At 68.9% G+C, this 115,343-nt stretch carries 88 protein-coding genes, 1 pseudogene and 2 riboswitches (2 of these 91 cut by a window edge); of the genes and pseudogenes, 51 read left to right on the forward strand and 38 right to left on the reverse strand.

What is annotated here, in order from left to right:
* The 3 genes in view from recD to recC are tightly spaced (each overlapping or abutting the next) and all read right to left on the reverse strand, a layout consistent with a single transcriptional unit that may run on beyond the window.
* Window positions 1-1,557, reverse strand: partial view of an exodeoxyribonuclease V subunit alpha gene (recD, locus tag AC3A4E_RS02405; RefSeq protein WP_487629981.1) — the 5' portion only. The gene continues 408 nt to the left of window position 1, outside the view; the window shows 1,557 of its 1,965 coding nt (coding positions 1-1,557); it begins with the start codon at window positions 1,555-1,557; the stop codon falls past the left edge of the window.
* Window positions 1,554-5,198, reverse strand: coding sequence for a UvrD-helicase domain-containing protein (locus AC3A4E_RS02410; RefSeq protein WP_487629982.1), 3,645 nt, complete (start codon window positions 5,196-5,198; stop codon window positions 1,554-1,556). The genes recD and AC3A4E_RS02410 overlap by 4 nt, the downstream gene beginning before the upstream one ends.
* Window positions 5,195-8,575 carry an exodeoxyribonuclease V subunit gamma gene (gene recC, locus AC3A4E_RS02415; RefSeq protein WP_487629983.1) on the reverse strand — a complete coding sequence of 1,127 codons (3,381 nt, stop codon included), beginning with the start codon at window positions 8,573-8,575 and terminating at the stop codon, window positions 5,195-5,197. Before recC ends, AC3A4E_RS02410 begins: the two co-directional genes overlap by 4 nt.
* Before the next feature lie 167 nt (window positions 8,576-8,742).
* Between recC and AC3A4E_RS02420 the strand changes: the two genes are divergently transcribed.
* The 10 genes from AC3A4E_RS02420 (at window position 8,743) to AC3A4E_RS02465 (ending at window position 16,776) form a co-directional block, all read left to right on the forward strand.
* Window positions 8,743-9,105, forward strand: a complete 363-nt coding sequence (locus AC3A4E_RS02420) for a diacylglycerol kinase (RefSeq protein WP_487629984.1) — start codon at window positions 8,743-8,745, stop codon at window positions 9,103-9,105.
* Window positions 9,106-9,125: 20 nt separating this feature from the next.
* Window positions 9,126-9,815: a phosphatase PAP2 family protein gene (locus AC3A4E_RS02425; RefSeq protein WP_487629985.1), complete on the forward strand. Its 690-nt coding sequence runs from the start codon at window positions 9,126-9,128 to the stop codon at window positions 9,813-9,815.
* Window positions 9,816-9,956: 141 nt separating this feature from the next.
* Window positions 9,957-11,642, forward strand: coding sequence for a phosphoethanolamine transferase (locus tag AC3A4E_RS02430; RefSeq protein ID WP_487629986.1), 1,686 nt, complete (start codon window positions 9,957-9,959; stop codon window positions 11,640-11,642).
* A gap of 258 nt (window positions 11,643-11,900) precedes the next feature.
* On the forward strand, window positions 11,901-12,047 hold the full coding sequence (locus AC3A4E_RS02435) for a hypothetical protein (RefSeq protein ID WP_487629987.1): 147 nt from the start codon (window positions 11,901-11,903) through the stop codon (window positions 12,045-12,047).
* A gap of 485 nt (window positions 12,048-12,532) precedes the next feature.
* Complete coding sequence (locus AC3A4E_RS02440) at window positions 12,533-13,336, forward strand: ABC transporter ATP-binding protein (protein WP_487629988.1); 804 nt, start codon at window positions 12,533-12,535, stop codon at window positions 13,334-13,336.
* Window positions 13,333-14,076: an MlaE family lipid ABC transporter permease subunit gene (locus AC3A4E_RS02445; RefSeq protein WP_487629989.1), complete on the forward strand. Its 744-nt coding sequence runs from the start codon at window positions 13,333-13,335 to the stop codon at window positions 14,074-14,076. Before AC3A4E_RS02440 ends, AC3A4E_RS02445 begins: the two co-directional genes overlap by 4 nt.
* A 69-nt stretch (window positions 14,077-14,145) precedes the next feature.
* Complete coding sequence (gene mlaD, locus AC3A4E_RS02450) at window positions 14,146-14,700, forward strand: outer membrane lipid asymmetry maintenance protein MlaD (protein WP_487629990.1); 555 nt, start codon at window positions 14,146-14,148, stop codon at window positions 14,698-14,700.
* A gap of 5 nt (window positions 14,701-14,705) precedes the next feature.
* Complete coding sequence (locus AC3A4E_RS02455; RefSeq protein ID WP_487631995.1) at window positions 14,706-15,368, forward strand: MlaC/ttg2D family ABC transporter substrate-binding protein; 663 nt, start codon at window positions 14,706-14,708, stop codon at window positions 15,366-15,368.
* Window positions 15,368-15,655, forward strand: coding sequence for an STAS domain-containing protein (locus AC3A4E_RS02460; protein WP_232148452.1), 288 nt, complete (start codon window positions 15,368-15,370; stop codon window positions 15,653-15,655). The genes AC3A4E_RS02455 and AC3A4E_RS02460 overlap by 1 nt, the downstream gene beginning before the upstream one ends.
* A gap of 38 nt (window positions 15,656-15,693) precedes the next feature.
* On the forward strand, window positions 15,694-16,776 hold the full coding sequence (locus tag AC3A4E_RS02465) for an MlaA family lipoprotein (protein ID WP_487629991.1): 1,083 nt from the start codon (window positions 15,694-15,696) through the stop codon (window positions 16,774-16,776).
* Between the two features lie 75 nt (window positions 16,777-16,851).
* Here the strand turns inward: AC3A4E_RS02465 and AC3A4E_RS02470 are convergent, their stop codons facing one another.
* Entirely contained in the window at window positions 16,852-17,751 is a 900-nt protein-coding gene (locus AC3A4E_RS02470; RefSeq protein WP_487629992.1) for a hypothetical protein, read from the reverse strand.
* Window positions 17,752-17,843: 92 nt separating this feature from the next.
* On the opposite strand from AC3A4E_RS02470, the gene AC3A4E_RS02475 reads away from it, so the two are divergent.
* Together AC3A4E_RS02475 and AC3A4E_RS02480 are read left to right on the forward strand one after the other, a co-directional pair.
* The gene (locus tag AC3A4E_RS02475; protein WP_487629993.1) at window positions 17,844-19,121 is read left to right on the forward strand and encodes an acetyl-CoA C-acetyltransferase; all 1,278 of its coding nucleotides are present in this window, start codon (window positions 17,844-17,846) and stop codon (window positions 19,119-19,121) included.
* Between the two features lie 38 nt (window positions 19,122-19,159).
* Entirely contained in the window at window positions 19,160-19,732 is a 573-nt protein-coding gene (locus AC3A4E_RS02480) for a hypothetical protein (protein ID WP_487629994.1), read from the forward strand.
* A 124-nt stretch (window positions 19,733-19,856) separates the two neighbouring features.
* Here AC3A4E_RS02480 and AC3A4E_RS02485 read toward each other — a convergent pair whose 3' ends face one another.
* Both AC3A4E_RS02485 and AC3A4E_RS02490 read right to left on the reverse strand, forming a co-directional pair.
* On the reverse strand, window positions 19,857-21,143 hold the full coding sequence (locus AC3A4E_RS02485; RefSeq protein ID WP_487629995.1) for a heme biosynthesis HemY N-terminal domain-containing protein: 1,287 nt from the start codon (window positions 21,141-21,143) through the stop codon (window positions 19,857-19,859).
* 85 nt (window positions 21,144-21,228) lie between these two features.
* The gene (locus AC3A4E_RS02490) at window positions 21,229-22,005 is read right to left on the reverse strand and encodes a uroporphyrinogen-III synthase (protein ID WP_487629996.1); all 777 of its coding nucleotides are present in this window, start codon (window positions 22,003-22,005) and stop codon (window positions 21,229-21,231) included.
* 67 nt (window positions 22,006-22,072) lie between these two features.
* On the opposite strand from AC3A4E_RS02490, the gene AC3A4E_RS02495 reads away from it, so the two are divergent.
* On the forward strand, window positions 22,073-22,543 hold the full coding sequence (locus AC3A4E_RS02495; protein ID WP_232136357.1) for a YiiD C-terminal domain-containing protein: 471 nt from the start codon (window positions 22,073-22,075) through the stop codon (window positions 22,541-22,543).
* 137 nt (window positions 22,544-22,680) lie between these two features.
* The gene (locus AC3A4E_RS02500; protein ID WP_487629997.1) at window positions 22,681-23,115 is read left to right on the forward strand and encodes a YkgJ family cysteine cluster protein; all 435 of its coding nucleotides are present in this window, start codon (window positions 22,681-22,683) and stop codon (window positions 23,113-23,115) included.
* An 82-nt stretch (window positions 23,116-23,197) separates the two neighbouring features.
* Here AC3A4E_RS02500 and AC3A4E_RS02505 read toward each other — a convergent pair whose 3' ends face one another.
* Window positions 23,198-24,046 (reverse strand): alpha/beta fold hydrolase, encoded by an 849-nt coding sequence (locus tag AC3A4E_RS02505; protein ID WP_487631996.1) that lies wholly within the window; start codon window positions 24,044-24,046, stop codon window positions 23,198-23,200.
* 222 nt (window positions 24,047-24,268) lie between these two features.
* Between AC3A4E_RS02505 and AC3A4E_RS02510 the strand changes: the two genes are divergently transcribed.
* On the forward strand, window positions 24,269-24,856 hold the full coding sequence (locus tag AC3A4E_RS02510; RefSeq protein ID WP_487629998.1) for a biliverdin-producing heme oxygenase: 588 nt from the start codon (window positions 24,269-24,271) through the stop codon (window positions 24,854-24,856).
* On the forward strand, window positions 24,853-26,574 hold the full coding sequence (locus tag AC3A4E_RS02515; protein WP_487629999.1) for a GAF domain-containing protein: 1,722 nt from the start codon (window positions 24,853-24,855) through the stop codon (window positions 26,572-26,574). The genes AC3A4E_RS02510 and AC3A4E_RS02515 overlap by 4 nt, the downstream gene beginning before the upstream one ends.
* Before the next feature lie 67 nt (window positions 26,575-26,641).
* Here the strand turns inward: AC3A4E_RS02515 and AC3A4E_RS02520 are convergent, their stop codons facing one another.
* The 5 genes and pseudogenes from AC3A4E_RS02520 to AC3A4E_RS02540 all read right to left on the reverse strand — a co-directional run bounded on the left by AC3A4E_RS02520 (window position 26,642) and on the right by AC3A4E_RS02540 (window position 35,274).
* Window positions 26,642-26,893: a hypothetical protein gene (locus AC3A4E_RS02520; RefSeq protein ID WP_487630000.1), complete on the reverse strand. Its 252-nt coding sequence runs from the start codon at window positions 26,891-26,893 to the stop codon at window positions 26,642-26,644.
* Window positions 26,894-26,936: 43 nt separating this feature from the next.
* Window positions 26,937-27,953 (reverse strand): 3-oxoacyl-ACP synthase III, encoded by a 1,017-nt coding sequence (locus AC3A4E_RS02525; protein ID WP_232136347.1) that lies wholly within the window; start codon window positions 27,951-27,953, stop codon window positions 26,937-26,939.
* A 166-nt stretch (window positions 27,954-28,119) separates the two neighbouring features.
* Window positions 28,120-29,327, reverse strand: a pseudogene (locus tag AC3A4E_RS02530) (amidohydrolase).
* A gap of 365 nt (window positions 29,328-29,692) precedes the next feature.
* Window positions 29,693-31,645 (reverse strand): S8 family serine peptidase, encoded by a 1,953-nt coding sequence (locus AC3A4E_RS02535; protein WP_487630001.1) that lies wholly within the window; start codon window positions 31,643-31,645, stop codon window positions 29,693-29,695.
* 47 nt (window positions 31,646-31,692) lie between these two features.
* Entirely contained in the window at window positions 31,693-35,274 is a 3,582-nt protein-coding gene (locus AC3A4E_RS02540) for a YadA-like family protein (RefSeq protein ID WP_487630002.1), read from the reverse strand.
* A gap of 162 nt (window positions 35,275-35,436) precedes the next feature.
* Here AC3A4E_RS02540 and AC3A4E_RS02545 point away from each other — a divergent pair, with 162 nt between their 5' ends.
* Window positions 35,437-36,801, forward strand: a complete 1,365-nt coding sequence (locus AC3A4E_RS02545) for a sensor histidine kinase (protein WP_487630003.1) — start codon at window positions 35,437-35,439, stop codon at window positions 36,799-36,801.
* Between the two features lie 56 nt (window positions 36,802-36,857).
* Here the strand turns inward: AC3A4E_RS02545 and AC3A4E_RS02550 are convergent, their stop codons facing one another.
* A complete protein-coding gene (locus AC3A4E_RS02550) occupies window positions 36,858-37,589 on the reverse strand; it encodes a response regulator transcription factor (protein WP_487630004.1) in 732 nt (243 codons plus the stop codon).
* A 262-nt stretch (window positions 37,590-37,851) separates the two neighbouring features.
* Between AC3A4E_RS02550 and AC3A4E_RS02555 the strand changes: the two genes are divergently transcribed.
* The 12 genes from AC3A4E_RS02555 (at window position 37,852) to AC3A4E_RS02610 (ending at window position 54,574) form a co-directional block, all read left to right on the forward strand.
* Window positions 37,852-38,730, forward strand: coding sequence for an HpcH/HpaI aldolase/citrate lyase family protein (locus AC3A4E_RS02555; protein ID WP_487630005.1), 879 nt, complete (start codon window positions 37,852-37,854; stop codon window positions 38,728-38,730).
* Window positions 38,727-41,204, forward strand: a complete 2,478-nt coding sequence (locus tag AC3A4E_RS02560) for a sodium:solute symporter family protein (protein ID WP_487630006.1) — start codon at window positions 38,727-38,729, stop codon at window positions 41,202-41,204. Before AC3A4E_RS02555 ends, AC3A4E_RS02560 begins: the two co-directional genes overlap by 4 nt.
* Window positions 41,205-41,352: 148 nt before the next feature.
* Window positions 41,353-42,252 carry a LysR family transcriptional regulator gene (locus AC3A4E_RS02565; RefSeq protein ID WP_487630007.1) on the forward strand — a complete coding sequence of 300 codons (900 nt, stop codon included), beginning with the start codon at window positions 41,353-41,355 and terminating at the stop codon, window positions 42,250-42,252.
* A 258-nt stretch (window positions 42,253-42,510) separates the two neighbouring features.
* Window positions 42,511-44,736, forward strand: a complete 2,226-nt coding sequence (locus tag AC3A4E_RS02570) for a TonB-dependent receptor (protein ID WP_487630008.1) — start codon at window positions 42,511-42,513, stop codon at window positions 44,734-44,736.
* Between the two features lie 126 nt (window positions 44,737-44,862).
* A complete protein-coding gene (locus AC3A4E_RS02575) occupies window positions 44,863-46,104 on the forward strand; it encodes a serine hydrolase domain-containing protein (RefSeq protein ID WP_487630009.1) in 1,242 nt (413 codons plus the stop codon).
* Window positions 46,101-47,045: a ribokinase gene (locus tag AC3A4E_RS02580; protein ID WP_487630010.1), complete on the forward strand. Its 945-nt coding sequence runs from the start codon at window positions 46,101-46,103 to the stop codon at window positions 47,043-47,045. Before AC3A4E_RS02575 ends, AC3A4E_RS02580 begins: the two co-directional genes overlap by 4 nt.
* Window positions 47,046-47,069: 24 nt before the next feature.
* The gene (locus AC3A4E_RS02585) at window positions 47,070-49,292 is read left to right on the forward strand and encodes a formylglycine-generating enzyme family protein (protein ID WP_487630011.1); all 2,223 of its coding nucleotides are present in this window, start codon (window positions 47,070-47,072) and stop codon (window positions 49,290-49,292) included.
* Window positions 49,289-51,199, forward strand: a complete 1,911-nt coding sequence (locus AC3A4E_RS02590; RefSeq protein ID WP_487630012.1) for a glycoside hydrolase family 127 protein — start codon at window positions 49,289-49,291, stop codon at window positions 51,197-51,199. The genes AC3A4E_RS02585 and AC3A4E_RS02590 overlap by 4 nt, the downstream gene beginning before the upstream one ends.
* Window positions 51,200-51,325: 126 nt before the next feature.
* Window positions 51,326-52,516 (forward strand): CaiB/BaiF CoA transferase family protein, encoded by a 1,191-nt coding sequence (locus AC3A4E_RS02595; protein ID WP_487630013.1) that lies wholly within the window; start codon window positions 51,326-51,328, stop codon window positions 52,514-52,516.
* A gap of 33 nt (window positions 52,517-52,549) precedes the next feature.
* The gene (locus AC3A4E_RS02600) at window positions 52,550-53,524 is read left to right on the forward strand and encodes a transaldolase (RefSeq protein ID WP_487630014.1); all 975 of its coding nucleotides are present in this window, start codon (window positions 52,550-52,552) and stop codon (window positions 53,522-53,524) included.
* A 1-nt stretch (window position 53,525) separates the two neighbouring features.
* Window positions 53,526-54,389 (forward strand): acid phosphatase, encoded by an 864-nt coding sequence (locus AC3A4E_RS02605; protein ID WP_487630015.1) that lies wholly within the window; start codon window positions 53,526-53,528, stop codon window positions 54,387-54,389.
* 2 nt (window positions 54,390-54,391) lie between these two features.
* Window positions 54,392-54,574 (forward strand): oxidoreductase-like domain-containing protein, encoded by a 183-nt coding sequence (locus tag AC3A4E_RS02610; RefSeq protein ID WP_487630016.1) that lies wholly within the window; start codon window positions 54,392-54,394, stop codon window positions 54,572-54,574.
* An 83-nt stretch (window positions 54,575-54,657) separates the two neighbouring features.
* Here the strand turns inward: AC3A4E_RS02610 and AC3A4E_RS02615 are convergent, their stop codons facing one another.
* Entirely contained in the window at window positions 54,658-55,218 is a 561-nt protein-coding gene (locus AC3A4E_RS02615; protein WP_487630017.1) for a TetR/AcrR family transcriptional regulator, read from the reverse strand.
* Between the two features lie 219 nt (window positions 55,219-55,437).
* On the opposite strand from AC3A4E_RS02615, the gene AC3A4E_RS02620 reads away from it, so the two are divergent.
* Genes AC3A4E_RS02620 through AC3A4E_RS02630 form a run of 3 tightly spaced genes read left to right on the forward strand, consistent with a single transcriptional unit; the run spans window position 55,438 to window position 59,063 of the window.
* Window positions 55,438-56,799, forward strand: coding sequence for a hypothetical protein (locus AC3A4E_RS02620; RefSeq protein WP_487630018.1), 1,362 nt, complete (start codon window positions 55,438-55,440; stop codon window positions 56,797-56,799).
* Window positions 56,799-57,524, forward strand: a complete 726-nt coding sequence (locus tag AC3A4E_RS02625) for an SDR family NAD(P)-dependent oxidoreductase (RefSeq protein WP_487630019.1) — start codon at window positions 56,799-56,801, stop codon at window positions 57,522-57,524. The genes AC3A4E_RS02620 and AC3A4E_RS02625 overlap by 1 nt, the downstream gene beginning before the upstream one ends.
* 39 nt (window positions 57,525-57,563) lie before the next feature.
* A complete protein-coding gene (locus AC3A4E_RS02630; protein ID WP_487630020.1) occupies window positions 57,564-59,063 on the forward strand; it encodes an MFS transporter in 1,500 nt (499 codons plus the stop codon).
* A gap of 12 nt (window positions 59,064-59,075) precedes the next feature.
* On the opposite strand, the gene AC3A4E_RS02635 is transcribed toward AC3A4E_RS02630, so the two are convergent.
* The 3 genes from AC3A4E_RS02635 to AC3A4E_RS02645 form a co-directional block, all read right to left on the reverse strand.
* The gene (locus AC3A4E_RS02635; protein ID WP_487630021.1) at window positions 59,076-60,476 is read right to left on the reverse strand and encodes a PepSY-associated TM helix domain-containing protein; all 1,401 of its coding nucleotides are present in this window, start codon (window positions 60,474-60,476) and stop codon (window positions 59,076-59,078) included.
* 2 nt (window positions 60,477-60,478) lie between these two features.
* Entirely contained in the window at window positions 60,479-62,698 is a 2,220-nt protein-coding gene (locus AC3A4E_RS02640; protein ID WP_487630022.1) for a TonB-dependent receptor, read from the reverse strand.
* A gap of 111 nt (window positions 62,699-62,809) precedes the next feature.
* Window positions 62,810-63,214, reverse strand: coding sequence for a DUF2946 family protein (locus AC3A4E_RS02645; protein WP_487630023.1), 405 nt, complete (start codon window positions 63,212-63,214; stop codon window positions 62,810-62,812).
* A gap of 115 nt (window positions 63,215-63,329) precedes the next feature.
* A riboswitch (cobalamin riboswitch) is annotated at window positions 63,330-63,564 on the forward strand.
* On the opposite strand from AC3A4E_RS02645, the gene AC3A4E_RS02650 reads away from it, so the two are divergent.
* Together AC3A4E_RS02650 and metE are read left to right on the forward strand one after the other, a co-directional pair.
* Window positions 63,529-63,771, forward strand: a complete 243-nt coding sequence (locus AC3A4E_RS02650; protein ID WP_487630024.1) for a hypothetical protein — start codon at window positions 63,529-63,531, stop codon at window positions 63,769-63,771. Its footprint overlaps the riboswitch before it by 36 nt.
* Window positions 63,768-66,062 carry a 5-methyltetrahydropteroyltriglutamate--homocysteine S-methyltransferase gene (gene metE, locus AC3A4E_RS02655; RefSeq protein WP_487630025.1) on the forward strand — a complete coding sequence of 765 codons (2,295 nt, stop codon included), beginning with the start codon at window positions 63,768-63,770 and terminating at the stop codon, window positions 66,060-66,062. The genes AC3A4E_RS02650 and metE overlap by 4 nt, the downstream gene beginning before the upstream one ends.
* Before the next feature lie 45 nt (window positions 66,063-66,107).
* On the opposite strand, the gene AC3A4E_RS02660 is transcribed toward metE, so the two are convergent.
* Together AC3A4E_RS02660 and AC3A4E_RS02665 are read right to left on the reverse strand one after the other, a co-directional pair.
* Window positions 66,108-67,160 carry a FecR family protein gene (locus AC3A4E_RS02660; protein ID WP_487630026.1) on the reverse strand — a complete coding sequence of 351 codons (1,053 nt, stop codon included), beginning with the start codon at window positions 67,158-67,160 and terminating at the stop codon, window positions 66,108-66,110.
* Window positions 67,157-67,768 (reverse strand): RNA polymerase sigma factor, encoded by a 612-nt coding sequence (locus AC3A4E_RS02665; protein WP_487630027.1) that lies wholly within the window; start codon window positions 67,766-67,768, stop codon window positions 67,157-67,159. The genes AC3A4E_RS02660 and AC3A4E_RS02665 overlap by 4 nt, the downstream gene beginning before the upstream one ends.
* Window positions 67,769-67,912: 144 nt before the next feature.
* On the opposite strand from AC3A4E_RS02665, the gene AC3A4E_RS02670 reads away from it, so the two are divergent.
* Window positions 67,913-70,915: a TonB-dependent receptor domain-containing protein gene (locus AC3A4E_RS02670; RefSeq protein WP_487630028.1), complete on the forward strand. Its 3,003-nt coding sequence runs from the start codon at window positions 67,913-67,915 to the stop codon at window positions 70,913-70,915.
* A gap of 28 nt (window positions 70,916-70,943) precedes the next feature.
* The gene (locus AC3A4E_RS02675) at window positions 70,944-72,893 is read left to right on the forward strand and encodes a S9 family peptidase (protein ID WP_487630029.1); all 1,950 of its coding nucleotides are present in this window, start codon (window positions 70,944-70,946) and stop codon (window positions 72,891-72,893) included.
* A 186-nt stretch (window positions 72,894-73,079) separates the two neighbouring features.
* On the opposite strand, the gene AC3A4E_RS02680 is transcribed toward AC3A4E_RS02675, so the two are convergent.
* The gene (locus tag AC3A4E_RS02680) at window positions 73,080-74,435 is read right to left on the reverse strand and encodes a short-chain fatty acyl-CoA regulator family protein (RefSeq protein WP_487630030.1); all 1,356 of its coding nucleotides are present in this window, start codon (window positions 74,433-74,435) and stop codon (window positions 73,080-73,082) included.
* Between the two features lie 127 nt (window positions 74,436-74,562).
* Between AC3A4E_RS02680 and AC3A4E_RS02685 the strand changes: the two genes are divergently transcribed.
* From AC3A4E_RS02685 to mmsB, 5 genes are all read left to right on the forward strand, one after another.
* Entirely contained in the window at window positions 74,563-76,071 is a 1,509-nt protein-coding gene (locus AC3A4E_RS02685) for a CoA-acylating methylmalonate-semialdehyde dehydrogenase (RefSeq protein WP_487630031.1), read from the forward strand.
* Between the two features lie 5 nt (window positions 76,072-76,076).
* Window positions 76,077-77,246 carry an acyl-CoA dehydrogenase family protein gene (locus AC3A4E_RS02690; RefSeq protein ID WP_487630032.1) on the forward strand — a complete coding sequence of 390 codons (1,170 nt, stop codon included), beginning with the start codon at window positions 76,077-76,079 and terminating at the stop codon, window positions 77,244-77,246.
* Complete coding sequence (locus tag AC3A4E_RS02695; RefSeq protein ID WP_487630033.1) at window positions 77,243-78,055, forward strand: enoyl-CoA hydratase; 813 nt, start codon at window positions 77,243-77,245, stop codon at window positions 78,053-78,055. Before AC3A4E_RS02690 ends, AC3A4E_RS02695 begins: the two co-directional genes overlap by 4 nt.
* Window positions 78,052-79,197, forward strand: coding sequence for an enoyl-CoA hydratase/isomerase family protein (locus AC3A4E_RS02700; protein WP_487630034.1), 1,146 nt, complete (start codon window positions 78,052-78,054; stop codon window positions 79,195-79,197). The genes AC3A4E_RS02695 and AC3A4E_RS02700 overlap by 4 nt, the downstream gene beginning before the upstream one ends.
* A gap of 102 nt (window positions 79,198-79,299) precedes the next feature.
* Entirely contained in the window at window positions 79,300-80,187 is an 888-nt protein-coding gene (gene mmsB / locus AC3A4E_RS02705; RefSeq protein WP_487630035.1) for a 3-hydroxyisobutyrate dehydrogenase, read from the forward strand.
* 25 nt (window positions 80,188-80,212) lie between these two features.
* On the opposite strand, the gene AC3A4E_RS02710 is transcribed toward mmsB, so the two are convergent.
* The 4 genes from AC3A4E_RS02710 to AC3A4E_RS02725 form a co-directional block, all read right to left on the reverse strand.
* Window positions 80,213-80,578: a hypothetical protein gene (locus tag AC3A4E_RS02710; protein ID WP_487630036.1), complete on the reverse strand. Its 366-nt coding sequence runs from the start codon at window positions 80,576-80,578 to the stop codon at window positions 80,213-80,215.
* Between the two features lie 2 nt (window positions 80,579-80,580).
* Window positions 80,581-81,384: a MetQ/NlpA family ABC transporter substrate-binding protein gene (locus AC3A4E_RS02715; RefSeq protein WP_487630037.1), complete on the reverse strand. Its 804-nt coding sequence runs from the start codon at window positions 81,382-81,384 to the stop codon at window positions 80,581-80,583.
* Window positions 81,385-81,511: 127 nt separating this feature from the next.
* Window positions 81,512-82,204: a methionine ABC transporter permease gene (locus tag AC3A4E_RS02720; RefSeq protein WP_487630038.1), complete on the reverse strand. Its 693-nt coding sequence runs from the start codon at window positions 82,202-82,204 to the stop codon at window positions 81,512-81,514.
* The gene (locus AC3A4E_RS02725) at window positions 82,201-83,208 is read right to left on the reverse strand and encodes a methionine ABC transporter ATP-binding protein (protein ID WP_487630039.1); all 1,008 of its coding nucleotides are present in this window, start codon (window positions 83,206-83,208) and stop codon (window positions 82,201-82,203) included. Before AC3A4E_RS02725 ends, AC3A4E_RS02720 begins: the two co-directional genes overlap by 4 nt.
* 177 nt (window positions 83,209-83,385) lie before the next feature.
* Here AC3A4E_RS02725 and AC3A4E_RS02730 point away from each other — a divergent pair, with 177 nt between their 5' ends.
* Window positions 83,386-84,279 carry a fructose bisphosphate aldolase gene (locus AC3A4E_RS02730; RefSeq protein WP_487630040.1) on the forward strand — a complete coding sequence of 298 codons (894 nt, stop codon included), beginning with the start codon at window positions 83,386-83,388 and terminating at the stop codon, window positions 84,277-84,279.
* 135 nt (window positions 84,280-84,414) lie between these two features.
* Here AC3A4E_RS02730 and AC3A4E_RS02735 read toward each other — a convergent pair whose 3' ends face one another.
* The 3 genes from AC3A4E_RS02735 to AC3A4E_RS02745 are packed head-to-tail and all read right to left on the reverse strand — an operon-like array spanning window position 84,415 to window position 90,214.
* A complete protein-coding gene (locus tag AC3A4E_RS02735) occupies window positions 84,415-85,866 on the reverse strand; it encodes an efflux transporter outer membrane subunit (RefSeq protein ID WP_487630041.1) in 1,452 nt (483 codons plus the stop codon).
* Window positions 85,863-89,021 carry an efflux RND transporter permease subunit gene (locus AC3A4E_RS02740; RefSeq protein WP_487630042.1) on the reverse strand — a complete coding sequence of 1,053 codons (3,159 nt, stop codon included), beginning with the start codon at window positions 89,019-89,021 and terminating at the stop codon, window positions 85,863-85,865. The genes AC3A4E_RS02735 and AC3A4E_RS02740 overlap by 4 nt, the downstream gene beginning before the upstream one ends.
* An 8-nt stretch (window positions 89,022-89,029) precedes the next feature.
* Window positions 89,030-90,214, reverse strand: a complete 1,185-nt coding sequence (locus AC3A4E_RS02745) for an efflux RND transporter periplasmic adaptor subunit (protein ID WP_487631997.1) — start codon at window positions 90,212-90,214, stop codon at window positions 89,030-89,032.
* A 213-nt stretch (window positions 90,215-90,427) separates the two neighbouring features.
* Between AC3A4E_RS02745 and baeS the strand changes: the two genes are divergently transcribed.
* From baeS to AC3A4E_RS02760, 3 genes are all read left to right on the forward strand, one after another.
* Window positions 90,428-91,807: a sensor histidine kinase efflux regulator BaeS gene (gene baeS, locus AC3A4E_RS02750; protein WP_487631998.1), complete on the forward strand. Its 1,380-nt coding sequence runs from the start codon at window positions 90,428-90,430 to the stop codon at window positions 91,805-91,807.
* Window positions 91,807-92,493 (forward strand): response regulator, encoded by a 687-nt coding sequence (locus tag AC3A4E_RS02755; protein ID WP_487631999.1) that lies wholly within the window; start codon window positions 91,807-91,809, stop codon window positions 92,491-92,493. Before baeS ends, AC3A4E_RS02755 begins: the two co-directional genes overlap by 1 nt.
* Window positions 92,494-92,585: 92 nt before the next feature.
* Window positions 92,586-93,377 carry a MipA/OmpV family protein gene (locus AC3A4E_RS02760; RefSeq protein ID WP_487630043.1) on the forward strand — a complete coding sequence of 264 codons (792 nt, stop codon included), beginning with the start codon at window positions 92,586-92,588 and terminating at the stop codon, window positions 93,375-93,377.
* A 53-nt stretch (window positions 93,378-93,430) separates the two neighbouring features.
* On the opposite strand, the gene mntR is transcribed toward AC3A4E_RS02760, so the two are convergent.
* A complete protein-coding gene (gene mntR, locus AC3A4E_RS02765) occupies window positions 93,431-93,898 on the reverse strand; it encodes a manganese-binding transcriptional regulator MntR (RefSeq protein ID WP_487630044.1) in 468 nt (155 codons plus the stop codon).
* A 154-nt stretch (window positions 93,899-94,052) separates the two neighbouring features.
* Here mntR and AC3A4E_RS02770 point away from each other — a divergent pair, with 154 nt between their 5' ends.
* From AC3A4E_RS02770 to AC3A4E_RS02780, 3 genes are all read left to right on the forward strand, one after another.
* On the forward strand, window positions 94,053-96,233 hold the full coding sequence (locus tag AC3A4E_RS02770; RefSeq protein WP_487630045.1) for a TonB-dependent receptor plug domain-containing protein: 2,181 nt from the start codon (window positions 94,053-94,055) through the stop codon (window positions 96,231-96,233).
* Entirely contained in the window at window positions 96,214-96,924 is a 711-nt protein-coding gene (locus tag AC3A4E_RS02775) for a thioredoxin-like domain-containing protein (protein WP_487630046.1), read from the forward strand. The genes AC3A4E_RS02770 and AC3A4E_RS02775 overlap by 20 nt, the downstream gene beginning before the upstream one ends.
* 595 nt (window positions 96,925-97,519) lie before the next feature.
* On the forward strand, window positions 97,520-98,551 hold the full coding sequence (locus tag AC3A4E_RS02780) for a Kelch repeat-containing protein (RefSeq protein WP_487630047.1): 1,032 nt from the start codon (window positions 97,520-97,522) through the stop codon (window positions 98,549-98,551).
* A 120-nt stretch (window positions 98,552-98,671) separates the two neighbouring features.
* On the opposite strand, the gene AC3A4E_RS02785 is transcribed toward AC3A4E_RS02780, so the two are convergent.
* Window positions 98,672-99,037, reverse strand: coding sequence for an acyl-CoA thioesterase (locus tag AC3A4E_RS02785; RefSeq protein ID WP_487630048.1), 366 nt, complete (start codon window positions 99,035-99,037; stop codon window positions 98,672-98,674).
* 225 nt (window positions 99,038-99,262) lie between these two features.
* Here AC3A4E_RS02785 and AC3A4E_RS02790 point away from each other — a divergent pair, with 225 nt between their 5' ends.
* Window positions 99,263-100,540: a hypothetical protein gene (locus AC3A4E_RS02790; protein WP_487630049.1), complete on the forward strand. Its 1,278-nt coding sequence runs from the start codon at window positions 99,263-99,265 to the stop codon at window positions 100,538-100,540.
* 68 nt (window positions 100,541-100,608) lie between these two features.
* Window positions 100,609-101,031 carry a hypothetical protein gene (locus AC3A4E_RS02795; RefSeq protein ID WP_487630050.1) on the forward strand — a complete coding sequence of 141 codons (423 nt, stop codon included), beginning with the start codon at window positions 100,609-100,611 and terminating at the stop codon, window positions 101,029-101,031.
* A 49-nt stretch (window positions 101,032-101,080) separates the two neighbouring features.
* Here the strand turns inward: AC3A4E_RS02795 and AC3A4E_RS02800 are convergent, their stop codons facing one another.
* The 5 genes from AC3A4E_RS02800 to AC3A4E_RS02820 form a co-directional block, all read right to left on the reverse strand.
* Complete coding sequence (locus AC3A4E_RS02800) at window positions 101,081-101,407, reverse strand: thioredoxin family protein (RefSeq protein ID WP_487630051.1); 327 nt, start codon at window positions 101,405-101,407, stop codon at window positions 101,081-101,083.
* Window positions 101,379-101,873: a flavodoxin gene (locus tag AC3A4E_RS02805; protein ID WP_487630052.1), complete on the reverse strand. Its 495-nt coding sequence runs from the start codon at window positions 101,871-101,873 to the stop codon at window positions 101,379-101,381. The genes AC3A4E_RS02800 and AC3A4E_RS02805 overlap by 29 nt, the downstream gene beginning before the upstream one ends.
* Before the next feature lie 75 nt (window positions 101,874-101,948).
* On the reverse strand, window positions 101,949-102,974 hold the full coding sequence (locus AC3A4E_RS02810; RefSeq protein WP_487630053.1) for a DUF2806 domain-containing protein: 1,026 nt from the start codon (window positions 102,972-102,974) through the stop codon (window positions 101,949-101,951).
* A 63-nt stretch (window positions 102,975-103,037) separates the two neighbouring features.
* The gene (locus AC3A4E_RS02815) at window positions 103,038-104,087 is read right to left on the reverse strand and encodes a ribonucleotide-diphosphate reductase subunit beta (protein WP_487630054.1); all 1,050 of its coding nucleotides are present in this window, start codon (window positions 104,085-104,087) and stop codon (window positions 103,038-103,040) included.
* Window positions 104,088-104,385: 298 nt separating this feature from the next.
* Window positions 104,386-106,887 (reverse strand): ribonucleoside-diphosphate reductase subunit alpha, encoded by a 2,502-nt coding sequence (locus AC3A4E_RS02820; RefSeq protein WP_487630055.1) that lies wholly within the window; start codon window positions 106,885-106,887, stop codon window positions 104,386-104,388.
* Window positions 106,888-107,068: 181 nt separating this feature from the next.
* Window positions 107,069-107,282: riboswitch (cobalamin riboswitch) on the reverse strand.
* A gap of 460 nt (window positions 107,283-107,742) precedes the next feature.
* Between AC3A4E_RS02820 and AC3A4E_RS02825 the strand changes: the two genes are divergently transcribed.
* The gene (locus AC3A4E_RS02825) at window positions 107,743-108,534 is read left to right on the forward strand and encodes a hypothetical protein (protein ID WP_487630056.1); all 792 of its coding nucleotides are present in this window, start codon (window positions 107,743-107,745) and stop codon (window positions 108,532-108,534) included.
* A 13-nt stretch (window positions 108,535-108,547) separates the two neighbouring features.
* Here the strand turns inward: AC3A4E_RS02825 and AC3A4E_RS02830 are convergent, their stop codons facing one another.
* The 4 genes from AC3A4E_RS02830 to AC3A4E_RS02845 form a co-directional block, all read right to left on the reverse strand.
* A complete protein-coding gene (locus AC3A4E_RS02830; protein WP_487630057.1) occupies window positions 108,548-110,998 on the reverse strand; it encodes a mechanosensitive ion channel domain-containing protein in 2,451 nt (816 codons plus the stop codon).
* A 67-nt stretch (window positions 110,999-111,065) separates the two neighbouring features.
* Window positions 111,066-112,085 (reverse strand): LysR substrate-binding domain-containing protein, encoded by a 1,020-nt coding sequence (locus AC3A4E_RS02835; RefSeq protein WP_487630058.1) that lies wholly within the window; start codon window positions 112,083-112,085, stop codon window positions 111,066-111,068.
* Between the two features lie 154 nt (window positions 112,086-112,239).
* Complete coding sequence (locus tag AC3A4E_RS02840; RefSeq protein WP_487630059.1) at window positions 112,240-114,816, reverse strand: M14 family zinc carboxypeptidase; 2,577 nt, start codon at window positions 114,814-114,816, stop codon at window positions 112,240-112,242.
* A 177-nt stretch (window positions 114,817-114,993) separates the two neighbouring features.
* Window positions 114,994-115,343: the end of a TonB-dependent receptor plug domain-containing protein gene (locus AC3A4E_RS02845; protein WP_487630060.1), read on the reverse strand. 2,281 nt of this gene lie beyond the right edge of the window; 350 of the gene's 2,631 nt are visible here — the last part of the coding sequence; its start codon lies off the right edge, out of view — the gene reads right to left on this strand; its stop codon occupies window positions 114,994-114,996.

Consider the following 115,343-nt stretch of genomic DNA (forward strand, 5'->3'; position numbering starts at 1 on the left):
GCCGATGTCGCCGTTGAACAGGCGGTGGCGATAGCTGTTCTCGGTGATCAGCAGCAGGCGGCCGTGGAAATACGCCGCGCTGCTGCCACGCCGCGATGCGCCACCGGTGCCGCTGCCTGAAAGCATCGCTTCGATGCGTGCATTGAGACCGCGTGCGCCCTGCGGCCCCTCGCGCACGGCGGTGAGAATGCGCAGGCGCGACGCACGCGCGAGCGCTTCGGCGGGATCGCGGGTGTCGGCGAGTGCGGTCCAGTGTGCGAGCAGCGCGTCGCGATGGACCTGCAGCGGGTCGGTCTCGTGTTCGTGGAAGTGCACGCCCGACAGCGCGCCACCGCGCAGCAACGACAGCGCGGTATCGGCATCGCCGTCGCGCACGGCGGTGGCGAGCGGGGCGAGATCGAGCGCCGCGCTCTGGCGGTAGCCGCGTTGCAGGTGGATGCGGCGGCCGGGAAATGCGGGCGATGTCGACGACGGTGTCGGTCGCGTGTCCGCAGCGGCCGATGCGCCGAGCAGGCTTTGTAGCGCGGCCGCATCGTCGTCGGCCAGGGCCGTGCCGTCACCGGTCGCGCCGAGGATGCCGCTCAGCACGTCGCCTGCTTCGACCGACGGCAGCTGGTCCGGGTCGCCCAGCAGCACGAGGCGCGCGCCGTCAGCGACGGCCTCGACCAGCTTCGCCATCAGCGGCAGGTCGATCATCGAGGCTTCGTCGACGATGACGACATCGCACGGCAACGGGTTGTCGGCGTGGTGCCGGAAGGTCGGCGAATCGGGAATGGTGCCGAGCAGGCGGTGCAGCGTGGTGCCCGCAGTGGGCAGCGCGGCGAGCAACGCGGCATCGACACCGGCTTCGCCCAGTGCCAGTACGGCGCGGCGCAGGCTTTCGGCCATGCGCTCGGCGGCGCGGCCGGTCGGCGCCGCCAGTGCGATGCGGGGCGCGGGGCGCCCGGCCTGCAGGGCCTGCGCGACCAGCAGCACCAGCAGGCGGGTGATGGTGGTGGTCTTGCCGGTGCCGGGGCCGCCGGTGACGAGCACGAGTGCATGGCGCAGCGCGACGGCTGCGGCGCGCGCCTGCAGGTCGGCGTCAGCGGCATCGCGCGCGGCGGGGAACAGCGTGTCGAACAGCGGCGCAAGCGTGTCGAACGCATCGAGCTCTGGCGTGGCGGCGCCGATGCGGCGCAGCCCCTGCACGAGGCGGTGTTCGTACTCGCGGTAACGCCGCAGGTACAGCAGGTCGGCGCCGTGCGCGCCTTCGAGTACCAGCGGCATGTCGGGCGCGGCATCGGTATCTGCCGCCTGCGGCGTGGACACCCAGCGCGAGGCCTGCAGCGCGGCGCGCCAGACGTCGGGCGCGGGCCAGGCGATGTCGGCATCGATCAGGCGCTTCGGGTCGGCCGGCGAGAAACCTGCGTGGCCGTTGGCGACCGCGAGCGAGGCCAGCGCGGCAGCCGCGAGTACGAGATCGGGTGTGTCGGGATCGAGCCGGCGCAGTGACTGCGCCAGGGCGTGGTCGAGCGGGCGCAGCACGCCGGCCTCGCGCAGGGACGTGAGCAGGCTCATGCGGCGTCCTCCACCGCGACACCGGCGAAAAGGCCATCCAGCGCGTGCACCAGCTCGGGCGCGAACCGCCAGACGCGCACACCGGGCGCATCTTCTCGCGTGGCATCGAGGCCGCGACAGAACAGATAGCGCGCGCCTCCGAAATCGCGGGCGTAGTCGTAGCCGTCGCCGAGGCGGAAGCGCAGCCAGCGGTGCAGGGCGACGGTGTAGATCAGCGCCTGCAGGTCGTACTCGCTGTGCGCCATCGCCGCTTCGAGGTGCGCGGGCGCGTAGCCGGGCAGGCGGTTGGTCTTGTAGTCGAGCACGTACCAGCGGCCATCCACGAGGTAGGTCAGATCGATCAGGCCGGTCATCAGGCCTTCGAGCCGACGGCGCAGGCCGAAGCCGCTGCGCGCGGTCGAGATGCCGTGCGTGTGCAGCAGCGCGAGCAGCGCATCGATGCGCGTCGGCGCCAGTGCGAACTGGAACTCGATCTCGGGCCGGCGCCGGTCGGCCGGTACGTCGGACAGGCGCACGCCTTCGGGCAGCGGCACGGTCAGGGTCTGTCCGACCAGCGGGGTAAGCACGGCGAGGCCGTCGTCGATGTCCTCGCCGGTGTAGCCGGCCGCGCGCAGGCGCTCGACGATGATGTCGGCATCCGCTGCAGGCGCCGCGTCGCCGGGCGTCCATTGCGACCAGCGGGCGAAGTCGCTGCGCTCGAGCACGTCGTGCAGCACCACGCCGAAACGCGCGCCGGCGAAACGCGGGTCGAAGGTGTCGGTGTCGGGCGTGGCGTCCAGCGTGGCAGCGGGTTCGTCCTGTCCACCGGGCGCGGGCTGTGTGGCGGCGCTCGACACGTCGCTGCCGGCATCGGCATTCGACAGCTGGGTGAAGCTGTAGACCCACCAGTCGCTGGCGAGGCTGCGGCTGGCGATGCGTGCGTCGGGCACCGCGTCGTCGGACTCGGGCGGCATCCACGGCAGCGTGTCGGGCGGCGGCTGCGTGTCGACCTGCAGCGCATCGCCGAGTGCCGTCTGCAAGGCAGCCGGCGTGTCGATCATCCGCGCGATCGCGGCCTTGTCGTGACTGAAAAACGGACCACCGGCGAGCCACAGCGCGTGGCGGGCGCGGGTCAGGCCGACGTACAGCAGACGCGCATCCTCGGCGCGCTGCGCATCGTTCCAGCGCGCCTTCGCCGCGTCCCAGCCGGAGGTCTGCTGCAGCAGTTTCCAGTGCAGCACACGGCCGTCGTCGCCGGGCACGCTGACGTGGCGTCCGGCGTCGCGCGGCTTGCTGCCGATGCCGGCGAACGGCAGAAACACCAGCGGATATTCCAGGCCCTTGCTCTTGTGCAGGGTGACCACCTGCACGCGGCGCGCGTCGGATTCCAGCCGCAGCAGCTGGCTGTCGTCGTCGCTGCTGGCCGCGGCGATCGCGTGCGCCAGCCAGTCGACCAGGCCGTGCAGGCCCAGTGCGTGCGCCTGTGCTTCCTGCAGCAGTTCGGCCAGCTGCAGGTAGTTGGTGAGCCGGCGTTCGCCGTCCAGCAGTGCCAGCAGGCGGCCGGCGTGCTCGCTGCACAGGCCGGTGATGAGGGCGAGCGGGCCACCACGCTGCAGGCGGTCACGCCAGCCCAGCGCGGTGTGCTGCCAGGCGCGCAATGCATCGCCATCGCGGCTGTCGGCAGGATCGCTGAGCGCGGCGATCCGCGACGCGTCCTCGCCGACGAGCACCGTCGACAGCGCCATGCGCAGGCGGCCGTCGTCGGCGCCGTGCAGCAGGGCGAGCAGCAGCGCATGCACGTCGCGCGCCTCGGGTGTGGCGAACAGGCTCTGCTTGCCGGCCGCGACCGCGGGAATGCCGACCTGCGCCAGTGCGCTGCGGATGCGCGTGGCTTCGGCGTGGCTGCGGACCAGCACCGCGATGTCGCCGGGCTGCACCGCGCGGCCTTGGATGGTCGCGCGTCCTGCGCGCGATTCGCCGAGGACGGCGTGGATTGCAGCCACGCAGGCCTGGGTGGCGAGCTCGCGCGACCGGCCGGCGCTGTGCGGCTTCACCTTGCCGGCGTCGTCGGGCTCGGGCGGCGGCGCCTGCCACAGCGTGAGTGCGGGCGCGGCGGCGCCGTTGCGGAGGAAGTCGCTGTCCTGCCGCACGCCACCGGGGGCGACTTCGAAGAACGCGATGCGCGGATCGACGAACGGAGGCGGCACCTTGTCGGGCGCGGCCTCGTGCGCGTGCTGCGCCTGTGCGTACAGCGCGGCGATCGCGCGCAGCACGCCGGGACGCGAGCGGAAGTTCGACGACAGCGGCGGTGCGGGCTCGGCAGTGGCACGCGCGGCCAGATAGGTTTCGACGTCGCCGCCACGGAAGCCGTAGATCGCCTGCTTGGGATCGCCGATGACGAACAGCGCGGGCGCGCCACTGGCGACGCCGAACACGCGTTCGAAAATCCGCCACTGGCGCGGGTCGGTGTCCTGGAATTCGTCGACGAGCGCGACCGCGTACTGCGCACGCAAGCGGGCGACCAGCGCGTCGGCTTGCGGCCCTTCGATCGCATCGGCAACGTGGTCGATCAGATCGTCGTAGGTCTGCACGCGCTGCTGCTGCTTGAACCGCGCGACGCGGTTGCGCGCATCGCTGCGCAGGCGATGCAGCAGCTCGACGCGGCGCGCGTCCTGGAATTCTGAGACGGCTGCGAGCGCGTCGATGTAGGCCGGCACCGCGTCGCAGATCGTCGATTCCGGCGTGCGCCCCGCACCGCCCTTGCTGGTGCGGGCGAGCAACGTGTCGCGGGTGAGGTTGCCGAGCTTGTCGTGCGCGAACGGCGTGTCGGGATTGCCGGCGGCGCACCAGTCGCGCAATGCATCGAACAGTGCGTGGATCCACGCGGCCTTGTAGCTGCCGCCGTGCAGCACCTTGTTCTCGACTGCGGTGAGCAGGGCCGCGCGGAAGTCGTCGCCCTGCGCGGACACCGCGTCATGCAATGCGGTGGCCGCACGGCGCAGGCGCGGCGTGGGATCGTCGGGCAGTTCGGCCAGCGCCGGTCGCAGCACGCGCTCGCGCACCAGCGGCGACAGGTCGCCGGCCAGCGCGGTGTGGCCCGCGGGCCACAGGCCGATCAGATCGTCCGCGGCATCGGCGTCGACGCCGTGCGCGCGCCACAGGTCGGCCGCGATCGCATCACGCAGGCGGGCGTCGTCGGCCATCAGTTCGGGCGCGTCGAAGCCCTGGCCCGATTCCAGTGCGTGGTCGCGCAGCACGCGCGCGCAGAAGCCGTGGATGGTGAAGATCGCGGCGAGGTCGATCTCGTCGGCGGCGATGCGCAGGCGGCGCTGCAGGTCTGCAGCGGCTTCGTGACCGGCGCCGAGATGCCCGTCGATCACCGCGCGCGTGAGCGTTGCTTCCGGCGACTCGCTTGCACACGCCGGTGTGCCGACCAGTTCGGCCGCCAGCACGAGGCGCGCGCGGATGCGGCTGCGCAGTTCCTGCGTGGCCGCTTCGGTGAAGGTGACCGCAAGGATCTGCCCGATCCGCAGGCCGCCCTCGACGACGAGGCGCACGACGAGCGTCGCCAGGGTGAAGGTCTTGCCGGTGCCGGCGGAGGCTTCGATCGCGCGGACGCCGTCGAGCGGCAGATCGAGGAATGGATCGCGTGCGGCGTTCATTCGGCGTCTTCCATGTCGAGTCCGGCGGCCAGGGCGCGCAGGGCGTCTGGGTCGGTGCCGTCGTAGCGCTGACCGGCGGCGACGGCGAGGAAGATCGCCATTGCCTGGTCGACGAATGCAACGCGTGTGGCGGCATCGGCGAAGGGGTCGCGGCCGCGCAGGGCGAGCCGGAGCGCTTCACCGTTGCCCTCGCCCCAGCTGCGGTCGCTGCCGCGCCACTTCTTCGCGGCGGCATCGAGGCCGCGTTCCAGCGTAGGCGCGTCGTAGAGCGCCCAGCCGCTGTAGGGCGCGAACACCAGCGGTGCACGCAGGCCCTGCGCACGCATTGCGACCAGCTGCGCCAGGACCTCGCGCGCCTCGGATGCGGGCAGGTGTCGACGCACGTGCGGTCCCTTGCCGAACTCGCCGGCATCGTGGAACTGCACCATCGGCGTGCCGAGGCCGGCGGCTTCGGCCAGCAGCCAGTCGAGTCCGTCGCGGATGGTCGAGTTGCCGTTCGGCGCGTCGAAGCGCAGGCGTGCGATGCCCTGCGGGTAGACGTCGCCGATACGGCCGTGCAGGCGCAGCGGGCCGTGGCCGGGGATGTCGAGATCGACCTCGACACGCGGCGCATCGGCCGGCGCGCCGGCGCGCCAGTCACCGAACAGGTCGGCGTACGCGTCCACCTCGCGATGCACCGCTTCGAGCGTGCGGCGGCCGAGCGGCCCGGACGGCAGCAGGCCACGCGCACGCAGCAATGCCTGCGTGGTCGCGTCGTCGTCGCCGCGCAGTCGTGCATCGAAGACCGCGCGCTGCAGCTGCTGTTTCTCCAGTCCGCGACCGGGGCCGAGCAGGGGCTCGATGTCGCTGTCGACGTCTTCGACCTCGGCCAGTCGCAGGCCGAGGCGTTGACGCAGGAACGCATCGGCCGGCGCCTGCAGGAACCGCCGCAGCGTGTCGAGCGACAGCGAGGTCTCGGGTTCGAGCGGTGGCAGGGCGGCGCCGTCGAACCACGGCGGCAGCGGGTGACGGCGCTGCGTCGGCGCGGCGGCCGCCGGCCACCACTGCGCGCGGTAGGAGAAGCGTCGCGGTTCGTCGCCGGCGCCGAACGCGGCAGGCGCGAACGGCTGCAGCGGGTGCTGCACGACCAGTGTTCTTGCGGCGTCCGATTCGGGTGTGTGCTGCGCGGCTGCGGCGGCCAGCAGTTCGGTCACCAGCACCGAGGGTTCGCGCGTGCTGCCGTCGCGCGGGTCGGCGCCCTGGTAGCTGACGTAGAAGACATCCTGCGCCGCGGCGAACAGCTGCAGGAACAGGAAGCGGTCGTCGTCGCGCGTCGACCGGTCGCCGGGCCTGCGCCGGTCGGTGCCGAGTTCGGCGACCAGACGGTTGAGGCCGGCGGCGGGATCGCGCCGCGGGAAGTCGCTATCGTTCATGCCCAGCAGGCAGATCGCGCGGAACGGCAGCAGGCGCATCGGCACCATGCGGCCGATGCTGATGCCGCCGGTCAACAGCGGCGCGCGCGTGTCGGCTTCACCGAGCACACCCGCGAAATGGGCGCGCACCGCCTCAGGCGGTACCGGCGCATCGAATTCGGCGCGCTTCGCTTCGCTGGCGAAGTCGTCGACCAGCGTGCGCAACCGGTCCAGTGCACGCTGGGTGGACGGCGAGGTCGGCGTGCGCGGCAGCAATGCATCCAGCAGGCCGAGCAGACGTGCGCGCCAGGCATCGGGCGGCATTGCCTCGCCGAGCACGCGCGCGTTCTGCGCCAGCACGCGCAACAGGCGCAGCAGGGTATCGAGCGCATCGAGCGCACTGCCTTCGAGATCCGGCAGCGGCGCGACCTGCTGGCCGTTCGCCGACACGATCGACGCATCGCTGCCGCTGGCATGGCCGAGCAGCAGACGGTCGAGCGCGAACGCCCAGGTGTAGGCATCGTCGGCGGGCGCATCCAGACGCGCGCGATGCGCGGCGTCGAGCCCCCAACGCGCCCCGGCAGCGCCGAGCCATGCATGCAGACGGTCGAAGGCCACGGCATCGAGTCCGGCGGCTTCGGCCAGCGGTGGACTGGCGAGCAGGTCGAGCGTTTCGTTGAGCCCGAAGCGCGCGACGGGCAGACCCAGCAGGCGCACGAACACTTCGGCCAGCGGCTCGCCCGCGAGCGGACTGGCATCGGCCAGCGCATACGGCATCGCGCCGTCATGGCCGCGACCGCCGAACACCGCATCGAGATACGGGATGTAGGGATCGATGTCCGGCGCCAGCACCGCGACTTCGCGCGGCTGCAGCGGCGGGTCGAAACGGGGATCCTCGAACAGCGCCTGCAACTGGTCGTGCAGCACCTGCAGTTCGCGCAGGCGGGTGTGGCAGGCGTGCACCTGCAGGCTGGCGTCGTGACGGTCGACGGCGTCGCGCAACGGCGCGCCGGGTGTCGCGCGGCGGTGGAACAGGTCCGACTGCAGGCGCTGCAGCAGACCGTCGCGATGCGGTCCGCGCGTATCGGGATCGACATGCGCCGGAATCTCGCCGGTCGGATGCACCACCTCGTACCCGCCGAGCACCGCCATGAAGTCGCGACCGGCCGCGCCCCAGGCCTGCAGCAGGGGATTGTCGGGCGGCGCGTCGATCGCTTCGCCCGGGCGCGCGCGCTGCAGGTCGCCCCAGTAGTCGCGCGTCGGCGACGGCACATAGAAATGCAGCGTGCCGACCCGCGCCTGCGTCGCCAGCACGCGCAGCACGTCGGGCGAGACATTGAGCGTGGCGAACGCGAACAGCCGCGGCGGCAGGCCTGCGGGCAAGGGGGCGCTGCCGGATTCGAAGCGGTCGAGATAGGTCTGGATGCGACGCGCGCGATGCGTGTGGTGGCGCGCGACCCGCCGCCACAGCATCGCCTGCGGATCCTCGGCATCGGCGCCGCCTTCCCAGCGCAGCAGCCACTCGCGGCGCCACGCCTGGTACTTCTCGAACACCGCCGCGAGTTCACCGGCCAGCGACCACGCGCGCAGCGGGTCGGCACCGTCGACGTGTGCGGCCAGTGCACGCAACGCGGGCTGGGCCATGAAGCCGGTGTCGGTCAGCGCGGCGTAGAGATGCCAGCGCAGCGTCGCGGCATCGAGTTCGGTGTCGTCGGCACTGTCCCCGGACGGCCGGTTGGCATCGAGCGCCTGGCGCACGAACTCGCCCGGCGTCAGGAACTCCAGATTCGCCGCCACGCCATGCGCGGCCGCGAGCGTCGCCTGCAGCCAGCGCCGCATCGCGACCTGCGGAATCAGCACGATGTCCGGCGCCAGCGGCGACTGCCCGGGCACCTGCTCGCGCAACTGCGCCGCCATCAGCGCAGCAAGCACGTCGAGCGCGTTGGAGTGGTAGACACGGAAGTCGGGCGCGGGCGATGCGGTCATCGGGATGATTGTGCCGCAGTGCGTCGCATTGCCTGCGATCCGATGGACCGCGTACGAGGACGGTTGCCGTTCCCAATGCAATCCGAACGTGGTTCCGACGCGCCTCCGACGTGGATGCCTCAAGGCTGCGCGGCGCGCCGGCCCCTGTTCGCCGGCAGGGCTCGACGATGGCTGTGACACCTTACAGCACAGGCGCCGCGCGCCTGCGCGCCGCCCTCGGCCATTCCATGCGGGGCATGCGCGACACCTGGCGCAGCGAGGCGGCGTTCCGCCAGGAGGCGGTGCTGGCGGCGTGCGTCGTGCCGGCGGTGTGCCTGCTCGACATCGCGCCGCTGTGGCGTGCGTTGTTGCTGGTCACGCTTGGACTGGTGTTCGTGGTCGAGCTGCTCAACACGGCAGTCGAGGCGGCGATCGACCGGATCGGCGTCGAGCGGCATCCGCTGTCGGGCAAGGCCAAGGACGCGGGATCCGCGGCGGTCACGGTGAGCCTGCTGCTGCACGCGGCGGTGTGGGCCTGCTTGCTGTGGTGAGCGTGGCGGAGCAGCCGTCGATGTCGCGGGCGCGACAGGCGTGGCCGGGTGCCGTCGGCGGACTGGTCGCGGCCGCGCTGCTGACCTTCGCATTGCAGCACTACGGCGGCGATGTCTGGCTGGCGGACCGGCTCTATCGCTGGGAGGGCGGCCACTGGGCGTTGCGCGATGCCTGGTGGACGTCGCGTCTGCTCCACGACGGAGGACGGTTCCTGACCGTGCTCGCGTGGGCCGTGGGCGCCAGCGTCATGGCGCTCGATGCCCGGCGACAGGTCCTGCCGGTGCACTGGCGCGCCGCGCTGCGCTATCTGGTGGCGGCAGTCGCGCTGTGCGCGGTGCTGGTGGCGGCGCTCAAACGCGTCAGCGGCATCGATTGCCCATGGGACCTGCTGCGGTATGGCGGCGAGCGCATCTGGTCACCGCCGCTGCGCGGTGCGGGCACCTGTTTCCCGGCTGGGCATGCGGGCGCCGGTTACGCATGGATCGCGCTGTACTTCGCGTTGGCGCGCGTCGCACCGCGCTGGCGGTGGCGTGGCTTGTGGGGCGGACTCGCACTGGGCGGTGTGTTCGGCGTGACCCAGCAGTTGCGTGGCGCGCATTTCCTGTCGCACGACGTGGCAGCCCTGCTGCTGTGCACCGGCGTTGCGATGACGCTGTCGGTGTACTGGCTCTGGCCATCAGCGACGATGCCGGACGCGGCTCCGCGTTAAGTCCACGCAACACCGTTCCCACGGTCCTCCGACACCGGCGCCACGAGCCTGTAGGGGCCGGGCTGTTCCGGTATGAGCGAGTTGGACGGAATGCGGAAGCACGAGGACGCAGCGGATGGACGTGCGTCGAGCCGATCGGCGATGGCGCTGCATGCCGCGGCGATCGAGTCGCAGCCGGGCGAAGGTGCCGGCGAGATGGGGTGGGGCAGCGCTGCGCGCCTGCGTGTCACGACGCTGCAGCCCTGGCCGTCGGAAGCGCTGCTGCTCACGGTGTCCGTGTTCTTCGTGCTGTTCGCCAATACGCCTTTCTGGCGCTCGGTCCATGACGCCGGCAGCGGGGTGTTCGTGCAGGTGGCATTCGGCGTCGCGCTGGTCGCGTTGCATGCGCTGCTGTTCGGACTGTTCGCAGGTGGGCGCCTGCTCAAGCCGGTGCTGTGCACGCTGCTGGTGGTGACGGCGTTCGCGTCGTTCTACGCGAGCCACTACGCGGTGCTGTTCGACGTGGAGATGATCCACAACGTGCTGCGCACCGATCCTGCAGAGAGCCGCGAACTGCTGTCGTTCGGCCTGGTGCTGCACGTGCTGGTGCAGGGCGTCGTGCCCGCGGTGCTGGTGGCGCTGACGCCAGTGCGTCGCCACACGCTCGGGCGCGCGTTCGTGCGTCGTGCGGTGTTCCTGCTGGCGATGGCCGTGCTGGCGGCCGGCGCGATCGGCAGTGCATCGCAGGGCATCTTTTCGCTGGTGCGTGCCGACCACGCGCTGCGCTACCGGATCACGCCAGGCAACTATCTGGTGTCGCTGGTCCGCGCCACGGGTGAGCGCGACGAAGTGCCGCCGGGTGAGCGCCAGCCGGTGGCGACCGATGCGCGACAGACGACGACGCCGGTGATGCGCCGGCCGCGTCTGCTGGTGCTGGTGGTCGGCGAAACGGTACGCGCCGATCATTGGGGACTCAACGGGTACGTCCGCGACACCACCCCGGTACTGCGTGCGCACGGTGTGGTGAACTTCCCCGATGTCACTGCCTGCGGCAGCAGTACCGAGGTGTCGTTGCCTTGCATGTTCTCGGCGATCGGCCGCGCCGCCTACGACCGCGATGCGATCCGCGCACAGCAGAGCCTGCTCGACGTCGTCGCCCGCACGGGTGTCACCGTCGACTGGCTGGACAACCAGTCGGGCTGCAAGGGCGTGTGCGCCGGTACGGGCATGGAGACCATGACTGCGGCGATCGATCCGGCCGCCTGCCGCGAGGGTCGCTGTCTCGACGCAGTGCTCGTGGCCGCGCTGCGCCAGCGCCTCGACACCGCACAGGGCGATACGCTGCTGGTGCTGCACATGCTGGGCAACCATGGGCCCGCCTATTTCGAGCGCTATCCCGATGCCTTCGAGCGCTACCGTCCCACCTGCACCAGCATCGATCTCGCCCGGTGCGCGAAGCCGGACATCGTCAACGCCTACGACAACGCGGTCCTGTACACCGACCACGTGCTGGGTCAGCTGATCGATCTGCTCGCCGCACGCACCGATCGCGACAGCGCGCTGCTGTACGTCTCCGACCACGGCGAATCACTGGGCGAGTACGGCCTGTTCCTGCATGGCGCGCCGTACCCGATCGCGCCGGCGCAGCAGCTGCACGTGCCGATGGTGCTGTGGACCGCGGCCAGTTCGGCGCGATCGATGGGCCTCGATCTGGCCTGCGTCACCGATGCCGCGCAGGCGCCGCACTCCCACGACGATCTGTTCCCGTCCGTACTGGGGTTCTTCGACATCGCCACACGTGCCTACGACCGGTCGCGCGACATCGCCGGGCATTGCAATACGGGTTAACGGCACCCGGTCAGGCCTCAAGCGCCATCGCCTCCGATGGCGCGGATGCAGCCGCTGCCAGACAGCCGGTGCGGTGTGCCGCACGTCCGGCCGGTTCGAGCCTCGCGCAACACGCTGCGTGTCACCTGCTGCCGCGACGGATGCCATGCATGCACGCGTCCTGATGCGTGGGAACGATGAATGCTGCGGCCATGCGCCCGCTTCACGGGGGCGCCATTAGCGTGCGCGCCTCAAGTGGAGTTGTGGATGGAGACGCGCATGTGTGAGCAATCCTTTTCGACGCAGCGCAGTCCCGTCCCGGACGTCCGCGCGATGACGTACCCGCCTGCGCCGCAGCAGGCGCGCAAGCCGGGTGAGATGGAAGACGAGTGCTTTCCCGCGCCCGGGCAGCATCTCGTCGGCTGACCGCTTGTGCCGGGTGACAGACCCCGGACATCTGCGCTGAGAACCGCCAGCGCCGCGTAGTCGGCCAGCCTTTGTACTGCTGGCGATAACTGGCACATCCGGACCGCTAGCCGTCAGTCCGGCACCTTCGTCTATCGAGGGCGGTTCCTGCGGAAAGCGCGTGCAGCCGTCGTGCGCACGGCTGAAGAAGGTGCATGCAGGTCAGTCACCGGTGCGCAGGCATGGCGCCCTCGATATCGACGCGACATCGGGGTAGCGCAACGCCTCTTCGACGCGTCCTCCACGCATGCGGAAGGCGCGGCAGCTCGATCACGCGATCCATGATCCATCGGGCATCGCCCTCGCGGGACGCAACAACCGGCTGCGGGACAATTTCTGTACTCGCCAGTACACCGACTGGGTTAAGATTCAGTTTGTTCACGCCATCCTCTGCGGGTTTCGCGCGTTCCTCTGCGCGATCGTCCCGACACGACCCCACGAGCCGAATGCCCGACGCCAACGCCAATGTGCCCGCCGTGCTGCTGCGCGATGTCCGCCTCGACCGCGGCGGGCGCAGCGTGCTGTCGGGTATCGACCTGTCGGTGCCGCGCGGCAGCGTGACCGCCGTGCTCGGCCCTTCGGGCAGTGGCAAGTCGACGCTGCTGTCCGCGTTGACCGGTGAGCTGGTGCCGGCGGCCGGTACGGTCGAAGTCTTCGGCGAGCCGGTCCCGACCCGCATGCGCGAGCTGCTGGAACTGCGTAAGGGCATCGGCGTGCTGCTGCAGGGCAACGGCCTGCTGACCGATCTGACCGCAGGCGAGAACATCGCGCTGCCGCTGCGTCTGCACACCAAGCTGCCGAAGCCGGTGATCGCGCGTCTGGTCGCGATGAAGCTGCAGGCCGTGGGCCTGCGCAACGCCGGCGATCTGTATCCGCGCGAGCTGTCGGGTGGCATGGCCCGTCGCGTCGCTTTGGCGCGCGCGCTGGCGCTGGATCCGCCGTTGATGATCTACGACGAGCCGCTGACCGGGCTGGACCCGATCGCCTCGGGCGTGATCATGAGCCTGATCGGTCGCCTCAATGCTTCGCTCGGGCTGACCAGCATCATCGTCACCCACCACGTGCACGAGACGCTGCCCGTCGCCGACCACGCGATCGTGATCGCCAACGGATGCATCGTGTTCCAGGGCACGCCGGCCGAACTCGAGGCCACGACCGATCCGCTGGTGCGCCAGTTCCTGCGCGGCGAGCCCGACGGGCCCATCGCATTCGACCGCGGCGATCTCGCCCGCACGGAGGCTGCACGATGAGCGCCGCGATCCGCTCGCTCGGCCGCGCCGGGCTGTTCTCGCTGTCGGTGCTGCGCGCATCGAAGCCGACCGCCGATTTCTTCTCCGAGCTGATCCGCGAGATCTACAAGATCGGTGGCCGCTCGTTGCCGATCATCGCCGTCGGCGGCGCCTTCGTCGGTTTGTCGCTGACGCTGCTGGGCTACCGCGCGCTGGAAACCTACGGCGCCAGCAACCAGGTCAGCGTGCTGATCGGTCTGGGTCTGTACCGCGAACTCGCGCCGGTGCTGACCGCATTGCTGTTCGTCGGCCGCGCCGGCAGTTCGATCTCCGCCGAACTCGGTCTGATGCGCGCCACCGACCAGATCACCGCGCTCGGCCTGATGGCGATCGATCCGGTGGCCAAGGTCGTCGCGCCGCGCTTCTGGGCCGCGGTGATCTGCGTGCCGCTGCTGACCGCGTTCTTCTGCAGCCTCGCGCTGTCGGCGAGCTGGTTCCAGGCGGTGCAGGTGCTGGGCATCGACAACGGCATGTTCTGGCAGTCGATGCAGGACGCGGTCGATTTCCGCCACGACTTCCTGACCGCGTTCGTGAAGTCGGCCGTGTTCGGTGGCACCGCCGCGCTGGTCGCCTCATATGTCGGTTTCCACGCCGAGCCGACGATCGAGGGCACCTCGGTCGCGACGACGCGCGCGGTGGTCAATGCCTCGCTGCTGGTGCTGATGTTCAATTTCGTGATGTCCGCCTTCCTGTTCCGCTGATGTCGGCGACCTGAACCGGATTCCTTCTTTCACCGCCGCACCCGGCGGTCCGCTGCAAAGGTGACACCCATGACAAGCGCCCGTGGTCCCCGTCTCGAACTCGCCGTCGGCGCATTCCTGCTGCTCGCGCTCGCGTCGCTGCTGGTGCTGGCGATCGCCTCGACCAACGGCCAGTTCGGTTTCAGCCGCGGCGGCACGTACGAGCTCAACGCCCGCTTCAGCAATCTCGGCCAGCTGCGTCCCAACGCGCCGGTCAAGGTGGGCGGCGTGACCATCGGCCGCGTGACCGGCATCGATCTGGATCCGGTGCGCTTCGACTCGATCGTGTCGATGAAGATCGAAGACCGTTTCAACGAGATCCCGGCCGACACCTCGGCGGCGATCCTCACCGGCGGACTGCTCGGCGAGAGCTACATCGGCCTGTCGGTCGGTGGCGATCTCGAAGTGCTGCAGCCGGGCGAGGAGATCGCCTTCACGTCGCCGGCGGTGGATCTGATGCAGATGGTCGGCAAGTACATGTTCGGCGGCGGCGGCGAAGGTGCCGACGCTGCCACGCCAGCCGCGCCCGAAGCCGGCACCGCGTCGCCCGACGCGTCCCCCAGTGACGAAGGAGTCCTTCCATGATCCGTATGCCCCTGATCCGTCGCGCCCTGCCGCTCGCCCTCGCTGCCGCGCTGGTGCTGCCCGCCGCCGCGTTCGCGCAGGCCCGCCCGGCTGCCGCGCCCGCCGCCAGCACCGCGCAGGCCGGCTCGCCCAGCCAACTGGTGCTGAGCAATACCGAGCGTGTGCTCAAGACGCTGGAATCGCGTCGCGCCGAGTTCACCCGTGACCGCGGTGCGCTGCAGACCTTCGTCAACAGCGAATTCAACACCATGTTCGACCGCGACTACGCGGCGCGCCAGGTGCTGGGTCGCCACGGCCGCGGCGCCGCCGAGGCCGACGTCAAGGTGTTCGGCGATGCGCTGGCCGACAACCTGATGCGCAAGTACGGTTCGTCGCTGCTGGACTTCAACACCCAGTTGCGCGTGCGCATCAAGTCCGAAGCCCCGCTGCCGCGTGGCCTGGGCGTGCGCGTGTCGAGCGAACTGCTGCGCAGCGGCGGCGAGCCGATTCCGGTGGACTTCCTGATGCGCCAGAGCGGTGGTACGTGGAAGGTGTTCGACGTGATGGTCGAAGGCGTGTCGTTCGTGCGCACCTTCCGCGAGCAGTTCGATGCGCCGCTGCAGCGCAAGTCGATTCCGGAAGTCGCGCGCGAGTTGCGCAGCGGCGAAATCCAGGCGACCGCTGAGTGATGGGCACGGCCGCAGCCTCGGTCCGACGCGATGGCGATGCGCTGGCGTTCGCCGGTGATGTCGTCGCCGCCTCGGTGCCGTCGCTGTGGTCGCAGGCGCAGGCCGGTCGCGCGGGTGCCGCGCGGCTGGACCTGTCCGCCGTCACCACGCTCGACAGCGCCGGCCTCGCATTGCTGGCCGAGCTCGCCGGCGATGGCGCGCTGCGCGTCGACGGCACCCCGCCGGGCCTGGCCGAACTGTGCCGCGCCTACCGATTGACGCCGACGCTGGCCTACGTGTCCGCGTGACCCTTCTGCCCACCCCGGCCCCCCTCGGGATTCCGACGATGTCGACCCTTGCTCCGTTCCGTTTCCTGCTGCCGCTGATCGCGTCGGCAGCGCTCGTCGCCTGTGCCGGCAACGGCGCCCCCCGGGATCGCGTGCCTTCGCCGGTGGCCGAGACGGTCGGCGCGCCCGCGCCTGCCATCGCCGACGTGCCCACGGCCGCGGATGCCGACGCCGCCGACGTACCGGCTGCGCCCGACACCGGCGTGGTCATCGAAGCTTTCGACGATGCTGCACGCGTGGCCGGCGACGCCGCGCCTGCCAACGGCACGCCGACCGATGCCGAGCTCGATTACGCCGCGCTTTACGGCGAGCCGGTCTACGATCCGGTCTACGATCCGACGCTCCCGGAAGCTGCGCAGATGCCGCGCAGCTACGACCCGTGGGAGCCGCTCAACCGCAAGGTGTTCGCGTTCAACAGCGCGATCGACCGCGGCTTCGCCAAGCCGCTGGCCAAGGCATACGCCAAGGTCGTGCCGCGTCCGGTGCGTCTGGGCGTGACCAACTTCTTCAGCAATCTCGGCCAGCCGGTCAGCGCACTCAATGCGCTGCTGCAGGGTCGTCCGAAGGCCGCCGGCCAGTCGCTGGGCCGCTTTCTGGTGAACAGCACGCTGGGCATCGGCGGCATCTTCGATCCGGCGACGGATGCGGAGATTCCGAACCAGAGCGCCGACTTTGGCCAGACGATGGGGGTGTGGGGCTGGCGCGATTCGCGTTACCTCGAACTGCCGCTGTTCGGCCCGCGCACCCTGCGTGATGGCTTCGGTCTGGTCGGCGATGCGCCGCTGTCGCCGCTGCGTCAGGTCGGCGACGATCCGTGGCGCTACGGCCTGCAGGGTCTGCAGCTGGTCGACCTGCGCACGCGCCTGTTCGCCGTCGACAGCATGCGCGAGGGCGCGACCGACGAGTACGCGCTGATCCGAGACGCCTGGATGCAGCGCCGCGCGTACCAGATCCAGTCGGTGCGCCGCGCCGATCGAGACGACGACGAAGCCGGCCTGCCGGATTACCTCTACGACGACGACGCGATGCCGACCGTGCCGGTCGACGTGATGCCGATGGTGCCGCTGTCGCCGACGCCCTGAGCGGCTGACAGGCCACAGAAAAAGCCCCGCGGATGCGGGGCTTTTTCTTGGCACGGCCGATGCGGCGCGCGAGCTTCAGCGCAACGCCGCCACCGGATCGCCACCGGGCGCGACGTGCGCGAACACCACAGGCACGCCATGCGCCTGCAGCACCGCGGAGAGTTGACGCTGCCGGGCCTCGTACATCGCAAACCCGCGTGCCAGACGGTCGTCGGCGGAGGTGTCGGGGGCGCAGCGGCGGCGCCAGTCGTCGGGCGACAGCATCGCGATGCGGACCTCGCCGTCGACGTGCCGCAGCAGCGGTTCGGGTGGCGCGTCGAGCCAGGCCTCGGCATCCGGCGCGAGCAGTGCGGTTTCCAGCAGATCCCACACCGGGTCCAGGCCCTGGTTCTGGTACTGCAGCGCGGTCATCGCCAGCAGGTCGTGCAGGGTCAGGTAGCGCGCGTGCTCGATGCGTGCGCCGAATGCGTCCTGCGCGCACAGGGCCGTGTCGGCCTGCGCCATACCCAGATCGAGCAGCACCGACTCCATCTGCGCGGACACCGCGTCCGTTGCCGCGGCCTCGCCCACCAGCAGATAGGGCAGCACGCGCAGCCGGCCACCGGCGAGCTGCGGGTCGGACTGCAGCGGCAGCGGCACCGTGCCGTCGGCATCGGAACCGAACGCGATGATGCGCGCGCCCTGTCCGGCCTGCGGCGCCCGCGCGCGCAGCTCGTCGAGACGACGATGCACCGGCCAACCCGGCCGCAGCAGCTCGGCGGGGTCGAAGTGCGCGGCGGCGAATACCAGGTCGAGCTCGCGCGCGCCCGGTACGAGGGCACCGAGGTCGCGACCGAGCAGGCCGGCGAGCTCGCCTGCCGTCTGCTGGTCGAGCGCGCCACGCGCGGGCGAGGCCTCCCCACTCAGTTCGAGGGCGAGGACGCCAAGTACCTGAGGGGCGGGAATTTGTCGGGAAATGTCGGGAACTGCGGTCATTGGCCGTGCACATCGTCAGCGATACACTCGTTCACATTATGCCTGTCCCGCGTCAGGGACAGTCTCACGCAGGTCCTGTCGAGGTCATACCGATGCTGCTAGGTCGTCCCGTCGCCGTGCTCGGCGGCGTTCGTATCCCCTTCTGTCGTCAGAACACCGCCTATGCGGACGTCGGAAATCTCGGGATGTCGGTGCGCACCCTCGGGGCCCTGGTCGAGAAGTTCGGCCTGCATGGCCGCCAGCTCGGCGAGGTCGCGATGGGCGCGGTGATCAAGCATTCCAGCGACTGGAATCTGGGCCGCGAGGCGGCGCTGTCCTCGGGCCTGTCGCCGCTGACGCCGGGCATCACGCTGCAGCGCGCCTGCGGCACGTCGCTCGATTCGATCATCACGATCGGCAACAAGATCGCGACCGGCCAGATCGAGTCGGGCATCGGCGGCGGTTCGGACACCACGTCCGACGTGCCGATCGTGTACGGCAAGTCGCTGCGCCGTCGTCTGCTCGACGCCAACGCGGCCCGGACCACCCAGGCGAAGCTGGCGGCGTTCAAGGGCTTCCGCCTGCGTGAACTCAAGCCGGATTTCCCGGGTGTCGCCGAACCGCGCACCGGCAAGTCGATGGGCGAGCACTGCGAGGACATGGCCAAGCAGTGGAACATCTCGCGCGACTCGCAGGACGAGCTGGCGGTCGCTTCGCACCACAAGCTGGCCGCCGCCTACGAGCGCGGTTTCTTCGACGATCTGGTGGTCAGTTTTCGCGGTGTCTCGCGCGACAATATCCTGCGGCCCGATACGTCGATCGCGAAGCTGGCAACGCTCAAGCCGGCATTCGACAAGGTGTCCGGCCGCGGCACGCTGACTGCCGCCAATTCCACGCCGCTCACCGATGGCGCCTCCGCGTGTCTGCTGGGCAGCGACGAGTGGGCAGCCGCGAACGGGCATGAAGTGCTCTGCCACATCCGCGATGCGCACGTGTCGGCTGTCGACTTCGTGCATGGCGAAGGTCTGCTGATGGCGCCCACCGTTGCGGTCGCCGAGATGCTCGCGCGCAATGGACTGACGCTGCAGGATTTCGACATCTACGAGATCCACGAAGCGTTCGCCGCGCAGGTGCTGTGCACGCTGCGCGCGTGGGAGAGCGAAGACTACTGCCGCACGCGGCTGGGTCTGGACGCGCCGCTGGGTCGCATCGACCCGGCGAAGCTCAACCCGGTCGGCTCGTCGCTGGCCGCCGGCCATCCGTTCGCGGCGACCGGCGCACGCGTTGTCGCCACCGCGGCCAAGCAGCTCAAGGAACGCGGCGGTGGTCGTGCGCTGATCTCGATCTGCACGGCCGGTGGCATGGGCGTGGTCGCGATCCTCGAACGCTGAGCCTTGCGCGCAGCGTTTCTTTATTCCGGACGAATTCGATGCCAGCAGCTTTCCGCACGCCGGGCCGACTGTGCCTGCTTGCCGCCGCGATGTTCGCGCTTGCCGGTTGCGGCAACGACGATGCCGCGCAGCCCGTCACGACGCCGGGACCGCAACTGGTCTCCGCACCCCCGCCGCCTGAGGCACTGCCCGACTGCGCACGCATCGCCCCTGCGCTCCGCGCCCTGGTGGACGGTCTGGTGCCGGTCGACGACGCGGGTACGCGACAGGACGGTCCGGACAGCTACGGGATCAGCTGCGCATGGCGCGCGGCGGATGACGGCGCCGCGGTCGGGGCGATCGTGATCGTCGATCGAGAGCCGCTGACTGCCGACGACATGCAGCGCGCCGGCATGTATGTGGACGATCCGCGGGTCGCGGCGATCGGCGGCTTCATTGCGATTCCCGATGGCCTCCTCGACGGCAACGCGCCGCTGGGCCCGGTCGGGCCGCAGGTCATCGTCGGCCCGGTCACGGTCACCGTGGCCGGTAATGCACGGGGTCGCGCCGAAACTCTCACGCTCGACCAGGCGGTCGAGGGCGCCATCGCGGTGCATCGCCTGATGCGCTGAGGCATCCGGGCACTGCGCGTGCCCGTCTTTTCAAGGTGCAGGCCTGGCGGCTTGTGATTCTGTCCCGGCGGATTCGCGGGACCGTGCGGCGGTTCGGACCCCGCCGCACGATCCGCGTCAGCACTCAGAAGCGATCGTGACGGGGCGGCGCATCGCCGTGCACGTAGGGCAGGCCATGCGCGTCACGGCTGTCCGGCTCGATGAGGCTGTCGTCCTGCACGACCGGATCGGGCGCCAGTCCGACGACCGGCTCGTTGCGAGACGCGCGGATCGCGTTCGCATAGCTCAGTCGCGCATTGCGATCGTCACCGGCCGCGGCGTAGCCGTCGCCCAGCTGCACCCATGCATCGCTGCCGGCGCCCTGGTCGACCGCGCGCTGCAGGTAATCACGTGCATTCGGCCAGTCGCGCTGCATGTGATGCAGGCGCGCGAGTCCCAGCATCACGCCGGGGCTGGACGGATGCGCATTGAGCCAGCGCTCCAAGCGGGACTGGCGGTGTGCGGGATCACCGACTTCCAGTGCGGCATAACGCGCGGCGACGCGCTCGTCCCAGCGCGCATCGAGGGCGGTTTCCAGACTCTTGAGCGCCGCGTCGTGCCAGCCGAGGGCGACCGCGCGGTCGGCGTAGGCCAGCACGACCGGTGCCTCGGTACGGATCGACTTGGGCAGCGCTTCCCAGCGCTCGGCAAGCACGTTGCCGTCGCTGGCCTCGTGCAGCGATGCCGCGCCCCAGCGCACCTCGCGCAGTTCCAGCTGCGCCTCGGGCAGGGCGTTCTGACGGCGCAGCGCGCCGAGCAGTCCATAGGCTTCGGCGGCGTGACCGGTCATCGCCCAGGCATCGGCGCGCAACGCCAGACCGCGCGGCGGCAGCGGCTGCGCGGCGGGGGCTTCGAGCGCAGCCAGGGCATCGATCGGGCGTTCGTCGAGCAAGGCCAGTTCGGCCAGCGCGATGGCGCGGGTCGACGGATGACGGTCGCCGAAACGGTCGAGGTGCGCACGGGCGGCGGATGGATCGCCACGCCCGATCGCGGCCTGCGTCGCGGCGATGCGCGCGGCTGGCTCGTAATGCGGATTGTCGTCGGCCGACTGGGCCAGCAGCTTCTCGGCGCGGGCGTAATGACCCTGGTGCAGCGCATCGAGTCCCTCGCCGACACGGCTCTGCGCTTTGGTCTCGCGATAGCGGCTCCAGCTGCGGAACGGCAGCGTGAGCAGGGTGACGAGCAGCCAGAACACGACCATCGCGCCGAGCAGCATCACGATCGCATTGACCACGGTGGTCGTGTGATCGATGCCGGCCCGGGCCAGCACCACATGGACTTGGCCGGGATCGCCCGACAACAGCAACTGTGCCGCCAGTGCGCCGACAAGCGCGATGACGATCCAGACCAGCAGGGCACGGAGCAGGGACATGGCGGATTCCGGGTGTTGGATGCGGAGCGGAGGATACGGTGCCAGAGGCTGCTGTGACGGAGCCGTCGCGGGTCCGCGCGTCCATTCAGCCGGATGTCGATTCCGGTCGGGCGGCGGCAAGCAGCGAGGCGGGGCGGGCATCGGCTGCCTGCACCACCCGGGCGAACCCCGAGGCTTGGGCGTGCGCGACAAGCCGCGCGCTGGCGGCGACTACCCAGGCTTCGCGCAGGCGCGCGCGTGCCTGCGGTGGGAGTGCCTGCAGGGTGCGGTCCAGCGCCTCGCCGCTGCTCAGCGGCAGGATCCACGGCGCCGGCAGCTCCATCAGCCGGGCGATGCGCGCTGGCGACGGCGGTGTCGGCAGGCGGGCGTAGACGTCGGCGCGGTGCAGACGGGCGCCGGCGTCGCGCAACGTCTGTGCGATCACGCCTCGTCCGCCCGGCGCCGTGACCAGCCCGACGCCGCGACCCCGGATGTCCGACAGTTCGGGCAACGCCAGCAGACCTTCGCTGTCCATGCGTGCGGGCGCACGAACGCCGACGATGCCGGCACGTTCGAGTGCAGTTGCAGTGCCGGCGCCGACTGCCAGCCACGATTGCGCGTCACGCGCGACGAGGGTCTGGAGTGCGGCTGCGGCGGCGACCGCCGGCGGGCTGGTGAAGACCACGACGTCGGCCGCGAGTGCGTGCTGCAAGGTGTCGCGGGTATCGGCGTCATCGGGATGGACGATGCGCCAGGGCGACAGCGCGAAGGTGCGTGCGCCGAGGCGTGCAGCCTCGCGGCGCAGGCCTGAATGTGCACCGGCCGGCCGTAGCGAGATGACGTAATATCCCGCCAGTTGCGGGAAAGCCGGCGCGGCATGCATGCGGCAAGCTTGGTGGCTGCGGTGTTGCGGCGCAAGCCGGACGATCCCCGCCCCCACAGGATTCCGCATGACGCTCGACGATTCGCTCCGCGCCCTCGAGGCTTATTACGGTTCGATGCCGCCTGTCGCGGCGATGGACGTGTCCGTCGCCGGTTACGACGGCGATTCCCTACGCCTGCACGCGCCGCTGTCCTCGCACGTCAACGACAAGGGCTCCGCGTTCGGCGGCAGTCTGGTGTCGGTGATGACGCTCGCGGCCTGGGGCCTGGTGACGTTGCGCGTGGAACAGGCCGGTCTCGATGCCGAGGTCTACGTGGCCGATTCGACGGTCCGCTACCGCGCGCCGCTGCTCGGCGATCTCGAAGCCGAAGCCACGCTCGACGAGGCTGGCGACTGGTCGACGTTCGCGCGCACGCTGCGCGAACGTGGACGCGCACGCGTGGCGCTCACCGCGCGCATCGCACTGCCGGATGGCAGCACGGCGACCGAGATGCAGGCGCGCTACGTGGCGATCCGGCGGCCGACGGCCAACGCCTGAGGCGGGCGTCCGCTGCGGCACGCGCGACGTGACGCGGCCGGATTGCTGAAGGCGCGCACCGTGGCACTTGCGCGCGGCATCGCCGTTGCCAAGAATCCGCGCTCCTCTCCTGTGCCTGCGATCCCCGGGGTCGTCCCATGCGCCATCCGTGTATGACCTGTGGGGCCTGCTGCAGCCAGTACCGGGTGTCCATGCACTGGATGGAGACGGATGCGTCCGGCGGCGTCGTGCCGCATGCGCTCACCGAGGTGTTCGGCCCGCATCAGGTCGTGATGCGCGGCACCTGGGAATCGCAGCCGCGCTGCGTGGCGCTCGATGCCGAGATCGGCACGTTCTCGCGGTGCACGATCCATGCGGTCCGGCCGCAGGCCTGTCGTGACGTGCAGGCGTCGTGGGAATCCGGTGCGGCGAGTCCACAATGTGACCGTGCGCGCGTCGCGCATGGCCTGCCGGTGCTCAGCGCGGCGGACTGGATGCCAGCGATCGAGATGGTGCTGGTCGATGCGGGCGTGTCGGCGACGTCTTTCGCTGGTGCGTCGATCGCGCACGCAGGTGCGGCGCCGATCGCCTGAATGCAGCAGCGGTCCGGATTCCGGGTGTACGGCATCCGGTGGCCCGTCCAGCACACCTGCACGCATCGCGTGCATCCGGGTCTCAGACCGGATTCGTGTCCAGGAACGTGCGGATTGCCGGCACCAGCACCGCGTGCTTGTCTTCGAGCACGTAGTGGCCGGCATCGTCGAACGCCATCACTTCGGCCTGCGGCAGGGCCGCGCGGAAACCGGCAAGGAAGTGGTGGTCGAATACGAAGTCCTTGAGGCCCCAGCCGATGAAGGCGGGACGGTCGGCGTATTCGGGCAGACGCTTGCCGGCGGCCTCCAGCAGCGGCCACGCGCGGTCCTTCGCGCCGAGCGGGATGTCCTGCATGAAGCGCACGGTGCTGATGCGGTTGGCCCAGCTGTCGTAAGGCGCGACGTAGGCGAGGCGCACGTCTTCCGGCATGCGCGTCTCCACGCCCTGCCGCGATGCACCGGCGGAGAACGCATTGAAGCCGCGGATGATCCACTCGCCGACGGTGTAGTCGCGGCCGAGCGCGATCTGCCACGGCATCGGCTTCTCCGTGGGCAGCGGGAACGCCGCAGTGTTGGTGATCACCAGGCGCTTGACCTGCGGCATGTGTTCCAGCGCCCAGCCGAAGCCGATCATGCCGCCCCAGTCGTGCACCGCCAGCGTCACCGGGCCGTCGACGTCGATGCCGAGGTGCGCGAGCAGGGCGCCGATGTCCTCGACGCGAGAGGACAGGGTGTAGTCGTAGCGCGGCAGCGCATTGGGCGCATCGTCGGGCTTGTCCGACCAGCCCATGCCGATATGGTCCGGCACGATGCAGCGGTAGCGGTCACGCAGACCCAGCACGAGATGGCGCCAGTAGTAACTCCATGACGGATTGCCGTGCAGCATCAGCACGATCTCGCCGTCGCGCGGGCCCTCGTCGAGATAATGCATCTGTACGCCGGGGCGGGCTTCGAAACGGTGGCCTTCGAACGGGTAATCGGGGAGCTGCACGGCTGCAAAGACCAGGGGCTGCGATGAATACGTTGCATTGTAGACGGCGGATGCCCAGGGTCCGAAAATGGTCGCCAACACCGTCTTCACCGCGCTGAAGCTTCGATGCACTAAGTGCGTTGGGAGACGGAGTCGGCCGCCGCATCGGCGTATGCTGGAAATATGAATACGACAGTACGCAAGCTCGATACAGGTCACGAAGATCTGCGTCATGTCTTGCGTGCCGGGACCTCGGATCTGCATGCGCGTGTCGATGCACATTTCGCCGATGGTCTGGGCACGCCGGACGCGTATGCGCGCTATCTGGTGGGCATGCATCGCTTCGCTGCGGATTTCGAAACGGTGATCGGGGCGGTGCCCCGTGCGTCCTACTGGTTGGCCGTTGATCTCAACGACCTGTCGCTGGCGCCATTGCCACCTGTCGGCGTACGCAGTTTTGTCAGTGACGCGGACGAGCGGCTGGGTTGGGAATACGTGATGGCCGGCAGCAGTCTGGGCGCGCGTCATCTGCTGCGCGGCGTGCAGGCACAGGGCCACACGGAACAGACCGGTGCGCGGTTCCTGGCGCGCCACGCGGGCGGCACCGAATGGCGCAACGTGCTCGATCGTCTGACCGCACGCTCGGCGTGTGCCGATCTGCCGCGCACGCATCTGTTGCAGGGCGCGCGCGATGCCTTCCTGCTGGTCCACTCGTGTTTCCAGCGCAGTTTCGACGCGGTGCCCGCCCCCCGAGAGGAGCCAGCTCTATGAACCCAGCGCTTGAACGCGCACTCCAGGAATGCGCCAACGAACCGATCCATCTGTCGGGCGCAATCCAGCCGCATGGCTATCTGATCAGCTGCCAGTTGCCGGACTGGACGATCCGTCACGTCTCCGCAAACATCGAAACGCTGATCGGCGCGACACCCGAGGAAATGCTGCGGCACACGCTGCGCGAGTTCCTGACCGACGACCTGATCCAGGCGGTTGCCGAGACGATCGGTTTCGGTGAACCCGGCGCGCCGCCGCAGCGTGCGGCGGTGGGCAACATCGGCCCGCTGGCGAACCTGTGCGACATCAGCGTGCACGTGGCCGATGGTCTCGTGCACATCGAGATCGAGCCGCAGCCGCGCAGCACCGGCGAGCGTTCGCCGACCGTGGTCGCGCAGACGATGATCGCGCGTGTCGCCGGCAGCGACGACATCCACGACTTCAACCAGCGCGTCGCCGAACAGGTGCGGCTGCTGACCGGCTACGACCGCGTCATGGTCTACCGCTTCCGTCACGACGATGCCGGCGAAGTGGTCGCCGAATCGCGTGATTCCGCGCTGCCGTCGTATCTGGGTCTGCGTTATCCGCAGTCCGACATCCCGGTGCAGGCGCGCACGCTGTATCTGCGTAACCGCATCCGTGTGATTCCGGACGCGACCTATACCCCCGTGCCGATCCTGCCGGACCGCGACGCTCATGGCGGCGCGCTCGACCTGGCACAGATGTCGCTGCGCAGCGTGTCGCCGGTGCATCTGGAATATCTCGCCAACATGGGCGTTGCCGCGTCGATGTCGATCTCGATCGTCGCCGGTGGCCGCCTGTGGGGCCTGATCGCCTGTCACCACCGCGTGCCGCGCCGCGTGCCGCCTGGCGTGCGCGCCGCAGCGGATCTGTTCGGACTGTTCGTGTCGATGCGTGTCGCCTCGCGTGAGCAGCAGGACGCGGTATCGCTGGAGGACAGCGCACGCAGCGTGCGCGACACGCTGGCACTCCGTCTCGACAATGCCGCCGATCCGCGGCTTGCGTTGCAGGGCGAACTCGATCTGCTCAACCGCGCGATCAGCAGCGACGGCGTCGGCCTGGTGCAGGCGGGGCACTGGTACAGCGCGGGCCGTGCGCCTGACGAAGCGCGTCTGCCCGGTCTGCTGGACTGGCTGCGCCGCAGCAACACCGGTACCGGCGCGGTCAGCACCGAACGCGCTGCGGACTGGAGCGATGGGCGCGACGAGGCCGACGGTCTTGCCGGCGTGCTGGCGTTGCCGCTGGATCTCACTCGCGACGAGTGGCTCTTCTTCTTCCGCTGCGAGCAGGTGGAAGAGGTGCGCTGGGCAGGCAGCCCGGACGAGCCGTTTCTGGTCGATCACGACGGCGGCAAGATCGGCCCGCGTGCGAGCTTTGCCGCGTGGCACGAAACCGTGCGTGGCTGCAGCGCGCCGTGGAGCGATGGTGATCGCCGTGTCGCCGGCCGCCTGCACATGATGCTGCGCGAGCGCTACCGTCGCGGCGCGCGGCATGCCGAGCTCGGCGACATCCATGCACATCGCGTGCGTCTGAATGTCCGCGAGCAGCAGACGCGCCTGCTGCAGCTCTCTGAACTGCTCGACGGCCTGGTGCACGTCAGCCCGCAGGAAGCGTCACAGCTGTCGGACCGGATCAACAAGCTCGAGAACGAGCTGCAGTCCTTGATCGGCACGACGACGGCGGTCAGCGCGAACTGAGCGTCACTGTCGCCGGCACATGAAAAAGGCGCCCTCGGGCGCCTTTTTCGCAGGTCACGGTGCAGGCTCAGCCGACAGGCAGGCCGTGCGTACTGCGCACCTGGCTGATGCGTGCCTGCACGTCCGCATCCACGCCGTCGCGTTCCGCGCGGTCGAGGATGTTGCCGAGCACGCGCCGTTCTTCGGCGTCGATCACCTGGTCGCGCAGGGCGAGACCCAGCAGATGGTCGAGCTCGTCCAGCGACAGGCGGCCGTCGTCGGCGAAGGCTGGAATCGCGGCCAGCGCCAGCTGCAGGTGATCGGGAAGTCGGTGCGGCATCGGGCGTCCTTGCGATGAGCGGTGGATCAGCGGAGCGTGGCGCTTACCACTCGACCTCGGCCATCGTGCAGTTCAGGCCCGAACCGATACCCAGCAGCGCGATGCGGTCGCCCTTCTTCAGACGGCCCAGTTCCTTGAGCTTGCTCAGCACGATCGGCACCGAGGCCGGGCCGATGTTGCCGTGCTCGCCGAAGATCGTGTGGACCTTGCTCGGATCGATGCCGAAGGACTGGATGAAGGCGCCGGTGTGCACCTTGCTGACCTGGTGGATCACGAACTGGTCGAGCTCGTCGACCACCCAGCCCATCGCCTCGCGCGCGGCGACGAAGGTCTTCTGCGCGAGCTTCATGCCTTCCATCAGCAACATGCGGGTATCGGTGACCATGCGGTCGAGGTTGCCGCGGCACAGGGTGTTCCACTCGGTCGCCGAGCGCGTGACGCCGCCCTTGTAGCGCGGCGCGTCGGGCAACAGGTCGGCGCGTGCGAGCACCATCGCCGCCGAGCCGCAGCCCAGGGTCAGCGTGGCCAGCTCGTTGCGGAAATCCTCTTCGGTCGTCTCCGGGCGCAGCAGACGCTCGATGGTCTTCTCGTAGGCGAGGTTCGCGGTCTCGCCGTCGACGATCAGCGCGTAGTCGATCTCGCCCAGCTCGATCATGCGGCTGGCGACATCCATGCCGTTGACGAACGCGAGGCAGGCATTGGCCAGATCGTAGTTCTGGCAGGTGTCCGGAATCCCGAGGTTGCCGCCGACGATGCTGGCGGTGGACGGCTCGAGGTAATCACGGCTCACCGAGGTGTTGACCAGCAGGCCCAGCTTGCCGACGTCGATGCCGGCGTCGTCCAGCGCCTTGCGGCCGGCCATCGTCGCGGCGTCCGAGGCCTGGACCTCGTCGTCCCACAGGCGACGGGCGTGGATGCCTGCGATGTCCTTGAGCACGTCGGTCTTGATGCCGAGGCGGTCGATGGTCGGCTTCAGCCTTGCATTGATGTCGTCGCTGGTCACGCGGTTCGGCGCATCGACATGGGCGAGGCCGGCGATGGCGACGTTCTTGAAGAGCATGGGCTGGCCGCCGGATCTGGCAAAGGAGCCGCATAGGTTACCCGCTTCGGCGGGGTGACGCATGACGGGGGGATCACGCAAAACCCGGCGCACGGCGCGGCGCGACGGGTTTCGTACCGGTCCCACGCATCTGCGGCGCCTGCGTGGAACCGGAGCGGGCGTCCGCTCAGCCTTCCGGTGCAGCGCCCAGCAGATCCAGTGTCGTGCGCAGCATCGCGCGCACGCCGACCGCCAGCGCGGCCTCATCGGGCGCGTAATGCGGCGAGTGGTTGATCGGCATCGTCGCCGGATCCTGGCCCGCGGGCGTGGTGCCGACGAAGAAATACGCGCCGGGCACGACGTTGGCGAACTGCGAGAAATCCTCGGCCACCGTCACCAGCGGCATCTCGACGACGTTGTCGGCGCCTACCGCGGCCTGCAGCGACGGCAGCACGCGGCGCGCGAGTTCGGGATCGTTGACCGTGGCCGGTGCGTTGTTGACGACATCGAGCTTGGCGGTCGCACCGGCGGCATGCGCGTAATCGGTGGCGATGCGGTCGAAGCGCGTGATGACATCCGCGCGCACGGCGTCGTCGTAGGTGCGCAGCGTGCCGACCAGACGCGCGTCGTCGGGAATGATGTTGAAGCGCACGCCGCTCTGGAACTGGCCGGCGGTCAGCACGACCGGTGCATTCACCGTATTGATCTGCCGCGCGAGCATGCTCTGCGTCGCCAGCAGTACCTGCGCGCCGACCGTGATCGGATCGACGCCGTCCCACGGCCGCGAGCCGTGCGTCTGCTTGCCGGTGATCGTCAGCGACCACTCGTCGGCGCTGGCCAGCGACGGCCCGCTGCGGAAGCCGATCTGTCCGGTCTGCAGGCCCGCCCACACGTGCAGGCGAGGATCGCGTCCGGCTTCCCATCGTCGAACACGCCCTCGTCGAGCATGCGCTTGGCACCGAAGACCTCGCCGGGCTCCGGCGGACCTTCCTCGGCCGGCTGGAAGATGAAGACCACTTCGCCGGCGAGCTGTTCGCGCATGCCGGCCAGCGCTTCCGCCACGCCCATCAGGATCGCGACGTGCATGTCGTGGCCGCAGGCGTGCATTACGCCGACCTCCTGCCCGCGATAGGTCGCACGCGCGGTCGAGGCGAAGGGCAGGCCCGTCTGTTCGGTGACGGGCAACGCGTCCATGTCCGCGCGCAGCGCGATGCGCGGGCCGGGCCTGCCACCCTTGAGCACGGCGACGACACCGGTCGGGCCGATGCCGGTGCGCGACTCCAGACCGAGGCTGCGCAGATGCTTCGCCACCACGTCGGCGGTGCGCGTTTCCTGGTTGCCGAGTTCGGGGTGCTGGTGCAGATCGCGACGCCAGTCGACGAGCTTCTGCGTCAGTGCCGCGTCGGGCGCGGCCGCCGCAGCCGGAGCGGCGCAGGCCAGCGCGAGTGCGAGGCCGAGCGGCAGCGAATGGAATTGGATGCGCATGGGGGCGGTCCAGAAGGGAGGCCCGACATCATAGTGTCGCGACAACCGTCAGATGCCGGTCCGCACTTGCCCTCGACACACAGCACAGCGTTGCTTCGCTTGCCAGAACGGCCGGTCCTGGCAAGCGAAGCGCCTTGCGCTGTGCGCCGATTGCGGCGTGCGCCCTGCGACATCTGACGATTGCCGAGACACCATCGCCTGCGACACGGATGCCGCAGGCGAGTGGCGATGCAGACACGCGCGACGGACTCGCCGCCGCGCGTGCCGCGATGGGCTTACTGGCCCGAGTAGGTCGCGATGACGCTGACGCCCTGATAGCCCCCGGTGCCGCCGACGACGCGCACGAAGTAGCTGTCGTTGAGCGGAATCGTCACCTGCACGCTCTGCGTGGTGCCCGGGCGCGAAGAGGTCAGCGCGGCGTTGCTGCCATCGAGCGCCGGCGAACGACCGACGCGCACCAGCAGCTTCGCCTGGCCACGACCGCCATAGGTGCGGATCTGCAGGTTGCGCGCACCGGCCGGCACGTCGATGCGATACAGCGTGCCGGCGCCCGCGGCCGCCGAGATGCCGTTGACCGGCACGGTCTTCGCCATGCGGACCGCGGTCGGCTCATCACCACCGGCTGCATTGCCGGCACCGCGCGCGGCGGCCTTGGCGGCATCGAGAATGCCCACGCCGATCTGGCGCAGCGGACGCACCGGGAAGTCGCGCGAGGTCTGGGTCAGGATCTCGCGCATTTCCTGCGGTGTCGGCACCGGACGCCCGGCCTGCATCGCCGCGCTGATCACCAGCGCCGCGACACCGGCCACGTGCGGGGCCGCCATCGAGGTGCCGGCCTGGCCGACGTAGGCCGACTCGCCCGGCGTGGTCAGTCCGCGGTTGCCGGCCGACCACACGAAACCGGTGCGTGCCGTCGGACCGCTGGTGGCGTCGTTCGGATACACGCCGCCACCCGGCGCCGACAGCGCGATGTTGGCGCCGAAGTTCGAGTACACCGCGCGTGCACCGGAAATGCCGGTCGCGGCCACGTTGATGACGCCCGGGCAGCTGGCCGGCGTGAACGACGAGGCATCGCTGTTGCTGTTGCCGGCCGCGACGATGACGGTCGTGCCGCGCTGGCGGGCCGAGGCGATCGCCTGGCCGTAGGCGCTGTCGGCTTCGCAGACGCCGAAACCGCCGAGGCTCATGTTGATGATCTCGGCCGGGTTCTGGTTGGCCGGCACGCCCGGCACGCTGCCGCCCGAGGCCCAGACGATCGCATCGGCGATGTCGGCCGTGGTGCCGCCGCAATGGCCGAGCACGCGCACGGGCAACACCTTTGCGTCGGGTGCGACGCCGGCCATGCCGACACCGTTGCCGGTGATCTGCGCGATCGTGCCGGCGACATGACTGCCGTGCCAGCTGCTGTTGGTCTGCTCGCCGGGGAAGACGCAGCCGCCGTTCTCGGCGAGGAAGCGGTCTTCGGTATTCCAGTCACCGGTGTCCCAGCCGCCGGGCGCACGGCCATCGGTCGCGCGGCCGGAGTTCAGTGCGTTGCTGATGAAGTCGTAGCCGGCATCGGCCAGCGAGGTGTCGAGATCGGGGTGGGCCAGGATGCCGGTGTCGAGCACCGCGACCACCACGCCCGCGCCGCGGCCGTACTGCCAGGCGTTGAGGATGTCGATGCCGCCGCGGTTCGCGTAGCCCGGATCCGGCGCCAGCGTTTCGAGCGTGCCGTCGGGTGCACGGAAGTGCCACTGCACGTTGAAGCCGGGGTCGTTCGGGGTTGCCGCCGTCGCCGCGGGCACGGTGCGCAGACGCTGCCAGTAGCGGTTGGGTTCGACGTGCGCAACCGACGGATCGGCAGCGAGCGTGCGCATCAGCGTGTCGAGTTCGCCATCGGACAGGCGGCGGTTCGGACGCACCAGATCGGCGCCGATCGCCAGACGACGCGTCGATGCGAGCGCCGGCGCCGCGGCGCGGTGCGTGGCGTTGAACTGCGACGTCGTGGCCGGTGCACGCAGGATGCGTTGCATCGTCGCCGCGCCGGTGGTCGCATTGCGGCGTTCGGCGGTGCCGGCCTTGTAGGTCACCAGCAGGCCGTCATAGGCGACGCGCGGTGATTCGGGATCGGCGGTGGACATGATCGACAGCGGCGCGGTCGGCGACGCGGCCAGAGCGGGGGCCACGACGGCGCCGAGCGCGGCGGCCAGCAGGCCACGATGGAGAACACGGGAAGACAGGGACATGGATGCGATTCCTGGAAGAAGGGATGGAAGAAAAGAGGTGCCTGTCGTTACCAGCTGAAGCCGCCGCCGACGCCGACCGAACTTTCGGAGCCGGACATCGAGCCGCCGATCGACACGCTGGCGCGGTTGTCGCGGAACGCGCGCTGGTAGCCGATCGCCAGCGCTTCTTCGCCGCCCTGCTGGCCGATGCCGACGCCGATGCGGTTGGCGCCGGACAGGCCTGCGCTGTTGACCGCCATCTGCGACATCGCCGTGCCCATCGCGCCGATCTTGTCGACGCGACGATCGACCCGCTGGAAGCGGTCGTCGACGCTGCTGCGGAAGGCGTCGAAATCGCTGCGGTTGAGCGCGCGTGCGAACACGTCGTCGGTGTAGCTGCGCGCGCTGTTGAGCGTGGCAGTGTCGCCTGCGGTGGCATGCGCCTTCGCGTCGGCCAGCGTGCGGGTGTCGCCGGCATCGGCGTAGGTGCGGCTGGCGGTGGCGCTGCTCTGCACCTGGCCGACCGTCGCCGCATCGCTCACGGCCACACCGTCTGCAACGTTGGTGACGCGGCGCTGGTTGCCCGCGCTGCCCACCGATACCGTGTTCGCCGCATCGGCGACCGAACCCTGGCCGATCGCCACCGAACCATCGGCGCTCGCGACCGCACCCGCACCGATCGCGGTGCCGCCGCTGCTGGCCTGCGCATCGCTGCCGACCGCGGTGCTGCTCGGCGTGGTGGCGACGCTGCCGGTGCCGATCGCCAGACCATCGCCGGTGCCGACCGGCACGCCGCCGGTCCCGATCGCATCGAAGCGTGCGCGGATCGCATCGAACTGGCGGTCGACGGCGCCGAAGGCATCGCCGGCCGAGCCGAAGCTGCTGCCCTGGATCGTGTACGACGGACCGGTGAAGCCGGTTGCCGTCATCGCCGCACCGCCGCCCAGCGCCTGCGCGAACGCGGTGCCGACGCCGAACACCTGGCCGCCGTTGACCGCGTCCAGACTGCCGGCCGCGAGTGCACCATCAGCGACGTTGCGCAGCGTGGTGCCGCCTGTGCCGGCGAACGTCACCGCGTCCTTGCTGGCGATGTCGTCGTACTTCACTGCCGCCGCATCGAGCACGCCGACGTCGCCGCCGACGGTCGCGATCGCGGTGTCGAGCTGGCCCTTGTTGACCGCATCGGTCGCGAGCACGCCGTCGGCCACGTTGACCAGCTGACGCTCGCTGCCGACGTCGCCGATAGACACCACGTTGTCGCGATCCGATACCGACGACGCGCCCAGCGCGACGCTGTTGATGCCGGTCGCAGTGGCGTTGTAACCGAGTGCGAGGCTGCCGGCTTCCAGCGCGAACGCGCCACTGCCGAGCGCGGTCGCGCCGACGCCGTAGGCCGCCGAGGTCGCGCCGACCGCCGTGGCGTATTCGCCGCTGGCGTAGCTGCCGGCGCCGAGTGCGCTGGCTTCGCTGGCGAGTGCCAGCGCATTCGCACCGGCCGCGAGGCTGCGCGTTGCATCTGCGTGGCTGTCGAAGCCGAGCGCAGTCGCGTAATCCGACAGCGCCCACGAGGCCGCGCCGACGGTGGTGCTGCCGAGGCCATTGGCCTGGGTCGGCACACCGCCGTTGCTCGCGCCGATCGCCACGCTCTGCTGGCCGGCGGCGAGTGCGCCGTCGCCCATCGCGATGCCGCCGTTGCCCGTTGCGCGCGCGTCGCTGCCGAGTGCCAGCGCTGCGAAGCCCGTTGCGTTTGCGTATGCGCCCAGGCTGGTCGCGCCGAAGTTGCTGGCCTGCGCGCCGTAGCCGATCGCGATGGCTTCGATCTCAGTTGTCGTCGCTGCACGGCCGATGGCGATCGCGCCATCGGCGTCGGAGAACGCAGTCGCGCCGACCGCCACGGCATCGTTGCCGGTCGCACGCGAGGACCAGCCCAGCGCCGTCGACGTGCCGCCGGTGGCCGTCGTCGCCGCACCCAGTGCGATCGATCCGAAGCCGGTGCTCTGCGCGCCGTCGGACTCGCCGAACTCGCTGCCGAAGAACGTGCCGCCGATGGCGATCGCGCCGGTGGCGCTGGCGAGCGAACCGTCGCCCATGGCGATGGCGGCCGCGCTGGTCGAGCGTGCGCGACTGCCGATGGCGACGGCATCGCCGCCGCTCGCATCGGCGCGCGGACCGGCCGCGATGGAACGTGCGCCTGCGGCGCTGGCGACATCGCTGCCGTCACCCGCGCCATTGGCGGAGAAGTAGGCCTGTGCTTCGCTGCCCGCGGCGATCACCGCGTCGAGCTGGCGCTTGTTGACGGCGTCGGTCGCATCCACGCCATCGGCGAGATTCACCAGCTGGCGTTCGCCATCGACGCTGCCGATCGACACGACGTTGTCGCGATCCGCCGACGAGGCCGCGCCGAGCGCGACGCTGTTGATTCCGGTCGCGGCGGCGTTGTATCCAAGCGCGAGGCTGCCTGCTTCCAGCGCAAAGGCGCCGTTGCCGAGCGCGGTCGCACCGACGCCGTAGGCCGCCGATGTTGCGCCAACCGCCGTGGCGTATTCGCCGCTGGCGTAGCTGCCGGCGCCGAGTGCGCTGGCTTCATTGGCGAGCGCGAGCGCATTGGCGCCCGCGGCGAGGCTGCGGGTCGCATCCGCATGGCTGTCGAAGCCAAGCGCGGTCGCGTAATCCGACAGCGCCCACGAGGCCGCGCCGACGGTCGTGCTGCCGAGGCCGTTGGCCTGGGTCGGCACGCCGCCGTTGCTCGCGCCGATCGCGACGCTCTGCTGGCCGGCCGCGAGTGCGCCGTCGCCCATTGCGATGCCGCCGTCACCCGGCGCGCGTGCGTCGCTGCCGAAGGCCAGCGCCGCGAAGCCGCTGGCGTTTGCGTAGGCGCCCAGGCTCATCGCGCCGAAATTGGTTGCACGGGCGCCGTAGCCGATGGCGACGGCTTCGATTTCGTTGGCCGTTGCCGCGCGGCCCATCGCGATCGCGCCGGCGGCTTCCGCATACGCGGTTGCACCCACAGCAACGGCGTCGCTGCCGGTCGCACGCGACGACCAGCCGAGCGCCGTCGACGTGCCGCCGCTGGCTTCGGTCGCCGCGCCCAGCGCGATCGCACCGAAACCGGTGGCCTGCGCGCCATCGGACTCGCCGAAGTCGCTGCCGAAGAACGTGCCGCCGATGGCGATCGCGCCGGTGGCGCTGGCGAGCGAGCTGTCGCCCATGGCGATGGACGCCGAATTGGTGGAGCGTGCGCGACTGCCGATGGCGACGGCATCGCCGCCGCTCGCATCGGCGCGCGGACCGGCTGCGACCGAACGCGCGCCGGTGGCGCTGGCATCGTCGCTGCCGTCCTGTGCGCCGTTGACGGCGAAGTAATACGCGGCCGCATCCAGCGAATAGGCCGCGACGACGCGGTCGTACTCGGTTGCATTCACATCGGCATCGGCATCAGCGTCGGGATCGGTGGCCTCGGACGTTGCGGTGTCGCGCGCGTCGTCGGTGGGCGCTGCGTCGGACGCGGCGCTCGCGACGGGCGCGGGCGCTGCCTGTGGCGCGGCGATGGCATGACCCGACAGGGCGAGCAGCAGGGCCGCCGACAGCAGGCCGGGACGCAGCGTGCGCCGGGCATTAGGGCGGGAAGAAGGAGTGCGCGGCGTGGACATCGTCTGGCTTCCGGTTGCGGCGGGATGACGGCGCCGTGACAGGCGCTGGGTCCCCGATCTAAGCCGTTGCCATGGCGGTCGCTCAATGCACCGGAACTCTCCTCCGACTTACACTCGACTCTCATCTGCAGTCGGGGCGTCGCCCCGGGACACGTCATCCCCATGTCGCACGCGTCGCCCCTCGTCGCCCCCGGCCGTCGCCTGGCGGCATGGCTGCGCCGGGTGCCGATCTCCGACCCCGTCGATCGCCGCAACGCGCCCGCGCTGCAGGTGCTGCTGCTGTTCCTCGGCTTCGAGATCCCGCTCAACAAGGGCTATCACCTGCTCAGCGGGCACATCTCGATGACCGGGCCGCGGCTGTTCGTGGATCTCGGCACCGATGTCGCGATTGCCGGCGCGGCGTTCTTCGCGGTCTGGATGATCCGTCGCGGTCGCCTGCGCCAAGGCATCGCCGCATTCCTGACGATCCTGATGAGTTGCGCGGTCGCGGCGAACATCGCGTTCGGCTACCAGCTGCAGGCCTTCGATCCGTATCCGATGGTGATGCTGACCACGGCCGCGCTGGTGATCGGGCGGCGCGCGCTGTGGATCGTCTACGCCTGCATTCCGGTCGTGTTCGCGCTCGGCATGGCCAGCCCGTGGGGACTCGGCCCGGCGCGCACTGACAGCGCGTTCCAGAACCTGCCGTCGCTGGCTTTCAGTTACCTGATGATCGCCATCGTGCTCGACCGCACCGTCGCCGCTCTGCGCGAAACCCTGTGGAAAGCGCAGCGCAGCGCGCAGCAGCTGCGCGAGCAGATGATCGAGCGCGAGCGCATGCGCGAACGCATGCTGCATATGCAGAAGATCGAATCGGTCGGCCATCTGGCCAGCGGCGTGTCGCACGACTTCAACAACGTGCTCGGCGCGATCGTCGGCTACACCGCCGAGCGGCATCGCCTGGAGGAACTCGATTTCGATCCCGAGCCCGATGCGCGTCGCATGGGCGATGCACTCGAAGGTATCGAAATCGCGGCGCAGCGCGGCATCGCGCTCAGCCGCAAGCTGCTGAGCTTCAGCCGGCGCGAACTCGCGGTGCCGGCGCGCTTCGACGCGGCGCAGGCGCTCGCCGATCTGGTGCCGATGCTGCGGCAGCTGTTCGACGGCCGCGTCGACGTCGTGCTCGATCTGCCCGACACGCGGGTACCGGTGTTCCTCGATCGCAGCCAGCTGGATCTGGTGATGCTCAACTTCGCCGCCAACGCGCGCGATGCGATGCCCGGCGGCGGTCGCTTCGGCGTCACCCTGCGCGACACCGGCGACGGCTGGGCGCGCATCGTCGTCACCGACACCGGCCAGGGGATGCCGCCCGAGGTGATGCGTCAGGCCTTCGAACCGTTCTTCACCACCAAGCCAGCTGGCGAAGGCACGGGCCTGGGTCTCGCAGTGGCGCGCGAGATGGCGCAGGAAGCAGGCGGAACGCTGACCGTCGACAGCGCGCCCGATCGCGGCACGCGCTTCACGCTGCAATTGCCGCGCGTGGCCTGAGAACCCATTCAAGGGCCGTCGCGAGCGCCGTCAGCTGGCAAGCGCAGCAGAGCGGCTCAGCCGCCGGGGCGCAGCACGTAGCCCTCACCACGCACCGCATCCAGCGGCAGCGCCAGTCCGGTACGATCGAGCACCTTGCGGCGCAGGCGGTGCAGCAGCACGTCGAGCCGGTGCGGATCGGCGCCGCTTTCATCGCGCGCACGACCGGGCGCGGCGTCGAGCATGGCCTCGCGGGTCACCAGCTGATCGCGCTGCGCCCACAGCGTCTGCAGCACGTGGCGCTCGGACCCGGTCAGCGCCATCGACTGGCCGTTCGGCGCGAACAGACACCAGCCGTCGGGTTGCAGTTGCCAACCCTCTTCGGCGACCTGCGGCGCACGCGACAGGCGCCGCGCGAGGCTGAAGATCGTCGCGGCGAGGATGTCGATCTCGACCGGCTTGACCAGATAGGCATCCGCGCCGCCGCTCAGGCCGCGCAGCCGGTCGGGCGGTTCGCCACGCCCACTGAGGATCACGATGCCCAGCCCCGGATGCGCGGCCTGCAGCGACTGGGTGACGGTGAAGCCGTCGCTGTCGGGCAGGCCGATGTCGAGCACCACGATGTCGACCGGCGCCTGCGGCAACAGCGCCGCGAGCGCGGCGGCGGTACGCAGCGGACGTACGTCGAGGCCATGCCGGCGCAGCCCGGGCACCAGCACGCGGTCGCGCAGGACATCGTCGTCTTCGAGCAGGGCGACGCAGAGCGGACGGTCGGCGCCGGCATGCTCTGGCGGCGGATCGTTGGTCATGGACGGCGGTGTGACGGGCGGTGCGATGGTGAAGGTCCGGACTGCGGGCGGGCCGGATCGGCCACCCTTTCAACGCCATCAGCTTGTGCCCGTGTCCGCGTGCTGGCAAGCACACGGACGCACGCGACAGCAGGACACGGGCGTACGCCGTGCAGTGACAGAAGATCCGACACCGCAGGAAAACTATCGTCTGAAACCCGCGGCGGCGACTTTTTCCGCGGTGTCCTTCGCGCACACTGCTTTCCGCAACTCGGGAGGGCCGATGCGCAGCAAACTGTTCGTGCCGGGCGTGCGCCCGGACCTGTTCGGCAAGGCCTGGAACGGCCTGGCCGATGCGGTCTCGTTCGATCTGGAGGACGCCGTCGCCGACGCGCGCAAGGCCGAAGCGCGCGCCAATGTCGCCGCATTCCTGCAGGCGCAGACGCGCGGCGCGGGCGCGCCACTGGCGATCGTCCGTATCAATGCGCCGGACTCGCCCGAATACGATGCCGACCTCGCCGCCGTGCTGCCGGCCGCACCCGATCTGATCAATCTGCCCAAGACCGACAGCGCCGACGACGTGCGCGCGGCGGTCGCGCGGATCGAAGCGCAGGAAGCTGCGCTCGGGCTCGCGCCGTCGGCCGGACTGCTGCTCAACATCGAGACCCCGCGTGCGCTGCGCAACGCGGCGGCGATCGCCAGCGCACATCCGCGCGTGGCCGGTCTGCAGCTGGGACTCGGTGACCTGTTCGAACCCGGCGGTATCCATCGCGTGCCGGCGCACGTACAGGCGGTGATGCTGCAGGTCGCGCTGGCCGCAGCCGAAGCCGGTGTGTTCGCCTGCGACGGTGCGTGGGCCGATCTCGGCGACGACGCAGGCTTCGAGCGCGAAGCACAACTCGCGCGGCAACTGGGCTTCGTCGGCAAGAGCTGCATCCACCCGCGCCAGGTGCCGCTGGCGCACGCGGTGTTCGCCGTCGACGCCGACGAGCTGGCCCGCGCACAGCGCATCGTCGACGGCGCTGCCGACGCACGCCGCGAAGGACGCGTGGTCTGCGTCGTCGACGGTCGCATGATCGATGCGCCTTATCTGCGCCGCGCCGAACGGGTGCTGGCCCAGGCCGATCGCGACGCACGCGCCGACGCTGCATCGCCCACATGAGTCTCCGCGCCCCGACCGCACGCCGCGAGACCGCGCGCACGCCCGACACCGGAATCACCCGCATGCCGAATCCGTTCCTGCGCCGTCTGCTGCAGACCGCGACCCTGCTGTGTCTGTCGCTGCTCGCGCCGCTGGCCGCGCAGGCCGACAGTCTGACCGCCGTCGACGGTCGCGACCTGCCGGCATTGCCGGCCACCGCGAACGTGCAGGCGCTGTTCGTGCTCGACGACCGGCCGCTGGTGCTCGCCGCGGATGGCGCCTGGGTGCTCGCGCAGGACGGCAGCGCCTGGCGTCCGGTCGCATTGCCCGACGCGCTTGCAGGCGCGCCGGTCGTGTCGAGCGCGACCGGTGGCGGACGCGCGTTTCTGCTGCCCGCGCCGGACGGCAGCGTCACGCGCCCGGTCACGCTGGCGTGGCGCGGCGAGACCCTAGTCGCACAGCCGCTGGCTGCACTGCCCGAACCCCTGCAGCAACCGCAGGCCGCGATACTGGGCGACACGCTCTACGTGGCCGGTGTTGCCGCCGACGGCAGCCCGCGTCTGATGACGCTCGCGCAGGCCGGCGCCTCCACCATCGCGACCTGGCAGACGATGGACGTCTGGCCGGGCGGCGCCGCGCCGGTGACGCTGGCCGCGCAACGCGCGGGCCTGTACCTGACCAGCGCCGATGGCCACATGCGCCGCTGGGTCGCCGATGGCGGCTGGAGCGATCGCGGCCGCATGCCGGGCGCGGTGCAGGCGGGCGTCGCCCGGTCCATCGGCCAGGCGCACATCCTGTACCTCGTGCGCAGCGCGCCGGACGCGGCGGCGGACCTGCGGCTGTTCCATACGATCACCGATTCGTGGGCAGCGCTGCCCGCGACGCTTGCGGGCAATCCGCGTCTGGCCACCGGCTGGCGCAACGGCCTGTTGTGGGCCGACGGCGACGGCGCGCAGCTGCGCCTGCACAGCGAAACCCTGCGCTCGGGCCAGCATCTGCTGCACTGGATCGACTGGCTGGTGATCGTGGTCTATCTGGTCGCGATGCTCGGCATCGGCGGCTACTTCTATCTGCGCGGCCAGAAGGGGTCGGAAGCGGAATTCTTCATGGGCGGCCGCAGCATTCCGTTCTGGGCCGCGGGCGTGAGCCTCTACGCGACCAACACCAGTTCGATCAGTTTCATCGCGATTCCCGCCAAGGCCTACGAGACCAACTGGCAGTACCTGACCAACAATCTGGTCGCGGTGCTGGGCCTGATGTTCGTCGCGGTGTGGATCGTGCCGCTGCTGCGCCGGCTGGATCTGATGTCGGTGTTCTCGTATCTGGAAACGCGCTTCCACCCGGCGATCCGCATGCTCGCCAGTGCGCTGGCGATCCTGATGCAGATCGGCAGCCGGCTCAGCGTGATCCTGTTCCTGCCGGCGCTGGCGATCGCGACGATCACCGGCATCGATGTGGTCTGGAGCATCATGATCATGGGCGGCTTCACCATCATCTACACGGTGATGGGCGGCATGCGCGCGGTGGTGTGGACCGACTTCGTGCAGGTGTTCGTGAAGATGGGCGGCGCGATCTTCGCGATCATCTTCATCCTGATGTCGCTGGGCAGCGATCTCGACGCGGTGCGCGAAGCGGTCGCCGTGCAGGAGAAGACCAAGCTGCTCGATTTCAGTTTCGATCTGACCAAGGCGACGGTCTGGGGCTTCATCTTCCTCGTCGTGTTCGACGTCGTGCTGACCTTCCCCAAGGACCAGGTGCTGATGCAGCGCTCGCTGGCGACCAAGTCCGACAAGGAAGCCGGCCGCTCGATCTGGGTGTTCGCCGCGATCATGATCCCCGGCGGCTTCGTGTTCTATTCCATCGGCACCGCGCTGTGGATGTACTACCGGCAGAATCCCGAGCGGCTCGATCCGCTGCTGCCGATCGACGCGACCTTCCCGCTCTTCATCGCCGCCGAACTGCCGGTCGGTGTGACCGGCCTGATCATCGCCGGCATCTTCGCCGCGGCGATGTCGACGCTGTCGAGCATCATCAACAGTGTCGCCACGCTGCTGTCGGTGGACTTCTACGATCGCCTCGCGAAGACGCCGACCGAGCGCGGCAGCGTGCGTTTCGCCGAGTGGATGACCGTCGTCGTCGGCCTGATCGGCATGGGCCTGGCGCTGCTGCTGTCGCGCTTCGACATCCACTCGCTGTTCGACGTGTCGATCGAACTGGCCGGGCTGCTGGGCGGTGGTTTCGCCGGCGCCTACACGCTGGGCATGTTCACCCGGCGCGCGAATTCGCAGGGTGTGGCGATCGGTATCGGCGCGGCGATCGTGCTGACCACGCTGGCGTGGTCGTTCAATCTGGTGCACCCGTACTTCTATCTCGGCATCTCGATCATGTTGTGCATCGTGATCGGTTACCTGGCGAGCCTGCTGTTCCCGCCGACGCAGCGCTCGCTCGAAGGCCTGACCATCCACGACCGCAAGCCGGCGCTCGAAGCCACCTGATCGCCCGACCCCTGCCGTCCGGCAGGGGCGCGGCGCCGCGGGCCGGGCTACTGTCGCGCCACGCCCGGTCCAAGGCCGTCCCTCGACGGCCCCGCGCGCACCGCCAGGTCACGCGAAGGAGCGCGTGCCGCCCGCACGGAGATGACATTTGGACACGCTGTTCCTCTACACCTTCGTCAACGTCGTCGACCGCGGTTCGATGGCGGCCGCGGCGCGCTTTCTCAACATCACCCCGGCGGCGGTCGCCCAGCAGATCCGCACCCTGGAACGCGAACTCGGCGTCGGCCTGATCGCACGTGCCGGGCGCACGGTCTGCGTGACCGAGGAAGGCGCGCGCATCCTGCAGCGCACGCGCGACCTGCTGCGCGACGTGTCCGACCTGCGCAGCGTCGCCAATGACCGCGCGGTCGCCGGCGAACTGCGTCTGGGCGCCTGCCCGACCGCGCTCGCCGGCATGCTGCCAGACGTGCTCGCGCGCATGGTCACCACGCTGCCGCAGATCAACGTCTTCATCAAACCCGGTTACTCGGCCGAGCTCTACACCGAAGTGGAGCAGGGCAATCTCGACGCGGCGATCGTGCTGCAGGCGCCGTTCGCGCTGCCCAAGACCTGCAACTGGGAAGTGCTGCGCGAGGAGCCGCTGGTGGTGCTGGCGCCGCAGCACATGGCGCATCGCGATCCGCACGAACTGCTGTCGAGCGAACCGCTGATCCGCTACGACCGCCACCAGTGGGGCGGCCGGCAGGCCGACGATTACCTGCGCCGCGTCGGCATCACGCCGCGCGAGCGCTTCGAACTCAACGCGCTCAATGCGATCGCGGTGATGGTCGATCGCGGGCTCGGCGTGTCACTGGTGCCCGACTGGGCGCAGCCCTGGCCGGCCGGTGTGCGGCTCGCGCGCATCCCGCTGCCGGAGCCTGCGGAGCCGCGTCGCATCGGCATCGTCTGGTCGAATGCCAGCGTCCGCAGCCGGCTCGTGGCGGCCCTGCGCGAGGAGTGCCGGGCGACCGCACGGCGCCATGTCGACGAGGCCGCATTGCGCGAGTGATTAATGCTGCATAGCAGCAAACATTTTGTGCGATCGCAGGCAATAAAAACTGTCGTTTGAACATACGTGCAGGCGGTTCATCCGCATCGCACGCGCACCTAGTCTTCGCGCCAACGTACCGGAAACGCGCGTGGGGAGGCGCCGTTCCATGCGAACCCGTCCTGCCGCAGCCCAATGCGATCGCAACACCACGTCCACCGGCCGTCCGCACCCCGTCACCGGGGGCCCACGCATCGCACAGCCCGAAGAGAACACACCATGATCAAGCCGCTTTCCGCCGCGATCGGTTGCATCCTGCTGGCCGCCGCCGGCGCCGGACACGCGCAGCAGGCCGACAGCGCCACCGCCGACGATGCCCGTCGCGATGCCAAGACCCTCGACCGCATGGTCGTCACCGGCACGCGCGTGGCGACGTCGATCGACAAGATTCCCGGCGCGATCAGCCTGGTATCGCAGGAGCAGGTCGCGCACACGCTGGCGATCACCGAGGACGCGACCGCCGTGCTCGCGCGCACCGTGCCCGGTTACGCCGAGTCCTCGCAGGCGATGAGCAACACCGGCGAGACGCTGCGCGGGCGCATCGCACTGCGTCTGTTCGACGGCATTCCGCAGGGCTCGCCGCTGCGCGAGGGCGGACGCAACGGCACGTTCACCGACATGGGTCTGGTCGGCCGCATCGAGGTGATCAACGGACCGTCGGCATCGGAAGGCATCGGCGCCGCGGGCGGCATCATCAACTACATCTCCAAGGTGCCGACGGTCGAGGGTCACGAGACCCAGCTGACCACGCGTTACTCGACGCAGTTCGGCACCGACAGCAGCGGCTGGAAGGTCGGCCTGAACCACGCCTACAAGGGCGATGCCTTCGACATGCTGGCCAGCGCGTCGTACATCGACCGTGGCATTTCCTATGACGGCAACGGTCGCCGCATCGGCATGAACACCAGCGGTTCGGTGTCGGATTCCGAAGCGCGCAATCTGTACTTCAAGGGCGGTTGGAACTTCGGCGAAAGTCTGGAACAGCGTCTGCAGTTCAGCTACAGCGACTTCAAGATCGAAGGCAAGGCGAACTACATCCAGGTGGAAGGCTGCCGCCCGGATCCCGTCGATTGCCCGGTGCCGACCACCAATACCTCCGAGCGCGGCGCGATCGCCGGCGCACTCGCCGAGATCAACGATTTCCGCCAGGCGGCCGTGAACTACAGCCACGGCGACCTGTTCGGCGGCACGTTCACCGCCGACATCTACTGGGCCGACCAGGCGATGCGCTATCTGCCCGAGGACGGTGATGACCGCCAGCTGGTCAAGGTGGACGACAACTTCAACGAAGCCGACCGCATCTTCGACCAGTCCGAGATCGTGTCGAAGAAGCGCGGCCTGCGCACCTCGTGGACGCGGGGCGACCTGTTCTCGGTCGAAGGCCTGCAGCTGCGCACGGGCGTGGACCTGGTCGAGGACGAGGCCGCGCAGCGGCTCGCGATCACCGATCGCCTGTGGGTGCCGCCGATGCAGTACTCGAGCCTCGCGCCGTACGCGCAGCTGAGCTGGGACATCGGTCCGGTCACCGTCAGCGGCGGTGTGCGTCACGAGGACGGCAAGCTCGACGTCGACAGCTACACCACCACGCCGTTCCGCAACAGCGTGTTCGTGCAGGGTGGTGGCCTGGAATACTCGGAGACGATGAAGAACATCGGCGCGATCTGGCGCGTCACCGATGACTTCTCCACCTTCGTCAGCTACGGTGAAGGCTTCGGTCTGGCGAACATCGGCATTCCGCTGCGCAACATCAGCGTGCCGAACCAGTCGGTCGACCGCATCGCCGATCTCGACCCGATCATCGTCACCAACCGCGAAGTGGGCTTCAACTGGGCCGGCACCGATGCGTCGTTCGGCGCGTCGTACTACGACTCGCGCTCGCCGTTCGGCACCTCGCTGTCGATCGATCCGGTCACCAACGATTTCGTTCTGGCGCGTGCGCCGGTGCGCATCAAGGGCTTCGAGGCCAACGGCGAGTTCCGCTTCAACGAACAGTGGAAGGTGTCCGGTATCTACTCGCGGATCCGCGGCAAGACCGCGTTCTGGTCGTCGGCGCCCAACGGCGACTACAACGCCGGCGAACTGAACAAGCCGCTGGGCGTGCTCGACGTCAATCCGGACAAGATCGCGCTGTCGGTCACCTGGAAGTTCATCCCGACGGCGGACGTCACGCTGGGCGCGACCACGCTGCTCGATCGCGACCTGTCCGGCAGCGACGTGCGCAGCTTCGACAACCGCAGCTTCAGCTACGTCGAGAACACCGAGGGCTATACGCTGTTCGATCTGGGCGTGAACGTCGACACCGGCCGCTACGGCAAGCTGACGGTCGGCATCGAGAACCTGTTGGACAAGCAGTACATCCTCAGCTGGTCGCAGGTGCCGGGCTTCCAGAACTACTGGGCCGGTCGCGGGCGGATGGTGTCGTTGACGCACACGATCACGTTCTGATCGATGCGATCGGATGAGATGGCCCCGCGTGGTGCGGGGCCTGCGTGCGGGATGCGGGAGATGCAGGTGCAGGCAGCAGACAGGACGCGATCGCGTCGCGCGAACGGTGACGGGCGACGGCTGCGTGTGCGTCTGCAGGTGATCGCGCTGGTCGCCTGTGCGTGGCTGGCGCCGGCGATCCCGGTGTATGCGGTCGAACCCGCAGCGACGGATGCGCCCGTCGCACGCTGGCAGACGCTTGATGCGTTCGTCGACGAAGCGGTGGGCCCCGGCGGTTACACCGGCGCCGTGGCGTCGGTGTGGCAGGACGGCCAGGCGCCGCACGTGCATGCCGCTGGCACACGTGATCTCGCCGGCACCGGGCCGATGCGTGCGGACGCGATCTTCCGCATCTACTCGATGACCAAACCGATCGTCTCGGTTGCCGTGCTGATGCTGGTCGACAGCGGAGACATCGGACTCGATGACGACATCGCCCGGCATCTGCCGGCGTTCTCGCAGCTGCGGGTGCTGGATGAAAGCGCCGCGCAGCGTGCACCAGCTCGTGTGCTGACGATCCGTCATCTGCTGACCCACACCTCCGGCATCGCCAACAGCGAGAGCGCGGCATTGCGTCTGCGCGAGGCGGCGGGCCTGGACGATGCCCCGGATCTGGACGTGTACGTGCAGCGGCTCGCCGCAGTCCCGCTGCAGCACGATCCCGGCACCGTGTTCGCCTACGACGGCGCCGCGACCAATGTCCTGTCGCGGCTGGTCGAGGTGGTCTCCGGTGAGCCGCTCGACGCGTTCCTGCGCACGCGGCTGTTCGTCCCTCTGGGCATGGTCGACACCGGGTTCTCGGTGCCGGCGGAGCAGCGGGTCCGCGTGGTCGACATCACCACGACCGGCGACGACGGCGAACTGCGCATCGCCGACGGACCGAGTGCGACGACACCCGGCGCTGCGCTCAATCCCTACACGAGCGGCGCCGGCGGGTTGTACTCGACCGCTGCGGACTACCTGCGCTTCGCCCGCATGCTGCTCGGCCGCGGCGCGCTCGACGGCACGCGGTATCTGCGCGAGGACACCGTCGCGATGATGCTGCGCAACCAGCTCGGCTTCCTCGACGCGCCGCATACGAGCTTCAGTGCGTACGAAGGGTTCGGCCTGGGTGTATCGATACAGCTCGATCCGGCCGCGCGAGGGCGTCTCGGGCCACCGGGACAGGTCGGCTGGTCGGGCGCGGCGTCGACGTACTTCATGATCGATCCGACGCGCGACCTCGTCGCGATCCTGCTCGCCCAGCATCTGCCGCGGGACGTGGCCGGCGATCCCCCGCGGCTGGCGACGCCGTTCTACAACCTCGTCCAGCAGGAGGCTGCACCATGAGCACGGGTCGCGTCCTCGTCGCCGGTTCTGCGAATCTCGATTTCGTCGTGCGTGCCGCGCATATCCCCGCGCCCGGTGAGACCGTGCTGGGCCGTGATTTCCAGACCTTCCCGGGTGGCAAGGGTGCCAACCAGGCCGTCGCCGCTGCGCGCGCAGGCGGTGCGGTGACGCAGATGCTGCTCGCCCTCGGCGACGACGCGCATGCCGTGCCGGTCGAGACCTCGCTGCGCGACGCGGGGGTCGCACTCGACATCCGCCGGCAGTCCGCACACGCGACCGGCGTCGCCTTCATCTGCCTGTCCGACGGCGCGGAGAACGCGATCACCGTCGCGCCGGGCGCCAACGCCGCGCTGGTTGCCGGCGATCTGCCTGATCTGGCCGGCGTCGACACGCTGCTGCTGCAGCTGGAGACGCCCATCGAGGCCGTCACCGCCTGGGCCACGCGTGCGCGCGAGTCGGGCGTGCGGGTCGTGCTCAATGCGGCACCGGCGCGTGCGTTGCCGGCGTCGCTGCTGCGCCAGGTCGATGTGCTGATCGTCAACGAGGGCGAACTGGCGATGCTCGCCGGCGATGCCGACGATCTCATCACCGCGCTGAAAGGCGTGGAAGTGCCCGTCGTCGTCGTGACCCTCGGCGCGGCCGGCTGCATCGCCCGTGAGAACACCCGCCTGCACCTGCAGCCCGCATTCCCGGTGGCTGCGGTGGACACCACCGCTGCGGGCGATACCTTCTGTGGTGTGTTCGTGGCGGCGCTCGCGCGCGGCGAAACGCTGCAGGCCGGTCTGCGCGCGGCAGCTGCCGGATCGGCACTCGCATGCACCGCGCTCGGCGCGCAGTCGAGTGTGCCTGTCCGCAGCGACGTCGACGCGCTCCTGCGCGGCGATGCCGATGCCGCAGGTCTCGATGCACTTGCCGCACGTTGCGCACTGTCGACTGTCTGACCCGTTCTTCTTCGAGATCCCCCCATGACGCCGTCCCCCTACCGCACGCTCGACGAGGACCAGCCCGGCGACGGCATGTCCATCGATGCCGACTACGGCCCGGCACCGCGCCGCACCGAGTACAAGTTCTCGCACGTCACCACCGGGCGGTATCTGCCGACACCGGGCAAGGCGCCCGGCTGGCCGTTCGCCGACATCGGCGACTGGATGATCAACGCCAACGACAGTGCGCAGGACTGGCTGGCCGAACTGCGCGACTGGCGTCGCGAGCATCTCGTACGCATCGGCTACGACGATGCGAACTACCGCCATCCCGACCTGCAGTGGGCGCAGCGCAACTTCGTGCACGCGCAGATGATGGTCGAGGACCGCTACTTCTTCGATCCTGACACCGGCACCTATACCGTCGACCGCTATCTCGACGATCTGGCCGCGCGCTTCGGCGGCCTCGATTCGGTGCTGATCTGGTACGTGTATCCGAACATCGGCGTTGACGACCGCAACCAGTTCGATCTAGCCCACGACATGCCCGGTGGTCTCGACGGCCTGCGTGAAGCCGTGCAGGCCTTCCAGGCGCGCGGCGTGCGCGTGTTCCTGCCGGCCAAGCCCTGGGATCACGGCACGCGCGACCCGGGCGTCAGCCACTGGGAAGGCCTGGCGGAGATCGTCGCGGCGGTCGGCGCGGACGGTATCAATGGCGACACCTTCAACGGCGTGCCGCGCGCGTTCTTCGATGCCTGCCAGCGTCTGGGACGCACCGTGGTGCTGCAGCCCGAATCGACGATCAGTTCGGAAGAACAGCTGATCTGGAACGTGCAGAGCTGGGGCAAGAAGGCGCCCGACGGGCCGGTGCCGCCGGTGTCGAAGTGGAAGTGGCTCGAACCGCGGCACATGGTGAACTACGAGAACCGCTGGGGTCGCGACCGCACGCACGACCTGCAGTACTGCTTCTTCAACGGCATCGGCTACAACGCCTGGGAAAACATCTGGGGCATCTGGAACCAGTTCACACCGCGCGATGCCGAAGTCCTGCGCCGCATCGCGACGATCTATCGCCAGTTTCCCGATCTCGTCGTGTCGATGGACTGGGCGCCTTACCAGACCAGCCTGCAGCGCGGCGTTTTCATCAGCCGGTTCCCCGGTGCGGGCCGCACGCTGTGGACGCTGGTCAATCGCAATGCGTACGCGGTCGATGGCGAGCAGCTCGCGCAGCCGCATGTCGACGGCACGCGCTATTACGACGTCTGGAATGGACGTGCGCTGTCGCCGCGCATCGTCGATGGACAGGTGCTGTTCGAACTGTCGCTGGAAGCGCGCGGTTTCGGCGCCGTGCTCGCGGTCGACGCAGGCACGCACCTCGAGGGTCTCGACGCGTTTCTGGCAACGGTGGCCGCGCAGGCCGCGAAGCCACTCGGCGCACACTCGTCGGCCTGGCGTGCGCTGCCGCAGACGCTGGTCGACGTGGCGCGCACCGCGCCGCAGGCCGACGCACCCGAGGGCATGGTGACCGTGCCGGCCGGCAGCTTCCTGTTCCAGGTCGGCGGCATCGAGATCGAAGGCTTCAACTGGTCCGGCGTCGACGTGCAGTACCCATGGGAAGACAGCCCGCGTCGCCATCACCGGCGGCGCATGGATCTGGCGGCGTTCCACATCGACCGCCATCCGGTCACCAACGCGCAGTTCAAGCAGTTCCTCGACGCCAGCGGCTACGCGCCGCGTGACGCACACAACTTCCTGCGTCACTGGGTCGACGGTGCGCCGCGCGCCGGCTGGGAGCGCAAGCCGGTGATCTGGGTATCGCTCGAAGACGCCCGTGCCTACGCCGCGTGGGCCGGCAAGCGTCTGCCGCGCGAATGGGAGTGGCAGTACGCCGCGCAGGGCCACGACGGTCGCCGCTATCCCTGGGGCAACGACTGGCACGACAGCTTCGCGCCGCGGGTCAACCGCGGACGCCGCCTGCAGCCCCCGGCCGATGTCGACGCGCATCCGCAGGGTGCGTCGCCGTTCGGCGTCGAAGACCTGATCGGCAACGTCTGGCAGTGGACCGACGCGTTCGCCGACGACCACATGCGCGCGGCGATCCTGCGCGGCGGCAGCAGCTACCAGCCACAGACCTCGCACTGGTACTTCCCGCAGGCCTATCGCCTCGACCAGCACGGCAAGTATCTGCTGATGGCGCCGTGCAAAGACCGTTCGGGCACGATCGGCTTCCGCTGCGTGGTCGATACCGGCGGAGACGCGCGATGAGCGACCCGACGCCGACGTACTCATGCGATGTGCAGCGCGCACTTGCTCCGTCGCAGGTGCGCTTGCGCGGCCTGCTCGGCGACGCGCTCGACGCCAACCGCCGCGGCCGCCTGTCGACCTTCGTCACCGGTCCCGACAGCCCCGCGATCGCGATCTTCGATCCCGCGCATCGCGCGCACAACGATGAAGGCGACTGGTACGGCGAACACGCCGGCAAGTGGCTGTCGGCAGCGGCGAAGGCGGCGGCGCGCAGTGGCGACTCGGCGCTGGAATCGCATCTGCGCACAGTGGTGTCGTACCTCGATGCCGTACAGGACACCGACGGCTATCTCGGCACCTATGCACCGCACCGGCGTTTCATGGTGCCGCAGCCGCCGAAGCCCGAAAGCTGGAACGGCGAGCCGGCGCTGCGCACCTGGGACGTGTGGACGCACGCCTACCTGCTGCTCGGCCTGCTCGACGTACACCGCGCATTTCCGGACTCGGGCGCACTCGACGCCGCGTGGCGGATCGGTGCGCTGTGCTGGCGCACGTTCTGCGTCGACGGCATCGACATCACCAGCGTCGGCAACCACCACGGCATGTCGGCGACGGTGCTGCTCGATCCGGTGATGGACCTGCATGCGCTGACCGGCGATGCGGATCTGCTCGCGCTGGCCCATCGCATCGTCGAGCAGATGGACGCCAATCCGCGTCTCGCACTGATTGAACGCGCGCTCGACGGCGCCGATCCGTCCGAGATCGCGACCGGCAAGGCCTATCAGCTGTGCTGGAATCTCGTCGGCCTGGCCAAGCTCGCCCGCGTCAGCGGCGATTCGCGCCATCGCGCGGTGCTCGACGCGCAGTGGCAGGCGATCGCCGACCATCACCTGAGTCTCGGCGGCGGGCCGTTCGGCGGCATCGGGCACCGGTCGCGCGAAGTGTTCAATCCCGCATTCGTGTTCGACCCGCAGGCGTATGTGGAGACCTGCTCGATCCTCGCGTGGCTGCAGCTCAACCGAGAACTGCTCGCGATCACCGGCGACGCGCGTCACGCCGAGGAGATCGAGCGCACCGCCTACAACGATCTGCTCGGCGCGCAGGCGCCCAACGGCGAGGACTGGTGCTACTACTCCTACGCCAACGGCCAGCGCATCCACACCAACTACTGGCGCTGCTGCAAATCCAGCGGCGCGATGGCGATCGAGGAACTGCAGGGCGTGGCGTACGCGGAGCGCGACGACGGCCCGGTGGTGAATCTGCTCGGCCCGGGCGAGGCGACGTTCGATCGCAGCGACGCCGGGCGCGTGCGCATCGTGCAGGACACGGGCTATCCGTTCGATGGTGGCGTGCGTATCGCGCTGGATGTGGAGCGCGAGGCGGCGTTCGTGCTGCGCATCCGCATTCCTGCGTGGGCGCAGGGCGCCACGCTGGCGATCAATGGCGCGCCGTTCGAGGGGACGCCCGTGCCGGGCGACTACGCCAGCCTCGCGCGCACCTGGCGCGACGGGGATGTGGTGACGCTCGATCTGCCGATGCCCCCGCGCGTGCATCGCCGCAGCTACCGCAACGTCCAGGTCTCGCGCGCGCCCGACGGCAGCCCTGTACGGCAGCAGGTGTTGCACTACGCCTGGATCGCGTTCGGACGCGGCCCGCTGGCGTATGCGACCGGTCTGATCGACGGCTACAAGACCGCGGAAATCGTGCGTCTGCCGGACGACGATGCGCAGATCCGGCTGGACGCGTTGCCACCGCAGGGCGATGACCCGGCCGTCGGCCTGCGCCTGCATCTCGACGATCGAGCGCCGATCGATTTCGCGCCGTACTACGGGCTCGGCGCGCGTGCCGACCGCATCTGGCGTCTGACCTGGTTGGGTCTGGCACCCGCCGGCGACAGCACAGACAGCGGAGATTGCGGAGCGCTTTGAGATGATGGACGGGCGCAAGCAAGTTTCTGTGGCGCTAGAACATAGGACAGACGGATGGGTTGCGATCCCGGGCTTGCGCAGACTTTGCGCGGCCATCGCCGCAGCCACGAAAGGATGTCGGACGACATGACGGATTCCATCTTCGACAGCGGCCGCAGCGGGCCGCCGGGGCCGCTGAGCGGCGTACGCGTGCTCGATCTCAGTGCGTACATCGCCGGCCCCTACGGCTGCGCGCTGCTCGCCGACCAGGGCGCCGACGTGATCAAGGTCGAGCCGCCGGATGGCGACAACCTGCGCAACTATCCATCCACGCTCGCCGACGAGAGCCGTGCCTTCATCGGCGTGAACCGCAGCAAGCGCGGCGTCACCCTGAATCTGAAGGACGACGACGACCGCGCGGTGCTGTATCGCCTCGTGCGCGAGGCCGACGTGCTGGTGCACAACTTCCGCCCCGGCGTGCCGGAGCGGTTGGCGATCGATTTTCCCACGCTGTCGGCGCTGAATCGGCGGCTGATCTATTGCGCGGTCACGGGCTACGGCGAGACCGGACCGCTGAAGGACAAGGCCGGCTACGACCAGGTGCTGCAGACGATGACCGGCATGTGCACGCTGCAGGGCAAGCGCGGCGGCGCGCCGGAAATCATCTACGGCTCGGTGGTCGACTACTACGCGGCTGCGCTGCTCGCCGCCGGCGTGTCCTCTGCGCTGTTCGAGCGCGAGCGCAGCGGCGAAGGCCAGTTCGTCGGCGTGTCGCTGCTGCGCAGCGCGCTGACCATGCAGTCCGCGCGCATGGTCTGGGCCGAAGGCGAGGCGCTCGACATCGGCCGCGACATGCGCTCGGGCGGCGTGACCGGCCTGCATCCCACACGTGAGGGCTGGCTGTACGTGTCGGCCAACACGCCGCGGTTCTGGCAGGCGCTGTGCGCACTGACCGGGCTCGATGCGCTGGCTACCGATTCGCGCTACGACAGCGTACGCAAGCGCGCCGTGCATGCCGACGAAATCCTGCCGCACCTGCATGCCGCACTGGCCACGCGCGACGCGCTGGACTGGGAAGCGCGCTTCGGCGACGCGGTGCCCTGCGCGGCCGCGCGCGCGGTCGAGGACATGTTCGAACACCCACAGGTGCTGGCCGAGGAGATCGTCGCGACCATCGACCATCCGCGCCTGGGCAGCTATCGCGGCGTCGCGCAGCCGATCCGCTTCGGCCGCACGCCCGGGCCGGCGCCTTTCGCCGCGCCCGGGCTCGGTCAGCACTCGGATGCCGTCAGGGTGGCCCTCGACGACGCCGGGCGCGACAATGACGGGCCCGCCTGACACGCGGTGCGCGTCCCGAACCCCGAGGTGTCCATGTCCGCTGCATCATCCGCGTCCAAACTCGAACAGCTGCGCGAGCTCTCCGTGGTCGTCGCCGACACCGGCGATGCCGATGCCATCGCCCGCCTGAAGCCGGTCGACTGCACCACCAACCCGACGCTGGTGCGCAAGGCGCTGGACCTGCCGATCTACGCCGACCTCGTCGAGCGCGAGCTCGAACGCGCCGAGGATCTGGACGGCGACATCGACACCGTCGCGCGCAAGGTCGTCGACCGCCTGACGATCGGCGTCGGCCGCAAGCTCGCCGGCCTGGTGCCGGGCCGCGTGTCGACCGAGGTCGATGCCGACCTGTCGTTCGATACCGAAGCGACGATCGCCAAGGCGCGCCAGTTCATCGAGATGTACCAGGACGCCGGCGTGCCGCGCGACCGCGTGCTGATCAAGATCGCCGCGACTTGGGAAGGCATCCGTGCGGCGAAGGAGCTGCAGCGCGAGGACATCGACTGCAACCTGACGCTGATCTTCAACCGCACCCAGGCGATCGCCTGCGCGGAAGCGGGTGTGTTCCTGATCTCGCCGTTCGTCGGCCGCATCCTCGACTGGCACGTCGCGCGCGGCGACACGCCGGCGACGATCGACGACGATCCGGGCGTGCGCTTCGTGCGCGAGGTCTACACCGAGTTCAAGCGTCGCGGCTCGCCGACCGTGGTCATGGGCGCGTCGTTCCGCTCGACCGCGCAGATCGAAGCGCTGGCCGGTTGCGATCGCCTGACGATCTCGCCGGATCTTCTGGAGAAGCTCGCCGCCGAGTACGGCGAGCTGCCGCGCAAGCTCGAGGCGGGCGAGGGCGATGGTGACATCGCACCACCGGTCGATGCGGCGCGCTACGCCACCGATCTCGCTGCCGATCCGATGGCGACCGAGAAGCTGCGCGACGGCATCGCCGCGTTCGCCAAGGATCTGGACGCACTGCGGGCGACCATCGCCCAGCGCCTGCAGGCCCGCTGACATGCGCCCGCGTGTGCGGGACGGCGTGCGCGTCGCCGCGTGCGGCGCACTGCTGTCGATGCTGGTCGCCTGCGCGCTGCCCGCGCGCGAGGCGTCGCCCAGCGCGGACGTGGTCGTGCCGGAAAGCCGGCCCGGTGTGACGATCGGCTATCTCGACGCACCCGCGTTCGACAGCCGCGCGCTGCTGCCGGCGCCGCCCGCGCCGGGTTCCGCCGCACAGGCGCATGACGACGCGATCGCCGTGCGCAGCCTGGCCCTGCACGACACCGCGCGCTGGCGCCAGGCGACCGTCGATGCCGATCTGACGTTCCCGGCCGCCGAGCCGCTGTTCGCATGCGCGCTCGGTGTCGAGATCAGCGCGGCGCGCACGCCGCATCTCGTGCGCCTGCTGCGGCGCAGCCTCGCCGACGCGTCGAACGCCGGTCGCGCGGCGAAGGATCACTGGCAGCGCGGCCGTCCCTTCGTGCGCAATGCCGCGCCGGTGTGCACGCCCGAAGACGTGCCGCGGCTGACGACCAGCGCCTCGTATCCGTCCGGCCACACCGCGATCGGCTGGGCGTGGACGCTGGCGCTGGTCGAACTTGCGCCCGAGCGCAGCGATGTATTGCTGCAACGCGGCCGCGCATTCGGTGAGAGCCGGCTGGTCTGCAACGTGCACTGGCACAGCGACATCGTCGAAGGCGAACGCGTCGGCGCCGCGACCTTCGCACGCCTGCAGGCATCGCCCGCGTTCCGCGCCGACCTCGACGCCGCCCGCACCGAGATCGCCGCGCAGCGCGCAGCCGGCGCGGTTCCCGCACATTGCGATACCGAAACCATCGGCCTGCGGCAGTCGCCGATCCCGACCGCGGACGCGCGCGATTGACCATGTCGAACCTGTCCGATCCAGACCCGCGCCCGCAGCCGCCCGAACCGCCGCTGCCCAGCGACTGCTGCGACAGCGGCTGCGCCGTCTGCGTGCACGACACCTACAACGAAGAGCTCCAGTACTACCGCGAGCAGCTCAAGGCGTGGCGTGCGCGGCATCCGGAGGCAGACGCGGGCGCCTGAGCGGCGACGCGCGTTCTGTGCGTTCGCAGTGGGTCGTTTTTCCGACGGACGCCATCTGCGACGCATCAACCATCACGGCGTGATCAGCGCGCCGGTCGGCGCGTCGCCTTGACCAGCCGGTCGCGCAGCGCCTCGCGCTCCTCGACGGGCACACCGGCCAGATCCGCCAGCCACACACCATCGGCGGCCATGCGCACCATCGTCAGCGCGACGCTGTCGTCGGTGTCGCGATGGTGGTCGACGCGTGCCTGGAACCATCCGGCCCAGAGCGCGCGCAGGCCGGGATCGGTCAGCCACGACATCGACAGCGCCGCCCAGGCACCGCCATCGGTATCGGCGTCCATGTCGAACACCGCCTCGACGTAGGCACGCGAGAAGCGGCCGTGCGGCTTGGGGTCGGCGGCGAGGCGGGCCTCGAGATCGCGGTCGATGGTCTCCAGCAGCTCCTCGAACACCGCGGTCACCAGCGCCTGCTTGCTGGGGAAGTGGTGCAGGAATCCGCCCTTGGTCACGCCGGCCGCCTCCGAGACCGCCTGCACCGTGACGGATGCCACGCCGCCGTCGATCGCCAGTCGAGTCGCGGCATCGAGCAGGGCGCGGCGCACCTGTTCGGGTTGTTTCTTCCGCTTGTGGGGATTGTCCATGGCGCAGTTCGGAGTCGGTGGATCGGAGCCGGCAGGGCGGCCGACAGCATAGGCGTTCGGATCGGCTGGCGTGACCGGCCGGCAATCTGACGGACGGGGGCTGCATCGCGTGTTGCGCACAGACCGCCTGAGAGCGGGCTGTACGTGATCGGGGGTCGTCACACCCAAGAAGCGTTCTTAAACATACCATTCGTCCGGTTTCCTGATGACGACCCGGCGATGAAGCCCACCCTGATCCCGCACAGCCCGTTCATGCCCTACGACAAGGACGTGTCGTTCTACAGCACTTCGTTCGGCCACCTAACGCCCTGGGAGTTCTCGGGCTGGAAGTCGGAATCCATGTCCTGGAAGACGGGCTGCTATCTGCATGCCGGCCTCAATCCGAACTTCCGCAACCACATCAAGGGACCGGACGCGCTGCGTCTGATCCAGGACGCGTGCATCAACGATTTCACCCGCTTCTCGATCGGCGCGTCCAAGCACGGCGTGATGTGCAACGCGCTCGGTAACACGATGGCGGAGGGCATGATCCTGCGGCTCGGCGATGACGTGTTCGAGGTCATGGGCCACGGGCCCTATGTCGACTATCTGGTCGAATCAGGCGATTACGACGTCAAGTCCGAGAATCTGGATACGAAGACGTTCCTCTTCCAGATCGCGGGCCCGCGCTCGCTCGACGTCATGGAAGCGCTAACCGGCGAGAGCCTCAAGGACCTGCGTTTCCTGTGGCACCGCCCGAGCCGCATCCGTCGCGATGGTCTGCTCAAGCGCGACATCGACATCCGGGTCTATCGCCTCGGCGTGGCGCGCACGCTCGCCTACGAGGTGCATGGCGACATCGCCGATGCGCACATGGTGTACGAGGCGATCCTGCAGGCTGGCGCGCCGTTCGGCATCGAGCGACTCGGCATGCAAGCCTACGGCCTGAACCACACCGAGGGCGGCTTTGCACAGTCCTTCATCCACTATCTGCATGCCTGGACTGAGGACGGCGAATTCATGCATTTCCTCGGCAAGCAGTTCGGTGAGATCACCGCCGTGCTGCCCGGCAGCGCCGGGCCGGACATCACCAAGCGCTACGCCAATCCCTACGAGCTGGGCATCGGCCACCTGATCACGTTCGATCATGACTTCCGCGGCCGCGAGGCACTGGAAAGCATTGCCCGATCACCACGCCGTCAGATCGTGACGCTGGAGTGGAACCAGGACGATGTGCTGGATGTCTACGCCTCGCAGTTCCGCCCCGACGGCGACATCCAGTTCATGGATTTCGCCGCCAATCCGATCTGGCAGGGCGTTCTGTCGCGGCACTTCGCCGACGACGTGTTCGTCGGCGAGCGCCTTGTCGGCATGTCGAGCGGACGGATGTTCAGCTACTACTACAGACAGATGATTTCATTGGCGATCATCGAGACCGCACACGCCAACCTCGGCGACACAGTCGAAGTGCTGTGGGGTGAACCGGGCACGCGACAGAAGCGCATCCGCGCCGTGGTGCGGCGCTTCCCCTACATCGATCTGCCGTTCAACCGGAACATCGACACCCGCGTCGTCCCGCCCGCGGTCAAACAGGAATCGTGATGCAGAAGGTCATCGTCATTTTCGGCGCGGGCACCGGTCTGGGCTTGTCCGTGGCGCGCCGCTTCGGTCGCGAAGGCTACGCCGTCGCGCTCGTCGCGCGACGCCTGGAGCCGCTCGACACGCTCGTAGCCGCACTCGAAGCCGAAGGCATCGCGGCCACCGCATTCCAGGCCGATCTCGCGCAGGAAGAACAGATCTGGCGTGCCGTCAGCCGGATCGTGGACCACTACGGGCACATCGACGCGATCTACTACGCGCCAGCGACGGCCAACGCGTTCGATCCCGCGCTCGAAATGACACCGGCCCTGTGCCGCGCGCAGCTGGAGTTCCTGTTCCTGGGGCTGGTCGCGAGCATCCAGGCCGCGTTGCCTTCGATGCGCAGCCGCGGCGGCGGCGCGATTCTCGCCGGCTTCGGTGGCACCGCGTCGCAGGGCCTGCCTTTCATGAGCGGCCCCGCGCCTGCCCAGGCAGCGGTCCGCAACTATCTGCAATCGCTGCATGGCGAACTGCAGCCCGACGGCATCCACGTCTCGATGGCCAACATCTCAGCCGTCATCCGCGACAGCGCGTATCACCAGTCCATGGATGCGGCACCGGCGGCCGTGCCCGGCGACTTCGAGATGCCGATCGTCGATCCGGCCGACATCGCCGACGACCTCTGGCATGCCGCAGCAATGCGCGAGGGGCTGGAGTTCTTCTATCCGGCCCCGGCGCCTGCCGCGTAATCACGACCACCCGCCGCACCACATTCTTCGAGTCTTTCCATGCCCACCCACAATCGCTGGCTCGTCCTGCTGATCGTCTCGACGGCGCTGTTCCTGATCACCATCGACGTCACCGTGCTCTACACCGCGCTGCCCCGGCTGACCCACGACCTCGGCGCGACGAACGCGCAGAAGCTGTGGATCGTCAACGCGTATCCGCTGGTGATGGCAGGCCTGCTGATGAGTACCGGCACCCTGGGCGACCGCATCGGTCACCGTCGGATGTTCCTGGCTGGTCTCGCGGTGTTCGGCATCGCGTCGCTCGCGGCGGCGTACGCGCCGAGTCCGCAGCTGCTGATCGCGGCGCGCGCGCTGCTCGCAGTCGGCGCCGCGACGATGATGCCGGCCACGTTGTCGATCATCCGCATCGTCTTCACCGATGATCGCGAACGCAATCTCGCGATCGGCGTCTGGGCGGCTGTGGCATCGGGCGGCGCGGCGTTCGGGCCGGTCGTGGGCGGCGTGCTGCTCGAATACTTCTGGTGGGGCTCGGTGTTCCTGATCAACGTCCCCGTGGTGTTGCTGGCGCTCGCGCTGACGCCGAAGCTGGTCCCTGCGATCCCGGGAAATCCGGACCGCACCTGGCAGATTTCGGGCGGCCTCGTCGTCATGGTGGGTCTGGTCGGCACGATCTACGCGATCAAGGAATTCGGCAAGCTCGAACCGTCGATGCTGACCGCGATCATCGCGGGCGTCGTCGGACTCGGCTTCCTCGTGTGGTTCGTGCGCATGCAGCGGGCGATGGCCGCGCCGATGGTCGACTTCGCGCTGTTCCGGCATCCGGTGTTCCGCGCCGGCGCGATCGGCGCGGCGATCTCGATGTTCGCGATGATCGGCGTGCTGCTGGTCTTCACCCAGCGCGTCCAGCTGGTATCGGGCATGACGCCGCTGCAGGCCGCGTTCGCGATCATGCCATTGTCGCTCGCGTCTCTGTTCGCCGGTCCGTTGACCGGACTCGTCGCCCAGCGGCTGGGCCACGCACGCGTGGTGTGGCTGGCGCTGCTCGTGGCCGCGCTGGGACTGCTCGGGCTGATCTTCACCTATGACGGTTCGGCGCTCGCGCGGTTCGTACCGCTGCTCGCCATCGGGTTCGGTCTCGGCGCGACGATGACCGGCGCATCGGGCGCGATCATGCTCAACGCACCGGCACAACAGGCCGGCATGGCGGCGTCGATCGAGGAGGTGTCCTACGAGATCGGCAGCACTGCCGGCGTCGCGATGCTCGGCAGCATGATGACGTGGATGTATGCGCGCAGCTTCATCCTGCCCGACGGCGTCGAGACACCGGCGCTCGCGCGTGACGGTATCGACCAGGCGATTCTCGCCGCCGAGTCGATGTCACCGGACCTCGCAAATCGTCTGCTGTCGGCCGCGCAGTTCGCGTTCGATCAGGGCTTCGTCGCGACGTTGTGGCTGTCGGTGGCCGCGCTCACGATCGCGGCCGTCGCGATCGCGGTGTCGGCCCCGAACGCCGGCACCGCGGGTCATCGCAGCCACTGAGCGCTGCGGGCTTCAGTCGAGCCAGCGCAGCGCCGGGATGCGCGGCCGCAGCCAGCGGTCGAATACGCACACGACGACCATCGAAGCCGCGAGCAACGGCAACAGCAATGCGGTCGCGACGATCAAGCCGAGCAGCACGCGTGTCGGTGTGGGGCGTGCGGTCCGTGGCGCGCCGAGACGTCCGGCGGGCCGCCGGCGCCACCACATCACCAGCCCGCTGAACGCCAGGCCGACGACGCCAATGCACGCGGCCAGCATCACGAGCTGGTTCGCGCGGCCGAAGTAATTGCCCATGTGCAGTTGCACCCCCAGCTCGATCGCCTGCGCCACGCGGCCGTAGTCGGCGAAACCGGCACTGACCAGCAGCGCGCCGTCGCGATCGAAGTGCCAGGTGATCTGTCCCTGCGGACGATCCGGATACGTGTAAGCCATCAACGCGCCACGCGCGTCGGCGGGCAGGAAGATGCGCAGATCGTCCTGCGTGCCTGCGCTCCGCACGTGCGCGATCGCGCGTTCCAGTCTATCGGGCGTCCATGCGCGCGGCGCGCCGGCCTGCGGGCCCGGTGCGCCGTGATGGCCGTGGTGCGTGTCGGGCGAGACCGGCGGCAGAGGCGCCTGCTGCAGCGTCCACGGCACGTCGTTGAAATCGCTGCCGACCGTTGGCGCATCGACCGCGGCGTAGCGTCGATACACAGAGGGATAACCTTCGCCGATCAGTTCCGCGCCGCCGCGGATCCAGCCGCCCCAGAACGCCGCCCACGGCAGACCGGTGAAGATCAGGAACAGCACCAGCAGCGCGACCCACAGACCGGCCGCGGTGTGCAGCGACTTCCAGAACGCACGTCCGCGCGCCCGCAGGTCCGGCAGCAACGCACGCCATGCGCGGCGGCCATCGCGTGGCCAAACGAGATAGAGCCCGGACACGATCAGCAGCACGGCCCAGCACGCGGCGAGTTCCATCACGTAGCGGCCGAAGGTGCCGAGCATCAGCGAGCCGTGCAGCCGGTCCGCGATGCCGACCAGCGTGCGCGCCGGTACCAGTGTGCCCAGCAGTGCGCCGCTGCCGGGATCGACGAATGCGACGCGCGTGTCGCCCTCCGCCGTTGCCAGATGCACGCGCGCGCTGCGCGTGCGATCGCTGGGCACATCGATGCGCGTCGCGGTCGCGTCGTCGACGCCGGCTTCGGCGGTGTCGATCATCTGTGCCAGCGCGACGCGCTCCAACCACGGCGCCGGTGCGAAGCGGAGTTGCGGATAGAGCGCGTCGTCGAGTTCGTCGTTGAACAGATACACCGCGCCGGTCATCGCAAGGACGACCAGGAACGGTGCGACGAACAGGCCAGCGTACAGATGCCAGCGCCAGAACACCCGGTAGCGATCGCCGGCATCTGCGGACTTCGGAAGACGGGCCATCGTCAGAACCGCGTGCGCAGGGTCATCTCGACGCTGCGCGGCGCGCCGAGATAGACGTGGGTAGCGGGATAGCCGGAATACTCGCCGTAGAGCGCGTCGCCGAGGTTGCGCACGCGCAGCGCCACCGAGACGCGGCTCCAGTCGTAGCTCGCCCAGGCATCGAACGTGGTGCGGCCGCGGACGTAGATGGTGTTCGCGTTGTCGGTGTAGAAGCCGCCGACGTGATGGCCGCTGGCGCCGATCGACACTGGCACGCCGGCGAACCGGTAGGTGCCTGCGAGCATCGCGGTGCCATTGGGCACGTTGCCTGGACGGTTGCCACGACGGTCCACGCCACCGGCTTCGATCAGTTCGTCGAAACGCGCGCGTCCCCATGTGGTCGATGCGTCCAGTCGCAGGCCGCGTGTGGCCTGCAGATCCGCCGACAGTTCGAGCCCCTGCGATGACTGGCGTCCGCCCTGCACGCTGATCGATGGATTCGCGGGGTCGCGGGTCAGGATGTCGTCGCGTTCGATCCGGTACGCGGCGGCGGTCAGCGACAGGCGTTCGTTCCAGGCATCGGCCTTGATGCCGATCTCGGCGGACTTCGCGTCGGTGAGATCGAAGATGCCCGATGCGGTCTGGATCGTGAGCAGGCTCGACACCGGACTGGCCGCGGTGGAGAACTGGCCGTAGAGCTGCACGTTGTCGCGCAGATCGAACACGCTGCCCACGCGCCACGACAGCGGCGCGTAACGCGGCGCGAATGCCGTGATCGCACCGGTCATGCGGTTGTCGATGCTGCGCCCAAGATCGATCCGCTCGTAGCGTAGGCCGCCGACCAGCAGCCAGCGTGGCGTGAGATTGAACGCGTTCTCGGCGAACACCGCGCGCGTGCGCAGATCGGTGCGGAACAGCTGATCGCTGGTGTACACCGGCGAATCCGCACCAGGAAACACGCCTATGTCGGGATCGACCGGCGTGACCGGCGTCGTGCTGCCGCTCTGGCGCGGATTGACGAAATCGGTGCCGTTGAGTTCGACGCCTGCAGTGAACCGGTTGCGGCGGCCTTTGAGCGGTCCGTCATGGGACAGCGCCAGACGCTCGTTCCAGAACCGGTGATCGTGGAACACACGTTGCGCGCCACGCGCGTACAAGCCGGTGCCGCGGTTGTAGAGCCAGTCGTCGGAATAGACGAAGTCGCGATCCGCCCGGTACCAGGCCAGATCGTTGCGAAGCTTCCAGTTGTGCGACAGGTCCAATGCCACGTTCCAGCGCAGCAGATCGCTGCGTGCACCGGTGTGCGCGCCGATCGGGTTGTAGTTGACGTGGCGCGTGGCCGCGTCGATCACCAGTCCGTTCGCACTGCGCACCACACGCGACGGTGCGATGGCGTCCTCGATTGCCACCATCGGCGAGCCCTGGTAGGTGCCGGTGCTGTCGTCCTCGGCGTGTTGCCAGGACAGCAGCATCGACAGTGCGTCGTGCGGCGACCACGCCAGGCTGGTCGAGAGCGTCGACATCTCGACACGGTTGTGTTCGATGTCGTAGAGGCTGTCGGACCGCAGGCCACTAGCATCGAATCGCAGCGCCAGCGTGTCCGACAGCGGCTGATTGATGCCGAACCCGGCGCGGCGGGTGTTGAAGCTGCCGACGCCGACCATGGCGTCGATCACCTGCGCGTCTGTGCTCGGCCGACGCGATACCAGATTGATCGCGCCGCCCATCGTGCCCTCGCCGTAGAGCACCGAGGCCGGTCCGCGCAGTACTTCGACGCGCTCCAATCCCCAGGTGTCGACATCGCGTGTCACGAAAGTCGAGGCGCCGATGCGCACGCCGTCGTGCAGCACCGAGATCGTGTTGCCGCTGAAGCCGCGCAGCGTCACCACTGCCGGATTGCCGGGCACATTGCCGACCATCGCGCCATCGGCCAGTTCGAAGACCTCGCGCGTGGTGCGTGCGCCCTTGCGGGCGATTGCCTCGCGGCCGATCACCTGCAGCGATGCCGGTGTCTCGCGTTGTGAAAGACCCAGACGGCTGCCGGTCTCCTGCGGTGCGTCGAGCGTGCGCAAGCGCTGGCCCTGCACCTGGAGAGTGTCGAGTGTGGTCGCGTCCGTCGAAGACTGGGCGAATGCCGGCGCGGCGACTCCAGTGGCGATCAGGCCGGCGAGCAGAGAGACCGCGGGCGTTGTACGGAACAGGGTGTAGTCCGGCGCAGGCCGGGTGATTGCGGAACGGAACATGTGGGCATCCAGTGCGGGTGCGGCGCGGCATGGGCACGCGCGCACGGGCGACACCGCGCAAGCGCGGTCATCGCAGGAAAATGACGACCGGAGCGGTCGCCGCAGCTCAGCTCAGGCCGCGAGTGGCGGACCGCGTGAGCCGAGTCCGCAGGGATGGCGTTCGACCAGCCGGAACGCATGCACGACGCGCGCGCGCTGCGGCACATGCAGCAGGCGCGCGATCGCGAACCACAACACCGCCAGCAGCGTGGTGGCGAGCAGCGGGCAGTAGCCGCAGTCCTGCATGTCGACATGCGCCGACGGCGCCGGGCGCGGCGCATCGTCGAGCAGGCTGTGGGGATCGACGATGCTGACGAGCTTCTCGCTGCCCATCGTGCACATCTCCATCAGGATCATGCGCGGCGAGCCGTCGTGCGCATGCGCGATGCGTCCGATCGACGGCAGCAACGCGAGCAGCAGCACGGCCGTCAGCGACAGCCAGGCGAATGCATGCTGGAACCGGCGGCCGGTGATCATCGGAACAGTCTATTCGGGCATGCACGCAACTAGACGACGATGCGCACGCTGCAGGCCGCGACCGATCGTCGCACCCGCGTGCGCGCCCTCCATTGACGACCGCCCGCGAGCCGCGTAACGTCGGCCCCGCCTTGGTTCCATCTCTGTATCAAGATATGGCGATGGATTAAAAGGGAAGCCGGTGCGTCGCGTCCTTCGCGGCAATTCCGGCGCTGCCCCGCAGCGGTAATTGGAAACGACCTCCGTCATCGCACTGGCGCCGTCACCGGCCGGGAAGCGACGGACAGTAGGCCCGCCACGCCTGTGGCCCGTCCATGAGCCCGAAGACCTGCCCTGGCCGTCCGCGCATGACCGCGCGGGCGTTCGACCTGGACCTCCGCGGGGAGGTGACCGGTGCCATGCCGCGCATCCTGCGTGGTCGGCTCCGCATGTCCGCGCGCAGGCCCGGTTCGCCCGAGGGGGCGAAGGTCGCCTGCACGGTCCGTGGCGCACATGCGCCGCGGCGCGCGGTCCTTCGTTCCTCAAGCATCCATCGCATTGAGGAGCACTACACGTGACACAGATCGGCAATCTCGGTTTTCCCCGCATCGGCGCACGCCGCGAACTCAAGCGTGCAGTCGAGGCGCACTGGCGAGGCGGTGATGCCGCCACGCTACACGCCACCGCCCGCGAACTGCGGCTGCGGCACTGGACCCTGCAACGCGAGGCGGGCGTCGACCTGCCGCCCAGCAACGACTTCTCGCTTTACGACCAGGTGCTCGACGCCGCGTTCTGCGTCGATGCCATTCCCGGGCGCTATCGCGCGCTGGCCGATGCCGATCCATTGGCCGGCTACTTCGCGCTCGCACGCGGGCATCAACGCGATGGCATCGACCTGCACGCGCTCGAGATGACCAAGTGGTTCGACACCAATTACCACTACATCGTCCCCGAGCTGCACGCCGACCAGGCCTTCGCACTGCGCGACGACAAGCCCGTACGCGAGTACCTGGAAGCCAAGGCCGCCGGCATCGAGACGCGCCCGGTGCTGATCGGGCCGGTCACGCTGCTGTGGCTGTCGAAGACCACCGACGGCAGCGACCGGTTCGCACTGCTCGACCGGCTGCTGCCGGTGTACGCGGCACTGCTGCGCAAGCTGCATGACGCCGGCGCTGGCTGGGTGCAGATCGACGAGCCGGTGCTCGTGCTCGATCTCGATGACACCACGCGCGCGGCCTACCGTCGCGCCTACGCCGCGCTTGCCGGCATTGCGCGACCGAAGCTGCTGCTGGCGACCTACTTCGGCGCACTCGACGACAACCTCGAACTCGCCGCATCGCTGCCGGTCGATGGCCTGCATGTGGATCTGGTGCGGGGACGCGAACAGCTCGATGCCGTGCTGCACGCACTGCCGGCCGGTCGCACGCTGTCACTGGGGCTGGTCGATGGCCGCAACATCTGGCGCACACGGCTGGACGACGCGCTGGTGCTCGCACGCTATGCGGTCGAAGCGCGCGGCGCCGATGCAGTGCAACTCGCGCCCTCGTGTTCGCTGCTGCACGTGCCGGTGGATCTGAAGCAAGAGAAGGCGCTCGATCCCGAGCTGCGCGGCTGGCTCGCGTTCTCGACGCAGAAGCTCGACGAACTGCGCCTGATCGCCGATGCGTTGACCGATCCCGATGCGGTAGAGCCCAACCTGGCCGAGGCGCGCGCCGGGATCGATGCGCGTCGCCAGTCGACGCGTGTGCATCGCGCCGACGTCGCCGCACGCGTGCAGGCGATCCGTCCCGTCGATGCGCAGCGTCTGTCGGCCTTCGGCACGCGTCGCGTCGCCCAGGATGCCCTGCGTCCGCTGCCCGCGTTTCCGACGACGACGATCGGCTCGTTCCCGCAGACGCTCGAAGTCCGCGAAGCACGCGCGGCGCACAAGTCCGGCACGCTCAGCGATGCCGACTACGACGCCTTCATCGCCGCCGAGACCGCGCGTTGCGTGCGCGAACAGGAAGCATTGGGTCTCGACGTCCTGGTGCACGGCGAGTTCGAGCGCAACGACATGGTCGAGTACTTCGGCGAGCAGCTCGACGGCTTCGCCTTCACCAGGCTCGGCTGGGTGCAGAGCTACGGCTCGCGCTGCGTGAAGCCGCCGCTGATCTGGGGCGACGTCGCGCGGCCGGCGCCGATGACGGTGCGCTGGTCGACGTACGCGCAGTCGCTGACCGATCGTCCGATGAAGGGCATGCTTACCGGGCCGGTGACGATCCTGCAGTGGTCGTTCGTACGCGACGACCAGCCACGCGCCGCCACCTGCCGGCAGATCGCGCTCGCGCTGCGCGACGAAGTGATCGATCTCGAAGCGGCCGGCATCGGCGTGATCCAGATCGACGAACCTGCGTTGCGCGAAGGTCTTCCGCTGCGTCGCGCCGACTGGGCGGCATATCTGGACTGGGCGGTCGAGAGCTTCCGCATCAGCGCATCGGGCGTGGCCGACACGACCCAGATCCACACCCACATGTGCTACTCGGAGTTCAACGACATCATTGAAGCCGTCGCCGCGATGGACGCCGACGTGATCTCGATCGAGACCTCGCGCTCACGCATGGAACTGCTGGATGCCTTCGTGCGCTTCCGCTATCCCAACGGCATCGGCCCCGGCGTCTACGACATCCACTCGCCGCGCGTGCCAGACGTCGACGAGATGACGCGTCTGCTGGAGCGCGCGGCCGACCGGATTCCGCCTGCGCAGTTGTGGGTCAATCCGGACTGCGGCCTCAAGACCCGAGGCTGGCCGGAGACACGCGCCGCGTTGCAGGCGCTGGTTGAAGCCGCACGCCGGATGCGAGCGCACACACCGGTAAGCCGGGCCGCGTGACACACGCGCTGCGGCATGCGCCGGCGCATGCCGCAGCGTCCGTTGCTAGCGGCGCGCCGTCGACCCGGACGGATGCCCGGCATCGAGCCGCATCACGCCGGGTGTGGAGACATCGATCCGGATGGGATGCAGCTCTGCCAGCGCGCCGACGAACGCATGGGGCGCATCGCTGCGGAACACGCCGGTCAGGCGGATGCCGTCCAATGCGGCGTCGTCGACCACCAGGCGCGCGTGGCTGTAACGGTTGAACTCCGCGACCGCGTCGGCGAGCGCCGTGTCCTCGAACACAAGACGTCCCGACAGCCATGTCGGCGGCGCTGTATCCCGCATGGCAACGACGCGCGGTGCGTGCCCCGGTGCCAGTCGTGCGCGATGACCGGCCACCATCGGGACCGCCGGCGCATCCGTATCGTAGCCGGACACCGGCAGCAGATTCACCCGGCCTTCGATGAGCGTGACATCGAGTGCATCCGCACGCTGGTCCAGTTCGAATGTGGTGCCGACCACGCGGACGCTGCCGTGTTCGGTCCGGACATACATCGGCCGCCGTTCGTGCGCGACCTGGAAGAACGCCCGGCCACGCTCGAGGAACAGACTGCGCTCGGTGTCGTGGTACGCGACCCGCAGACGGGTGTCGGTATCGAGCGTGATGCGGCTGCCATCGTCGAGCACGATCTCCCGATGCGCGCCGACCGCCGTTGCGTAGAGCGTGTCCTGCAGCGTCGGCGGTGCCGGTGTCCACCATGCGCCGAAGATCGCGACTGCCAGCAGTGCGACCATACCGAGCCGCACGGCCCAGCGGCCACCACGGGCGCGCGGGGCTGCGGGTCCGGGGGGGGCCGTGACCGGCGCCTGCACCGCCGCGACCGCGGCAAGCCGGGCGGCGATTTCCGGTTGCGCCGCGTGTGTGCCCAGACCCGACCACAGGCGTTCCAGCCGGGCATAGGCCGCGCGATGGCGCGCGTCTGCCGCCAGCCACTGTTGCCAGGCATGCGTCTCCTCGAGGGTGACGTCGTCCGCGCGTTGACGGGCGAACCACGCGGCCGCCTGGCGTCTCACGGGATCGCCGCCCTCGATCAGTTCGAGCTTTGCAGTCATGCCTCGCCCAGTGTCGCGTCCAGGTGCATCAGGGCCCGCATCATGTGTTTCTCCACCGCGCTTGTACTGATCCCGAGTCGCTTGGCGATGGCGCTGTAGGTCAGTCCATCATATCGCTGCAGCAGAAACACGCTTCGACACCGGGGTGACAATCCGTCGAGCGCCTGCAGGAATGCCTGCAATCGCGCCCTGTCTTCGTAGACGCGCTCGCTGGACGGTTCCTCACCCCGCCAGCCCAGAATCGCGCCCTCGATGGGCACGTGGTCGGCGACATGATGGCTGCGGTCCCGGCGGAAGCGGTCGCGCAGCAGGTTCGACGCGATGCGCAGCAGAAACGCTTCGGCATTGACCAGGCCTGCCAGACGTTGCGCAGGTTGCTGGGACAGCCGCGTGAGCGCGTCCTGGGTGAGGTCTTCCGCATCTTCCCGGGAGGTCAGATGGCGGGAGAAATAGCGCAGCAGCACAGGCCGGTACCGCTGCGCGAGTCGTTGGGTGGTCCGCACGTCCGTGTGCGGCAGGGCGTCTTCGGGCGCCTTGCCGGTGGCAGGGTGGGTCATCGAAATGTGTGGGGGGCGAGCGACGGCTTGCTCACCCCCACCGTAGGACACCGGAGATGCGTCAGCAAGATGAGGGATTTGTGACGCGTTGCGTCTGCATGGATAGGGGGGGACACACACCGCGTCAGGGACGGCCGGTATCCGATCACGAATTCAAGGGGTTTTTTCATGGCACGGGGATTGAACACACGCGGCATGCGCCGTTATTCGCGGCATCCACTGGTGCCGGCGCTGGCGATCGCGCTGGGTCTGGGGGGCGGCATGCTGGTCACCACCACTGCATGGGCGCAGGGGGCGCCGCAGGCGTACAGCATCGAAAGCCAGCCGCTGGGCGCGGCATTGAACCAGCTTGCACTGGCCGCCGACCGCCAGATCATGGTGTCGCCCGACCTGGTCCGCGGCCTGACCGCGCCGGCCCTGTCCGGCCAGCATGCACTGGACGACGCACTTGCCCTCCTGCTTGCCGGGACCGGACTGCAGCACCGCCAGAACGCGGACGGCGTGATCCTGGTCTATCGCGCGGACGCCCCTGCGAACGGACCTGCAGCGACGGCTGCCCCGCAGGCTGCGGTACAGGCGGACGGCGCGACCAATCTCGATGTGGTGCGGGTGTCGGGCTCGCGCATCGATCGCCCCGACTTCGTGTCACCGACGCCGATCCTGCCGATCAGCGCCGAAGAACTGAACCTGGACATGCGCACCAACGTGGGCGCCGCCCTCAACGACCTGCCGCAGTTCCGCGCGACCAGTTCGCCGCAGACCACCGGTTCGAACACGGGCGCCGGCAACGCGCCGGTCGACCTGCGCGGCCTGGGCATCAGCCGCACGTTGGTGCTGCTCGACGGCCGCCGCGTGTCGGGCGACAACGATCTCAACACCATTCCGTCGGTGCTGGTGAAGTACGTCGATGTGGTCACCGGCGGCGCTTCGGCGGCCTGGGGTTCGGGCGCGGTCGGTGGCGTGGTCAACATCACGCTCGACCACGATTTCGAGGGCCTGAAGCTCGGCGCGCAGGCGGGACGTTCCACGTTTTCCGACGGCGACGAGCGTCGTTTCGAAGGCGCGTGGGGCAACCGGTTCGCCAATGACCGCGGCCACCTGCTGGTCGGTGGCGAGTTCCTCGACAACGACGGCATCGTGCCGCGCACCGCACGGCCGCGCGCCGGACGCTGGTCGACGCTGACGATCAACGGCCAGCCCACACTGATGCCGGACGTGGGATTCGCCGACGCCGCGATCGGCGGCCTGATCGTCGGCGCCCGCGATGCCAACGGTGCCGTGGTGCCGGGGTTCGCCCTCAACGGCAAGGCCTTCAATCCGGATGGCTCGCTGCGTGACTTCGCATTCGGCACCCGTGTCGGTGCGCTGATGAGCGGCGGCGAAGGTCCGTCCAACGACAACTACAGCCCGCTGAGCGCGCCGCAGAAGCGCTACTCCACGATGGCGAGCCTGCGGTACGACCTCACCGACGAGGTACGCATGACCGCCGATGTCCGCCACTCGCGGATGTTCAACCACTACATCTGGTTCGGCGATCACAACCGCGGCAACCTCGCCATCGGCCGTGACAACGCCTTCCTCCCGGACGCGGTCCGCGCGGAGATGCTTGCTGCCGGGGCGACCACGCTGACGCTCGGCCGCTTCAACAGCGACATCAACTATCCGCAGATCGATTTCGAGCGCAGGACCACCCAGGCCACGCTGGCATTCGATGGCTACGCCGGCGACAACTGGCGCTGGAGTGCTTACTACTCGCATGGCGAGGCCGAGCAGAACTTCGACACGCCCGGCTTCGTGCTGCGCGACGAATGGGCGAACGCGATCGACTCGGTGATCGATCCGGCGACCGGCAATCCGGTGTGCCGGGTGACGCTGGCCAATCCGGCGGTGGCCTGCGTGCCGATCAACGTGTTCGGCGAAGGTGCGCCCTCGCAGGCGGCCGCCGATTACGTGACCGGCACGCCCAGCCAGCGTTCGACGACCAGGCTCGACACCTTCGGCGCCAGCCTGCGCGGCGAGCCGTTCCAGATGCCGGCCGGTGCCGCATCGGTCGCGGTGGGTGTCGAGGCGCGTCGCGAATCCATCGACCAGCGCGTCGGCGAGCTCGACGCGGCGAAGGCGTTCCGCTCCTTCAGCTTCAATCCGATGCAGGGCAGCTTCACGGTCAAGGAACTGTTCGGCGAAGTGCTGCTGCCGATCGCCAAGGACCGTCCGGTGTTCAACGATCTCGGCATCAACGCTGCTGTGCGCGTGTCGGACTACTCCACCACCGGTGCGATCTGGTCGTGGAAGCTCGGCGCGACCAACGAGTTCTTTCCCGGCTTCCGCGGTCGCGTCGCACGTTCGCGCGACATCCGCTCGGCCAACCTGAGCGAACTGTTCACCACCAGCACCACCGGCTGGAGCTACGTGCTCGATCCGGTGACCCGGGACACCGTCTATGCGCTCAGCAACGGCGGCGGCAATCCGGATCTCGTGCCGGAGACCGCGGACACGCTGACCGCCGGCATCACCTGGTCGCCGCAGTCGGTCGAAGGACTCGATCTGTCGGTCGACTACTTCGACATCCGCATCCAGGACGTCATCACCACCGTGGGCCTGCAGGACATCCTCAACCGGTGCGCGGCAGGCAACGCGGCGATGTGCGCGCGTGTGGAGCGCGATGCGGGCGGCAACATCAGCCGCATCGTGTCTACCTTCACCAATCTGTCGGAGTACAAGACCGACGGCGTCGATCTGGAAGTGGCGTACAAGCGGCCGGTCACCCTGTTCGGCACCGGCGGCACGCTGTCGGCCCGCACGCTGGCGAGCTGGATCAACAGCCTGACCACCGACGACGGCATCAACAGCATCGAGTACGTCGAGTCGCAGGGCTACGCGTTCGGACTGGGCGTGCCGAAGTGGCGTGCGGTGAGCAGTCTGGCCTTCAGCAGCGACCGCTTCTCGGCCAACGTGCGTGCGCGCTACATCTCCGCCGGCCAGTACGACCGTAACCAGGCGATCGTCAACGGCGCGATCGGCAGCTACGTCTACTACGACCTGGGTGCGAGTGCGCGCTTCGGCGATGGTGGCCAGTTCGAGCTGTACGGCGCGATCAACAACGTCACCAACAAGCAGGCGCCGATCGCATCGACGTTCTCGCCGTACTACGACGTCATGGGGCGTTACTACACCGCAGGCCTGCGGCTGAAGTTCTGACCCTGCATCGATCATCCGGAGACAAGACATGAAGATCACGACCCGTGCGCTCTTCGGCCTTGCCCTGTCGGTGGCAGCGATGGCCGCGCAAGCGGCCGTCGCAGTCCCGGCAGCGGTGGTGGCCGACGGCGTACCCGAGATTTCCGACGACATCGCCGCGCAGAGCCGGCCCTACCTGGAGTTCCGCAGCGCCGGCTTCCTGGGCTGGAACCCGGTCGACCGCTCGATGCTGGTCAAGACCCGCTTCGGCAGTACCGACCAGTTGTTCCAGGTGGCGCGGCCCGATGGCGCGCGTCGCCAGATCAGCTTCGAGAACGAGCCCACGCCCTTCGCGACGTATGCACCGGCCGGCAGTCCGGCGCTGGTGGTGCAGAAGGATGTCGGCGGCGACGAGTTCTACCAGCTCTACCGGCTCGACGCGGGCCGCCTGAGCCTGCTCACCGACGGTAAAAGCCGCAACTGGTTCGGTGCGTGGAGCCGTGACGGGCGCTGGCTGGGCTATTCGTCGACCCGCCGCAACGGCACCGACGCCGATCTGTACGTGATCGACCCGCGCGATCCGTCGACCGATCGTCTGGTGGCCAAGGTCAGTGGCGGCGGCTGGAACATCAGCGACTTCTCGCCCGACGGCCGCACGGCGCTGGCGATCAACCGCCGCTCGATCAACCATGCCGTGGTCGCCGAGATCACGCTTGCCGACGGCCGTCTGCGGCACCTGACCGACCCCGACGAGGCGGTGTCCTGGGCCGACGCGCATTACGCCAGTGATGGCGGCATCTGGGTGCTGTCGAACCGGGATGCGGATTTCGTGCGCCTGGGTCAGCTCGATCCCCGGACGGGTGCATTCACCGCACGCAGTCCGGAGACGCGCTGGGACGTCACCGACTACGCGATCGCACCGGACGGACGCTTCGTCGCCTACGCGATCAACGAAGCAGGCGTGTCGCGGCTGCGCGTGCTCGACCCGGCGGACGGTACGGTGCGCACTGTCGAGGGCCTGCCTGCCGGTGTACTGCACTGGAGCTTCGGCCAGCCGCTGCAGATCGCGCCCTGGGGCGAGATCGGCCTGAGCATGTCGGCGGCCGATGTGCCGGGTGATGCGTTCTCGGTGGATCCGGACACGCTGGCGGTGCGCCGCTGGACGGCGAGCGAAGCCGGCGGACTGGACCTGTCGCGCAACCGGGCGCCCGAACTGGTCGAGATCGACAGCTTCGATGGCGAGTCGATGTCGGGCTTCCTCTACCGGCCCGACCCGGACCGGTTCCCCGGCAAGCGGCCGCTGATCGTCGACATCCACGGCGGCCCCGAGGGGCAGAGCCGCCCCGGGTTTCTCGGCACTGACAACTACCTCGTCAACGAACTCGGCATCGCGATCTTCCTGCCGAACGTGCGGGGCTCGTCGGGGTATGGCACGCGGTTCCTCAATCTGGACAACGGCCCGTGGAAGCGCGAGGACTCGGTGCGCGACATCGGCGCCTTCCTCGATGCCCTGACGCAGGATCCGACGCTGGATGCGGACCGCTTCGCGGTCTACGGATTCTCCTACGGCGGCTACATGTGCTACGCCTCGGCGGTCCACTACAGCGACCGGTTGCGTGCGGCGAGCTGCGCGGTGGCGATCTCCGATTTCGTGACGTTCCTGGAGAACACGCAGCCCTACCGCCAGGACCTGCGTCGGGTGGAGTACGGCGACGAGCGTGAGCCCGACCAGCGCGCCAAGCTTGCGGAGATCTCGCCGCTGCGCAACGTCGACCGGATCCGCGTGCCGCTGCTCGTCGCCACAGGCGGCAACGATCCGCGTGTGCCCGCATCGGAGGCCGAGCAGATCGTCGAAGCGGTCCGCGCCAACGGGGGCCGCGCCTGGCATGTCCTCGCGACCAACGAAGGCCACGGTTTCCACAAGCGCGAGAACCGCGACTACATCTTCTGGGCCGGCGTGACATTCTGGCAGGACACGCTGCTGGATACGTCCAGGTAACTACCGGGGTCGGGGTGGGCCTCACCGTGCCGGCACGGTGGGGCCATCTCTGGTCCGGACGCAGGCGCCAAGGCTGGGGCAGGGCGGACGTGTCTTTAGACGCATCCGTGCCCTGGCCATTCCGCGTTCTGCGCAGGCCCGTCGCTGCACGGGCCCGGCACGTGGACCGGACGGTCGACGGCTTCGCTAACGCCCCAGCAGCCGCAGCGCCGGGAACGCCCGTTGCACGCAATCCGTGCGCTCGCAGACCTTGCAGCCCGGGCCGATCGGCGTGGCGTCGGCGAGGTCGTGCAGATCCAGACCGCGCGAGTACACCAGCCGCCCGGCGTGCCGCAGGTCGCAGCCCAGGCTCACCGCGAACGTCTTGCGCTGGCGCCCGTAGCCCCGCGGGCCGCTTTCGACCTGGCGCGCCAGCCAGAAGTGGCTGCGGCCGTCGGGCATGCGGGCGATCTGGGTGCGGACGCGGCCGGGCTGGTTGAAGGCGTCGTAGATGATCCACAGCGGGCACGAGCCGCCGACGTGGGAGAAGTGGAAGTCGGTCGCCGAGTGGCGTTTGGACACGTTGCCGGCGCGGTCGACGCGGACGAAGAAGAACGGCAGGCCGGGACGGCCGGGGCGGGCGAGCGTGCTCAGGCGGTGGCAGACGGCCTCGAAACCCACGCCGAAGCGGTGGGCGAGGCGGTCGATGTCGTAGCGGTCGGCCTCGGCGGCGTCGAGGAATGCGCCATACGGCATCACCAGCGCGCCGGCGTAGTAGTTGGACAGGCCGATGCGGGCCTGGGCGATGCGCTCGGGCTCGCTGAAGCCCGCCTGCGCCACCAGCGCATCGATCACCGCGCCGTGTTCGCGCAGCGCCAGTTCGGCGGCCATCTGGAACGCCTGCTGGCCGGGCTGCAGCCAGTCGGGCAGGCGCAGCGTGCGGGTGGCGGGATCGAATGCGCGCTTGTCGTCGAGACCGTCGCCGACCTGCACCGTGATGCCGTGCGCGTCGAACAGCCGCTGGCGCAGTCGCGGTGCGACCTGGCCGGCGACGAGACCGTGCTCGCGGAACGCGGCCTCGGCGATGTCGTCGAGTTCGGCGACATGGTTGCGGCGGCGGTTGAAGTAGTCGCGCACCGGGTCGCCGTCGGGACTGGCGAGTTCGACCTCGCCCAGCTGCGCGGCGAGCGCGTCGGCGCGTTCGCGGATCGCGCGCTGGCGCCGGTGCAGGTCCAGCAGCACCCGGGCGATGCCGGGCAGGTCGCCTGCCAGCAGTTCCAGCTCCTCGGGCGTCGCGGCGGCTTCGCCCAGATCGGCCAGAGCTTCGCGCAACTCGCCGACCAGCGCCGCCGGGCCGGTGCCGTCGAACAGGGCCGGCTGTGGCCCGAGCAGGGTTTCAAGCCGCGCCTGGACGGCCGGCGTCAGCGGGCGCTGGTCGCGCTCGATCTGGTTGAGATAGCTCGGCGACACCTGCAGGGCCTGAGCCAGCGCGGCCTGGGCGAGGCCGTGCTGCTGGCGCAGGCGCCGCAGGCGGGCGCCGACGAAACGCTTGGGACGGGCCATAGCGGGTTGAAATTCGCAAGCTTCGCAGGAATCGCTGCGATGTTCGCACGATATGCGGCGCGCCGCGCGGGTTCAGTCCGCTGGTTCTGCGAATAATGCGAATCCACTTCCGCTCCGAGGTCCAGGCATGTCGAACGCCCCCCATTCCGTCCCGCTGCTGATCGGCGGTGAGTTCGTCCAGTCCAAGACCACCGAGTGGCGCGATGTGGTCAATCCGGCCACGCAGGACGTGCTGGCCCGCGTCCCGTTCGCGACCGCCGCTGAAGTCGACGCGGCCGTGGCCGCGGCGCAGGAAGCCTTCAAGACCTGGCGCAAGACGCCGATCGGCACGCGCGCACGGATCTTCCTCAAGTACCAGCAGCTCATCCGCGAAAACATGTCCGAGCTGGCGGCGATCCTGACCAGCGAGCAGGGCAAGACCCTGCCCGACGCCGAGGGCGATGTGTTCCGCGGTCTGGAAGTGGTCGAGCACGCGGCCGCGATCGGCAACCTGCAGCTCGGCGAGCTGGCCAACAACGTCGCCAACGGCGTCGACACCTATTCGATCCTGCAGCCGCTCGGCGTGTGCGCCGGCATCACCCCGTTCAATTTCCCGGCGATGATCCCGCTGTGGATGTTCCCGATGGCCATCGCCACCGGCAACACCTTCGTGCTCAAGCCGTCCGAGCAGGATCCGCTGGTCACGATGCGCCTGGTCGAACTGGCGCTGGAAGCCGGTATTCCGAAGGGCGTGCTCAACGTCGTGCACGGCGGCCCGGACGTGGTGAACGCGATCTGCGACCACGCCGACATCAAGGCAGTCTCGTTCGTCGGCTCCACCAAGGTCGGCACCCACGTCTACAACCGCGCCTCGCTGGCCGGCAAGCGCGTGCAATGCATGATGGGCGCGAAGAACCACGCCGTCCTGCTGCCCGACGCCAACAAGGAGCAGACCCTCAACGCGATGGCCGGCGCCGCCTTCGGCGCGGCAGGCCAGCGCTGCATGGCGGCCAGCACCGCGGTGCTGGTGGGCGAGGCCCAGGCCTGGATTCCCGACCTCGTCGCCAAGGCCAAGACCCTCAAGGTCGGCGGCGGTACCGAGGCTGGCATCGATGTCGGTCCGGTGATCTCCTGCGCCGCGCGCGAGCGCATCGAAGCGCTGATCGCATCGGGCGTGGAAGAAGGCGCGACGCTGGAACTCGACGGCCGCGAGCCGCAGCTCGACGGTGACTACACGAAGGGCAACTTCGTCGGCCCGACGATCTTCTCCGGCGTGAAGCCGGGCATGCGCATCTACGACGAGGAAATCTTCGGACCGGTGCTGGTGATCCTGGCCGCCGAGACGCTCGACGAGGCCATCGCCCTGGTCAATGCCAATCCGAACGGCAACGGCGTCGCGGTGTTCACCCAGTCGGGTGCGGCGGCGCGCAAGTTCCAGGAAGAGATCGACGTCGGCCAGGTGGGCATCAACGTGCCGATCCCGGTGCCGGTGCCGCTGTTCTCGTTCACCGGCTCGCGCGCGTCCAAGCTCGGCGACCTGGGCCCGTACGGCAAGCAGGTGGTGATGTTCTACACGCAGACCAAGACGGTCACCGCGCGCTGGTTCGACGACGACACCCTGAGCCACGGCGTCAACACCACGATCAGCCTGAAGTGACCGGCATGGACGCGGTCATCAATCCGCTCGATCTGACCGAGGAGCAGGCCGCGTTCCGCGAAGCGGCGCGCGACTTCGCCGCCGCGCAGCTGGCCCCGCATGCCGCGCACTGGGATGCCGAAGGCATCTTTCCGCGCGAGGTCATCTCCAGCGCCGGCGAACTCGGCTTCTGCGGCATCTACACGCCCGAAGACGCCGGCGGCATCGGCCTGAGCCGATTGGATGCGGCGCTGATCTTCGAGGAGCTCTCGGCGGCCGATCCGTCCACCGCGGCCTACATCAGCATCCACAACATGGCGACGTGGATGCTGGCCAGCTGGGCCGGCGAGCGCGTGCGCGGCGAGTGGGCGTCGGCGATGGCGAGCGGCGAGAAGCTGGGCTCGTACTGCCTCACCGAACCGGGCGCGGGCTCCGATGCCGCGTCGCTGAAGACACGCGCGGTGCGTGATGGCGACGCGTACGTCATCGACGGCAGCAAGGCTTTCATTTCAGGCGCCGGTGCGACCGACATGCTGATCGTCATGGCGCGCACGGGCGGCGAAGGCGCGAAGGGCATCAGTGCGTTCGCGATCCCGGCCGACCTGCCGGGCATCGAGTACGGCAAGAAGGAAGAGAAGATGGGCTGGAACAGCCAGCCCACCCGCACGATCAGCTTCACCGCCGTGCGCGTGCCGGCCGACCATCTGCTGGGCGCGGAGGGCGAAGGCTTCCGGATCGCGATGAAGGGTCTCGATGGCGGCCGCATCAACATCGCCGCGTGTTCGCTGGGCGCAGCCCAGGGCGCACTGGATGCCGCGCGTGGCTACCTGCGCGAGCGCAAGCAGTTCGGCAAGGCGATCGGCGAGTTCCAGGCGTTGCAGTTCAAGCTGGCCGACATGGCCACGCAACTGGTGGCCGCGCGGCAGATGGTGCACACCGCCGCCCGCAAGCTCGACGCCGGCAGCAGCGATGCCACGGTGTGGTGCGCGATGGCCAAGCGCTTCGCCACCGATGCGGGCTTCGCGGTCTGCAACGATTCGCTGCAGCTGCATGGCGGCTACGGCTACATCCGCGAGTACCCGGTCGAACGTCTGTTGCGCGACAGCCGCGTGCACCAGATTCTGGAAGGCACCAACGAGATCATGCGCGTCATCATTGCGCGCCACCTGTTGAACACCGAAGAGGAATTGCGATGAGCACTGCCGTGATCGAGGGTTACCTGACGCGCGAATGGACCGGGTTGAAGGTCGAGGTCGAGGGCCATACGGCCATCGTCACCCTGTCGAACCCGCCGGCCAACACCTGGACGGTGGACAGCCTGTCGGCGATGCGCGACCTGGTGGCCGTGCTCAACGAAGACCGCGCGATCTACGCGCTGGTGATCACCGGCGAGGGCGAAAAGTTCTTCTCCGCCGGCGCCGACCTCAAGCAGTTCGCCTCCGGCGACAAGGCCATCGCGCGCGAGGCGTCCGACCGTTTCGGCGAGGCCTTCGAAGCGCTGTCGGCATTCCGCGGGGTCAGCATCGCCGCGATCAACGGTTACGCGATGGGCGGCGGACTGGAATGTGCGCTGGCCTGCGACCTGCGCATCGCCGAGGAACAGGCGCAGATGGCGCTGCCCGAAGCGACCGTCGGTCTGCTGCCCTGCGCCGGTGGCACCCAGAACCTCACCCGTCTGGCCGGCGACGGCTGGGCCAAGCGCATGATCCTGCTGGGCGAGCGCATCGATGCCGCGACCGCGCTGCGCATCGGCGTGGTGGAAGAAGTGGTCGGCAAGGGAGAGTCCAAGGCCAAGGCGCTCGAATGGGCCGCCAGGGCGGCCAAGCAGAGCCCGACCAGCGTCGCCGCCTGCAAGACCCTGATCCAGACCACGCGCAGCCAGCCGGCCACGGCCGGTCTGGTCGCCGAACGCGACCTGTTCGTCGAACTGTTCGATACCGCCGACCAGAAGGAAGGCGTCGCTGCGTTCCTCGAGAAGCGCAGCCCCGAGTGGAAGAACGCATGAGCGACGCCGCCGAACCGGTGGTGCTGTTCGAAGAGCGCCCGGCCGCTGACGGACGTCGCTTCGGCATTGCCACGCTCAACAGTGCGAAGACGCTCAACGGCCTGTCGCTGGAGATGGCGCGCCTGCTCGATGCGCAGCTGGTCGCGTGGGCGTCGGATGATGACATCGCCCTGGTCGTGCTGCAGGGCGCGGGCGAGAAGGCCTTCTGCGCCGGTGGCGATCTGCACGCGCTGCACAAGAGCATGGCCGCGCATCGCGAGGCGGGTACGGACAACGTGCTCGACAACGCGTATGCGGCCGAGTTCTTCGAGGTCGAGTACCGCCTCGACCATCGCATCCACACCTATGCCAAGCCGGTCCTGTGCTGGGGCCACGGCATCGTCATGGGCGGTGGTATCGGCCTGATGTCGGGCGCCAGCCACCGCGTGGTGACGGAGCGCTCGAAGCTGGCGTTCCCGGAGATCACCGTCGGGCTGTTCCCGGATGTCGGTGGCAGCTGGTTGCTGCACCGCGTGCCGGACCGTGCGGGTCTGTTCCTCGCACTGACCGGTGCGCTGCTGGGACCGGGCGACGCCATCCACGCGCGGCTGGCCGACGTGCACCTGCCCGAAGCCAGTCGCGCCGACGTGTTCGCCGCACTTGCCGCAGCGGACTGGTCCGGCGATGCGAAGGCCGACCACGACCGGCTCGATGCGCTGTTGCAGCGCTTCGCCATGCCCGCGCCGGCCGGCCCGCTGCAGCAGCACGCGCAGACCGTTGCCGCGGTGTGTGCGCACGCGCGACTGGAAGACATCGTCGAGGCGATCTCGACGCTGGATGCCGGTGACGACGCGTGGCTGGGCGCTGCACAGAAGACGCTGGCCGCCGGATCGCCGGGCTCGGCGCGTCTGGGCTTCGAACTGCAGGCGCGCGCGGCGGACCTGTCGCTGGCCGACACGTTCCGGCTCGAATACATCACCGCACTGCATTGCGCCGCGCACGGCGATTTCGCCGAGGGCATCCGCGCACTGCTGATCGACAAGGACCGCAGTCCGAAGTGGGAACCCGCCACGCTGGCGGCCACCACGCCGGCCTGGGCGCAGGCGTTCTTCGCCGAGCCGCAGTGGCCGGGCGGTACGCATCCTCTGGCCGATCTGACCTGACCGGTCCCGCACCGACCGTCATGACCGCGACCGCGCGGTCATGACGGAGATCCTGTGACATCCACCCACACGCGCACGCCAGTCGCGACACGGAGCCTCCACATGACACGCATCGCCTTCATCGGTCTCGGCAACATGGGTGGCCCGATGGCCGCCAACCTCGCGAAGGCCGGTCATGCCGTGCGCGCCTTCGATCTCAGCGCCGACGCACTGGCAGCCGCGACCGCCGCCGGCGTGACCGCGTCCGGCAATGCCGCCGACGCGATCACCGGTGCCGAGGTGGTGATCTCGATGCTGCCGGCCAGCCGCCACGTCGAAGGTCTCTACCTCGGCGAAGACGGTCTGCTGGCGGGCATTCCCGCCGGCGCGCTGGTCATCGACTGCAGCACGATCGCGCCGGCATCGGCACAGAAGGTCGCAGCGGCGGCGCAGGCGCGCGGCCTGCAGATGATCGACGCACCGGTGTCCGGCGGGACCGCCGGTGCACAGGCCGGCACGCTGACCTTCATCGTCGGCGGCAGCACCGACGCGCTGGAACGCGCGCGTCCGGTCCTCGAAGCGATGGGCAAGAACATCTTCCACATGGGCGAGGCGGGCGCCGGCCAGGTCGCCAAACTGTGCAACAACATGGCGCTGGGCGTGATCATGGCCGCGACCGGCGAAGCGATCGCGCTCGGCGTGGCCCACGGTCTGGATCCCAAGACGCTGTCGCAGATGATGGCCGTCAGCACCAGCCGCAGCTGGGCCACCGAAGTCTGCAATCCGTGGCCGGGCGTGCTGGAGAACGCACCGGCCGGCCGCGGCTACAGCGGCGGCTTCGGCAACGACCTGATGCTCAAGGATCTGGGTCTGGCCGCCGAAGCGGCAATGGGCACGGGCGCGGCGGTGCCGCTGGGCGAACTCGCACGCAACCTCTATGCGATGAACAGCCAGGCCGGCAACGGCGCGCTGGATTTCTCCAGCGTGGTGAAGCTGCTGCAGCGGGGCTGATCGCGGCACGCCGTGCCGGCGCCGCCTACCAGGGCAGCGTCGGCACCAGTGCCCAGACGGCCAGCGCCGCAACGCTGGCGCCGACCAATGCGGCCGACGGAGCGCGTGCTGCCCGTTGCGGGCGGGCAATGGCGAACGCCACGCGCGCTGCGAACAGCAGCAGGACCAGGCCGCCCAGTATCCCGGCCTCGTACAGGTTCGCCAGTGACTTGCCGGCAGGGAACAGGATCGAGATCGCACCCCACACCGCATAGGGCAGCACTGCAAGCAGCCAGTCTGCGCCCTGCAGGCGGATCTGCTTGCGGGCGACGCACCAGATCAGCAGGCCACCCAGCAGCACCGGCCCGCCGTAGAGCGGATAGATCAGGCACAGGACCTGCAGCGCCTCCATGCTCAGAACGCCGGAATCACCGCGTCGCGGTACTTGGTCTGGATGAAGCTGCGGACCTCGTCACCGGTCAGTGCGGCGATCAGCTTCTGCACGCGCGGATCGTCGCGCTTGTCGGGACGGCCTACCAGGAAGTTCACGTACGGGGAATCCTTGCCTTCGATCGCCAGCGCGTCCTTGCCCGGATCGAGGCCGGCATCGAGCGCGTAGTTCGTGTTGATCAGCGCGAGGTCCACCTGGTCGAGTACGCGCGGGAGCATCGCGGCGTCGAGCTCGCGGAACTTGAGGTTCTTCGGGTTCGCGGTGATGTCGCGCAGCGTGGCCAGCGCGTCGTCCGGATCCCGCAGTGTGATCACGCCGCTGTGGTGCAGCAGGATCAGCGCACGGCTGTTGTTGCTCGGGTCGTTCGGAATCACCACGTCGGCACCTTCCGGCACCGCGTCCAGCGACGTATAGCGACGCGAGTACGCACCGAAGGGTTCGATGTGCACGCCGACGAGCGTCGTCAGATCGGTGCCACGGTCGCGGTTGTACGCGTCGAGGTAGGGCTCGGTCTGGAAATAGTTGACGTCGATCTGGCCCTGCACGACCTGGTCGTTGGGCTGCACGTAGTCGTTGAAGATGCGCACCTGCAGATCGATGCCCTGCTCGGCGAGCAGTGGCTTCACCACTTCGAGAATTTCGGCGTGCGGCACCGCGGTCGCGGCGATCGTCAGACGTTCGCCATTCGCGCCGGATCCGTCGCCACCGCAACCGGCGAGGGCGGACAGCAGCAGGGCGGCAGTGGCGAGTCGGGGCAGCAGGGCCATGTCGGATCCGGTGAGGCGAGGGGTCGACCAGTATCGGGGCGTGGGCGCGCGGATCGACCCCGGTCGTGGAAATCAGTGTGTGGTGGCGGGCGACGCTGACGGTGCGCGATCCCGCCCGACTCCTGCGCTAGCGCCGGCTGAAACGCGCCACCAGCCGGTCGCCGACCATCTGCAGCACCTGCACCATCACCAGCAACGCGACGACGGTGACCACCGCGACATCCGTGCGCGAGCGCAGATAGCCATCGCGGTACGCCAGATCACCGAGCCCGCCGGACCCGATCGCGCCACCCATCGCGGTGAAGCCGATCAGCGCGATCGTCGTCACCGTGGCGCCGGCGATCAGGCCGGGCAGCGCTTCGGGCAGCAGCACGCGCGTGACCAGCTGGCGCGTGGTCGCGCCCATCGCAAGGCTTGCTTCGACGACGCCGCGATCGATCTCACGCAATGCGGTCTCGACCAGGCGGGCGTAGAACGGCGCGGCGCCGACCACCAGCGGCAGGATCGCGCCGCGCACGCCCAGCGATGTGCCCATGGCTTTGAGCGTGATCGGGATCAGCACGATCATCAGGATGATGAAGGGCACCGAGCGCAGCAGGTTCACCACCAGCGACAGACCGCCATACAGCACCGGGCGCGCGTGCAGCTGGCGCGGACCGGTGAGGTAGAGCAGCACGCCGAGCGGCAGGCCGATCAGCAGCGTCAGCGGCAGCGAGCCGGCGAGCATCAGCACCGTTTCGACCGTGGCCTGGCCGATCTCGACCCACTTGCCGGCGTCGACGTTGGGCAGCAGTGGCGTGCTCGTCATCGGCGTGCTCATCGCGGCAGCTCCTGCACGTGCACACCGGCCTCGCCGAAACGGCGCGCGGCCTCGTCGAAGCGGTCGCCGGTCACCGCCAGCGTCAGCTGCCCATAGGGCAGGCGTTTGATGCGATCGATGCGGCCCGAGAGGATCGTGTAGTCGATGCCGGTCTCGCGCGCGACGCGGCCGAGCAGCGGCTGCCAGGTCGCATCGCCGGTGAAGGTCAGGCGCAGCAGGCGGCCTTCGACATGCGCGATGTCTTCGTGCTGCGCGGCCTCGTCGACATCTTCGGATTCGGCGACGAAGCGCCGCGTCGTCGGATGCTGCGGATGCAGGAACACGTCGGTCACCGGACCGCTTTCGACCAGATGCCCGGCGTCGAGCACCGCGACGCGGTCGCAGACCCGGCGCACGACATCCATCTCATGCGTGATCAGCACGATGGTGAGGCCGAGTTCGCGGTTTATGCCGTCGAGCAGCTGCAGCACCGAGGCGGTGGTCTGCGGATCGAGCGCGCTGGTGGCCTCGTCGCAGAGCAGGATCTTCGGCTCGGTCGTGAGTGCACGCGCCACGCCGACGCGCTGCTTCTGGCCACCCGAGAGCTGCGCCGGGTACTTGTCGCGATGCGCTTCGAGTCCGACGCGCACCAGCAGTTCCTGCGCGCGCGTGCGCGCCTGCGCTTTCGACACGCCGGCCAGGCGCAGCGGAAACGCGATGTTGTCGATGACGGTCTTGGCCGACAGCAGATTGAAGTGCTGGAAGATCATGCCCACGCGCCGGCGCAGGGTGCGCAGGCCATCGCCGTCGAGCGTGTCGAGGCGCTGGCCGTCAACGGTCAGGCGGCCGCCGCTCGGCGTTTCCAGCCCGTTGATCAGCCGCAGCAGCGTGGATTTGCCCGCGCCGGAATGGCCGACGATGCCGAACACCTCGCCGGCCTCGATCGTGAGATCGAGCGGATGCAGTGCGACGGCCTCGCGCCCGGCGGCGGAAAACGACTTGTGGATGCCTTCGAAACGGATCACGGCGACAGGGCTGGCAGGCGGCCGGGCAGCCTAGCAGGGCGGCGTGGCTGCAGCGTTTCGACGGTGTGGTTTCAGCATCCCGGCGGTGGCGACCCGGCCCTGCGGGGGCGTCGTCGGGAGCGGGGCGGTATCATCACCGGCCAGGGATTTCCCATCGCTCGCACAGGACTCAGACACGTGGCCGTCAATCAGGAACAGCTGGACAGGATCAAATCGGGCCAGGGCTTCATCGCAGCGCTCGACCAGAGCGGCGGCAGCACGCCCAAGGCGCTGAAGCTCTACGGCATCGAAGAAACCGAGTACGCGAACGACGCGGAAATGTTCGGTCTCGTCCACGCGATGCGTACCCGCATCGTCACCAGCCCCGCCTTCACCGGTGAACGCGTGTTCGGCGCGATCCTGTTCGAGCGCACGCTCGACGACCAGTTCGAAGGCCAGGGCGCTGCCGAATACCTGTGGAAGACCAAGGGCGTCGTGCCGTTCCTGAAGATCGACAAGGGCCTGGAAGACGAGGCGAACGGCGTGCAGCTGCTCAAGCCGATCCCGGGCCTGTCGGACCTGCTGGCGCGCGCCAAGGCCAAGGGCGTGTTCGGCACCAAGGAACGCTCGGTCATCAAGCAGAACAACGCCGCCGGCATCGCCGCGGTGCTCGACCAGCAGTTCGAACTCGGCCAGCAGGTGCTCGACGCCGGCCTGGTGCCGATCATCGAACCGGAAGTCGACATCAACTCCGCCGACAAGGCCGACATCGAGACCACGCTGAAGCAGGGCCTGCTCGAGCGCCTCGACAAGGTGGCGCCGTCGACGCCGGTGATCCTCAAGCTCACGCTGCCGGAAGTCGACGGTTTCTTCCAGGAACTGGTCGAACACCCGAGCGTGCTGAAGGTCGTCGCGCTGTCGGGCGGTTACGCCCGCGACGACGCGAATGCGCGTCTGGCAAAGAACCCGGGCGTCGTCGCCAGCTTCAGCCGCGCGCTGACCGAAGGCCTGAGCGCGAAGCAGAGCGATGACGAGTTCAACGCGTCGCTCGACAAGGCGATCGCGTCGATCCATCAGGCTTCCGTGGCCTGAGTTCCACCCGGTTGTCACGCCCCGGCACACGCCGGGGCCTGGCGGCTTGCAGTCGCCGCGGACAGGCGACGTCGCCTGGCGTCGCCAGGACGACGCACGGACATGTCGACGTGCCTCGCCTGAGCGGTCCCGCACTCAGCGCATCGGTGCTGTCGCCACGTCTTCGGCCCGCGCATCCGCGCCGCCGCCGAAGACCTTGTACAGCGTGACCCGGTTGCTGGCCTCGGTCAGGCGCAACGCGATCAGTTCCTGCCGCGCCGCGTACAGCGTGCGCTGCGCGTCGAGCGCGTCGAGATAGCTGTCGACTCCGTTGCGATAGCGCGCGTCGGCCAGGGTGTAGCTGCGCTCGCTGGCATCCACCAGCGCACGCTGGGCGTCGAGCTGTTCGTCGAGCTGCTCGCGGGCAGCAAGGGTATCGGCGACTTCGGCGAACGCGGTCTGGATCGCGTGCTCGTAGCCGGCAATGTCGATGTCCTTCTGCAGTGTGGCGACGTCGAGTTCGGCGCGCAGCGCGCCGGCGTTGAAGATCGGCAGGCGGATCGTCGGCATGAACGACCAGGTGCGGTTGCCGCCGTCGAACAGGTTCGACAGCTGGTCGCTGCCGCGGCCGGTCGAGGCCGTGAGCGAGATGGACGGAAAGAAGGCCGCACGCGCAGCGCCGATGCTGGCGTTGGCCGCCTGCAACGTGAACTCGGCGGCGCGCACGTCGGGCCGCTGCAGCAACACGCGTGAATCGACGGCGCCCGGCAATAGCGCCAGTGCGATGCCGGCATCCAGCGCAGTGGTGCCCGGCAGCAGCGCGTCCTCGACCGGCGCGCCGACGACCAGCGCCAGCGCGTTGCGCGATTGCGCGAGCTGTGTCGTGAAGCCGGCCACATCGACGCGTGCGCGCTCCACGCTGGTCTGCACCTGGGCGAGATCGAGGCCCGAGGCGACGCCCTGATCGCGCAGGTGCGTGGTCAGGCGCAGGGTTTCGCGCTGGCTCTCCAGCGTCTGCTGCGCGAGGGCGAGACGTTGCTGGTCGGCCGACACGGTCAGCCAGGTCGCGGCGACTTCGGACACCAGACTCAGGCGCGTATCGCGCTGCGCCTGCTCGGTCGACAGGTACGTTGCCAGCGCCTGGTCTTCGAGGCTGCGGATGCGGCCGAACAGATCCAGCTCCCACGCGCTGAAACCCACCTCGACCGATGCACTGCGGCCCACGCCGGCAGCCCCGACAGGACTCACTGCGGCGCTGCTGCGCGCCCGCGTTTCGCTGGCGGTGACGCCGACGCTCGGCAGCAGGTCGGCGCGGCGGATGCGGTACTGCGCACGTGCCTGCTCGATGTTGAGCATCGCCACGCGCAGATCGCGGTTCTCGGCCAGTGCCCGCGCGACGACCTGCTGCAGGCGCGGATCGAGGAACACGTCCTCCCACGCGAGGCCGGCGACGACCGGTGCCTCGGCCGGGTCGATGGCTGCATCGCCGAATGTCGCCGGCACCGGTGCGGCCGGGGATTCGTAGCGCGGCGCGAGGCTCGCGCAGCCGGCGAGGCTCGCCGCGCAGGCGATTGCCAGCGCCAGCCGCGGCAGGGCAGGACGGATCATCGGATCACCTCGTCGGCAGGCAGGGCATCGGGCGCCGCGGCTTTGGCTTTGTCGCGACCGGGAAACAGGCTGCGCATGATCACGTAGAACAGCGGCACGAAGAAGATGCCCAGCAGCGTCGACACCAGGGTGCCGCCAAGCACGCCGGTGCCCAGCGAATGGCGGCCGCCGGAGCCGGCGCCGCTGCTGATCACCATCGGGAACACGCCGAGCATGAAGGCCAGCGAGGTCATCAGGATTGGGCGCAGACGCATGCGTGCGGCCTGCAGCGTCGCGTCGATCAGCGACTGGCCCTTGTCTTCCAGCTCCTTGGCGAACTCGACGATCAGGATGCCGTTCTTCGCCGTCAGCCCCATGACCGCGAGCATGCCGACCTGGAAGTAGATGTCGTTCGACAACCCGCGCATCCACGTCGCCGCGAGTGCACCGACGATGCCGACCGGCACCGCCAGCATCACCGACATCGGGATCGACCAGCTTTCGTACAGCGCCGCCAGACACAGGAACACGAACACCAGCGACAGCGCGTACAGCATCCAGGTCTGGCTGCCGGCCGCCTGCTCCTGGTAGGACAGGTCCGACCACGCATAACCGACTTCGCCTTCGAGGCCATCGACGAGCTCGGCGATCGCCGCCATCGCATCGCCCGAACTGGTGCCCGGCGCGGCGTTGCCGGTGATCTCCATTGCCTCGACCCCGTTGAACCGGTCGAGCACCTGCGGCGCGAACGCCCACTGCGCGCTGGAGAACGCCGAGAACGGCACCATGCCGCCGTCGGCATTGCGCACGAACCAGCGGTTGATGTCCTCGGGCAGCATGCGGGCGTAGGCCTCGCCCTGCACGTAGACGCGCTTGACCCGGTTGTTGTTGAGGAAGTCGTTGACGTAGCTGCCGCCCATCACCGTGGCCAACGTGCTGTTGATGTCGCCCGCCGACAGGCCCAGTGCACCGGCCCGGTCGTCATCGATCTCCACGCGATAGTTCGGCGCGTCCTCGAGGCCGTTGTAGCGCACGCTGGTGATGCGGCCATCGCTGTTGGCGATCTCAAGCAGTCGATCGCGGGCTTCGGCGAGGGCCTGGTGACCGTTGCCGCCGACGTCCTGCAACTGCAGGGTGAAACCGGAACCGGTGCCCAGGCCGCTGATCGGCGGCGGCGAGATCGCGATCACCTGTGCATCGCGCAGCGAGCCCATCATCGCGCCGGTGATGCGGTTGGCGACTTCGTCAGCCGTCGCGTCACGCTCGCCCCAGTCCTTGAGCCGGATGAAGCCCATCGCCGAGTTCTGGCTGCTGCCGGCGAAGCTGAAACCGGCGATGGTCATCACGCCGTCGACTTCGGGCTGGTCGACGATGAACTGCGTCGCCGCGTCGATCGCCAGCTGCGTGCGCTGCTGGGTGGCCCCCGACGGCGCATTGATCATCACCATCAACATGCCCTGGTCTTCCTGCGGCAGGAAAGAGCCGGGCAGGCGCCAGAACAGCAGGCCCATCACGCCGATCAGCAGTACGTAGACGATGACGCCCGGGCCGCGGCGCGCGGTGAGCTTTCCGACGCCACGCCCGTAGGCATCCGCGCCGCGGTCGAACTTGGTGTTGAACCAGGCAAAGAAGCGGCCGAGCACGCCCTTGTGCGAGGGATGGCCGCCCTGTTCGATCGGCTTGAGCAGGCTCGCGCACAGCGCGGGGCTCAGGGTCAGCGCGACCAGCAGCGACAGGATCATCGCCGAGGCGATGGTGATCGAGAACTGGCGGTAGATCTCGCCGGTCGCGCCGCCGAAGAACGCCATCGGCAGGAACACCGCGGTCAGCACCGTGGTGATGCCGATCAGCGCGCCGGTGATCTGGCCCATCGACTTGTGCGTCGCCTCGCGCGGGCTCAGGCCTTCTTCGGACATCACGCGCTCGACGTTCTCCACGACGACGATCGCATCGTCGACCAGCAGGCCGATCGCCAGCACCATCGCGAACATCGTCAGCGTGTTGATCGAGTAGCCCATCACCGCGAGCACGCCGAAGGTGCCCATCAGCACCACCGGCACCGCGATCACCGGAATCAGCGTCGCGCGCCAGTTCTGCAGGAACAGGTACATCACCAGCACGACCAGCACGATCGCCTCGAGCAGGGTCTTGACCACTTCCTTGATCGAGATCTGCACGAACGGCGTGGTGTCGTACGCGATCTGGAACTCCAGCCCCGCCGGAAAATACGGCGCCAGCGCTTCGAGTTCGGCAGCGACCGCTTCCGCGACCGCGAGCGCATTCGCGCCGGTGGCGAGTTCCAGTCCCATGCCGGAGGCCGGCCGCCCGTTGAACTGCGCGGTCGATGCATAGGACTCGGCGCCGAGTTCGACCCGCGCGACATCACGCAGGTACACGGTCGCGCCGCTGACGTCGGAGCGCAGCGTGATCGCGCCGAATTCCTCGACCGTGCGCAGCTTGCTGCGCGAGGTCACGGTGGCGTTGAGCTGCTGGCCCTCGATTGCCGGCAGTGCGCCGAGTGCACCGGACGACACGTCGGCGTTCTGCGTCGAGATAGCCGCGGCGATGTCGGACGGCATCATCGCGTAGTGGCGCATCTTCTCCGGGTCCAGCCAGATGCGCATCGCGTACTGCGCGCCGAACACGTTGGCGCCGCCGATGCCGCTGATGCGGCTGATCGGGTCCTGCAGGTTCGACACCATGTAATCGCTGATGTCGGTGGCATCCATGCTGCCGTCGTTCGAGGTAAAGGCCAGCACCATGAACATGCTGCCGCTGGCCGATTTGTTGACGGTCACGCCGTTGGCGGTGACGACATCGGGCAGCATCGGCTCGGCCTGCGCGACGCGGTTCTGCACCTGCACCTGCGCGGTGTCGGGATCGGTGCCCGAATCGAAGGTCAGCGTCACCGACGCACTGCCGGCCGAGCTGCTGCTCGACGCCATGTACAGCAGGTTGTCGAGCCCGGTCATCTGCTGCTCGAGGATCTGGGTGACCGAGTTCTGCACGGTCTCAGCCGAGGCGCCGGTGTAGTTCGCGCTGACGGTGATCGATGGCGGTGCGATGTCGGGGTACTGCTCCAGCGGCAGCGTGGTGATGGCGAGCATGCCCGCGAGCGTGATCACGATCGAGATCACCCACGCGAAGATGGGCCGGTCGATGAAGAAGCGTGCCATGACGTGCCTCAGCCGGCCGCGGCGTCAGCGCCCGGCGCCGCGTCGGCGGCATCCGGCGATGGCGTAGCGGGCGTCGGCGCATCCGGCGTTGGCGCAGCCGCAGCGCCGCTCGCGACATCGGCGGTGCGCACGTCCATGCCCGGCCGCACGCGCGCGCCGCCTTCGACGATCACGCGATCGCCGACCGCCAGACCGTCGTGGACCACCCAGCGGTCGCCGACCGCGTCACCGGTGCGCAGCGCACGCTGCTCGACCTTGCCTTCGGCATCCACCACCAGCGCCTGCGCCTCGCCCTTGGCGTTGCGCGTGACCGCCTGCTGCGGCACCAGGATCGCCTGTTCGTCGACGGCCATTGCCAGCACCGCGCGCACGTACATGCCGGGCAGCAGCACCTGGTCGGGATTGGGCACGACCGCACGCAGGCGCACCGCGCCGGTGGCTTCGTCGACGCGGGCATCGACGACTTCGAGCGTGCCGGTCTGCGGATGCGTGCTGCCGTCCTCCAGCACCACGCGCACCTCGGCCTTGCCGTCGACTGCCTGCAGTTGGCCGGCATCGAGGCGGCGCCGCAGCTGCAGCAGCTGCGCGCTGGACTGGGTGAGGTCGACATAGATCGGATCGAGCTGCTGGATCGTCGCCAGCACGTCCGCCTGGCCGGCGCTGACCAGCGCGCCGGGCGTGTAGCTCGACGTGCCGATGCGTCCGCTGATCGGCGCGGTGATGCGGGTGTAGTCGAGATTGATGCGCGCGGTCTGCAGTGCGGCGCGCGCGGCCAGCACCGCGGCCTCGCCTTGGCGCAGCATCGCCGTCGCATCATCGCCTTCCTGCCGGCTGATCGCATCCAGCGCCACCAGTGCCTCGAACCGTTCGGCCTTGGGCCGCGCCGACTGCACCGTGGCTTCCGCCTGGGCCAGATCGCCGCGCGCCGCATCGAATGCGGCCTGGTAGGTCGCCGGATCGATCTCGTACAGCACCTGACCGGCCTCGACCGTCTGGCCCTCGGTGAACAGCCGCGTGCGCAGGATGCCGCCGACCTGCGGACGCACGTCCGAGGTCATGTGCGCGACCGTGCGGCCCGACAGCGTCTGGTCCACCGACATCCGCTCCGCCGCGACCGTGTGCACGCCGACCTCAGGCGGCGGCGGTGCCTGCGGCGCCTCGGAGGAGCAGGCGGCGACGAGCAGCGCGAGCATGCCGGCGAGGGGCAGGCGGTACGACGGAGACGACAGGGAACGGCAGGCGGCGGGGGACATGCACAGGCTCACGGTGTATCGGAAGCTCGGCATCCTGCGGCGCGAATGTGCAGCAAATTTGGAGATTGCCCGCGCACCCTTGCGTTTGCCGCGGGCCACACGGCTAATGGGCGTCCCGTCGAATCACCTGCACGCAGACCCCGTCATCCGATGATCCGCCCCGGCCTCACCGCCAAGCTGTTCCTCGCGATCCTCGCCGCCTGCGCGGTGGTGGTGGTGGTCAACGGCGTGGCGGGCCAGCTCTTCCTGCGCACGACCTTCGTCAACTATCTGGCCGAGCAGGATGCGATCCGAATGGCCGAACTCGAGCCGCGCATCACGGCTGCCTATGCGCGCACCGGCAACTGGGATCTGATCCGCGAGAACCGCGATGCCTGGGTCACGCTGCTGCAGACCGGTCATGTGCCCGGTCGGCCCGCGGATGTGCCCGCCGTGTCCGACCAGACCGGCGGCGTGTTCCGCTTCGCGTTGCTGGACCGCGACTACAGCGTGGTCATCGGCAATCCTGCCGCCGGCCGCGCGGATGTGCAGCAGCCGATCGTCGTCGATGGCGAGACTGTCGGCTGGATGGCGATGCTGTCGTTCGAGCAGGTGCTGAGCAGCGCCGAGTCGCGCTTCTTCGCCGCACAACTGCGCGCCTGGTGGCTGATCGGCGTCGCCTCGGTGCTGGTCGCCGCGCTACTGGGCTGGCTGCTGTCGCGCACGCTGCTGCGGCGCCTGCGGGGGATCGCCGGCGCGACGCATCGCCTGGCCGCCGGCGATTACGCGACGCGCATCGATCCCGGCGCGTCCGACGAACTCGGCCAGCTCGCGCGCGATTTCAACCAGCTCGCGCATGCGCTGGAACACAACGAGCGCGCGCGCCGCGGTTTCATGGCCGACATCTCGCACGAACTGCGCACGCCACTGGCGGTGCTGCGCGCCGAACTCGAAGCGCTGCAGGACGGCATCCGGCCGCTGACGCCCGCATCGCTGGCCGCATTGCACCAGCAGGTCGGTCAGCTCGGTCAGCTGATCCAGGACCTGCACGACCTGTCGCTGACCGATGTCGGCGCGCTGGCCTACCGGCGTGCGCCGATCGATCTGGCCGTGGTGCTCGACACCGCGCTCGACGCAATGCGTGCACGCTTCGAAGCGGCCGGGCTGACGCTGCGCACGCAGCGCGCATCGGGCCCGCTGACGATCAACGGTGACGAACGCCGGCTGCAGCAGTTGCTGGCGAACCTGCTCGAGAACGCGTTGCGCTACACCGATGCCGGCGGCGAAGTGGTGGTCGCATGCACGCGCGTCGACGACGTGCTGCGCATCGTCATCGAAGACAGTGCACCCGGTGTCGACGCCGACAAGCGCGCACGCCTGTTCGAGCGCTTCTACCGCGTGGACGCCTCGCGCAACCGCGCCAGCGGCGGCAGCGGTCTGGGTCTGGCGATCTGCCGCAACATCGTCGAGGCCCACGCGGGCACGATCGATGCGGATGCATCGCCGCTCGGTGGCCTGCGGATCGTGCTGACGCTGCCGGCGCTGGCCGAGTGATGGAACGCCCAAACGGCCATGTGCTGATCGTCGAAGACGAACCGCGACTGGCCGCCGTGCTGGGCGAGTATCTGCACGCCGCCGGCTACACCCATCACTGGATCGCCGACGGCGCACAGGCACTCGATGCCGTCCATGCACAGTCGCCGGATCTGGTGCTGCTCGACGTGATGCTGCCCAACCGTGACGGCATGACGATCTGTCGTGATCTGCGCGCGGTCAGCGCCGTGCCGGTGATCATGGTCACCGCGCGCGCCGAGGAGATCGACCGGCTGCTGGGGCTGGAAATCGGCGCCGACGATTACATCTGCAAACCCTTCAGTCCGCGCGAAGTGATCGCGCGCGTGCACGCAGTGCTGAGACGCCACCGTCAGGTGCCGGGCGATGGACCGGTGTCGGGCCTGCAGATCGACGAGGCCGCGTGCCGCGCCACCGTCGACGGCCGCGCGCTGGATCTCACCCAGGTCGAGTTCCGCCTGCTGCGCACGCTGGCCGCATCGCCCGGGCGCGTGTACTCGCGCGAGCAACTGATGGACCGTCTGTACGCCGACCACCGCATCGTCACCGACCGCACCGTCGACAGCCACGTCAAGAACCTGCGCCGCAAGCTCGGCGACGTGGGTGGCGAGGACTGGGTGCGTTCGGTCTACGGCGTCGGCTACCGCTTCGAACTCCCGCCGGTGTGAGCGCATGGACGTCACGCCCATCTGCGAAGGTGCAGGCGTGGCAGATCCGTAAGCAGCACGCCGACTCCATTCTTCCCACATGGAATCACCCGATGAAATCCGCACTTGTACTGCTCGCCCTCGTTCCGGGTCTCGCCTTCGCGCAGGCGCGCGACGCGCGTACCGGACCGCCCGCGCAGCCGCCCGGCTGGTCGCTCGGCGTCGCCATCGCCGCGGCCGACAGTCCCTATGTCGGCGAAGGCGCACGCGTGCTGCCGTTCCCGACGTTCTCCTACGAGGGCGAGCGCCTGTTCCTGCGTGGCATCGCCGGCGGCATCCATCTGGTCGACACCGGCGCGTTCCAGCTCGACGGGCTCGTGTCCGCGCGTCTCGATGGTTTCGACATCGATGATCTCAGTGCATCCGGCCTCGCCGGCAACGGCCTCGATGCGCGTCTGCTCGACGATCGCGACCACGGGCTCGATGCGGGCATCGGCGCCTCGTGGTCGGGCAGCTTCGGTCGCGTGCGCGTGCATGCACTGGCCGATGTCACCGATACCAGCGGCGGTCACGAATTCGGCGTCGAGTACACCTACATGCTGCGCTCCGGCGCGTGGACCATCCTGCCCAGTGCCGGCGTGCGCTGGATGTCGGAAGACCTGACCGGCTACTACTTCGGCACGCTGGATTCCGAAGTCGCCCGCGGCGTTCCGCGCTACACGCCCGGCTCGGCGGTCGTGCCGTCGATCAGCGTCGCTGCGACGCGTCCGCTCGGCGAGCGCTGGAGCTTCATCGGTGGCGTCAGCTACCGCGTGCTGCCCGACGAACTGTCGGACAGCCCGCTGCTGGAACGCGATGCCGATGGCATTCCCTCATTGTTCGGAGGCGTCAGCTACCGCTTCTGATGCGGATGCGTCGCCGGCAATGGCGCCGTGCCGAGGGCGCGCGGGCCGGCGCCTCAGCCCTGCGACTTGCCGACGAACGCCTCGAAGACCGCCAGCGTTTCGGGACTGACGTGGTGTTCGATGCCCTCGGCATCGCGGCGGGCGATGTCGGGCGGCACGCCGAGCGCAACCAGGAAGGCTTCGACGGTCTGGTGGCGCGCGCGGCTGGCGCGGGCGAGGGTTTCGCCGGCGTCGGTCAGGAACGCGCCGCGGTAGGGCTTCTGCAGCACCAGGCCGTCGCGCACCAGACGCTGCAGCATGCGGGCGACGGTCGGCTGGGCCACGCCGAGGCGCTCGGCGATGTCGACCTGGCGTGCTTCGCCACCATCGGCGATGAGGTCGGAGATCAGCTCGACATAGTCCTCCACCAGCTCGGCCCGGCGCGCCTCACGCACCTGGCGGAAGCTCTCGACCTGCACGCCGGCTTCCAGCAGGGGCGCGGGCTGGCCGGGTTTCGGTTTGTCGGGAAAGACTCTGGCCATGCGGCGCCGGTTCCGGCCTTGCGTTCGATGACGCCCATTGTCGCCAATTGCAGCGGAACGCACGCCGGAATTGCAGCATCTACTCATCTATAGAGCGTTATGCACACAATATAGCAATAGCTATACTAGGTGGCCTTCCGTACCGAGGCCCGCCATGTCGACTCGCCGTCGTCCCCTCCCGCCCGGCACTGCCGCGCCATTGCGTCCCCGCCTGCATCGGCGGGGTCCGGCACTCGCGGCCCTGTCGTTCGCCGTGTCGGTGGGTGCCGCCGGTGCGGTGGAACGCAAGGCGGTCGAACTGGACCGCGTGCAGGTGGTGAGTACCGCCACACGCAGCGAACGCCTGCTGTCGGATGTGCCCATCCGCACCGAAGTGCTGCGTCGCGAGGACATCGCCCTGCGTGCGGCGACGGACTTCTCGCGTGTCGCCGAGCTGATCACCGGTCTGCGCGTGGAAAGCAACTGCCAGACCTGCAACACCTCCGAAGTGCAGCTGCTCGGTCTGGGCGGCGCGTACAACCAGCTGCTGTTCGACGGGGCACCGCTGCTGTCCACGCTCGGCGGGGTCTACGGGCTGGAGCAGATCCCGGCCGCGCTCATCGACCGTGTCGAAGTGGTCAAGGGCGGCGGCTCGTCGCTGTACGGGCCCGGCGCGGTGGCTGGCGTGGTGAACCTGATTCCGCAGCAGCCCGTGCGCAACGGCGGCTTCGTGCAGGCCGGGACCGAGGTGCAGCGCGGCACGCCGGCGTGGAGTGTCGATGGGCGCGGCGACCGGGTCTCGGACGATGGCCGCGCCGGGCTGTCGGTGGTCGGGCAGTGGTCGACCAGCGACGCCATCGACTTCAACGGCGACGGCTACAGCGAGATCGTCGACAAGGACCAGCGCGTCGCCGGTGCGCAGGGCTGGTACGCGCCCGACGACACGACCACGCTGCGCGCGAACTATCTGTTCACCCACGAGACGCGCCGCGGCGGCAACCGCCTCGACCAGCCCGAGTGGCTGGCCAACATCGCCGAGTCGCTGGACACCGACTATCACCGCGGCGGCCTGTACTGGGACCAGCGGCTGGGCACGGATGCGGATTTCACGCTGGGCTATGCGTTCGCCTTCATCCGCCGCGCGAGCTTCTACGGCGGTCTGGGCGAGGTCGTCACCGATCCGTCGGATCCCGCCTTCGATCCGGCCGAACTCGATCCCGACGTGCCCGGCAGCGCTTCCGCAACATCGTTCGACCAGTACGGCTATACCGAAAATCCGCTGCACTACCTCGACAGCCAGTTCAACCTGCGCCGCGGCGCACATGCGTGGGCGTTCGGGCTGCAGTACACGCGCGAATCGGTGCGCGACGACCAGCGCAATGCGGCCGGCGAGACGCTGCTGCGCGGCGCGCGCGAGCGTTTCAGCAATCTCGGCGTGTTCGTGCAGGACGAATGGGCGGTCGGCGAGGCGGTCGATCTCGTGCTCGGCGCGCGCGTGGACAAGCACTCCGCATTGCGCGATGCCATCGTTTCGCCGCGTGCTGCACTGGCCTGGCAGGCCAGCGATGCGTGGAAATTCCGCGCCGGTGTCTCCACCGGCTTCCGCGCGCCCGAGGTCTTCAGCGAGGACCTGCACGTGGACACGCTGGGCGCCGCACCCATCCGTATCCGCAACGCCGACGGCCTGGTCGAGGAGCGCGCCACCACGACCATGCTGGGCCTTGACTGGCGACCGGGTGACGGTCGCCTGATCTGGGACGCGACCGCCTCGCTGACCACGCTGCGCGACAGCTTCGTGCTCAGCGAACTGCGCGAGGACGCCGACGGCCTGTTCCAGCTGCGCGAGAATGCTGACGGCGCGCAGGTCGCCGGGTTCGAAACCAATCTCGGCTGGCAGGCCAGCGATGCCCTGCGGCTGACCACCGGCGTCGCCTGGTACCGCTCGCGCTTCGATACGGCGCAGACCGTGTACGACGACGTCGAGGACGGCGGCGATACCGTCATCGCCCTCCGCGACTACCTCAAGACGCCACGCTGGAGCGGACAGGCGCAGCTGGCGTGGTCGCCGTCGCCGCTGCTCGATGCCTACGTCGGCGTGAAGTACACCGGCGCGATGTGGGCGCTCCGCCACAACGCCGCCAGCCTCCGGCGCACGCCGACGTTCTGGGTGGTCGATGCTGGCACCACCTGGCATCTGGGGCGGGGCGATCACCATTGGGATCTCGCTTTCGGCGTGCGCAACCTGTTCGACCAGCGCCAGCAGGATCTGGAAACCGGCGCCGGTCGCGACAGCGATTACGTCTACGGTCCGCGCTTCGCGCGTTCGGTCTATGCCAGTGCGCGCTTCAACTTCTGAGCGGCATCACGCGTGTGCCCGGCAGTCGCGTCCGCGCCCGGTCTGGCATGCCTGCCTGCTGGCAGCGCTGACGCTGTTGCCGGCGTCTGCGCTGGCGGGCGAACACGCAGCGCCCGATCCATCCCTGCGCCCGGCCATCTCCGATGCGCTGGTCCGTCCCGAAGGCGCACGCTTCGTGCCCGATCGCTGGACGCACGAACCGGAGATCGTCGCGCTGTACTTCGGCGCCGACTGGTGCGCGCCCTGCCATGCCTTCGTGCCCACACTGCGCGAGGTCCGCGACACGCTGCGCGCCGCCGGCGCCGATACCGAGGTCGTCTACGTCAGCCTCGATGCGCGCGAATCGGACATGCGCCGGTACATGCGCCTGCAGGCGATGCCATGGCCGGCCATCGACCATCGCCGACTGCGCGCGCTGCCCGCGATCCGTGCGCTCGGCGGCATCGCGCCGCCCAACCTGGTGCTGGTCGATCGCGACGGGCGCGTGCTGGCAAGCGCCTGGCGCGGCCGACAGCGTACGGGGCTGCAGGCGGTGCTGCAGCAATGGAGCGAACAGGTCGCGCCTGCGCAGACGCACAGAGGGCCGGAACCGTCGTTGCCGGCATCGGCAGGCGCGGATGCTGTGCGTGATGCAGGCAGCGTCGGCAACGAAGCGTCGTTGCCGTCCACAACCGTGACTGCAGGTTTCTGACGCCACGGGCGGTCGGCGCACCTCCACGCGCCTCTGTGTGACCGCCTCCACATGTGCGCGCGTCGATGTCGTCGAAGACGTCGTGCCGAATCACATTGCCGACAGCCGTGTATGCGGCAAGATGGCGCGCGTGATTGCAGACGCCGCCGAAACGGACGGCAGCGACGTGCGGCGCGTGCAGACGCCATGCGTCGTACATCCGGAGGTCCGTTCCAGGCATCCCGTTTAGAGATCGAATGCCGGTCGCATCGCCCACGAGCGTCAGCACGTCCGTCGCTTGCCTTTGGCGATGGCGAGGCTGCAGCCCGGGAGTCGGAATGGCCGCAGAGCGCTATAGAGCGGTCGAATGCAGAGGCCTGGCGCCGCGTCACAACACGGGCAGGGCGCATCTCTGTCGGACGCGGGTGACGTACGTACGCAACGATTTCAGCAGCGGCAACCCGCCCGCGGGCGCAGGCACTGCACGTTCTGCTGCGGCGCACCATGTTACGGTCGAGCCGCATCGACCGGCGCTGCCTCGCGACCGATGCCCGCAGCCCGCGCACGCCCGTGCGCACTCCAAGTGCAGTCGCCGTCCTGACCGGAGATCGATCCGATGACGAGCCGCCGCCACTTCCTCGGTGCCACCGCCGCCCTGTCCCTGCTGCCCGCATTCGCGCGCGGCGCATCGCCTGTTGCCATAGCGGCAGCGCCTGACGCCGGCGCGTGGCGCGCACGCGCCTCCGTCCCGTGGGTGGTGCAGGAGGTCTACGGCGCCGCGCGCGGCGGTCGTGCGGTGATCGTCGGCGGCATGGTGCGGCCGGGCGAACGCGCGCTGGCGATCGATGCGGTCGGGCTCTACGACCCGGTTGCCGATCGCTGGGAAGCCGGTCCTTCGCTGCCCGAGCCGCGGCACCATCCCATGGTCGCGACCGTCGGCACGCGCCTGTATGCATTCGGTGGCGCCACGCACGTCGAGGCCGGCCACTGGTCGCCGCGCGCCGATGTGTTCGTCGAACAGGACGGGGCCTGGCAACGCGCCACGCCGATGCCGCAGCTGCAGACCGAAGGCGTTGCCCTGGTCCACGAAGGCCGCGTGCACATCATCGGCGGCCGTCTGCCGACCAAGGCCGATGCCGCGCTCTGGGGCGACTATCGCGATGTCGATCTGCACCAGGTCTACGACACCGACCGCGACCGCTGGTCGACCGCCGCGCCATTGCCGGGCCCACGCAACAGCGCCACCGGCGCGGTCATCGATGGCGTCGGCTATGTCGCCGGCGGCCGCACGATGGACGGCGGCAACCTCGCCGATCTGCTGCGCTACGACTTCGTCGCCGATCGCTGGGACGCGCTGCAGCCGATGCCCGAAGCGGCAGGCGGCCTGGCCGGCGTCGCGCTCGGCGGCCAGCTCTACGTGTTCGGCGGCGAGGCGCTCGATGTCGAAGGTGCCGAAGGCGTCATCGCGAACGTCTGGCGCTACGACCCGCTGCGCGATACCTGGACCGCGTTGCCGGACATGCGCACGCCGCGACACGGGCTTGCAGCAGTCGCATTGGATGGATCGATCTACGCGATCGGCGGCGGCGTGGAAACCGCGAACACATCGACCTCGGACATCGTCGAAGTGTTCACGCCGACCGGCTGAGCCGGCCGGCACTGCAGGCGCGCGTGATTCAGCGCTTGCGGTTGAAGAACTTCAGAGCGGCGCCGCAGACGATGCCGATGAACAGCCCCAGCGCGAGCCACTGCAGGATCGACAGCTCGTTCATGCCGCGCCGCCCGGCAGCGGCGAAATCTGCGCCGGACGGCCGCGTGCGTCGAGCGCGATCATCACGAAGCGCCCGCGCGTGCACAGTTCGCGATCGCCGCTGAGCAGGTCTTCGGCGATGAGTTCCACATCCACCTGCATGGACGTCCGGCCGACCTCGACCACGCGCGCGATCGTCTCGACCAGCTGGCCCTGGCGGATCGGAAGCTTGAAGTCGACCTGCTCGGAGCGCGCGGTGACCACGGTGCGGCGTGCATACCGCGACGCGGCGATGAACGCGGCCTTGTCCATCCACGCCAATGCGGTACCGCCGAACAGCGTGCCCAGGTGGTTGGTGTGGTCGGGAAAGACGATCTCCAGCATGCGGGCTTCGGTCTTCGGCGGGTCGGTGTCGGGGGTGTGGATGGTCTTGCTCCGGAGTGACGGCGGACCGCGAGGGTCCGCACACAGGCGTGCACGCGACGGCGCGGCCTGCGGAATGGGGGAAACGGATGCTGAATTATGGCGGCCGCACCTAGGGTCGTCACGGGGACGCAGCGCTGCCGTTCATGGCTACCGTGTGAGCTGGACGCCAGAGCGAGAGTCGCCATGAACCGGATCGACGGTGCGTTGCCCCTGATGGCCGTGCTGCGCGCGCGGGTCGAGACACCGCCTCCGGCGTCGACCGTGTCGCAACAGGGCGAGCGCCTCGCCGACGTGGCCGCGCGCATGCAGATCGCCGAGCCGGTGCTGCAGCAGCTCAATCCGGGGCTCACGCCGTTCGATGTGCTGCCGGCCGGCACGGCCGTCACCACGCCCCCGCAGGCGGATGCGTCACAGCCGGTCCAGCAGGACGCCACGCCGCCGGCGCCTGCTGCGGATGCCACATCGCCACGGCAGACCCTGGAGGCGATCGAGGCGCTGCCGGAGGCCGGCATCGCCGATCTGCCGCGGCAGCTGCCGGACGAGGACAAGCAGCAGATTCTCGGCGCGCGCCACGACGCACGCGATGCGCGGATCCTCGAAATGGCCGAAGCCGCGCTGGCCGGTGCCGAGCCACCGAAGCTGTCGGATTACGCCGCGTTGCCGTCGGGGACCGCCCGGGCCGAGCACACCATGGCGATGGCGCAGTACCAGACCGATATGGCCGCGTTGCGCGAGGTGGTCATCGACGTGCGCGTGCGCCAGCTAGAAGCGGAGCCGGCGTTCGAGGCACTGCCGGCGGACACGCGTGAGGCGGTGGTCACCGCGATGCGCAACGGCGACTACACCATCACCGATGTCGAATCGGTCACGGCCCACCCCTTCCATTCGGGCGCCGCCGACGCGACGCGCTTCGACGTGACCATCGACGGGGTCACCACGCCCGTCTACCTGCCGGTCCAGACCGATCCGGCGTTGAGCTATCACAGCCTCGACCAGGTCGCCGCCGGTCTGGTGTCGATGCCACCGCATGCACGCGCGCAGATCGAACGTCTCGACGTGAACGCCGACCGCAATCCGGAAGACGCGCACTGGGAAGTCGAATACAACAGCCCGGGCTTCCGCTCGTACATGACCGCCGGCGCCGAGGGCATCGTGTCGATCTACCCGATGCCGCCCGAGGATGCGCAGACGCAGGACTGGCTCAACGGCAGCCTGCTGCACGAGGTGGGCCACATCGTCAGCCTGCGTGACTTCAGCGACGATGACTGGGCGACCTGGAACGCGGCCGTCGCGTCGGATGGCGACGTGGTGTCCGACTACGCGCGCAACTCGCCGCTGGAGGACTTCGCCGAAACCTACAAGCTCTACCTGTCGGTCATCGGCACATCGGAGGAGGCGGCGGCACGCACGCGCTTCCCCGAGCGCTTCGAGATCCTGGATGGCATGACGGGACAGGGCTGATGCGACCCGATCACGACCGGCGTGCCGACATGTTGACGGGCGTCGGGCCACCCCACACGATCATCCGCATGCGAACCCCATCCCGTCTGCTGCTGGTGCTGTCGAGTCTGTGGGCCTGCGCGGCCTGCGCCACGACGCTTGACGCCACACCGCGTGCCCAACCGGAGAACGCCCCCGTGACTGCCCCCGAATCCGCCGTTGCCGCGCGGCCCGCCGATGGCGCCTATGCCGGCCGGATCGGTGAACTGCAGCAGAGCGTGTCGCTGCAGATCCGCCCCGACGCCAGCGCACGGCTGGTGGTGCTGTATGCACTCCACACCCCGCCGGCCCTGGTCGAGGAGTACGAAGGCCGCCTGGTGCAGCAGGGCGATCGCTGGTGCCTCGAGCCGGCACCGGAGACCGTCCAGCCCTGTCTGGACCTGTCGGACGGCGCACTCGGCCTGACGCGTCTGTCCGGCGAGCGCATCGGACTGCGGCCACTCGACCGCTGAGGTGTACTGCCGCGCGCAGTCTGCGCGCGGTGGTGACGGCGTTGGCCCGTCAGAGGTTGATCGAGACCGCCTGCGAGATCTGGCCCGGCGCCTGGAAGCCCGGCAGACGCGCGGCCTCGGTGCCGTCCTTGAACAGCGCGAGCGTCGGCGTCTGACGCAGGCCGAGATCGCGGAAGAAGTCTTCGCCGATGACTTCCATTTTCACCTTCAGCAGCGCGACGCCTTCGGCATCGGGCGAGGCGGCGAACTTGGCCAGCGACATGTCGAGCATCTTGCAGCCTGGGCAATCATCCTTGTAGTAGTCGACGAGCAGGCGCGGATGCGCGGCCAGTGCTGCGGCGTAATCGTCAGGGGTGGTGGCGTGGAGCGTCTGCATGGGGGGTGGTCTCGAACGGTGTTTCAGTGATGGCAAGAATGGTGTCGGTCCAGCATTGGATCTTGTTGGAGTCGTGTTCGCCGTGGGGCATCTGTTCGATCTCCAGCCGCGGATACCGCGTGCCGAAGAACGCGGCCATGCGCCTGGCCGCACCGCAGTAGTTCTCTTCGCCCCACTGCGTCTCGCCGGTACCGAACACCGCGACATGTTCCGGCTTGCCGACCGCGGCGACGAGATCTTCGATGAAACGCTTCATCTCCGGCGGCGTGCGCCCGGCGTTGATGCTCCAGCTGCCCAGCACGTAGAGATCGTGTTCGGCGCCATCGGGGCAGACCTTGGCGAGCGTCTGGATATCGGCATCGATCCAGGTGACGGCATGGCCCAGTTCCTCGCACCGCGCGCAGATCGCACGCGCGACATCGCGGGTATTGCCGCTGAGCGATGTGTGGGCGAGGAGGATGCGCATGGGGTCAAGCTCTACTCGATAAGCAAATCAGCAGATCGCAAAAGCGATTGGTAGAACCGAAACTCTTCTTCTGCTTTAGCTTCCACCGGCAGTTTCAGTCTTGGCGATATCAACCGGAGAGTGAAAGCGATAGTTTCCATCGGGCAAGCGTTCCACTATTTCGGCAAGCCGCACTGATGCACCTCGGTCGGCGTAATGCCGGCCAACCTTCTCAAGGTGCTCTCGATCGCCATCAGGGGCAATCAGCTCAATGACTTCGCGACCAACTTGCGTGAACTTCCAGATCTGTATCTGTACTTCCTGTGCCGGCGCAGCCATGTCCACCATCAGAATCTTTTTGCCGGAAACAAGAAGTACGCTGCCGGGTGCTCCATTTCTGAAGTTGTTGAGAGCCAGAGTGGTCGGGAACATGGCGCCAAGCTCGCTGAGAGCGAAAAGGTCGGCTTCCACTAATTGGCGTTCTTCTTCCATCCACGCCTGATCAAGAATTGGAACCATAGCCGTATCACCGAGTGTGACGGCCATGTTGACCATCTTCTCAAGAAGCTCCGCATCCGACTTGGTGATGTTGCGAACAAAATCTAGGGTTCGAAGAGAGAAGCTACCTGGGCGACGAATTTCACCGGCCAAGATCCGACCCCAGAGTTCCTGCATTTGATCAGAGGAAACATCTTGGGCTGCGGAGAAAAAGCGTGCGACCCAGTCCTCGTTTGGTGCGTCATCTGGCACCGACTCGTCCCCAGCTAATTCAGCTGCGGCAGCCGAAGTAATCTGCTCTACATTGCTTTGGCGCTTACGCTCTTGATACTCGGCGCGGGCTTGGGTGCGATCTTCCTGAGAAACAAGGTCCAGTCGCAGCGTTCTGTCGTCTGGCCGCTGCCACATCTCTATCCCCTCGTCCTTTACTACAACCGGCAAGCGGTGCTGCTCCGCTACATCCCCAAGGGCGTTGGCAATCGATCTCACCGCATATGCTTTCGCATCCGCATTTTTGCGGACAAGGTATGGACGTGCGACAGCTCCAACTCCGGCCGAAATAACCTCAATAAGTCTTGTCAAAGGTTTGCTGAGGCCGCCGAGATCCTTGAGTTCGATGTTCATTCTTGCGGCGTCCTTTCCAAAATCGACTGCTCGTCAAAAGCGGGTAGATGGTCTTAGTACGGACTACAGATCATCAAACCCGTTATCCGAGTTCGTCTTCTTGTACGACGCATTCCGCATCTCGAAGAAGTCGGTCTTGGTTTCGGTGAAGTTGTCTGCGTAGGCCTTGATCCACGGCATCACGTTGTCGGTGGTGTCGGAATACAGCTTCTCGATGCCCAGCATGCCGGCCATCTTGTTGGCGCGGTATTTCACGTAGCGGACCATTTCGTCGACGTCGATGCCGTCGATGCCGTCGAGCACTTCGGCGGTCCAGCGGGTCTCGAGTTCGATCGCGTGTTCGAACGCGTCGTGCACGTACTGGGTGAGCTGGTCGCCCTGCAGCGTCTGGTTCTCGCCGACGATGGCGCGGATCAGTTCGCTGATGAACTTGCTGTGCGCCAGTTCGTCGCGGTTGATGAAGCTGATGATCTTTCCGGTGCCGGTCATCCGGTTCTGGCGGACCAGGTTGTAGAAGTACGCGAAGCCGGAATAGAAGTTGATGCCTTCGAGGATCGACGACTGCACCAGCGAGCGGATCAGCGTTTCGGCCGAGCGCTCGCGCATGAAGTCGTTGTACGAGTCCATGATCGGCTGGTTGCGCGCGATGATCGTGGGATGCGTGCGCGCGAGTTCGAACACGCGGTTCTGATCGGCGAGGCCGGTGATCGAGGCCAGCACGTAGCTGTAGCTCTCGTTGTGGATCACTTCCTGCTGGCCGATGATCGCGGCGTTGGCGTGCGCGGCCGGGTCGGTGATGTATTCGGCGACGTTGTAGATGTAGCGCGTCTGCGGCGAATCCAGCGTGGCCAGCAGGCCGATGATCGAATCGTAGGCGTTCTTCTCGCGCGCCGAGAGCTCGCCGTACTGCTTGGCGTCGCCCTTCATGTCGACCTCGTCCGGAATCCAGAAGTTGGTCGAGAGTTCCTTGTAGGCGCGATAGAACGACGGATAGGGAATGTCGTTCCAGTTGAGGATGCCGCTGGTCTGGCCGTTGATGATGCCGGTCGAGCGGTTGGGATGACGCGGCTCGAGGATCTTGATGCGGTCGAGCGGAGTGGACGTGGCGGCCATGTGCGGAATCTCGTGTCTGAAGTCTCGCGCGGAGATGGATCGCGCGACGGGGTCGGAGTCACTTTCCGGCACGCAGACGCGCCGGAAGGTCGGTGGGGTCGGTTCGGAAAGTGACTCTGACCCCTGCTGTTTCTTGAAGTGCGCGCGATGCGGGATCACGCGAGTGCCGGCTTTCGAAGCGTCGCGCGGTGCAGCACCGCGCGGACGGGGTCGGAGTCGTGTTTCCGGGGATCGACCGCGCGCGTGCTCAACGCGATCGGCCGAAAAACGACTCCGAGCCCTGTCGAGAAGCTCTACCTCAGCTCGAACACCACTCGCACTCGGCGATATCGATATCGTTCGAACGCACGTAGTACGTGGTCTTCATGCCGAGATTCCACGCGGTCATGTGCAGGTCGAGCAGGGTGCGGGCGGGGATAGTGCTGGGCACGTAGAAGTTGAAGCTGATCGCTTGGTCGACGTGGCGCTGGCGACGCGCGTTCTGGCGCACCGAGGCGAACTGGTCGACCTTGTAGGCGCCCTTCTCGTAGTAGGGCCAGGTCTCGAGCGACAGGCCCGGCGCGGCGACCGGACGACGGTAGTCCTTCTTCTCCTCGTAATAGAACGCGGAGTAGATCGGGTCGATCGACGCGGTGGAGCCGGCGATCTGCGCGGTGGACATGTTCGGCGCGACCGCCATCAGCCAGCCGTTGCGCATGCCGTTGACGCCGACCTGCGCGGCCAGATCCATCCACTCGGGCGAGTTGTAGCTGCGGTCGCTGAAGTACGCGCCGGTGTGCCAGTCGCTGCCGGCGAACACCGGGTAGGCGCCCTTTTCCTTCGCGAGTTCCATGGAGGCCTGCACGGTCAGGAAGTTGATGCGCTCATACAGCGAGTCGCTGAAGTCCTCGGCTTGCGCGTCGTTCCACTGGATGCCCTTCTGCGCCAGCAGGTGGTGCCAGCCGAAGGTGCCCAGACCGATCGCCCGGTACTTCTGGTTGGTGATCGTGGCCTGCGGCACGGGCAGCATGTTGAGATCGATCACGTTGTCGAGCATGCGCACCTGGATCGGGATCAGGCGCTCGAGCACGTCGGTGATCAGATCGCTCTGGCCGGCCTGCGGCATGACCGCGCGGCCCAGGTTCACCGACGACAGGTTGCAGACGACGAAGTCGCCGGCCTGCTTGGTGGTGACGATCTGATTGCCGGAGATGATCTCCTGCATCATCTTCGTCGGGCTCATGTTCTGCAGGATCTCGGTGCAGAGATTCGACGAGTACACGCGGCCGACGTGCTTGTTCGGGTTCTTCCGGTTCACTTCGTCGCGGTAGAACATGAAGGGGTTGCCGGTTTCGAGCTGGCTCACCATCACGCGCTTGAAGATGTCGATCGCCTTGACGGTCTTGCGCGAGATGCGCTCGTCGGCGACGACTTCCTCGTACTTGCGGCGGAAGCTGCCGTTCGGGTCACCCTTCTTCTCGTCGAAGAAATCCTGCAGGTGCCAGCCCTTGATCTTGTGGACCTCGTGCGGGTCGAACAGGTACCAGTCGCCGCGACGCTCGACGGCTTCCATGAAGATGTCGGGGATGCAGATCGAGGTGAACACGTCGTGCGCGCGCAGGCGCTGGTCGCCGTTGTTGAGGCGCAGGTCGAGGAAGTTCTCGATGTCGCGGTGCCAGATGTCGAGGTAGACCGCGACCGCGCCCTTGCGCTGGCCCAGCTGGTCCACCGACACGGCGGTGTTGTTGAGCTGCTTGATCCACGGCACCACGCCGCCCGAGGAATTGGGCACGCCGCGGATGGCCGAACCCGACGAGCGCACGTAGCCCATGTACGCGCCCACGCCGCCGCCGCCCTTGGAGACGCGGGCGATGTCGGTGTTGGAGTCGTAGATGCCCTGCAGCGAATCGTCGACGGTGTCGATGAAGCACGACGACAGCTGGCCGCCCACCTTGCCGGCGTTCTGCAGCGTCGGCGTGGCGACGGTCATGTACAGGTTCGACAGCGCCCAGTAGGCCTCGCCGACGAGCTGCATGCGGCGCTCGCGGCCGCCCTTGGTCTCGTTCTGCATCAGGTACAGGGCGATGGTCAGCCAGCGCTCCTGCGGCAGCTCGAACACGGCGCGCGAGGTATCGGTGGCGAGGTAGCGCGTGGCCAGCAGGTACAGGCCGTTGTAGGCGAACAGCCTGTCGCGCTCGGGCTCGATCATGCGGCCGGCTTCCTGCAGCTCTTCCTTGGAATAGGCGCGCAGGATGTCGTTGGAATAGATGGTGCGGTCGGCCAACGATTCCTGCAGGCCGACGTAGGAGCCGTACTTCTGCTCGGCATCGTAGAAGCGGTTGCGGCTGGCGCGCTTGTACAGGCGGTGCAGGTACAGGCGGGCAGCGAAGAACTCCCACTCCGGCGCGGTGACATCGACGCGGGCTTCGGCCTCGCGGATCAGATGGTCGACCAGATCGTCGGCGTTGACCGCGTCCTTGCGCTCGACGAAGCCGAACACGCTGCGCTTGTAGTCGACGATGTCGAGCTGCGGGAACTCGGCATGGGTGCGGTCGATGCTGCGCTCCAGGCGCGCACGGTCGTACGGAATCCGGCGGTTGCCGGCTTCCTTGGTGATCCAGGTGGAGACGTCGGCATCGACGTCGGCAATCTCGGCAATAGCGGTGTGCATGGCGGCGCTCGGGGGCGGCGGCACCACGTCGTCGGGCTCGACGGCGGGCGGCGCAACAGAAGTGGAGGGTGTCGCGGTGTTCGGCAGGGTGGTCGGGGTGGCGTCTGCGGCGGCCGGTGCGTCGGTCGTGACGGTGTCGTGGCTGGTCATGCGTCCTCTCTTGTCCAGTGCATTCGCGCACGCCCCCGGCCCACCCGCGTCGGTCCGGCGGCTGCGGGTGTCCCAAGGTGGTTGGAAGGCGTCGCAGGTCGTGCGATCGGCGCAGTGCGCCATCGCGTTCCCACACCGCACCTCCATCCCCGGAACACCCACAGCCGGCACCGCGCGTCGTGCTCTCGCGCGGCTGTCGGCAGGGCCTCGGACTCATGGGCGGACAGGCCGTGGCCTGTTCCGGACCCGTCGCGTCGCGGATTGCTCCGTGGCGTGGCGGGCGTCTTCCCAATTACCGCTGCGGGGCAGTGCCGGAGTGGCGCAAGGCGTCACCGGCTTCCCGTTTTAATCCACGACCTGTTGGGGGTCGTGAAACCGACAGGACCCAAGATAGTGGGGTGGGTCGGCAGCGTCAACGCTAAATGTAGTGAAGATGCGGCAGGCCGCTTGAGGGCGGGAATCCCCGTTCGTCAAGCCCTTTGGCGGGCATTGCAGATGCAGATCGGGGTGCGAAGGGCAAGCCCCGGCGTGCGTTTTTTTCCGGTCTCTGCAGGTCCTGCGTTGCTGTCTGCAGCCCCTGAAGACCCCCGGGACGGGGTGCGTGCGGCCGGGAGCGTGCCCGCTGGATATCGGCATTCGGACCCCGGCGCGGTGCCGCTTCAGATTCGACGTTCCGGGACAGCCGGCTGGACTGAACGACCCCGGTCACCGCGGGTCGGCCGCGTTCGGACAGTGACCAGGGACGCGAGGGTGCCGTCACGCGAAAAAGATGCACGTCGGCACACAACATGAACGGATTCGGGCGCACGCTGCGTCGAGCGCGGCCAGCCCGGCCGGCCCTTCCGGAGATCCGCCATGAGCCTCATCCGCCGCAGCGTTCTGGCCGCTGCCACGCTTTCGTTGTCCGCCCTGTGCGCGCCGGCGCTGGTGTCCGCGCAGGACCCCGCGCCCGGCCTGGGTGATGTCCAGGGCCTCGACGACCGCGCCGCGTCGCGCACGCTGGGCGCGCGCGGCTATGCGCGGCAGTCGGGCTCGGGCGATTACGGCAGCTGGTGGAACGCGCGCGACGGGCGGTGCGTGATGGTGCGCAGCGATCGCGGCCGGGTGGCCTCGATCGTGACCGCGCCGGCGCCCGACTGCGGACAGCAGGCCGGCGCCGAGAAAGAAGGGATGAGTGACGGCGCCAAGGTCGCAGTGGCCGCTGCCGCGATCCTCGGCATCGCCGCGCTCGCCCACCACGCGCATCACCACGATGACGGCGACCACGCCGACGATCCGCGCCACGAGGCCGATTACGAACGCGGCTACCGCGACGCCCTGCATGGCTACCGCGCCGATTCCGACCGGGGCGCCTACAGCGACGGCTACGGCGCCGGCATGCGCGAGCGTTCGGCGCAGGTGCCGTGGCAGTCGGGCGACTCGGATGGCTCGGGCAGCGTCCGGCTCGACGATCTGGTCGGCGCACGCGCGGCCGGCGCCGACACCGAGCTGCGCGCGCGCGGCTTCACCGATCGCGACGCCCAGCAGCGCGATGGCCGCTCCGTCGTGACCTGGTGGAACGCGCGCTCGCGCGAGTGCGTGCACGTGGCGACCGGCAACGGCCGCATCGAATCGATCCGCGGCGTCGACGCGTCCAACTGCCGCTGACGCGGCGCTGCGGTCAGGGGCCTTCGGGCGCCGGCGGTGGCGGCGGATAGACCGTCGCCGCCGCGTGCGCCAGGCCGATGCCGCGCGCGAGCAGGGCGTCGTAAAGCCGGCCGACGAGGGCACTGCGGATCGTGCCGGCGTCCTCGTACTCGTGGGTCCAGGCGCGGACGACGAACTCCATCGCCACGCTGCCCAGGCCGTCGAACAGCACCACTGGCGCCGGTGACGTGACCACGCCGGGCGTAGCGGCCGCCACCTCCGCCAGCACCGCTTCCACATCGCTTGGCGCGCTGCCGTAGGCCACGCCGATGCGCACTTCCAGCCGACGGCTGCGGTCGCGCAGGGTCCAGTTGACCAGCTGCTGCGAGATCAGCTGGCCGTTGGGCACCACGACATTGGCGCCGTCGAAAGTCGCGACCCGGGTCGCGCGCATGCCGATGTCGACCACGCGGCCGGTGGTGCCGCCGACTTCGACCACGTCGCCGGGCTGGAACGGCCGCTCGAAGATCAGCACCAGGCCGGAGACGAAGTTGTTGACCACGTTCTGCAGGCCGAGGCCGACGCCGACGCCCAGCGCGCCGAGTACGAAGGTCAGCTGGCTGGCCTTGAAGCCGGCCGCCGACAGCGCACCGACCAGACCCAGCAGCAGCACCGCGTAATAGCTGAGCGAGGCGATGCTGTTGGCGACGCCGTGCGGCAGCGACATCCGCGACAGCACTTCGCCGTCGAGGATCAGCCGCACCGTCTTCGCCAGCCAGAACGCGATCACCACCGTCAGCGCGAACAGCAGCACGTGGCCCAGGCTCAGGCGCAGATCGCCCAGCGCCCAGCTGTAGCCCAGCAGCGCCGACAGCGAGGCGTGCACCGGCGTCAGCACGCGGAAGCGGTCGAGCGCGTAGACGATCCAGCCGACGATCGCGGCGACCATCAGCAGGTTCAGCAGCATCTGCACCGCGGGGCCGGCGTGGTCGCGCGCCAGCCGGAAGCGCGACACGCCCGGCCGCTTGAGCAGCAGCTGGATCCACGTCGCGACCACGGTCAGGCCGGCGCCGAGCAGCAATGCGAAATACAGGCTGTCGATGACGCCGCCGGTCAGGGTTTCGGCCAGCGACACGTTGCCGAAGGCGTTGGCGACCAGCGAGACCGCCAGCAGGAACGCGCCGACCACCACGGCCGCGCGCAACACCTGGCCGATGCGCCCGGTGTGCGTGGCGTGGTCATGGCGGTGCGCGCGCCACAGCAGCCAGCCGGCCGCGGCCAGTCCGATGCAGGTCAGCCCGAGCATGTAGAGGCGATACGCGGACGCGCTCGACAGGAACACGAAGCCCAGCCGCAGCAGCAGGAACAGCGCGCTCGCCACATACGGCGCCAGGCCTAGCAGGCGTCGCCGCGAGGCCGGCAGCAGGCGCAGCACCGGCACCACCGCAGCGAGCAGCGCGAGCTGGTGGGTCAGCATCGGCGCGTCGGGCTGGAACGCGAACACGCCGATCACCACCAGCAGCAGCCAGCACGAGATGGGGCGCGACAGCACGGTCGCTTCGGTGTGGCTGATCTCGCCGGCCCTGATTGGTCTGCGGCTGCGCCAGGCCAGCCACAGCAGCAGCGGCAGCGAACAGACCAGTAGGGTCTGCAGGGCACGCAGGCCGCTGATCGCATCGCCCTGCGCGTATTCGGCGGCGAAGCGCGATTCGATTTCCAGGCCGCTGCGGATCACGTCGCCGGTGCCGGCAGTCGGCGCCAGGGCCTTCGCGTCCAGGCGCCACAGCGGCGGCGCGTCGACGCGCATCAGGCTGATGTCGTAGGCGGCGATCGCATCGTCGACCCGGCTGCGCGCGGTCGCGATGCCGGCATCCACCGCGTTGCCCCGGCGGCCGAGTGCGATCAACCGCGCGAGTGGATCCGACAGCGCAGCCTCGGCCTGGGCGAGTTCGATGACGACCTCGTCCACCCGCTGGCGCAGGGCGACCGGCAGTTCCTGGCCGGCGGCCGCGGTGGTTTCCCACGCGGCGCGGCGTGCGGCCAGCCCGGCGGCGTCGCCGGCCTGGTGCGTGGTGCTCTGGCGCAGATCGTCCTGCCACTGCGCCAGCCGCCGGGCCTGGAAGCTCCAGTGCCGCGACAGGCTCTCGAGCCGTGGAATCGGCAGCGTGCGCATCTCGGCGGACGTGAAGCGCCAGAACGGGTCTTCGACCGAGGTCTCGATCACCGCCAGCCGTCTGGCGTAGGTGTCGGCCGGCGTCGACGCACCCGCGGCCGCCGCGGCGGACTGGATGCGCTCGGCCAGACGCTGGTCGACATCGGCCTGCGCGGGAATGTCGGCGACATCGACGGCAGCCGTCGCGGCCGCGGCTGCGGGATCGACCGGCGCCGGATCGGGCGCCGTGGTCATCGCCGCGGCACCGGCGAGCGGCTGCGCCAGCGCGAGGCTCGCCAGCAGCACACAGACGAAGCGGAGGGCGACACGCATGACGATTCCGGAAGGCAGCCGGCGGATGTCCGCATGCTACCTGCCGCGCCGTCGACTGCGGGATGCGTCAGCGCGTGGCGGCAGTGACCGTCGACGCGACCGGGCGCGCGATGCGGGTGGCGACACGCCAGGCCTGCCAGTCGGGTGCCGGTTCCGGCAGCGGCTGGTCGTCGGCGATCAGGCGGCGCAGATCGACCACCGCGTGCTGCGGCGCGAGCGCGGCGAGCAGGGCGAAGCCGAAATCGCGCAGCACGCGCGCCGGATGCAGCAGCAGCCATGTGGTGCAGGACGGCAGCAGGTCGGGTTCGATCGACGGCACCACCAGATCGTCGCGCGGATCGAGCGCCATCTCCGCGACGATGCCGATGCCCAGCCCGGCGCGGGTATAGGCCTGGATCAGATCGCCATCGCGCGCCGTCACCGCGACATCGGCCCGCAGCCCGCGCTGCGCGAACGCGCGCTGCAGCGACGAATTCGCCAGCTGGCTCGACGCGTAGCTCACCAGCCGCCGCCCGGTCAGATCGTCGAGCCGCAACGGGCGTTGCAGGTTCGACAAAGGGTGTCCGACCGGCACCACCACACGGCGACGCCAGCGGTACAGCGGCACCGCGATGCAGTCGGCCGGCGGCGCGCCGGTGCCACTGAGCAGGGCGAGATCGACATGGCCGTCGACCAGGGCCTGCAGGCCGTCGGCGTCGTCGCCGGGCACGACGTGCACCGCGACATCGGGCCAGTCCCGTTCCAGCGCCTGCAGCGCCGGCGGCAATGCGTGCCGCGCTTGGGTGTGGGTCGTGGCGATGCGCAGTACGCCGTGGCGTTCGCGGCGCAGGTTGTCCGACAGCGCCTGGATGTTGGTCGCCTCCGCCAGCAGCCGGCGCGCATGCGCCAGCACCTGCGCGCCGGCTTCGGTCAGACCGGTCAACGCCCGCGCGCGGCGCACGAACAGGGTCATGCCGAGCGCGGCTTCCAGCTGCGCCAGCTGCTTGGACACGCCCGACTGCGTGGCGTGCAGCCGCTGCGCGGCGAGGGTCACGTTGTGGCCGCAGTCGACGATCGCGATGAAGCTGCGCAGCTGGGTCAGGGTCATGCCGGCAGACCGGCGACGGAGGGCGGGGAGGGACGCGTGTGCATGACGCCGATCCTCGCCCGGATGCGACGGCGACATGTTCCATGCGGGACCACACTGTGTGGACCCGTATGGGACGACCTCGAAGCGCGTCCTGCGCATGGCGGACTCTCCTTCAGCGCCGCGGCGGCGCCGGGCTGAGTTGATCGGCGAAGAACAGCGCATTGACCAGCATGCGTTCGGTGCCGAGCCAGTACTTGCGATGCGCCGGATCGTCGGCGAACAGCACCACGTTGCCGCTGCCCACGCGCGCCACCTGCGCCCAGACGGTGCCGGCGAGCGCGGCGCGCAGGTCGGCGCCGAGATAGCCGTTGACCAGCGGGTCGTCGTCGATGCGCACGACGTTGGCGAAGGCATCGGCCAGCGGCGCCAGCGCCACGTCGGTTTCCTTGTGCACGAAGCCCGCGCGCTGCGGCACGCCGAAGGCCAGCGGATGCGTGGTGTCGACGTCGACCGAGACCAGATTGCCGGCGCTGCGCTGCTCGGCAAGCGTGTCGCGGCGCGATGCGAAGTCGAGACGTTCCGTCGACGCCGGTGCGTCCTTCGCCGCAGGTGCGGGCGCGGCGCCGGTCAGGCCCTTGGCCTGCGCCCAGCGTGCGGCGCTGCCGAAGGTCACCAGCGAGCCACCGGCCTCGACCCAGCGCTTGAGCGCGGCGACGGTGGGCTCGGGCAGATCGTCGTAACGGCCGCCGGCCAGCACGATGCTGGTGTAGCTGCCGAGCGGTACGCGACCGAGCTGCGCGGGATCGAGTCGCGTCGCCGGGTAGTGCAGGCGTTCGCTGAGCGCGAACCAGGTCGAGCCGATCTCGGTCGCGTTGACACCTTCGCCCATGACCAGCGCGATCGCAGGCTTGCGCACTGGGCGGATGCCGTCGCTGCCCAGATCGATACCGGACACGCTCTGTCCGCTGGCGAGGCCGTGGGCGACCACGCCCGCGTCGCGCGCGGCCGTGTCGACCGCCGTGCGCAGGGATGCCGAATCCAGCGTCTGCCCGGCCACCGGAATCACCAGCGTGCCTTCGCCGAATGCGGTCTCGCCGGCTGCGGTGCGCGTGGTGAACGGCGAGAACGCGGTGCGCACGCGCACGTTCCGGGTGAGCAGGTCGGCGAGCGCGCGCTGCGCGCCGAGATCGCGCCAGTCGATCGCCCAGGCGTACGCGGTGTCGCCGAGCGCGCCGGTGTCGAGCGCAGGCACCTCGGTGACCGCGGCGCCCAGACGCGGCGCGCGACGCAGGCGATCGTTGCGCAGACCGTAGGCATGCGCGATCGCATACGAGGTACTGCCGTAGACGCCGCCGCCGGTCTCCGGCGTCTCCTCGAAGATCGAATGCACCAGACGGAACTGCGGCTGCGCGGCCGGCACCACCCAGGCGCTGCCGGGAGAATAGGTACGACCGTCTACGGCCAGCGACGCATCGAGCGCATGCACCTGGATGCGATGGGTCAGCAGCAGGTCGAGCAGACGTCGCGACGTGGTCGCATCCGCCGGATCGCCGAAGACATAGGCCGAGTACGTATTGCGCCGGCCCTGGTCACGCGCCGAGCGGAAGAAATCCTTCTGCAGCTGGAACAGGCCGGCGTGCTCTTCGACCGCGCCGCGGATCGTCGCCAGGCCCACGGCCAGCTGGTTGCGGATCGTGAAGCGGAATTCCAGCGGGCCGTTCGCGGTGTCCTGCACCAGACCGCGCGAGCTGGCCTGCTCGACGGTCACGCCGACGCCGCCGTGGAAATCCGGATAGGTCGAGCCGTAGACCGGCGAGAAGTTGTCGAAGTTTTCCTTCGTGTAATAGAGCGAACCGAGGCTGTCGAGCGCCTGCGCGTGATAGCGCGCGAGCGTGACGTTCCAGTCGTAGGAGGCCTGCGGCAGCAGCGGGCTGTGCATGCTGCTCGGCGAGGGTTCGAAGTAGTAGGTGCTGCCCGATCCCATTTCGTGGAAATCGATCTGGATGTTCGGCAGCCACGCATGGAACACGTCGAGCTTGGCGCGCGTTTCGCGCTGGCTCACCGCCAGCCAGTCGCGGTTGAGATCGGTGAAGTAGTGGTTGCTGCGACCGTTGGGGAAGGGCTCGACGTGTTCCTTGTCGAGCGGATCGGCGATCGCCGGATTCGACTTCCACGCGTTGTGCCAGTTCGCCGCGCGGTCGCGGCCGTCGGGGTTCTGCGCCGGATCGATCAGCACGACCGCGTTGTCGAGCCAGCGCGTGATCTGCGGGTCGCGGCTTGCCGCCAGATGCCAGGCGGTCAGCAGCATCGCTTCGCCGCTCGAGGTCTCGTTGCCGTGCACGCTGTAGTAGAGGCCGACGACGACCGGCACCTGCGCGGGATCGACGGCCGGCGCGTCGGGGTCAGCCAGCGTCGCGTGGGCGGCGCGGATCTCTTCGCGTCGTGTGTGGTTCGCAGGCGAGGTCACCAGAACGCTGAGCAGCGGACGTTCCTCGTAGCTGCGGCCGATCTCTTCGACATGCACGCGGTCCGACAGCCGCTCGAGTTCGCGCAGGTAATCGACGATGCGGTCGTGGCGTGTGTAGTGCGTGCCGATCGGATAGCCGAGGAACTGCTCGGGCGTCGGGATCGCGGGGTCGTGCGAATCCGGCGCGGCATCGGGGAAGTAGTACGCGGTCTGTGCGGTGGCGATGGCAGGTAGCAGCGACAGCAGCAGGAGCAGCAGGGCGAAGTGGCGCGGTGCAGGCATGGGTACGGGTTCCAGCGAAGATCAGAAGGACGAACCCTTCTCCCGCTGGGACTACGTGCCCTCGGGGTAGAAGGTGCCCCGAAGGGGCGGATGAGGGCGCTTGGCGCGGTGCCCTCACCCCAACCCCTCTCCCGGAGGGAGAGGGGCTGTCTCATGACGGCGTGTCGTATGCCGCAATCAGAAGCGGTAATCGAACCCGACCTGGAAATACCGCCCACGCAGGTCGTACTGGCTGAAGTCGTAGGGCGCGCGGATGCCGGGGAACGACGCGTCGTGCGGCGGTTCTTCATCCAGGACGTTGTCGACCTTGGCGTACAGCGTCAGGCCGTCGATGCCCGACCAGCCGGCGTAGAGATCGAGCTGATCAAAGGCATCGACGCGCGACTGCACCGCGGTCGCCGCGACGCTCGCCTTCTGGTCGTAACCGCCGGTGCGGTACCAGGTCAGCGCGGTTTCGAAATCGCCGGTCGACCAGCCGAAGCGCGAGGTCAGCTTGTTGCGCGGCAGCGACGGGCCGAGGTTGCTGC

It is taken from the genome of Luteimonas sp. Soil_N_1 (genome assembly GCF_057656255.1).

What these genes read in the sequence shown, in the direction of transcription:
- AC3A4E_RS02410 (WP_487629982.1), bottom strand. Translation starts at nt 5,198, where the DNA reads ATGAACGCCGCACGCGATCCATTCCTCGATCTGCCGCTCGACGGCGTC.
- recC (WP_487629983.1), bottom strand. Translation starts at nt 8,575, where the DNA reads ATGACCGCATCGCCCGCGCCCGACTTCCGTGTCTACCACTCCAACGCG.
- AC3A4E_RS02420 (WP_487629984.1), top strand. Translation starts at nt 8,743, where the DNA reads ATGGCTGTGACACCTTACAGCACAGGCGCCGCGCGCCTGCGCGCCGCC.
- AC3A4E_RS02425 (WP_487629985.1), top strand. Translation starts at nt 9,126, where the DNA reads ATGTCGCGGGCGCGACAGGCGTGGCCGGGTGCCGTCGGCGGACTGGTC.
- AC3A4E_RS02430 (WP_487629986.1), top strand. Translation starts at nt 9,957, where the DNA reads ATGGCGCTGCATGCCGCGGCGATCGAGTCGCAGCCGGGCGAAGGTGCC.
- AC3A4E_RS02435 (WP_487629987.1), top strand. Translation starts at nt 11,901, where the DNA reads ATGTGTGAGCAATCCTTTTCGACGCAGCGCAGTCCCGTCCCGGACGTC.
- AC3A4E_RS02440 (WP_487629988.1), top strand. Translation starts at nt 12,533, where the DNA reads ATGCCCGACGCCAACGCCAATGTGCCCGCCGTGCTGCTGCGCGATGTC.
- AC3A4E_RS02445 (WP_487629989.1), top strand. Translation starts at nt 13,333, where the DNA reads ATGAGCGCCGCGATCCGCTCGCTCGGCCGCGCCGGGCTGTTCTCGCTG.
- mlaD (WP_487629990.1), top strand. Translation starts at nt 14,146, where the DNA reads ATGACAAGCGCCCGTGGTCCCCGTCTCGAACTCGCCGTCGGCGCATTC.
- AC3A4E_RS02455 (WP_487631995.1), top strand. Translation starts at nt 14,706, where the DNA reads ATGCCCCTGATCCGTCGCGCCCTGCCGCTCGCCCTCGCTGCCGCGCTG.
- AC3A4E_RS02460 (WP_232148452.1), top strand. Translation starts at nt 15,368, where the DNA reads ATGGGCACGGCCGCAGCCTCGGTCCGACGCGATGGCGATGCGCTGGCG.
- AC3A4E_RS02465 (WP_487629991.1), top strand. Translation starts at nt 15,694, where the DNA reads ATGTCGACCCTTGCTCCGTTCCGTTTCCTGCTGCCGCTGATCGCGTCG.
- AC3A4E_RS02470 (WP_487629992.1), bottom strand. Translation starts at nt 17,751, where the DNA reads ATGACCGCAGTTCCCGACATTTCCCGACAAATTCCCGCCCCTCAGGTA.
- AC3A4E_RS02475 (WP_487629993.1), top strand. Translation starts at nt 17,844, where the DNA reads ATGCTGCTAGGTCGTCCCGTCGCCGTGCTCGGCGGCGTTCGTATCCCC.
- AC3A4E_RS02480 (WP_487629994.1), top strand. Translation starts at nt 19,160, where the DNA reads ATGCCAGCAGCTTTCCGCACGCCGGGCCGACTGTGCCTGCTTGCCGCC.
- AC3A4E_RS02485 (WP_487629995.1), bottom strand. Translation starts at nt 21,143, where the DNA reads ATGTCCCTGCTCCGTGCCCTGCTGGTCTGGATCGTCATCGCGCTTGTC.
- AC3A4E_RS02490 (WP_487629996.1), bottom strand. Translation starts at nt 22,005, where the DNA reads ATGCATGCCGCGCCGGCTTTCCCGCAACTGGCGGGATATTACGTCATC.
- AC3A4E_RS02495 (WP_232136357.1), top strand. Translation starts at nt 22,073, where the DNA reads ATGACGCTCGACGATTCGCTCCGCGCCCTCGAGGCTTATTACGGTTCG.
- AC3A4E_RS02500 (WP_487629997.1), top strand. Translation starts at nt 22,681, where the DNA reads ATGCGCCATCCGTGTATGACCTGTGGGGCCTGCTGCAGCCAGTACCGG.
- AC3A4E_RS02505 (WP_487631996.1), bottom strand. Translation starts at nt 24,046, where the DNA reads ATGCATTATCTCGACGAGGGCCCGCGCGACGGCGAGATCGTGCTGATG.
- AC3A4E_RS02510 (WP_487629998.1), top strand. Translation starts at nt 24,269, where the DNA reads ATGAATACGACAGTACGCAAGCTCGATACAGGTCACGAAGATCTGCGT.
- AC3A4E_RS02515 (WP_487629999.1), top strand. Translation starts at nt 24,853, where the DNA reads ATGAACCCAGCGCTTGAACGCGCACTCCAGGAATGCGCCAACGAACCG.
- AC3A4E_RS02520 (WP_487630000.1), bottom strand. Translation starts at nt 26,893, where the DNA reads ATGCCGCACCGACTTCCCGATCACCTGCAGCTGGCGCTGGCCGCGATT.
- AC3A4E_RS02525 (WP_232136347.1), bottom strand. Translation starts at nt 27,953, where the DNA reads ATGCTCTTCAAGAACGTCGCCATCGCCGGCCTCGCCCATGTCGATGCG.
- AC3A4E_RS02535 (WP_487630001.1), bottom strand. Translation starts at nt 31,645, where the DNA reads ATGTCCCTGTCTTCCCGTGTTCTCCATCGTGGCCTGCTGGCCGCCGCG.
- AC3A4E_RS02540 (WP_487630002.1), bottom strand. Translation starts at nt 35,274, where the DNA reads ATGTCCACGCCGCGCACTCCTTCTTCCCGCCCTAATGCCCGGCGCACG.
- AC3A4E_RS02545 (WP_487630003.1), top strand. Translation starts at nt 35,437, where the DNA reads ATGTCGCACGCGTCGCCCCTCGTCGCCCCCGGCCGTCGCCTGGCGGCA.
- AC3A4E_RS02550 (WP_487630004.1), bottom strand. Translation starts at nt 37,589, where the DNA reads ATGACCAACGATCCGCCGCCAGAGCATGCCGGCGCCGACCGTCCGCTC.
- AC3A4E_RS02555 (WP_487630005.1), top strand. Translation starts at nt 37,852, where the DNA reads ATGCGCAGCAAACTGTTCGTGCCGGGCGTGCGCCCGGACCTGTTCGGC.
- AC3A4E_RS02560 (WP_487630006.1), top strand. Translation starts at nt 38,727, where the DNA reads ATGAGTCTCCGCGCCCCGACCGCACGCCGCGAGACCGCGCGCACGCCC.
- AC3A4E_RS02570 (WP_487630008.1), top strand. Translation starts at nt 42,511, where the DNA reads ATGATCAAGCCGCTTTCCGCCGCGATCGGTTGCATCCTGCTGGCCGCC.
- AC3A4E_RS02580 (WP_487630010.1), top strand. Translation starts at nt 46,101, where the DNA reads ATGAGCACGGGTCGCGTCCTCGTCGCCGGTTCTGCGAATCTCGATTTC.
- AC3A4E_RS02585 (WP_487630011.1), top strand. Translation starts at nt 47,070, where the DNA reads ATGACGCCGTCCCCCTACCGCACGCTCGACGAGGACCAGCCCGGCGAC.
- AC3A4E_RS02590 (WP_487630012.1), top strand. Translation starts at nt 49,289, where the DNA reads ATGAGCGACCCGACGCCGACGTACTCATGCGATGTGCAGCGCGCACTT.
- AC3A4E_RS02595 (WP_487630013.1), top strand. Translation starts at nt 51,326, where the DNA reads ATGACGGATTCCATCTTCGACAGCGGCCGCAGCGGGCCGCCGGGGCCG.
- AC3A4E_RS02600 (WP_487630014.1), top strand. Translation starts at nt 52,550, where the DNA reads ATGTCCGCTGCATCATCCGCGTCCAAACTCGAACAGCTGCGCGAGCTC.
- AC3A4E_RS02605 (WP_487630015.1), top strand. Translation starts at nt 53,526, where the DNA reads ATGCGCCCGCGTGTGCGGGACGGCGTGCGCGTCGCCGCGTGCGGCGCA.
- AC3A4E_RS02610 (WP_487630016.1), top strand. Translation starts at nt 54,392, where the DNA reads ATGTCGAACCTGTCCGATCCAGACCCGCGCCCGCAGCCGCCCGAACCG.
- AC3A4E_RS02615 (WP_487630017.1), bottom strand. Translation starts at nt 55,218, where the DNA reads ATGGACAATCCCCACAAGCGGAAGAAACAACCCGAACAGGTGCGCCGC.
- AC3A4E_RS02620 (WP_487630018.1), top strand. Translation starts at nt 55,438, where the DNA reads ATGAAGCCCACCCTGATCCCGCACAGCCCGTTCATGCCCTACGACAAG.
- AC3A4E_RS02625 (WP_487630019.1), top strand. Translation starts at nt 56,799, where the DNA reads ATGCAGAAGGTCATCGTCATTTTCGGCGCGGGCACCGGTCTGGGCTTG.
- AC3A4E_RS02630 (WP_487630020.1), top strand. Translation starts at nt 57,564, where the DNA reads ATGCCCACCCACAATCGCTGGCTCGTCCTGCTGATCGTCTCGACGGCG.
- AC3A4E_RS02635 (WP_487630021.1), bottom strand. Translation starts at nt 60,476, where the DNA reads ATGGCCCGTCTTCCGAAGTCCGCAGATGCCGGCGATCGCTACCGGGTG.
- AC3A4E_RS02640 (WP_487630022.1), bottom strand. Translation starts at nt 62,698, where the DNA reads ATGTTCCGTTCCGCAATCACCCGGCCTGCGCCGGACTACACCCTGTTC.
- AC3A4E_RS02645 (WP_487630023.1), bottom strand. Translation starts at nt 63,214, where the DNA reads ATGATCACCGGCCGCCGGTTCCAGCATGCATTCGCCTGGCTGTCGCTG.
- AC3A4E_RS02650 (WP_487630024.1), top strand. Translation starts at nt 63,529, where the DNA reads ATGAGCCCGAAGACCTGCCCTGGCCGTCCGCGCATGACCGCGCGGGCG.
- AC3A4E_RS02660 (WP_487630026.1), bottom strand. Translation starts at nt 67,160, where the DNA reads ATGACTGCAAAGCTCGAACTGATCGAGGGCGGCGATCCCGTGAGACGC.
- AC3A4E_RS02670 (WP_487630028.1), top strand. Translation starts at nt 67,913, where the DNA reads ATGCGCCGTTATTCGCGGCATCCACTGGTGCCGGCGCTGGCGATCGCG.
- AC3A4E_RS02675 (WP_487630029.1), top strand. Translation starts at nt 70,944, where the DNA reads ATGAAGATCACGACCCGTGCGCTCTTCGGCCTTGCCCTGTCGGTGGCA.
- AC3A4E_RS02680 (WP_487630030.1), bottom strand. Translation starts at nt 74,435, where the DNA reads ATGGCCCGTCCCAAGCGTTTCGTCGGCGCCCGCCTGCGGCGCCTGCGC.
- AC3A4E_RS02685 (WP_487630031.1), top strand. Translation starts at nt 74,563, where the DNA reads ATGTCGAACGCCCCCCATTCCGTCCCGCTGCTGATCGGCGGTGAGTTC.
- AC3A4E_RS02690 (WP_487630032.1), top strand. Translation starts at nt 76,077, where the DNA reads ATGGACGCGGTCATCAATCCGCTCGATCTGACCGAGGAGCAGGCCGCG.
- AC3A4E_RS02695 (WP_487630033.1), top strand. Translation starts at nt 77,243, where the DNA reads ATGAGCACTGCCGTGATCGAGGGTTACCTGACGCGCGAATGGACCGGG.
- AC3A4E_RS02700 (WP_487630034.1), top strand. Translation starts at nt 78,052, where the DNA reads ATGAGCGACGCCGCCGAACCGGTGGTGCTGTTCGAAGAGCGCCCGGCC.
- mmsB (WP_487630035.1), top strand. Translation starts at nt 79,300, where the DNA reads ATGACACGCATCGCCTTCATCGGTCTCGGCAACATGGGTGGCCCGATG.
- AC3A4E_RS02710 (WP_487630036.1), bottom strand. Translation starts at nt 80,578, where the DNA reads ATGGAGGCGCTGCAGGTCCTGTGCCTGATCTATCCGCTCTACGGCGGG.
- AC3A4E_RS02715 (WP_487630037.1), bottom strand. Translation starts at nt 81,384, where the DNA reads ATGGCCCTGCTGCCCCGACTCGCCACTGCCGCCCTGCTGCTGTCCGCC.
- AC3A4E_RS02720 (WP_487630038.1), bottom strand. Translation starts at nt 82,204, where the DNA reads ATGAGCACGCCGATGACGAGCACGCCACTGCTGCCCAACGTCGACGCC.
- AC3A4E_RS02735 (WP_487630041.1), bottom strand. Translation starts at nt 85,866, where the DNA reads ATGATCCGTCCTGCCCTGCCGCGGCTGGCGCTGGCAATCGCCTGCGCG.
- AC3A4E_RS02740 (WP_487630042.1), bottom strand. Translation starts at nt 89,021, where the DNA reads ATGGCACGCTTCTTCATCGACCGGCCCATCTTCGCGTGGGTGATCTCG.
- AC3A4E_RS02745 (WP_487631997.1), bottom strand. Translation starts at nt 90,214, where the DNA reads ATGCTCGCGCTGCTCGTCGCCGCCTGCTCCTCCGAGGCGCCGCAGGCA.
- AC3A4E_RS02755 (WP_487631999.1), top strand. Translation starts at nt 91,807, where the DNA reads ATGGAACGCCCAAACGGCCATGTGCTGATCGTCGAAGACGAACCGCGA.
- AC3A4E_RS02760 (WP_487630043.1), top strand. Translation starts at nt 92,586, where the DNA reads ATGAAATCCGCACTTGTACTGCTCGCCCTCGTTCCGGGTCTCGCCTTC.
- mntR (WP_487630044.1), bottom strand. Translation starts at nt 93,898, where the DNA reads ATGGCCAGAGTCTTTCCCGACAAACCGAAACCCGGCCAGCCCGCGCCC.
- AC3A4E_RS02770 (WP_487630045.1), top strand. Translation starts at nt 94,053, where the DNA reads ATGTCGACTCGCCGTCGTCCCCTCCCGCCCGGCACTGCCGCGCCATTG.
- AC3A4E_RS02780 (WP_487630047.1), top strand. Translation starts at nt 97,520, where the DNA reads ATGACGAGCCGCCGCCACTTCCTCGGTGCCACCGCCGCCCTGTCCCTG.
- AC3A4E_RS02785 (WP_487630048.1), bottom strand. Translation starts at nt 99,037, where the DNA reads ATGCTGGAGATCGTCTTTCCCGACCACACCAACCACCTGGGCACGCTG.
- AC3A4E_RS02790 (WP_487630049.1), top strand. Translation starts at nt 99,263, where the DNA reads ATGAACCGGATCGACGGTGCGTTGCCCCTGATGGCCGTGCTGCGCGCG.
- AC3A4E_RS02795 (WP_487630050.1), top strand. Translation starts at nt 100,609, where the DNA reads ATGCGAACCCCATCCCGTCTGCTGCTGGTGCTGTCGAGTCTGTGGGCC.
- AC3A4E_RS02800 (WP_487630051.1), bottom strand. Translation starts at nt 101,407, where the DNA reads ATGCAGACGCTCCACGCCACCACCCCTGACGATTACGCCGCAGCACTG.
- AC3A4E_RS02805 (WP_487630052.1), bottom strand. Translation starts at nt 101,873, where the DNA reads ATGCGCATCCTCCTCGCCCACACATCGCTCAGCGGCAATACCCGCGAT.
- AC3A4E_RS02810 (WP_487630053.1), bottom strand. Translation starts at nt 102,974, where the DNA reads ATGAACATCGAACTCAAGGATCTCGGCGGCCTCAGCAAACCTTTGACA.
- AC3A4E_RS02815 (WP_487630054.1), bottom strand. Translation starts at nt 104,087, where the DNA reads ATGGCCGCCACGTCCACTCCGCTCGACCGCATCAAGATCCTCGAGCCG.
- AC3A4E_RS02820 (WP_487630055.1), bottom strand. Translation starts at nt 106,887, where the DNA reads ATGACCAGCCACGACACCGTCACGACCGACGCACCGGCCGCCGCAGAC.
- AC3A4E_RS02825 (WP_487630056.1), top strand. Translation starts at nt 107,743, where the DNA reads ATGAGCCTCATCCGCCGCAGCGTTCTGGCCGCTGCCACGCTTTCGTTG.
- AC3A4E_RS02830 (WP_487630057.1), bottom strand. Translation starts at nt 110,998, where the DNA reads ATGCGTGTCGCCCTCCGCTTCGTCTGTGTGCTGCTGGCGAGCCTCGCG.
- AC3A4E_RS02835 (WP_487630058.1), bottom strand. Translation starts at nt 112,085, where the DNA reads ATGACCCTGACCCAGCTGCGCAGCTTCATCGCGATCGTCGACTGCGGC.
- AC3A4E_RS02840 (WP_487630059.1), bottom strand. Translation starts at nt 114,816, where the DNA reads ATGCCTGCACCGCGCCACTTCGCCCTGCTGCTCCTGCTGCTGTCGCTG.